Annotated in this window: 120 protein-coding genes and 1 riboswitch (1 of these 121 only partly in view); of the genes, 56 read left to right on the plus strand and 64 right to left on the minus strand. The window is 63.2% G+C overall.

Translation table 11 applies throughout. The features are described 5' to 3' along the window. Positions 1-39: 39 nt before the first annotated feature. The gene (locus RFM98_RS17535; RefSeq protein ID WP_320310045.1) at positions 40-1,662 is read left to right on the plus strand and encodes an ABC-F family ATP-binding cassette domain-containing protein; all 1,623 of its coding nucleotides are present in this window, start codon (positions 40-42) and stop codon (positions 1,660-1,662) included. Between the two features lie 104 nt (positions 1,663-1,766). Here RFM98_RS17535 and RFM98_RS17540 read toward each other — a convergent pair whose 3' ends face one another. Continuing rightward, positions 1,767-4,142 (minus strand): PAS domain S-box protein, encoded by a 2,376-nt coding sequence (locus tag RFM98_RS17540; RefSeq protein ID WP_320310046.1) that lies wholly within the window; start codon positions 4,140-4,142, stop codon positions 1,767-1,769. 111 nt (positions 4,143-4,253) lie between these two features. Between RFM98_RS17540 and RFM98_RS17545 the strand changes: the two genes are divergently transcribed. Together RFM98_RS17545 and RFM98_RS17550 are read left to right on the plus strand one after the other, a co-directional pair. Beyond that, on the plus strand, positions 4,254-4,550 hold the full coding sequence (locus tag RFM98_RS17545; RefSeq protein ID WP_320310047.1) for a hypothetical protein: 297 nt from the start codon (positions 4,254-4,256) through the stop codon (positions 4,548-4,550). A gap of 14 nt (positions 4,551-4,564) precedes the next feature. Then, the gene (locus RFM98_RS17550; protein WP_320310048.1) at positions 4,565-4,783 is read left to right on the plus strand and encodes a hypothetical protein; all 219 of its coding nucleotides are present in this window, start codon (positions 4,565-4,567) and stop codon (positions 4,781-4,783) included. A gap of 35 nt (positions 4,784-4,818) precedes the next feature. Here RFM98_RS17550 and RFM98_RS17555 read toward each other — a convergent pair whose 3' ends face one another. The 3 genes from RFM98_RS17555 to RFM98_RS17565 all read right to left on the minus strand — a co-directional run bounded on the left by RFM98_RS17555 (position 4,819) and on the right by RFM98_RS17565 (position 8,041). Continuing rightward, the gene (locus RFM98_RS17555; protein ID WP_320310049.1) at positions 4,819-5,499 is read right to left on the minus strand and encodes a type 1 glutamine amidotransferase; all 681 of its coding nucleotides are present in this window, start codon (positions 5,497-5,499) and stop codon (positions 4,819-4,821) included. 117 nt (positions 5,500-5,616) lie between these two features. Next, positions 5,617-7,509, minus strand: a complete 1,893-nt coding sequence (htpG, locus tag RFM98_RS17560; protein WP_320310050.1) for a molecular chaperone HtpG — start codon at positions 7,507-7,509, stop codon at positions 5,617-5,619. 61 nt (positions 7,510-7,570) lie between these two features. Beyond that, positions 7,571-8,041 (minus strand): DUF982 domain-containing protein, encoded by a 471-nt coding sequence (locus RFM98_RS17565; RefSeq protein ID WP_320310051.1) that lies wholly within the window; start codon positions 8,039-8,041, stop codon positions 7,571-7,573. 272 nt (positions 8,042-8,313) lie between these two features. On the opposite strand from RFM98_RS17565, the gene RFM98_RS17570 reads away from it, so the two are divergent. The 3 genes from RFM98_RS17570 to RFM98_RS17580 all read left to right on the plus strand — a co-directional run bounded on the left by RFM98_RS17570 (position 8,314) and on the right by RFM98_RS17580 (position 11,242). Beyond that, positions 8,314-8,790 carry an Hsp20 family protein gene (locus RFM98_RS17570; RefSeq protein ID WP_320310052.1) on the plus strand — a complete coding sequence of 159 codons (477 nt, stop codon included), beginning with the start codon at positions 8,314-8,316 and terminating at the stop codon, positions 8,788-8,790. Positions 8,791-8,882: 92 nt separating this feature from the next. Next, positions 8,883-9,392, plus strand: coding sequence for an Hsp20/alpha crystallin family protein (locus RFM98_RS17575; RefSeq protein ID WP_320310053.1), 510 nt, complete (start codon positions 8,883-8,885; stop codon positions 9,390-9,392). A gap of 425 nt (positions 9,393-9,817) precedes the next feature. Continuing rightward, on the plus strand, positions 9,818-11,242 hold the full coding sequence (locus RFM98_RS17580; protein WP_320310054.1) for a coiled-coil domain-containing protein: 1,425 nt from the start codon (positions 9,818-9,820) through the stop codon (positions 11,240-11,242). Between the two features lie 193 nt (positions 11,243-11,435). Here RFM98_RS17580 and RFM98_RS17585 read toward each other — a convergent pair whose 3' ends face one another. Then, on the minus strand, positions 11,436-12,329 hold the full coding sequence (locus RFM98_RS17585; RefSeq protein WP_320310055.1) for a hypothetical protein: 894 nt from the start codon (positions 12,327-12,329) through the stop codon (positions 11,436-11,438). A gap of 150 nt (positions 12,330-12,479) precedes the next feature. Continuing rightward, positions 12,480-14,135 carry an acyl-CoA synthetase gene (locus RFM98_RS17590; RefSeq protein ID WP_320310056.1) on the minus strand — a complete coding sequence of 552 codons (1,656 nt, stop codon included), beginning with the start codon at positions 14,133-14,135 and terminating at the stop codon, positions 12,480-12,482. A gap of 486 nt (positions 14,136-14,621) precedes the next feature. On the opposite strand from RFM98_RS17590, the gene RFM98_RS17595 reads away from it, so the two are divergent. Further along, on the plus strand, positions 14,622-15,722 hold the full coding sequence (locus RFM98_RS17595; RefSeq protein ID WP_320310057.1) for a KamA family radical SAM protein: 1,101 nt from the start codon (positions 14,622-14,624) through the stop codon (positions 15,720-15,722). Between the two features lie 417 nt (positions 15,723-16,139). Further along, on the plus strand, positions 16,140-16,982 hold the full coding sequence (locus RFM98_RS17600) for a BA14K family protein (protein WP_320310058.1): 843 nt from the start codon (positions 16,140-16,142) through the stop codon (positions 16,980-16,982). Between the two features lie 292 nt (positions 16,983-17,274). Here RFM98_RS17600 and RFM98_RS17605 read toward each other — a convergent pair whose 3' ends face one another. Continuing rightward, the gene (locus tag RFM98_RS17605) at positions 17,275-18,666 is read right to left on the minus strand and encodes an FAD-binding oxidoreductase (RefSeq protein ID WP_320310059.1); all 1,392 of its coding nucleotides are present in this window, start codon (positions 18,664-18,666) and stop codon (positions 17,275-17,277) included. A gap of 167 nt (positions 18,667-18,833) precedes the next feature. Here RFM98_RS17605 and RFM98_RS17610 point away from each other — a divergent pair, with 167 nt between their 5' ends. Next, a complete protein-coding gene (locus RFM98_RS17610) occupies positions 18,834-20,369 on the plus strand; it encodes a hypothetical protein (RefSeq protein ID WP_320310060.1) in 1,536 nt (511 codons plus the stop codon). Positions 20,370-20,432: 63 nt separating this feature from the next. Beyond that, on the plus strand, positions 20,433-21,074 hold the full coding sequence (locus tag RFM98_RS17615; RefSeq protein ID WP_320310061.1) for a hypothetical protein: 642 nt from the start codon (positions 20,433-20,435) through the stop codon (positions 21,072-21,074). Positions 21,075-21,142: 68 nt separating this feature from the next. Here RFM98_RS17615 and RFM98_RS17620 read toward each other — a convergent pair whose 3' ends face one another. Both RFM98_RS17620 and RFM98_RS17625 read right to left on the minus strand, forming a co-directional pair. Next, a complete protein-coding gene (locus tag RFM98_RS17620) occupies positions 21,143-21,577 on the minus strand; it encodes a hypothetical protein (RefSeq protein WP_320310062.1) in 435 nt (144 codons plus the stop codon). Between the two features lie 109 nt (positions 21,578-21,686). Next, positions 21,687-22,118 carry an SgcJ/EcaC family oxidoreductase gene (locus RFM98_RS17625; RefSeq protein ID WP_320310063.1) on the minus strand — a complete coding sequence of 144 codons (432 nt, stop codon included), beginning with the start codon at positions 22,116-22,118 and terminating at the stop codon, positions 21,687-21,689. 290 nt (positions 22,119-22,408) lie between these two features. Here RFM98_RS17625 and minC point away from each other — a divergent pair, with 290 nt between their 5' ends. From minC to RFM98_RS17655, 6 genes are all read left to right on the plus strand, one after another. Next, positions 22,409-23,341, plus strand: a complete 933-nt coding sequence (gene minC, locus RFM98_RS17630; RefSeq protein WP_320310064.1) for a septum site-determining protein MinC — start codon at positions 22,409-22,411, stop codon at positions 23,339-23,341. 166 nt (positions 23,342-23,507) lie between these two features. Further along, positions 23,508-24,323, plus strand: a complete 816-nt coding sequence (gene minD / locus RFM98_RS17635; protein ID WP_320310065.1) for a septum site-determining protein MinD — start codon at positions 23,508-23,510, stop codon at positions 24,321-24,323. After that, positions 24,320-24,592: a cell division topological specificity factor MinE gene (gene minE, locus RFM98_RS17640; protein WP_042638296.1), complete on the plus strand. Its 273-nt coding sequence runs from the start codon at positions 24,320-24,322 to the stop codon at positions 24,590-24,592. Before minD ends, minE begins: the two co-directional genes overlap by 4 nt. 195 nt (positions 24,593-24,787) lie before the next feature. Continuing rightward, positions 24,788-25,114 (plus strand): hypothetical protein, encoded by a 327-nt coding sequence (locus RFM98_RS17645; RefSeq protein ID WP_320310066.1) that lies wholly within the window; start codon positions 24,788-24,790, stop codon positions 25,112-25,114. 130 nt (positions 25,115-25,244) lie between these two features. After that, positions 25,245-25,796: a hypothetical protein gene (locus RFM98_RS17650; protein WP_320310067.1), complete on the plus strand. Its 552-nt coding sequence runs from the start codon at positions 25,245-25,247 to the stop codon at positions 25,794-25,796. A gap of 368 nt (positions 25,797-26,164) precedes the next feature. Continuing rightward, positions 26,165-26,686, plus strand: a complete 522-nt coding sequence (locus RFM98_RS17655) for a hypothetical protein (protein ID WP_320310068.1) — start codon at positions 26,165-26,167, stop codon at positions 26,684-26,686. Between the two features lie 163 nt (positions 26,687-26,849). Here RFM98_RS17655 and RFM98_RS17660 read toward each other — a convergent pair whose 3' ends face one another. Continuing rightward, positions 26,850-27,494: a response regulator gene (locus tag RFM98_RS17660; protein ID WP_320216968.1), complete on the minus strand. Its 645-nt coding sequence runs from the start codon at positions 27,492-27,494 to the stop codon at positions 26,850-26,852. Continuing rightward, the gene (locus RFM98_RS17665) at positions 27,491-28,888 is read right to left on the minus strand and encodes a sensor histidine kinase (protein ID WP_320310069.1); all 1,398 of its coding nucleotides are present in this window, start codon (positions 28,886-28,888) and stop codon (positions 27,491-27,493) included. Before RFM98_RS17665 ends, RFM98_RS17660 begins: the two co-directional genes overlap by 4 nt. Before the next feature lie 1,231 nt (positions 28,889-30,119). Between RFM98_RS17665 and RFM98_RS17670 the strand changes: the two genes are divergently transcribed. Then, a complete protein-coding gene (locus RFM98_RS17670; RefSeq protein ID WP_320310070.1) occupies positions 30,120-30,341 on the plus strand; it encodes a hypothetical protein in 222 nt (73 codons plus the stop codon). 20 nt (positions 30,342-30,361) lie between these two features. On the opposite strand, the gene RFM98_RS17675 is transcribed toward RFM98_RS17670, so the two are convergent. The 4 genes from RFM98_RS17675 to RFM98_RS17690 form a co-directional block, all read right to left on the minus strand. Further along, positions 30,362-30,520: a hypothetical protein gene (locus tag RFM98_RS17675; RefSeq protein WP_320310071.1), complete on the minus strand. Its 159-nt coding sequence runs from the start codon at positions 30,518-30,520 to the stop codon at positions 30,362-30,364. A gap of 143 nt (positions 30,521-30,663) precedes the next feature. Continuing rightward, entirely contained in the window at positions 30,664-30,867 is a 204-nt protein-coding gene (locus RFM98_RS17680; RefSeq protein ID WP_320310072.1) for a hypothetical protein, read from the minus strand. Positions 30,868-31,043: 176 nt separating this feature from the next. Then, positions 31,044-31,424, minus strand: coding sequence for a YkvA family protein (locus RFM98_RS17685; protein WP_320310073.1), 381 nt, complete (start codon positions 31,422-31,424; stop codon positions 31,044-31,046). Positions 31,425-31,482: 58 nt separating this feature from the next. After that, a complete protein-coding gene (locus RFM98_RS17690; RefSeq protein ID WP_320310074.1) occupies positions 31,483-31,665 on the minus strand; it encodes a hypothetical protein in 183 nt (60 codons plus the stop codon). Between the two features lie 243 nt (positions 31,666-31,908). Between RFM98_RS17690 and RFM98_RS17695 the strand changes: the two genes are divergently transcribed. After that, positions 31,909-32,058, plus strand: a complete 150-nt coding sequence (locus tag RFM98_RS17695; RefSeq protein WP_095770090.1) for a hypothetical protein — start codon at positions 31,909-31,911, stop codon at positions 32,056-32,058. A 437-nt stretch (positions 32,059-32,495) separates the two neighbouring features. Here RFM98_RS17695 and RFM98_RS17700 read toward each other — a convergent pair whose 3' ends face one another. After that, the gene (locus RFM98_RS17700) at positions 32,496-32,831 is read right to left on the minus strand and encodes a hypothetical protein (RefSeq protein WP_320310075.1); all 336 of its coding nucleotides are present in this window, start codon (positions 32,829-32,831) and stop codon (positions 32,496-32,498) included. Positions 32,832-33,077: 246 nt separating this feature from the next. Here RFM98_RS17700 and RFM98_RS17705 point away from each other — a divergent pair, with 246 nt between their 5' ends. The 4 genes from RFM98_RS17705 (at position 33,078) to RFM98_RS17720 (ending at position 35,638) form a co-directional block, all read left to right on the plus strand. Further along, positions 33,078-33,203, plus strand: a complete 126-nt coding sequence (locus RFM98_RS17705; RefSeq protein ID WP_320310076.1) for a hypothetical protein — start codon at positions 33,078-33,080, stop codon at positions 33,201-33,203. 122 nt (positions 33,204-33,325) lie between these two features. Continuing rightward, positions 33,326-33,589 carry a metal-sensing transcriptional repressor gene (locus RFM98_RS17710; RefSeq protein ID WP_320310077.1) on the plus strand — a complete coding sequence of 88 codons (264 nt, stop codon included), beginning with the start codon at positions 33,326-33,328 and terminating at the stop codon, positions 33,587-33,589. A gap of 7 nt (positions 33,590-33,596) precedes the next feature. Then, positions 33,597-34,925 (plus strand): cation diffusion facilitator family transporter, encoded by a 1,329-nt coding sequence (locus tag RFM98_RS17715; protein ID WP_320310078.1) that lies wholly within the window; start codon positions 33,597-33,599, stop codon positions 34,923-34,925. Then, positions 34,922-35,638 carry a nickel/cobalt transporter gene (locus RFM98_RS17720; RefSeq protein ID WP_320310079.1) on the plus strand — a complete coding sequence of 239 codons (717 nt, stop codon included), beginning with the start codon at positions 34,922-34,924 and terminating at the stop codon, positions 35,636-35,638. Before RFM98_RS17715 ends, RFM98_RS17720 begins: the two co-directional genes overlap by 4 nt. Positions 35,639-35,752: 114 nt before the next feature. Here the strand turns inward: RFM98_RS17720 and RFM98_RS17725 are convergent, their stop codons facing one another. From RFM98_RS17725 to RFM98_RS17745, 5 genes are all read right to left on the minus strand, one after another. Continuing rightward, complete coding sequence (locus RFM98_RS17725) at positions 35,753-36,979, minus strand: MFS transporter (RefSeq protein WP_320310080.1); 1,227 nt, start codon at positions 36,977-36,979, stop codon at positions 35,753-35,755. A gap of 35 nt (positions 36,980-37,014) precedes the next feature. Next, on the minus strand, positions 37,015-37,155 hold the full coding sequence (locus tag RFM98_RS17730) for a DUF1259 domain-containing protein (RefSeq protein WP_320310081.1): 141 nt from the start codon (positions 37,153-37,155) through the stop codon (positions 37,015-37,017). Between the two features lie 42 nt (positions 37,156-37,197). Further along, complete coding sequence (locus RFM98_RS17735) at positions 37,198-37,779, minus strand: hypothetical protein (RefSeq protein ID WP_320310082.1); 582 nt, start codon at positions 37,777-37,779, stop codon at positions 37,198-37,200. 143 nt (positions 37,780-37,922) lie between these two features. Further along, entirely contained in the window at positions 37,923-38,663 is a 741-nt protein-coding gene (locus RFM98_RS17740) for a CbtA family protein (RefSeq protein WP_320310083.1), read from the minus strand. 220 nt (positions 38,664-38,883) lie between these two features. Beyond that, positions 38,884-39,093, minus strand: a complete 210-nt coding sequence (locus tag RFM98_RS17745) for a CbtB domain-containing protein (RefSeq protein WP_112100494.1) — start codon at positions 39,091-39,093, stop codon at positions 38,884-38,886. Further along, positions 39,094-39,237: riboswitch (adenosylcobalamin (AdoCbl) riboswitch) on the minus strand. Between the two features lie 84 nt (positions 39,238-39,321). Here RFM98_RS17745 and RFM98_RS17750 point away from each other — a divergent pair. Continuing rightward, complete coding sequence (locus RFM98_RS17750; RefSeq protein WP_320310084.1) at positions 39,322-39,894, plus strand: histidine phosphatase family protein; 573 nt, start codon at positions 39,322-39,324, stop codon at positions 39,892-39,894. 170 nt (positions 39,895-40,064) lie between these two features. Continuing rightward, positions 40,065-40,337 carry a PilZ domain-containing protein gene (locus RFM98_RS17755; RefSeq protein WP_320310085.1) on the plus strand — a complete coding sequence of 91 codons (273 nt, stop codon included), beginning with the start codon at positions 40,065-40,067 and terminating at the stop codon, positions 40,335-40,337. Between the two features lie 3 nt (positions 40,338-40,340). Here the strand turns inward: RFM98_RS17755 and RFM98_RS17760 are convergent, their stop codons facing one another. Further along, positions 40,341-40,814: a methyltransferase family protein gene (locus RFM98_RS17760; protein WP_320310086.1), complete on the minus strand. Its 474-nt coding sequence runs from the start codon at positions 40,812-40,814 to the stop codon at positions 40,341-40,343. A gap of 284 nt (positions 40,815-41,098) precedes the next feature. Further along, positions 41,099-41,620 carry a DUF6428 family protein gene (locus RFM98_RS17765; protein WP_320310087.1) on the minus strand — a complete coding sequence of 174 codons (522 nt, stop codon included), beginning with the start codon at positions 41,618-41,620 and terminating at the stop codon, positions 41,099-41,101. Between the two features lie 42 nt (positions 41,621-41,662). Between RFM98_RS17765 and RFM98_RS17770 the strand changes: the two genes are divergently transcribed. From RFM98_RS17770 to arsC, 3 genes are read left to right on the plus strand one after another with little or no spacing between them, the layout of a single operon-like run. Then, positions 41,663-42,013 carry an ArsR/SmtB family transcription factor gene (locus RFM98_RS17770; RefSeq protein ID WP_320310088.1) on the plus strand — a complete coding sequence of 117 codons (351 nt, stop codon included), beginning with the start codon at positions 41,663-41,665 and terminating at the stop codon, positions 42,011-42,013. Beyond that, on the plus strand, positions 42,010-42,708 hold the full coding sequence (locus RFM98_RS17775; protein WP_320310089.1) for an aquaporin: 699 nt from the start codon (positions 42,010-42,012) through the stop codon (positions 42,706-42,708). The genes RFM98_RS17770 and RFM98_RS17775 overlap by 4 nt, the downstream gene beginning before the upstream one ends. Beyond that, positions 42,705-43,103, plus strand: a complete 399-nt coding sequence (arsC, locus tag RFM98_RS17780) for an arsenate reductase (glutaredoxin) (RefSeq protein WP_320310090.1) — start codon at positions 42,705-42,707, stop codon at positions 43,101-43,103. The genes RFM98_RS17775 and arsC overlap by 4 nt, the downstream gene beginning before the upstream one ends. A gap of 185 nt (positions 43,104-43,288) precedes the next feature. Here arsC and RFM98_RS17785 read toward each other — a convergent pair whose 3' ends face one another. After that, positions 43,289-43,807 (minus strand): GNAT family N-acetyltransferase, encoded by a 519-nt coding sequence (locus RFM98_RS17785; RefSeq protein WP_320310091.1) that lies wholly within the window; start codon positions 43,805-43,807, stop codon positions 43,289-43,291. Positions 43,808-43,836: 29 nt separating this feature from the next. Between RFM98_RS17785 and RFM98_RS17790 the strand changes: the two genes are divergently transcribed. Continuing rightward, the gene (locus tag RFM98_RS17790) at positions 43,837-45,048 is read left to right on the plus strand and encodes an MFS transporter (RefSeq protein WP_320310092.1); all 1,212 of its coding nucleotides are present in this window, start codon (positions 43,837-43,839) and stop codon (positions 45,046-45,048) included. Positions 45,049-45,054: 6 nt separating this feature from the next. Here RFM98_RS17790 and RFM98_RS17795 read toward each other — a convergent pair whose 3' ends face one another. Both RFM98_RS17795 and RFM98_RS17800 read right to left on the minus strand, forming a co-directional pair. Next, a complete protein-coding gene (locus RFM98_RS17795) occupies positions 45,055-45,987 on the minus strand; it encodes a S1/P1 nuclease (protein ID WP_320310093.1) in 933 nt (310 codons plus the stop codon). Between the two features lie 246 nt (positions 45,988-46,233). Continuing rightward, entirely contained in the window at positions 46,234-46,518 is a 285-nt protein-coding gene (locus RFM98_RS17800; RefSeq protein WP_320310094.1) for a PRC-barrel domain containing protein, read from the minus strand. A gap of 127 nt (positions 46,519-46,645) precedes the next feature. On the opposite strand from RFM98_RS17800, the gene RFM98_RS17805 reads away from it, so the two are divergent. Beyond that, on the plus strand, positions 46,646-47,236 hold the full coding sequence (locus RFM98_RS17805; protein ID WP_320310095.1) for an NAD(P)H-dependent oxidoreductase: 591 nt from the start codon (positions 46,646-46,648) through the stop codon (positions 47,234-47,236). A gap of 64 nt (positions 47,237-47,300) precedes the next feature. Here the strand turns inward: RFM98_RS17805 and RFM98_RS17810 are convergent, their stop codons facing one another. The 8 genes from RFM98_RS17810 to RFM98_RS17845 all read right to left on the minus strand — a co-directional run bounded on the left by RFM98_RS17810 (position 47,301) and on the right by RFM98_RS17845 (position 54,824). Next, on the minus strand, positions 47,301-47,621 hold the full coding sequence (locus tag RFM98_RS17810; protein WP_320310096.1) for a DUF2934 domain-containing protein: 321 nt from the start codon (positions 47,619-47,621) through the stop codon (positions 47,301-47,303). A gap of 108 nt (positions 47,622-47,729) precedes the next feature. Further along, a complete protein-coding gene (locus RFM98_RS17815) occupies positions 47,730-48,839 on the minus strand; it encodes a mandelate racemase/muconate lactonizing enzyme family protein (RefSeq protein WP_320310097.1) in 1,110 nt (369 codons plus the stop codon). 18 nt (positions 48,840-48,857) lie between these two features. Next, positions 48,858-51,296 (minus strand): GcvT family protein, encoded by a 2,439-nt coding sequence (locus RFM98_RS17820; protein WP_320310098.1) that lies wholly within the window; start codon positions 51,294-51,296, stop codon positions 48,858-48,860. 148 nt (positions 51,297-51,444) lie between these two features. Beyond that, positions 51,445-52,443 carry a L,D-transpeptidase gene (locus RFM98_RS17825; protein ID WP_320310099.1) on the minus strand — a complete coding sequence of 333 codons (999 nt, stop codon included), beginning with the start codon at positions 52,441-52,443 and terminating at the stop codon, positions 51,445-51,447. A 443-nt stretch (positions 52,444-52,886) separates the two neighbouring features. Beyond that, on the minus strand, positions 52,887-53,174 hold the full coding sequence (locus RFM98_RS17830; RefSeq protein WP_320310100.1) for a DUF982 domain-containing protein: 288 nt from the start codon (positions 53,172-53,174) through the stop codon (positions 52,887-52,889). Positions 53,175-53,198: 24 nt separating this feature from the next. Beyond that, positions 53,199-53,501: a DUF982 domain-containing protein gene (locus tag RFM98_RS17835; protein WP_320310101.1), complete on the minus strand. Its 303-nt coding sequence runs from the start codon at positions 53,499-53,501 to the stop codon at positions 53,199-53,201. Between the two features lie 148 nt (positions 53,502-53,649). Further along, positions 53,650-53,889: a hypothetical protein gene (locus RFM98_RS17840; protein WP_320310102.1), complete on the minus strand. Its 240-nt coding sequence runs from the start codon at positions 53,887-53,889 to the stop codon at positions 53,650-53,652. 47 nt (positions 53,890-53,936) lie between these two features. Then, positions 53,937-54,824 carry a transcriptional regulator GcvA gene (locus RFM98_RS17845; RefSeq protein ID WP_320310103.1) on the minus strand — a complete coding sequence of 296 codons (888 nt, stop codon included), beginning with the start codon at positions 54,822-54,824 and terminating at the stop codon, positions 53,937-53,939. A 134-nt stretch (positions 54,825-54,958) separates the two neighbouring features. On the opposite strand from RFM98_RS17845, the gene RFM98_RS17850 reads away from it, so the two are divergent. The 3 genes from RFM98_RS17850 to RFM98_RS17860 all read left to right on the plus strand — a co-directional run bounded on the left by RFM98_RS17850 (position 54,959) and on the right by RFM98_RS17860 (position 56,706). Beyond that, entirely contained in the window at positions 54,959-55,444 is a 486-nt protein-coding gene (locus RFM98_RS17850) for a VOC family protein (RefSeq protein WP_320310104.1), read from the plus strand. Positions 55,445-55,479: 35 nt separating this feature from the next. Continuing rightward, positions 55,480-56,211, plus strand: a complete 732-nt coding sequence (locus RFM98_RS17855; protein ID WP_320310105.1) for an SDR family oxidoreductase — start codon at positions 55,480-55,482, stop codon at positions 56,209-56,211. Between the two features lie 306 nt (positions 56,212-56,517). Beyond that, positions 56,518-56,706, plus strand: a complete 189-nt coding sequence (locus tag RFM98_RS17860) for a hypothetical protein (RefSeq protein WP_320310106.1) — start codon at positions 56,518-56,520, stop codon at positions 56,704-56,706. Positions 56,707-56,766: 60 nt separating this feature from the next. Here the strand turns inward: RFM98_RS17860 and RFM98_RS17865 are convergent, their stop codons facing one another. After that, on the minus strand, positions 56,767-57,498 hold the full coding sequence (locus RFM98_RS17865) for a GntR family transcriptional regulator (RefSeq protein ID WP_320310189.1): 732 nt from the start codon (positions 57,496-57,498) through the stop codon (positions 56,767-56,769). Positions 57,499-57,683: 185 nt separating this feature from the next. On the opposite strand from RFM98_RS17865, the gene RFM98_RS17870 reads away from it, so the two are divergent. Next, a complete protein-coding gene (locus RFM98_RS17870; RefSeq protein ID WP_320310107.1) occupies positions 57,684-58,697 on the plus strand; it encodes an SIS domain-containing protein in 1,014 nt (337 codons plus the stop codon). Between the two features lie 42 nt (positions 58,698-58,739). Then, positions 58,740-59,552: a PfkB family carbohydrate kinase gene (locus tag RFM98_RS17875; protein WP_320310108.1), complete on the plus strand. Its 813-nt coding sequence runs from the start codon at positions 58,740-58,742 to the stop codon at positions 59,550-59,552. Positions 59,553-59,555: 3 nt separating this feature from the next. Here the strand turns inward: RFM98_RS17875 and RFM98_RS17880 are convergent, their stop codons facing one another. From RFM98_RS17880 to RFM98_RS17890, 3 genes are read right to left on the minus strand one after another with little or no spacing between them, the layout of a single operon-like run. Continuing rightward, positions 59,556-60,527, minus strand: coding sequence for an amino acid ABC transporter permease (locus RFM98_RS17880; RefSeq protein WP_320310109.1), 972 nt, complete (start codon positions 60,525-60,527; stop codon positions 59,556-59,558). A 19-nt stretch (positions 60,528-60,546) separates the two neighbouring features. Further along, complete coding sequence (locus RFM98_RS17885) at positions 60,547-61,827, minus strand: NAD(P)/FAD-dependent oxidoreductase (RefSeq protein ID WP_320310110.1); 1,281 nt, start codon at positions 61,825-61,827, stop codon at positions 60,547-60,549. A 53-nt stretch (positions 61,828-61,880) separates the two neighbouring features. Next, entirely contained in the window at positions 61,881-62,708 is an 828-nt protein-coding gene (locus tag RFM98_RS17890) for a transporter substrate-binding domain-containing protein (protein ID WP_320310111.1), read from the minus strand. 142 nt (positions 62,709-62,850) lie between these two features. Between RFM98_RS17890 and RFM98_RS17895 the strand changes: the two genes are divergently transcribed. After that, on the plus strand, positions 62,851-62,997 hold the full coding sequence (locus tag RFM98_RS17895) for a hypothetical protein (protein ID WP_320310112.1): 147 nt from the start codon (positions 62,851-62,853) through the stop codon (positions 62,995-62,997). 101 nt (positions 62,998-63,098) lie between these two features. On the opposite strand, the gene RFM98_RS17900 is transcribed toward RFM98_RS17895, so the two are convergent. The 5 genes from RFM98_RS17900 to RFM98_RS17920 form a co-directional block, all read right to left on the minus strand. Beyond that, positions 63,099-63,893 (minus strand): sulfotransferase family protein, encoded by a 795-nt coding sequence (locus RFM98_RS17900; RefSeq protein ID WP_320310113.1) that lies wholly within the window; start codon positions 63,891-63,893, stop codon positions 63,099-63,101. Positions 63,894-64,009: 116 nt separating this feature from the next. After that, positions 64,010-64,825, minus strand: coding sequence for an oxidoreductase (locus RFM98_RS17905; protein WP_320310114.1), 816 nt, complete (start codon positions 64,823-64,825; stop codon positions 64,010-64,012). Between the two features lie 66 nt (positions 64,826-64,891). Continuing rightward, positions 64,892-66,187 carry a beta-ketoacyl-ACP synthase II gene (fabF, locus tag RFM98_RS17910; protein ID WP_320310115.1) on the minus strand — a complete coding sequence of 432 codons (1,296 nt, stop codon included), beginning with the start codon at positions 66,185-66,187 and terminating at the stop codon, positions 64,892-64,894. A gap of 122 nt (positions 66,188-66,309) precedes the next feature. Continuing rightward, on the minus strand, positions 66,310-66,888 hold the full coding sequence (locus RFM98_RS17915; protein WP_320310116.1) for a TetR/AcrR family transcriptional regulator: 579 nt from the start codon (positions 66,886-66,888) through the stop codon (positions 66,310-66,312). A gap of 113 nt (positions 66,889-67,001) precedes the next feature. Next, positions 67,002-67,895, minus strand: coding sequence for a LysR family transcriptional regulator (locus tag RFM98_RS17920; RefSeq protein ID WP_320310117.1), 894 nt, complete (start codon positions 67,893-67,895; stop codon positions 67,002-67,004). A 200-nt stretch (positions 67,896-68,095) separates the two neighbouring features. On the opposite strand from RFM98_RS17920, the gene RFM98_RS17925 reads away from it, so the two are divergent. The 4 genes from RFM98_RS17925 to RFM98_RS17940 are packed head-to-tail and all read left to right on the plus strand — an operon-like array spanning position 68,096 to position 71,201. After that, positions 68,096-69,283, plus strand: coding sequence for an MFS transporter (locus RFM98_RS17925; RefSeq protein ID WP_320310190.1), 1,188 nt, complete (start codon positions 68,096-68,098; stop codon positions 69,281-69,283). A gap of 23 nt (positions 69,284-69,306) precedes the next feature. Beyond that, on the plus strand, positions 69,307-69,744 hold the full coding sequence (locus RFM98_RS17930; RefSeq protein WP_320310191.1) for a cyclophilin-like fold protein: 438 nt from the start codon (positions 69,307-69,309) through the stop codon (positions 69,742-69,744). A gap of 12 nt (positions 69,745-69,756) precedes the next feature. Further along, entirely contained in the window at positions 69,757-70,152 is a 396-nt protein-coding gene (locus RFM98_RS17935; protein ID WP_320310118.1) for a (R)-mandelonitrile lyase, read from the plus strand. A 32-nt stretch (positions 70,153-70,184) separates the two neighbouring features. Further along, positions 70,185-71,201: a zinc-dependent alcohol dehydrogenase family protein gene (locus RFM98_RS17940; RefSeq protein ID WP_320310119.1), complete on the plus strand. Its 1,017-nt coding sequence runs from the start codon at positions 70,185-70,187 to the stop codon at positions 71,199-71,201. 65 nt (positions 71,202-71,266) lie between these two features. On the opposite strand, the gene RFM98_RS17945 is transcribed toward RFM98_RS17940, so the two are convergent. After that, a complete protein-coding gene (locus RFM98_RS17945; RefSeq protein ID WP_320310120.1) occupies positions 71,267-71,407 on the minus strand; it encodes a hypothetical protein in 141 nt (46 codons plus the stop codon). 89 nt (positions 71,408-71,496) lie between these two features. Here RFM98_RS17945 and RFM98_RS17950 point away from each other — a divergent pair, with 89 nt between their 5' ends. Next, complete coding sequence (locus tag RFM98_RS17950) at positions 71,497-72,027, plus strand: cupin (RefSeq protein ID WP_320310121.1); 531 nt, start codon at positions 71,497-71,499, stop codon at positions 72,025-72,027. Positions 72,028-72,067: 40 nt separating this feature from the next. Here RFM98_RS17950 and RFM98_RS17955 read toward each other — a convergent pair whose 3' ends face one another. Beyond that, the gene (locus RFM98_RS17955; protein ID WP_320310122.1) at positions 72,068-72,427 is read right to left on the minus strand and encodes a hypothetical protein; all 360 of its coding nucleotides are present in this window, start codon (positions 72,425-72,427) and stop codon (positions 72,068-72,070) included. A gap of 201 nt (positions 72,428-72,628) precedes the next feature. Here RFM98_RS17955 and RFM98_RS17960 point away from each other — a divergent pair, with 201 nt between their 5' ends. Further along, positions 72,629-72,943, plus strand: a complete 315-nt coding sequence (locus RFM98_RS17960; protein ID WP_320310123.1) for an EthD family reductase — start codon at positions 72,629-72,631, stop codon at positions 72,941-72,943. Between the two features lie 240 nt (positions 72,944-73,183). Further along, positions 73,184-73,522 carry a hypothetical protein gene (locus RFM98_RS17965; RefSeq protein ID WP_320310124.1) on the plus strand — a complete coding sequence of 113 codons (339 nt, stop codon included), beginning with the start codon at positions 73,184-73,186 and terminating at the stop codon, positions 73,520-73,522. Positions 73,523-73,898: 376 nt separating this feature from the next. Here the strand turns inward: RFM98_RS17965 and rpsU are convergent, their stop codons facing one another. The 8 genes from rpsU to RFM98_RS18000 form a co-directional block, all read right to left on the minus strand. Continuing rightward, entirely contained in the window at positions 73,899-74,171 is a 273-nt protein-coding gene (rpsU, locus tag RFM98_RS17970) for a 30S ribosomal protein S21 (protein WP_320214560.1), read from the minus strand. A 150-nt stretch (positions 74,172-74,321) separates the two neighbouring features. Next, positions 74,322-74,591: a DUF1488 family protein gene (locus RFM98_RS17975; protein ID WP_320310125.1), complete on the minus strand. Its 270-nt coding sequence runs from the start codon at positions 74,589-74,591 to the stop codon at positions 74,322-74,324. Between the two features lie 12 nt (positions 74,592-74,603). Next, complete coding sequence (locus tag RFM98_RS17980; protein WP_320310126.1) at positions 74,604-75,002, minus strand: hypothetical protein; 399 nt, start codon at positions 75,000-75,002, stop codon at positions 74,604-74,606. A 268-nt stretch (positions 75,003-75,270) separates the two neighbouring features. Beyond that, positions 75,271-75,588, minus strand: a complete 318-nt coding sequence (locus tag RFM98_RS17985) for a hypothetical protein (RefSeq protein ID WP_320214556.1) — start codon at positions 75,586-75,588, stop codon at positions 75,271-75,273. 568 nt (positions 75,589-76,156) lie between these two features. Continuing rightward, positions 76,157-76,759 (minus strand): DNA-3-methyladenine glycosylase, encoded by a 603-nt coding sequence (locus tag RFM98_RS17990; RefSeq protein WP_430682318.1) that lies wholly within the window; start codon positions 76,757-76,759, stop codon positions 76,157-76,159. 173 nt (positions 76,760-76,932) lie between these two features. Next, positions 76,933-77,139, minus strand: coding sequence for a PIN domain-containing protein (locus RFM98_RS31380; protein ID WP_430682319.1), 207 nt, complete (start codon positions 77,137-77,139; stop codon positions 76,933-76,935). Between the two features lie 400 nt (positions 77,140-77,539). Further along, positions 77,540-78,688, minus strand: a complete 1,149-nt coding sequence (locus RFM98_RS17995; RefSeq protein WP_320310128.1) for an amidohydrolase — start codon at positions 78,686-78,688, stop codon at positions 77,540-77,542. A gap of 169 nt (positions 78,689-78,857) precedes the next feature. After that, positions 78,858-79,802, minus strand: coding sequence for a GNAT family N-acetyltransferase (locus RFM98_RS18000; RefSeq protein WP_320310129.1), 945 nt, complete (start codon positions 79,800-79,802; stop codon positions 78,858-78,860). A gap of 244 nt (positions 79,803-80,046) precedes the next feature. Here RFM98_RS18000 and RFM98_RS18005 point away from each other — a divergent pair, with 244 nt between their 5' ends. The 10 genes from RFM98_RS18005 to RFM98_RS18050 all read left to right on the plus strand — a co-directional run bounded on the left by RFM98_RS18005 (position 80,047) and on the right by RFM98_RS18050 (position 92,695). Further along, positions 80,047-80,352, plus strand: a complete 306-nt coding sequence (locus tag RFM98_RS18005; RefSeq protein WP_140610691.1) for a hypothetical protein — start codon at positions 80,047-80,049, stop codon at positions 80,350-80,352. A gap of 323 nt (positions 80,353-80,675) precedes the next feature. Further along, positions 80,676-82,592: a putative bifunctional diguanylate cyclase/phosphodiesterase gene (locus RFM98_RS18010; protein WP_320310130.1), complete on the plus strand. Its 1,917-nt coding sequence runs from the start codon at positions 80,676-80,678 to the stop codon at positions 82,590-82,592. A gap of 319 nt (positions 82,593-82,911) precedes the next feature. After that, on the plus strand, positions 82,912-84,891 hold the full coding sequence (locus tag RFM98_RS18015; protein WP_430682321.1) for an ABC transporter ATP-binding protein/permease: 1,980 nt from the start codon (positions 82,912-82,914) through the stop codon (positions 84,889-84,891). Between the two features lie 172 nt (positions 84,892-85,063). Beyond that, entirely contained in the window at positions 85,064-85,486 is a 423-nt protein-coding gene (locus RFM98_RS18020; RefSeq protein ID WP_320310132.1) for a DOPA 4,5-dioxygenase family protein, read from the plus strand. A 718-nt stretch (positions 85,487-86,204) separates the two neighbouring features. After that, positions 86,205-86,435, plus strand: coding sequence for a hypothetical protein (locus tag RFM98_RS18025; protein ID WP_320310133.1), 231 nt, complete (start codon positions 86,205-86,207; stop codon positions 86,433-86,435). A 114-nt stretch (positions 86,436-86,549) separates the two neighbouring features. Further along, positions 86,550-86,765 (plus strand): DOPA 4,5-dioxygenase family protein, encoded by a 216-nt coding sequence (locus RFM98_RS18030; RefSeq protein ID WP_320310134.1) that lies wholly within the window; start codon positions 86,550-86,552, stop codon positions 86,763-86,765. A gap of 369 nt (positions 86,766-87,134) precedes the next feature. Then, the gene (locus tag RFM98_RS18035) at positions 87,135-89,174 is read left to right on the plus strand and encodes a hypothetical protein (protein ID WP_320310135.1); all 2,040 of its coding nucleotides are present in this window, start codon (positions 87,135-87,137) and stop codon (positions 89,172-89,174) included. A 39-nt stretch (positions 89,175-89,213) separates the two neighbouring features. Beyond that, positions 89,214-89,780 (plus strand): hypothetical protein, encoded by a 567-nt coding sequence (locus tag RFM98_RS18040; protein WP_320310136.1) that lies wholly within the window; start codon positions 89,214-89,216, stop codon positions 89,778-89,780. Positions 89,781-89,859: 79 nt separating this feature from the next. Next, complete coding sequence (locus RFM98_RS18045) at positions 89,860-90,321, plus strand: flavodoxin domain-containing protein (RefSeq protein WP_347349893.1); 462 nt, start codon at positions 89,860-89,862, stop codon at positions 90,319-90,321. Between the two features lie 730 nt (positions 90,322-91,051). Then, positions 91,052-92,695, plus strand: coding sequence for an alpha/beta hydrolase (locus tag RFM98_RS18050; protein ID WP_320310138.1), 1,644 nt, complete (start codon positions 91,052-91,054; stop codon positions 92,693-92,695). Positions 92,696-93,373: 678 nt separating this feature from the next. On the opposite strand, the gene RFM98_RS18055 is transcribed toward RFM98_RS18050, so the two are convergent. From RFM98_RS18055 to RFM98_RS18075, 5 genes are all read right to left on the minus strand, one after another. After that, on the minus strand, positions 93,374-93,619 hold the full coding sequence (locus RFM98_RS18055) for a MoaD/ThiS family protein (protein WP_041001561.1): 246 nt from the start codon (positions 93,617-93,619) through the stop codon (positions 93,374-93,376). A 16-nt stretch (positions 93,620-93,635) separates the two neighbouring features. Next, positions 93,636-95,900: a xanthine dehydrogenase family protein molybdopterin-binding subunit gene (locus tag RFM98_RS18060; protein ID WP_320310139.1), complete on the minus strand. Its 2,265-nt coding sequence runs from the start codon at positions 95,898-95,900 to the stop codon at positions 93,636-93,638. 2 nt (positions 95,901-95,902) lie between these two features. Then, positions 95,903-96,379 carry a (2Fe-2S)-binding protein gene (locus tag RFM98_RS18065; protein ID WP_320310140.1) on the minus strand — a complete coding sequence of 159 codons (477 nt, stop codon included), beginning with the start codon at positions 96,377-96,379 and terminating at the stop codon, positions 95,903-95,905. Next, positions 96,379-97,239, minus strand: coding sequence for an FAD binding domain-containing protein (locus RFM98_RS18070; protein ID WP_320310141.1), 861 nt, complete (start codon positions 97,237-97,239; stop codon positions 96,379-96,381). The genes RFM98_RS18065 and RFM98_RS18070 overlap by 1 nt, the downstream gene beginning before the upstream one ends. Positions 97,240-97,490: 251 nt before the next feature. After that, complete coding sequence (locus tag RFM98_RS18075; protein ID WP_320310142.1) at positions 97,491-98,180, minus strand: imm11 family protein; 690 nt, start codon at positions 98,178-98,180, stop codon at positions 97,491-97,493. Between the two features lie 53 nt (positions 98,181-98,233). On the opposite strand from RFM98_RS18075, the gene RFM98_RS18080 reads away from it, so the two are divergent. Further along, a complete protein-coding gene (locus RFM98_RS18080) occupies positions 98,234-99,214 on the plus strand; it encodes a GlxA family transcriptional regulator (RefSeq protein ID WP_320310143.1) in 981 nt (326 codons plus the stop codon). A gap of 994 nt (positions 99,215-100,208) precedes the next feature. Here RFM98_RS18080 and RFM98_RS18085 read toward each other — a convergent pair. The 5 genes from RFM98_RS18085 to eglC form a co-directional block, all read right to left on the minus strand. Then, positions 100,209-101,204, minus strand: coding sequence for a coiled-coil domain-containing protein (locus RFM98_RS18085; protein ID WP_320310144.1), 996 nt, complete (start codon positions 101,202-101,204; stop codon positions 100,209-100,211). 559 nt (positions 101,205-101,763) lie between these two features. Then, positions 101,764-101,961, minus strand: a complete 198-nt coding sequence (locus tag RFM98_RS18090; RefSeq protein ID WP_320310145.1) for a hypothetical protein — start codon at positions 101,959-101,961, stop codon at positions 101,764-101,766. Between the two features lie 11 nt (positions 101,962-101,972). Continuing rightward, on the minus strand, positions 101,973-103,289 hold the full coding sequence (locus tag RFM98_RS18095; RefSeq protein WP_320310146.1) for an HlyD family type I secretion periplasmic adaptor subunit: 1,317 nt from the start codon (positions 103,287-103,289) through the stop codon (positions 101,973-101,975). Between the two features lie 3 nt (positions 103,290-103,292). Beyond that, positions 103,293-105,050: a type I secretion system permease/ATPase gene (locus RFM98_RS18100; RefSeq protein ID WP_320310147.1), complete on the minus strand. Its 1,758-nt coding sequence runs from the start codon at positions 105,048-105,050 to the stop codon at positions 103,293-103,295. Positions 105,051-105,062: 12 nt separating this feature from the next. After that, positions 105,063-106,487, minus strand: coding sequence for an endo-1,3-1,4-beta-glycanase EglC (eglC, locus tag RFM98_RS18105; protein ID WP_320310148.1), 1,425 nt, complete (start codon positions 106,485-106,487; stop codon positions 105,063-105,065). Positions 106,488-107,087: 600 nt separating this feature from the next. On the opposite strand from eglC, the gene RFM98_RS18110 reads away from it, so the two are divergent. The 3 genes from RFM98_RS18110 (at position 107,088) to RFM98_RS18120 (ending at position 108,399) form a co-directional block, all read left to right on the plus strand. Beyond that, positions 107,088-107,531, plus strand: coding sequence for an SRPBCC family protein (locus RFM98_RS18110; protein ID WP_320310149.1), 444 nt, complete (start codon positions 107,088-107,090; stop codon positions 107,529-107,531). A 100-nt stretch (positions 107,532-107,631) separates the two neighbouring features. Next, on the plus strand, positions 107,632-108,069 hold the full coding sequence (locus RFM98_RS18115) for a VOC family protein (RefSeq protein WP_320310150.1): 438 nt from the start codon (positions 107,632-107,634) through the stop codon (positions 108,067-108,069). 99 nt (positions 108,070-108,168) lie between these two features. After that, complete coding sequence (locus RFM98_RS18120) at positions 108,169-108,399, plus strand: hypothetical protein (protein ID WP_320310151.1); 231 nt, start codon at positions 108,169-108,171, stop codon at positions 108,397-108,399. A 22-nt stretch (positions 108,400-108,421) separates the two neighbouring features. On the opposite strand, the gene RFM98_RS18125 is transcribed toward RFM98_RS18120, so the two are convergent. Continuing rightward, positions 108,422-108,876 carry the 3' portion of an SDR family oxidoreductase gene (locus RFM98_RS18125; RefSeq protein ID WP_320310152.1) on the minus strand. It continues 250 nt past the right edge of the window, so 455 of the gene's 705 nt are visible here — the last part of the coding sequence; its start codon lies off the right edge, out of view; the stop codon is at positions 108,422-108,424.

The following is a 108,876-nucleotide window of genomic DNA, read 5'->3' on the forward strand; positions in this document are numbered from 1 at the left end:
CAAATCCCGCCACGTCAGCGCATTTACCCGGACCGCCCCATGATCCGTCTCGAAAATATCGGCAAGCAGAACGGCCGACAGATCGTCTTCATCGAAGCCTCGGCCGCCTTGCAGAAAGGCGAGAAGGTCGGCTTGGTCGGCCCGAACGGCGCCGGCAAGACGACGCTGTTCCGCATGATCATCGGTCAGGAGCAGCCTGACGAAGGGCAGGTCTCGGTCGATCGCGGCGTCACCATCGGCTATTTCAGCCAGGATGTCGGCGACATGGGGGGCTTGAGCGCCGTCGCCGAAGTCATGGAAGGCGCCGGGCCGGTCAGCGCGGTCGCCGCCGAAATGCGCGAGCTCGAACACGCCATGGGCGATCCGGAGCGCGCCGACGAGATGGACGCCATCATCGAGCGCTATGGCGAGCTCCAGCACCGCTTCGAGGAGCTCGACGGCTATGCGCTCGACGGCCGCGCCCGCGAGGTGCTGGATGGCCTCGGCTTCAGCCAGGAAATGATGGACGGCGACGTTTCAAAACTCTCCGGCGGCTGGAAGATGCGTGTCGCGCTCGCCCGTATCCTCTTGATGCGGCCCGACGTCATGCTGCTCGACGAGCCGAGCAACCATCTCGACCTCGAAAGCCTGATCTGGCTGGAGAAGTTCCTCAAGGACTATGACGGCGCGCTGCTGATGACCTCGCACGACCGCGAGTTCAGGAACCGCATCGTCAACAAGATCATCGAGATCGATGCCGGCGCGCTCACCTCCTATTCCGGCAATTACGAATTCTACCAGGACCAGCGCGCGCTGGCCGACAAGCAGTTGCAGGCGCAGTTCGAGCGCCAGCAGGCAATGCTGGCCAAGGAGATCGCGTTCATCGAGCGTTTCAAGGCGCGCGCTTCGCACGCGGCCCAAGTGCAAAGCCGGGTGAAGAAGCTCGACAAGATCGACCGCGTCGAGCCGCCGAAGCGCCGTCAGACGGTGGCCTTCGAGTTCCAGCCGGCGCCTCGCTGCGGCGAGGACGTGGCGACGCTGAAGGGCATCCACAAGGCCTATGGCAGCCGCAATATCTATTCGGGCCTCGACTTCCAGATCCGCCGCCGCGAGCGCTGGTGCGTGATGGGCGTCAACGGCGCCGGCAAGTCGACGCTGTTGAAGCTGGTCGCCGGCGCCTCCGAGCCGGACGAGGGCTCCGTCGCGCGCGGCCCAAGCGTCAAGATGGGCTATTTCGCCCAGCACGCCATGGAGCTGCTCGACGGCGAGCGCACCGTCTTCCAGACGCTGGAGGATAATTTCCCGCAGGCCGGCCAGGCGCCGCTGCGCGCGCTTGCCGGCTGCTTCGGCTTTTCCGGCGACGAGATCGAGAAGAAATGCCGGGTGCTGTCGGGCGGCGAGAAGGCGCGGCTGGTGATGGCGCTGATGCTGTTCGATCCGCCCAACCTGCTTGTGCTCGACGAGCCGACCAACCACCTCGACATAACGACCAAGCAGATGCTGATCGAGGCGCTGTCGCAATATGAAGGCACCATGCTTTTCGTCTCGCACGACCGCCATTTCCTGGCGGCGCTTTCGAACCGCGTGCTGGAACTGACGCCCGACGGCGTCCACACCTATGGCGGCGGCTACACCGAATATGTCGCCCGCACCGGACAGGAAGCGCCGGGGCTAAGGGGGTAGGGCAGGGAGCCCGGCCCGATTCTCAAACTGGATAAAACCGCCCCAAGCTTTGGTCGGACCAACTTTGGCCGGACCCAAGGCGAGCAAACGCGCCGCCGCCGGAATTATCGTTCGTCCGATCGGGGCGATCCAGTGGAACGAGCTTTTGCTCTGAGGTTGACGATGTTGCTGCCTTCAGGCTGCTTCGACTGAGCAATCAGGCGCCTCGCAACCCGGCTCAGCTCTGCAATTTCGACCGGCTTTCGGACAAGTGCGAATTCGTCGTTCGTCACGGCTTCCCAATCGTCGTACCCTGTCACCAGCAGCACGGGCAAGTCGGGCTTGGTCTTTCGAATGGCGCGGGCGATGCTGATGCCGTTCATGTCACCGGCCATCACGATGTCGCTTATCACCAGATCAAATTTCCGCCGGCCTATCGCCTGAAGTGCGGCCTCTCCGTCGTTTGCCGTATGTGCTTCATAGCCGAGCCGCTCCAGCATTAAGACAACGGCCGCGGCCGCTTCCGGATTGTCCTCGACCACCAGCACCGTCCCGCCACCGCTATCTTCCGGTTGGGCGTCACCGGTGTCGGCATGGGCGCGCGGCAGGTAGATCGTGACGGTTGTTCCTTCGCCAAGCTGACTGTCGATCATGACCGCGCCGCCGGCCTGCTGGGCGAAACCGTACACCTGCGCGAGTCCGAGGCCAGTACCTTTCTCGGGCCCCTTGGTCGTGAAGAACGGTTCGAAGACTTTTGCCTGAACGTCCGGCGCGATTCCCGTTCCGGTATCTGTCACACTCAAAGCGACGAATTCGCCTTGCAGTTCGGTGTTCGTATCGCCTCGCGAGAGCGCCACGTTCTCCGTCGCGATCGTGATCACGCCTCCGTCCGGCATCGCATCGCGCGCGTTGAATACGATGTTGACGAGGCCAAGCTCGAACTCGCTCGGATCGACTTTCACCGGCCAGGTTTCCTGTCCGAAACTGGCTGCGATTTTCACCGATCGGCCGATAGAACTCGTAATCATTCCACGAACGGCCTCAATCCGCTCCGGCAGGGAGATCACTTCGGAGCGGGTCGATTGCTGGCGCGAGAAGGTCAGCAGTCGGCGTGTCAGGCCCACACCGCGCTTGACGGCGAGTTCGACAGATTCCGTCGCCCGCACCGTCTCGCTGTCATCGCCGGTTTTCTTCTTCATCATGCGGATATATGTGTCGACCACGGTCAGCAGATTGTTGAAGTCATGCACGATGCCGCTCGTCAATTGCCCGAGCGCGTCCATTTTTTGCGCGTGTGCGCGCTGAGCCTGCGACTGTTGAAGCGCGATGTCGGCGTCGCGACGGTCGGTGATGTCGCGCGTGATCTTGGCGAAGCCGACCAGCTCGCCATGCTCGTCGCGAATGGGGTCCATCACGACATTGGCCCAGAACAGCGCACCGTCCTTGCGAACGCGCCATCCCTCGGCTTCGAATCGTCCCTCTCGCCGAGCCGTATTGAGCGCCCGCGCCGGCAGGCCGGCGGCACGATCGCGCTCGGTGTAGAAGCGCGAGAAATGCTGGCCGATGATCTCGTCGGCCGCGTAGCCCTTGATGCGTTCGGCACCCGCATTCCAGCTTGTCACGACGCCATTCGGGTCGAGCATATAGAGGGCGTAGTCGGTCACCCCGCTCACCAGCAGCCGGAACTGGCGCTCGCTTTCGCGCAACGCCTCATGCGCGGCGCGCCGTTCGGTAATGTCTCGCGTGATCTTGGCGAAGCCTTCCAGTTCTCCTGACTCGTTGCGTATCGCATCGATGACGATGGATGCCCAGAAGCGGCTGCCGTCCTTGCGGATCCGCCAACCCTCGGACTCGAAGCGACCGGCCTGTGCCACAGTTTGGAGGACGCGGGCGGGCACGCCTCTGGCGCGTTCTTCGCGTGTGTAGAATCTGGAAAAATGCTGTCCGACAATCTCGTCGGCAGTATAGCCCTTGAGCCGTTCAGCGCCGGCGTTCCAGTTGATTATGACACCACTCGGATCGAGCATGTAGATGGCGTAGTCAAGCACGCTGTCGACAAGAATACGGAAACGCCGCTCGCTTTCGAGAAGCGCCTCATGGGCCGCGACGCGCTCGGTAATGTCGCGCGTGATTTTCGCATAACCTACCAGGACGCCGTGATCGTCGACCACCTGTTGAACCACGGTGTTCGACCGGAAGCGCGAGCCATCCTTGCGCACTTGCCAGCACTCGGCCTCGTGCCTGCCGGTTGCCCGCGCCAAGGCAAGGATGTTCTCCGGAACACCATTCCGCTGGTCTTCGAGGCTGAAGAAGCGGGAAAAATGATGGCCCAGAATTTCGAAAGCCGTGTAGCCCTCGATCTTCTCGGCGCCAGCATTCCAGCTCGTGACGAAGCCGTCTGGATCAAGAGTATAAATCGCATAGTCGACAACCGCGTCGATAAACAGCTCAAGGCGGCGGGCGTCGGAAACATGTTGCGCATCGGTTGCGGTTGATGCCATCATTCAACCTGGGTTGCGCGCTGCGATTGTCTTTCGGTTGATGAGCATAGGTCTGGCGGGCTGGCATAGCAACAGGTTTGATCTATGGCGACATGTTCTCACGCCCTCATATTGAAATCCGAAAGCTGTGCCCATCACTACAGCTTTGCTCCGGAAGACGATCTCGAAGACGGCGAACAAAATCCTGCCGCCGGTGGCTCCGGAGCTGCCGAACATGAAGATCTTCCCTACAAGGTGGAACTCTGGAACGCGGCGAAAAACAGTGTCGAGCAGGTTCTCGCCGTCACGGCCAACGCCAGCATCGGCTACGCGGCCTATTATGCCGCCACGCGCGAGCACCCGGATCGGTTCGTGACCTTGCGGCACAAGAACATCACTGTTTCGAGATGGAATGGTCCGACGAATTAGGCAGAGGCCCGCCCATGAAAGGGACTGCCAATCCTTCACGAGCCGCCGAGGCGCTGCCTTACCGTATTGAACTTTGGCACTCGAAATCCGGCGACATTGTCGAAAGGGTGCTTGCGCGCGCGTTCACGGCTCAACTCGCCCGCGCTATCTTTCAAGCTGCCAAGGACGAACACCCGCAGCGGCGTATTACGCTGCGCAAGGGCAACCTCGTTCTTTCGGATTCCTCGAAGTAGGCTATCAAAAGCTGGTACTGCGACCGCTCCACCACCTACCCGAAGAGTTTCGTCACGAAGCCGCTGAACCAGGCAAGCTGTGCTGCGTGGTGGGCTTCCATCAGTCGGTCCTGTTCGCCCCGGTCCTGCGCGCCGAGCGTTCCGTAGGGCGCGCCTTGCCGCTCCTGCCAGCGCCGAAAGCCGGCCGGACCCTGCTCGGCATGGAATTGCAGCGCGTAGGTCGTGTCGCCGATCCGGAACGCCTGGTTGGGGAAGGTGTCGCTCGAGGCGAGATGCACCGCACCCGCCGGCAGGGCGAAGGTGTGGAAATGGTTCTGCGGCAGGAAAAGCGGCCGATCGAGGAAGTCGCCGGCTTCGGCCGTGGGCGTGATCTCGAAATAGCCGAACTCCCTGATGCCGCTTGCCACCGGCCCGACATCGGCGCCCAGATGCCAGGCGATCTGCTGCGCGCCCTGGCAGATGCCAAGCAGCGGCAGGTCATTTTCCAGGCAATGCTCGATCAGCCCGGCTTCGTCATCGAGGAACGGATGCTTTTCGGCGTCGAAGACGTTGAACGGGCCGCCATAGATCACCGCGCCGTCGACAGCGTCGAGATCGATTGGCTCGCCCTTGAACGGCATCGCGGTCGTGATCGCATGGCCGTTCGCCGTGAGCATCGTCTGAACATGATCGTCGCCGGGTTCTTCCGCGTGCCTGACCAGAACAATGCGCTTCATCGGATCTCCTGCCGCTCATTTCGCGAGACTACGATAAAGCTTAGCGGGCTGTCGGAAATGTGCCAGCGTCCAGTTCCGTCTGGACGCTGACAGGCCGCGCAAGCGCAGCGCCCTTCATCACCCCTTGGCCAACCCGCGGTCGATCAGCCGCGCCAAGCGCGCCGAGAAGGCCTTGGCGTCGGCCGGCTTGTCGCCGTCGAGCACGCGCGCTTCGTCATAAAGCAGATGCGCGGCGTCTTCCTTGAATGCCGTCTCGTCGTCGCCGAGCTTCGCCAGCGCCGCGACGCGCTCATGGCGCGGGTTGATCTCGAGGATCGGCTTGGCGGCCTTGTCGAGCCGGCCGGCGGCGTTGAGCAGGCGCTCGAACTGGCGGTCGGGGCCATGCTCGGGCGCGACGAGGCAGACGGCGCTCTCGGTCAGCCGGTCGGAGGCTTTCACGTCCGAGACATCGTCGCCGAGCGTGGCCTTCACGAAGGCGAGGAATGTCGCGATGTCGGATGACGTCTCGCTGTCGGGCTTCGCCGCATCGTCGGACAGCGCGACGTCGGCAAGCTCGGCCGCGCCCTGCGTCACCGACTTGAACGGCTTGCCGTCGAATTCCGGCGCCATCGTCACCCAGAAACTGTCGACCGGATCGGTGAGCAGCAGCACCTCGATGCCGCGCGCGCGAAACCCTTCGAGCTGCGGCGAGGCCTCCAGCCGGGCACGGTCGTCGCCGGCCATGAAGAAGATCGCCTTCTGGCCTTCCTTCATCGCCGCCACATAGTCGGCAAGGCTGCGCCAGCCTTCGCCCAAAGCCGTCGAACGGAAACGGGCGAGCTTCAGCAACTGCTCGCGCCGTTCGTAATCCTCATAGAGGCCTTCCTTGAGGACGACGCCGAAATCCTCCCAGATTTTCGCATAGGCTTCCGCGTGGTTTTCGGCCATTTTGGCGAGGTCGCCGATAACGCGGTTGGTCACGCCCTTGCGGATCGCGGCGAGCAGGGGGCTTTCCTGGATCATCTCGCGCGAGACATTGAGCGGCAGGTCGGCGGAATCGACCAGGCCGCGCACGAAGCGCAGGTAACGCGGCAGCACTTCGGCATCGTCGGTGATGAAGACGCGCCGCACATAGAGCTTCATGCGGCCCTTGCGGTCCTGGTCGAACAGGTCGAACGGCCGCGATCCGGGCACGAAGGCAAGCACGCTGTATTCCTGCCGGCCCTCGGCGCGGAAATGGATGGTCGAGGCCGGCTCGTCATACTGCCCGGAAATGCCGCGGTAGAAGTCGGTGTATTCTTCCGGCTTGATCTCGCTCTTTGGCCGCACCCAGAGTGCTGTGCCGTCGGCGACGTCGCGCGGCTCGGCGCCGGGTTTTTCGACGAGCGTGATCGGCACCGGCACATGGCCCGACTGCGACTTCGCCAGCCCTTCGAGCCGGTACGGCGCGGTATAGGAAGAGGCATCTTCCATCAGATGCAGCACGACGTGCGTGCCGCGCCTGGGCGCCGCCTCGAGCGGCGCAGGCGCGATTTCGTAGGTGCCCTTGCCGTCGGACGACCAGCGGAAGGCCAAGTCGGCGCCGGCCTGGCGGCTGATCACGTCGACCCGGTCGGCCACCATGAAGGCCGAGTAGAAGCCGACGCCGAACTGGCCGATGAGCTGGGTGTCTTCGGCCGCCTTGCCGGCCTCCACGCGCTCCAGGAAGGCGCGCGTGCCGGAGCGCGCGATCGTGCCCAGCGCCTCGGCCATCTCGTCGCGGCTCATGCCGATGCCGTTGTCCTCGACGACAAGCTCTTTGTTGTCGGGATCGGCGGAAATGGTGATGCGCGGCTTCGGATCGTCGCCAAGCAGTTCTGGACGGCTGATGGCCTCGAAGCGCAGCTTCTCGCAGGCGTCCGCCGCGTTGGAAATCAGCTCGCGCAGGAAGACGTCGCGGTCCGAATAGACCGAATGCACCATCATGTGCAGCAGCCGCGAAACGTCCGCCTCGAATGTCCTGGTTTCAGTCGCCTTGGTGTCCGTCGTCATCTCAGAATTCCTGCGTTGGTCGATTTGTCCGCCACGCCAGCGCGCGCCGGGGTTCAAATTTTCAGCAATTGTTGCTTGTGGGTGCGTGCTCTGCCAGGTCCGTCGGCGCGAGCGAAACCATGTCGGGGGCCAGAATATCGTCGACGGGCGAAGGCAACAAGGGTCGCGCGGACCGTTTCCGGGTCTCGCAGGCAATGCCCGCTTTGCAGGCGTCGAGAGCGATCGCATGCGCGCTGCTCCTGATCGCTGCCGGCCAATCCTGCAGCAGGGCATAGGCTTGCATCACGGTCTCAAGCCGCACGGGCAAGCCCATGCCGACAAGGTTGGTGACAGGCTCTTCAAAACGGTCGTGGTTCATGGTCTGAACCCTCTTGGCGAGGGCCTCGATCCAGGCGGCGACGGCCAACGGCACCGGCGCGCGTCCCTCAAGCCAGCGCGTCACGTCGTTTCTGGGGCAGTCCAGTTCCTGCGCGAGGTCGGCTGCCTCCCATGTCAACAGTCTCAGACATTCCCGCAATCGTCCTGCAATCATGCCAATCTCTTGCGTTTGCGAGCATCGAACCCGGTCTCGATGCAGACGGATGGCCCCGCCGCTTTCAATTCATCATTCAGCTGCCTGCCTGCTAGCATGGAGGTGAAGACGGCGGCTTTCCATGGCCTTGAAGATGGCTTCCGCCGGGCCTTGACGTCCTGAGGCCGAATTCCCAAATCGATGTTGCCGGTGCCTGAAGAGGCCGGCAAGGTCAAGGAGCGCCGCTTCCTTGGCGCTCCTCGTATCTATGTTGCTCAATGGAGGATATAGCTATGAGAACGACGTTTGACTTCAGTCCCCTGTTCCGCTCGAGCATCGGCTTCGATCGAATGCTCAACGCGCTGGAAACGGCGAGCCGGATCGAAACCGTCGACAACTGGCCCCCATACGACATCGCCAAGACCGCAGAAGACGACTATCGCATCTCCATGGCGGTGGCGGGTTTCTCGCAGGACGAACTAGGCATTACCCAGGAACGGAACATGCTTTTGGTGTCAGGCGAGAAAGCTGGCGAGGACAAGGGTGAGTACCTGCATCGCGGCATTGCCGGTCGCGCATTCCAACGCCGCTTCGAGCTTGCCGATCACGTCAAGGTCGCCGGCGCCAGCCTTGTCAATGGCCTCCTGACGATCGATCTGAAGCGCGAAATTCCAGAAGAGATGAAACCGCGCCGGATCGAGATCGCAGCCGACAAGGCAATGCCCAAAGGCACGACAAAGAAGATCGAAGCCGAAAAGCAGGCCGCCTGAGGGCCATCCTGTCGCGCATTCGCGCAATGCGCCGGGCATATGTGCCCGGCGCAGCGCGGAACTTTCAAGTCGATGGCAGAAAGGAGAAAAACATGAGTGTCCGTGATCTGATCCCCTGGGCCAGGAATAACGCTAGCCAAGTTCCAAGCGTATTTCGCGACGCTGAGCGCGATCCGTTCCTGTCGCTGCATCGTGAGGTGAACCGCCTGTTCGACGACGTTTTCCGCGGTTTCGACAGCCGCTTGCCGTCTTTTGGCGGTGTTTCCGCCCTCGACGCTGGTTGGCCAAGCGTCGAGATTTCCAATGGCGAGAAAGAGATCAAGGTGATGGCCGAAGTGCCGGGCCTCGAACAGAAGGACATCGAGGTCCTGCTCGACGACGGCGTGCTGACGCTGAGAGGCGAGAAGCGCTCCGAGACGGAGGACAAGGATAGGCAGTTCTCCGAGCGCTATTACGGCCGGTTCGAACGCCGCATCCCGGTCGGCTACGAGGTCAAGGAAGACGAGGTGGATGCGCGCTTCAAGAACGGCGTGCTGACCGTCACCTTGCCGAAGAGCGAGAAGGCGCAGTCGCAGATCAAGCGCATCGACATCAAGAGCTGACGCATCGACGCGGGAGGTCGGCCGATGCGCCTCCCGCGTCGCAATCCTCTATGAGAGCCTCGGCAACCGGATGCTCGCGCGGCGCAGCTCCGCCCGATCGCTCAGAGGGCGGCCCGGGATAGAAATTGATGCGACGCGAGCTTCTCTTTTTCGTCCTGAAGTCTTCGCAACGGTCATATGAATGATGACAAGCAGGTTCTGTCTTTCTCTTTTGCAGCGGGGGCTTTCAGCATCTCGCCCAGAGAAAAAATTGACATATGCCAGGGCTGGAAGAGGGATCACCTGCCACCCGAGCCGCATAATATTGGACGCCGCGATAACCTTAATTTTGCTTTCTTTCGTGGAGGCTTCCCGGTTGGCGCTTAAAGGGATACATTAGCAATTTGTTAAGTATGCCTTGGGGGCAGCTTAAGGGATGTGCCGTGATGAATTTCAAGTCTCTGATCAAGCGTGCCGAAGACGTAGATAAGGAATTTCAGGAGCTCCAATCGGATCTGGCGGAAGCATTCGAGGACGTTCTTGCAGGGGACGAGCCGCCGCCGTCGGAGGACGATGCCGTTGCCGGCCAAGAACTGGTGGCAAGCGACGAGAATCCGCCGCCCGAAGAGCAGCCTGACACAGCGCCATCGCGGCTGACGCCGCATACCCAGACGCGGCTGGCCGCCCTGGAGGCCGTCGCCGGGCTTTTCCGGGACGGGCAGGGGTATGTGCAGGAGATCGAGGCGAAGCTGGCGGAGATCGCCACCGCGCATCGTATGACGCGTGAAGTCCTCAACGTCTTCCATCGCGACGTATTGCGCTCCAACGAGCTGGAGCTGGCAAACCTCGCTCTCACCACCGAGCACAAGATGCTCTCGGAACAATTGCTCGACGCCGCCCGCAAGCAGCGCGAACGCGATGGCGCGGCCGAGGCCTGGCAACAGCGCGAGGCGAGCCTTGTCCAGGACCGGGAGCAACTGCGCTCCGCACTGGCGGCGGCGCGCCTCGAACTGGTGGAGATGAGCAATGAGAGTACCAGGCGCGAGACGGAGTTCGGCGAGATCGTCAAGGCTCTGACCGCCAAGACCGTCGACATCGACAGGCGCACCAGCGAGAACAAGCTGCTGCGCGAAAAGCAGGTCGGCCTCTCGGTCGATCTGGAGCAGGCGCAAAAGCGCGAGGCGGAGGCCCGGCACAAGTTCGACGAGTTCGCGGCAACCCATGCCAGCCAAACCGCCCATATTGCCGAGCTGATGGCTCAACTCGGCAACCACGAAAAGGAAGAAACCCGGCTGCAGAAGACGCTGGAGGCAACGCAGGCCAAGCTTGCCGAAACAGCCGAGGCGGCGCGCATCGCCGAAAGCGACGGTGCCGCCGAATTGGCGCGCAGCCAGGCGGAAATGCGCGGTCTGCGCGCCGAGATCCAGGAACTACGGTCGCGTCTGGATCAGGTCTCGATCGACAATGGCGAAGCCACGGCCGAGATCACCAGGCTCAAGGCGCAGTTGAACGATGTCGTGACCGAACGCCAGATTGCGCAGGAGAGGCTCGCCGTTCTCAAGGACGAGAGCGAAGCCGACAAAAAGAACTTGTCCCTGGTCAGCACCAATCTCTCACAGCTTTCGCTGCAGCAGGCATCCGAGCAGATTCAGCTCGATATCCAGAAGCAGGAGTGCGAGGATTTGCGCGCCGAGGTCGAAACGCTCAATGCCCGCATCAGGGAATTGCTGCCTTACGAGCGGCTGCATCGGGTGACGGACGCGCGATCGCGCAAGGATGCCGCGCCTCCAGCCAACGGGATCATCGCGGAAACGGGGCGCCCCGCCGCACGGCGTCTCCCCCGGCGAAACATGCGCGCCAACGCAAGCTGAAAACCTGGAGCGGTTCAGCTTTGATGGAAGCGCTGAACCGCTTGGAGCAAATCCAGGAAAAGTGCGTAGCGGTTTTCCGTCCGGTATTGCGCAAGGACAAAGACTTGGGGCGTTTCGCCGTTTCCGTGAAACGGTGAAACGCTCTGGCTGCGGGCGGAACCGACGCGCAAATATCCTGGGATGCTCTGGCGGACTATTTCCCCGCCATGCTGTCGGCGAGGTCCTGCGCCTGCTTGAGCAGCGCCGGGAAGGAAGCGTCGCCGGGCAGGCGTTGGGCCATGCAGGCGCGGTAGTCGGCGTCGCCCTTTTCCCAGGCGGCATTGGCAGGATCGGAAGCCTGCGGGTTGTCTTGGTCCGAGCCCTGATCGGCCTGCTGGGCTTTCTGCGCGGCGGCGTCGGCGGCTGCCCAGATTGAATCGCATGCCGCGATCTTCGGCACGGCGGGCGAGGCGGGCGCCTCGGCAATCAGCACGCGGTCGCCTTTGACGACCGCCACGACGACGTGCTGGTCGTAGATCGGCCCGATATCCTGCGTCCAGCCGCCGAGCCGAGCGATCGCCATGTCGGCGCCCTCGGGCTTCTTCAGCGAAGAGTCGAGCGTGCCGGAGAACGCGGCGTCGCTGCCGATGGCCTGGGTGTAGAAACTGTCGAGCTTCAGCGCCGCGCCGATGTCGGTGGGCAGCTTGAAATCCGCTTCCGTTTCGGCCGACTTCGACTTGAGCCAGCGCTCGGTCAGCCCGCGCGTCGAGGCGACGATGCTCGGGCCGTCATCGCTCTGGGAATATCTCAATCCGTCAAGCATGCCGAAGCCGATATCGGAAGCGTTGAGGCTTTGAACGTTCATCGTGCCGGTCGTCGGAAAATCCTTGACCGAAAGCGGGCCGAGAATGGTGGCGAGCCGCTGCTGGAGGTCGGCGAGCGCCTTCTCGTTCTGGGCATCGATGGTTTCGATCGCCGTGTTGGCGCTTTCCTGCGCCGTGATATCGGCAATCGCCTTGTCGCGCGCCGCGATATAATCGTCTTCCGGCGAGGCGGCGAGCGCCGTGCTGCCCGCCAGTGCAATGAGAAGCGTTAAGACCAGCCGCATTGATGTGCCCCGAGATGTGTTCGCCCAAACGGTACGCATGGTTTGCAGGCAAGATTGGGCCAAATAAAGACTGAGAGCGCCGGCGTTGAAGCTGCTGATCTCCCCCAAAAGGGGGAAGATTGGCAGTTCCCGCGCTGCGCCTAACTCGCTTCATCCCTTGTGCTTCTCCACCTCCGCCTTGCGCAGCAGGAACCGCTGGATCTTGCCGCTCGGCGTCTTCGGCAGCTCGCTGACGAACTCGACCTCGCGCGGATAGGAATGCGCCGACAGCCGCTTCTTCACATGCTGGGCGAGCTCCTCGGCGAGCTCCTCGCTGCCTTTGAAGGCGGACGCCAGCACCACGAAGGCCTTGACGATCTCGGTACGTTGCGGATCGGGCACGCCGACCACCGCCGCCTCGTTGACCGCCGGATGCTCGATCAGCGCGCTTTCGACATCGAACGGCCCGATGCGGTAGCCGGCCGAGGTGATGACGTCGTCGGCCCGGCCGATGAAGGAGACCGAACCGTCCGGCTCATATTCCACCGTGTCGCCGGTGCGGTAGTAGCCGCCCGCGATCGCCGGCGTCTCCGCCTGGTGGTAGCCGCTGAACCAGCGCAGCGGCGATCTGGCGATATCGACCGCGAGCACGCCCGGCTGGTTGGGGCCGAGCTCATTGCCCGCCTCGTCCAGCACCACCATGCGGTAGCCCGGCATGGCAAAGCCGGCCGAGCCCGCGCGCACGATATGCGCAAGCCCGTGATGGTTGTTGACCATCATGCCGTTCTCGGTCTGGCCGTAATGGTCGTGGATCGGCGCGGCGAGATGGGCGTCGAACCAGCGGATCACTTCCGGGTTGAGCGGCTCGCCGGCGCTGCTCATCACGCGCAGCTTGCCCTTGACGCGGGCGGCCGCCTCCGGCCCTTCCGCCATCAGCAGGCGATAGGCCGTCGGCGAGCCGGCAAGGCTGGTCACGCCCAGGCGCTCGATGATGTCGTAGGTCGATCTGGCGTTGAACGCGCCTTCATAGAAGGTGGTGGCGATGCCGAGCTGCAAGGGTCCGGTGATGGCGTAATAGAGCCCGTAGGCCCAGCCGGGATCGGCGATGTTCCAGAAGATGTCGTCGGGCGTGAGCCCGATCGCGTCGCGCATATAGGCGCCGAAGGCTAGCAGCGCGCTGAGCGGCACCGGCACGCCTTTCGGGTGCCCGGTGGTGCCGGAGGTCGACATCATCATGAACAGGTCCGAGCCCTTGCGCATGACCGGCGGGCAGTCGGGGGAGGCGGCGGCGAGGGCGGCGCGGAAGTCGATGTCGCCGGCGGGCAGCGTATCGCCGGAACCGAGGATGGTGGCGATGCGCGGGCGGTTTTCCACCTCGTCGAGCTTGCCGCGATTGGCGGGATTGGTCACCACCAGCTTGGCCTTGCTGTAGCTCAGGCGATGCTCGATAGCCTTAGGGCCGAAAGCGGTGAACAGCGGCTGATAGACCGCGCCGACGCGCCACGCGCCGAGGATCAGCGCCACCAGTTCCGGAATGCGGGGCAGCATTCCGGCAACGACATCGCCGGGGCGCACGCCGAGACCCTTCAGCATGGTGCCGACGCGGCCCGATAGGTCGGCGAGATCGTCGAAGGTGAATTCGCGCGGCTCTCCGGCGGCCGAGATCGCGCGCAGCGCCAGCCGGTTCGCGCCGGTATAGCGGCCGCAGCATTCGACATAGGCGTTGATGCCGGTGGCCGGATCGCCGTCAAGCCGCGCGATCTCGTCCTCGATGCGGAAGCGCTCGACGGCATCTTCGTAGCGCGGCAGCGCAGGCGCTTTGGTCATGGCGATCCTCCCTTGGCCTGACGCCATCTCCCCATGGCGTGGGCTGGAGGACATTGCCTGAAAAGAGGGCGTGGGTCGATTGCGGCAGCGTCTTTCTCCCCGTTCACGGGGAGAAATGCCCGGCAGGGCAATGAGGGGCAGCGCTGCCAACGGCAATTGGTCGGCACGCCTGTATTTTCGAGCGTCGGCGCCGCCCCTCACCTGCCTGCCGGCATCCTCTCCCCGTAAACGGGGCGAGGGGCGCGCTCGCCGGCTTTCGCCAATCTCCAACGCTGCAAGGCAGGCGTGGCGCCGAAGCCTCTAATTTCCCCTTGCGGGGGAGATGTCCGGTCCACCCTCAGTAGCTGCAGTGCAGCTGCTGCGGAGGACGGGTAGGACAGAGGGGGGTGGGCGGGAACTCGGCGCTTCAGGGTCTGCGGCAGCCGCCGCCATTGACCCCGCCCGTCATCCAGCCGATATCCCGCGCAAATCCACTCCGGAACCTCAATGACCACCAATCTCAAACAACCGGCCCCCGACACCGCCTGGCAAGCCGATATCCGCACCGGCGTGCGCCATGTCCGCGACCTTGCCCCGCTGCCGCTCTCGCCGGCCGAGCGCGCCGCCGCGCAAGAGGCCGCGGCCGCCCACAAGGTGCGCGTGCCCAAACCCTATCTCGACCTGATCGACTGGAACGACCCAAACGATCCGATCCGCGCCCAGGTGATCCCGTCGCCCGACGAACTGGTCGCCGCCGAGGGCGAGATCGACGACCCGATCGGCGATCACGCCTTCAGCCCGGTGCCAAGGCTGACGCACCGCCATGCCGACCGCGTGCTTCTGTTCCCGACCTATCAATGCGCGGTCTATTGCCGCTTCTGCTTCCGCAAGGAGTCGCTGACATCGATCGGCCGCGGCTATACGCGCGAAGCGCTGGAGCCGGCGCTGACCTATATCGCGGACCACCCGGAGATCCGCGAGGTGATCCTGACCGGCGGCGATCCGCTGTCGCTGCCCGACAAGGCACTGGCTGAAATCCGCGCCCGCCTGGAGACGATCCCGCATCTGCGGCTGTTGCGCATCCACACCCGCGTGCCCGTGGCGCTGCCGTCGCGCATTACCTCCGGCCTGGCCGCGGCGTTGCAGGGCCGGTTGATGGTAACGGTGGTCACCCACTTCAACCATCCGCGCGAGCTCACCGAAGCGGCCGAAGTGGCTTGCCGCACGATGCGTCAGGCAGGCTTCGTGCTGCTCAATCAGAGCGTTCTCCTGAAGGGCGTCAACGACAATGTCGCGGTGCTGGAGGAGCTCTGCCGCGAGCTGATGTATCGTCTCGGCGTAAAGCCCTATTACCTTCACCATGGCGACCTAGCGCGCGGCATGGCGCACCGCCGCACCACGATCGCCGAAGGCCAGGCGCTGGTGGCGGAACTGCGCCAGCGCCTCTCGGGCATCTGCAACCCGACCTATGTCATCGACCTGCCGGACGGCGGCGGCAAGGTGCCGCTGGCGGCGAGCCACATCGAGGGCCGCGACGGCCGGACATGGCGCATTCGCGGCCAGGATGGGAAGGTGCGGGAGTATCGCGAGGTGGTGGTGGGCTTGTGAAGCGCGGGCCACATGCAGCTCGAAGGCGGCCCGACAGCCGCGTTGGGGGCAAAGATGCCGGCTGTCGGGCCTACCGGCAGGCGTTGGTGGCTGCCGACTGAAACAAGCATGGCTCCGATCCCGTGGGAACTGCACCTTGTGAACGAAGGATCGCTTGGTCATTCCTCCGTTTGCACGATGCAGAGGCCCGGAAAAAGGCCGACATTGACGATGATCCTTCCGGGATCATCATCAAAAGTCAGTAGCTGTAAGAGCCCCAGCTAGGTCCCTCCTAGCGATCCTTGAGCCTCGCCTGCTTCTCCCGGAGCATGCGGGGCTCACCCGTTGCTGCCGGGCGGAGTCTCAACATTGCCCTCTTCTCGTGGGAACTGGAGCCCGAGCCCCGCATTTTATGAGCGGGGCCTGAAGGAGCGTCGCGTGAAAGCGTTGTTGGGAATTGTCGGCGGCTTCGTGCTGACGCTCGCCGTATTCGCCAGCGGGCTTGGCTTCGCCACCTGGCTGCTGGCCGCCAAGCCGGTGCGCCAGGCGACGCCGACGATCGGCGTTTCCGAGCTCTGGACGAAGGATGCCCAGCCAGTCGATCAGCAGAAGCAGAACCTTCAACGCATTCCGGCCCAGCAGGCGGCGGCCGCGCCCGCCAAGGCAGGCGAGCCGGCCAGGACGGACGAGTCGGTCAAAGCGGGCGACGGAACCCAGGCCGCGGCGGTTGCAGCGCCGGCACCGCCCGCACAGCCGCGACTGCAGCCACTGCCGGGCATCTCCGTGCCGGGCCAGCCCGCGCCGGACGCCAGCGCGGCCCAGCCGCCGGCGACAGTCGATCAGCAGGCCCGGCAGCAGCAATTGCCCGTCGCCCACCTGCAATGGTGCGCCAGCCGCTATCGCAGCTACCGCCCGGACGAGAACAGCTACCGCTCCTACAGCGGCGAGCTGCGCCCCTGCGTCTCGCCTTACTACGATCCCGGCGGCGACCGCACCGCCTCGACCGACCAGAACGATCAGGCTGGCGACCAGCAAGGCGCCACGACCGACGACCAGCTGAGCGACGACCAGGCCGAGCTGGAAGGCTACGCCACCACCTTTGGCGGCCCGCCGGAAGAGATTTCACCCGAGGCGCAGGCCGCCCAGGAACAGGCATCAAAACAGGTCCGGCAGCTATCGGGCGACCATGTCGACTATTGCTTCAACCGCTACCGCTCCTACGATCCGCAGGACAACACCTACCAGCCCTTCGACGGCGGCCCGCGCCGCCAGTGCGAGTAGGGGAAGCCACCTTACCGCGAAGTGGCGCTGGACTGCTGAAAGGCCGGCGCCAGGCCCTCCTGCCGGACATCTCCCGCGCAAGGGGGAGATTGGCCGCGTGCAGTCTTTCGCCAATCACCAGCGTTGCAGAAGAGGCGCTGCGACCGAACTGCTGATCTCCCCCCTTGAGGGTGAGATGTCCGGTCCACCCTCAGTAGCTGCAGCGCAGCTGCTGCGGAGGACGGGCAGGACAGAGGGGGGTGCCTCGCGCCGGCCTCTCCACGTTTCATCCCCCGAGGAAAAGCCCGCCACCTCAGCCCACGACCTTCCCCGGATTCATCACCTCACCCGGATCGATCAACGCCTTGATCGCCTTCGCCAAATCCCGCTTCACCGGGTCGGCGTGGCGCTCATAGGCCTCGCGCTTGTCCACCCCCACGCCATGCTCGGCCGAGAACGAGCCGCCGGCTTGGCGCAGTCCCTCGTAAAGCACGTCCTCGATCGCCTCGTGCCGCTCATGCGAGACCGGGCCGTCGCAATTGATGGAGATGTGCAGATTGCCGTCGGCAAGATGGCCGTACACATAAGGCGCGTAGGCAGCGTCGATCCGCTTCAGCCCCGCCTCGATGCGCGCCACATAGGCGTCCAGCGCGCCGCCCGGCACCGACACGTCGAAGGACGGCGCCATAGGGTGCGCGTGCTCGATCTCAACGGTCTCCTCGCGCAGCCGCCACATCGCGGCGGCTTGCGCGTCGGAGCTCGCGACCAGCCCGTCGAGGATGCCGGCCTCGTCCCAGATCGCCGCCAGCCCGTCCTCCAGCACGCCTCGAGCCGTCTCGATGCTGTCGGCACCGAGCCCCAGCACCAGAAGGCAAGGCGCGTCGAGCGGCAACTGGCCGGGCGCGTAGCCCAGCCCCCGCTGCATGAGTGCTGCAAAATTGCGCCACAGGATTTCGGCGGCGGTGAGCCGGGCGCTGGTCGAGCCCAGGAAATGCCGCACGATGCGTTGCGCGCTGGCCGCATCCGGCACGCCGACAAGCGCGGTGGCGCTGGCGCCGGTCACCGGGTCGAGCCGCACCGCCACGCGGGTGACGATGCCGAGCGTGCCCTCCGCGCCGATGAAGAGATGTTTCAGATCATTGCCGGCGCTGGTCTTGAGCACCCGGGTGAGGTCGCAAAACACCCGCCCGTCCGGCAGCACGGCTTCGAGGCCGAGCACGCGGTGGCGCATCGTGCCGTTGCGAAACGCCATGATGCCGCCGGCATTGGTGGAAACCATACCGCCAATGGTGGCGCTGCCGCGCGCGGCAAGGTCGATGCCCGGGTCGAGCCCATGCACGGCACAAGCCTCCTGCAGCGTGCCGAGCGTAGCACCCGCCTGGACGATCCCCACCCGCGCGAACGGGTCGATCTCCTCGATTTGGTTCAGTCCGCCAAGATCGCAGATCACCTGACCCGCCGAACTCGCCGCCCCACCCGCCAGCCCCGTGCGCCCACCCTGGGGGACGAGGCTAATGCCACGCTCCGCGCAGAACCGCACCAGCGCCGCAACACTTGTCGTATCGCGCGGCCGCACGAGAGCAGAGGCGCCGAAATTGCGGGCATCGAAGCCGGGATCGCGAGAGGCGATCTCGGCGGCGTCCCAGATGGTGGCGGTGGGGAGGGCGGCGCGGAGGGAGGGAAGCAATTCGGCGGCGTCAGTCAAGGTTTGGCTCATATCCTGCGGGGAGGCCAAACCTATAGATTGACCCCAAGAAAAGTTCGTAGCGATTTTCCATCCGGAATCGCATGCCATTATAAGCCAACCTTTGCACTTCTGGCGTTGTGATTGGTGGCATTTTAAAATGCGTCTGCTTGGATTCGGGGTAGAACATGGCGCGGGTACCACGTTGGGCAGAGAAACTGTTTTCAACGGCATGTTCGGATGGCGATGCGGTATGCTCGCCTCCTGACGAGGACATCAATGGATGGGACTTTCTTATAGAATTCCCTGATCGGTCTTATTCGGGGCCGCTTGAACGCCGACCCGCAAAAGACGTCGCCTTTGTCCAAGTGAAATCGAAGAGTGGAGGAAAGCCGCCATCAGCGACCATCAAGCTGTCGAATGTGCAGATAGCATGCGCTTCAAAGCAGCCGTGGTTTCTTGTTGCCGTAACTCGTGACAACAAGGGCAGTCACCGCTTCTATGGCCTGCACGTATGGTCAGAACTCATGCGCAAAAGCCTTTCTGCGGTGAGACAAGCTGCTGTTGAAGAAATCCAACTAAACAAAAAACAAATCACCATACGATTCCCATCAGATACAGAAATTACAGGCGATGTCGTCGCTTGGATGCGATCTGAGATTGATGCCGTGCAAGGTGTTTATGGAGACGCAAAGCACCACCTATTTACTACCCTCGGTTATGAGAATGGATACGGAACAGCCACTTTCACGGTGCAGGTCAAATCGGAAGACGAAATCGCCAACGCATTTTTGGGGCTTGGCAACGGCCTTGCCACGTCGACTTTCAAAAGCACGGAATCTCGGTTTGGAATACGAGATCCGGCTCCAGCGGTCTTTGGGCCTGGAAACGTTTTCATTACACCGGAGCCAACTGATGAATGTGAAGTAAGGGTGCGAGGGAATACAGGCGAACCCACCCTAGTGCTCACTGGGGTGGTCTTCGACTATGCCTTCCCAGTTATCGCACTCGAAAGGCGGAAATCGCGAATTTTCGCTCCACCTATTGAAATGATCTTAGGCGGCGACGGACAAAGGAAATTTTCTATCGAAATTCCACCCGAGAAAAAGTTCTCACTCGATTACTTGAGTATCGCTGGGAAAATATCGCGTTGGGCTGCGCTCGGTCCAATTGATGTAATAGCTCGTAGGCCAAATCAAGACCCTCTCGAGTACACCGTTACGTTCAACGATACCCTTCGAGGAAAGGATGGAACCCAACTATCATGCATCATGGATGCGATCCAGTTGGTTACGAGGCATTCACCGACTGATGGAATTTCCTTTAGCATTAATGATATGCGAGGAGCGATAAAGGATCTTGGATATTTTTACCAAGTCCTCCAGAATGGGTCTATGCGATTGGTTTTGAAAGATCCTTCTGATGCCCCTAGAGGGATCGCATCATTTAAATATTATACGGGGGCAAAAATTGCCGAATGGTCATTCTATGCAATCGTTCAGCGAAAAGTGCAGAGTGACCTTATCGTAGACTCCGTTCGTCAGATAACTGCGTCGTCTCCAGTTGTCATCGAGACATACGTTTTTAAAGACGTGAATGACGGGCAATTGGCGCGCATCCAATCAGATTATTCGAGAATATCAGAGGAGATTGCCGGTGACGGTAGTGATCAAGCGCTACTATTTGGCAACATCGCTAATTTCATTCAATCTTCAAATATGTGACATCAATCAGCCAGGCATCTAACGGTGTCTGTTCCTGGGGGCTTGCGGGCAGGGAGGGGTAAGGTGACTGCTACGGGTTACGGCACCTCGGCACGTGAATATATAAAGCGTGCAGAACTCTGTTTGCGACAGAATGATCCGAAGTACCTTTTCTACGCCGCCTTTGAACTTAGATGCGCGGCGGAGGCGCGGATGCGAGAGTACCTTGATGTGTGGGATCACGTCTCAAAGAAGCAAAAGCAAGGGTGGGAGATCAACAAGCTTGGCGCGGCAGCCGAGCGAGCGTTCAAAAGCGGCGACCGTGTGATGCGGTGGACGGTCTTAGACGAGATCACAAACGATACGCTGGCGGTTCTCTACTACACGCCTGTAACAATGAAGTTGCGCGCGAACGCTGCACGCCTCGGCGATTACCTTCATGGGCCGAAGAAGCACGGGCAACGCACAGGCGCATGGTGGTCAGAATTTAGAAGTTTATTGGATGAAATGGTGTGCCAACTGCAAGTGGCAACAACAGGCACCTTACTGGGGCCGGCGCTGATGAAAGGTGGTCGCGGCATTCAGTTGAATACAGACATTCCTCCCGATACTGATATCAATCGCATTTACCGGAAGGATGTAGTGATGACCATCCGTATCGATTACCTGAACAATCTGCCAGAGACGCTTGAGAGGGAGGCTGTGGTGTGGAAGAAGGGTGAGTGAGTTTTTTCTCGATCACCTACACCGTTGCTTGGCGGCTCGTGGCCATCCTCTACTTTGCCCGCGCAACCCTACCCCGCCCAGATCGAGCACCCAACCTTCTGCCCGCTCGCCGCATCCCGCACCTCTTTCGCAAACACCCGCCGCAGCCCGACCCTGTTGGCTTTGACTTCCTTGCTCACTAGGTAACTCGGGTCGCCAACCTCCCAATGGTAGCGTGTGTTGGTCGGCGCGCGCCTCCAGGTGAATTTCGAGACATAGGCCAGCTGGCCCGGCGTGGTGTCGGCGAACCGGCAGTCGATGGTCGCCGGCATCATGCCTTTCGCGGCCATCGCGTTGACCACCGCGTCGGCATTGGCCGTCGTCAGCCATTGGTCTATGCCACCCGTCTGGTATGCGTCGATGCCGGTCGGCTGGTGCGTCATGCATCCTCCCAGCAGCATCAGCGCCGCCATTGCCGCGCCTGCCTTGCCTGCTCGCTTGCTGTCTTGCCGATCGATGCCCATGCCCGTCTCCTTGCCTCAAAGAGTGGAAGTCCCGGGCAGAGGGTGCTTGCTATGGCTTCTCTTGTATATTAGCCGCTTCACATGCCCGACTCGTGCGGGCTTGGCCGGCCTATCTGCTTGCGTTGGAAGGGGGAGCAATCGCCCCTGGAACGATGTCGGTGTTTTGGGCCACCTTTATCCGCCAGCCGGACTGTTCCTTCTTCACCACCAGAAGCAGGATGCCTTCCCGTGTTCCGGCAGGTGAGCCGTCCGGAGCGGATGCACCGGTCAGGGTCCATCTAAAGTGCACCGATGCAAGGCCGGGGGACAGCTCGACAACCGACGGGACAACACCCTCCAACCGGCTGTCGCGAAACATGGTCCCATGCGTTGCGCGGTGCGCCGCTTCAATCTCGGCGCGGTTTTTCCACCACATGCCCACGACATTGACGAAATTGGCATCCTCGCAAAACAACGCCGCGAAGTCGTCCATGTCATGTCTGTTCCAGGCATCGGCAAAGGCAGTCGCGGCATCCTCAGCTCTGCTGACCACCAGTCTCATGGCATGATCTCCCTTGCTTTCCGCTAATGCATGTCGCCCAGAAGTGAGCAGCGGTTCTGGGTCAACGACATGCATCAAAACAAAGACTTAAAGCGCGTCGCCTGAATCCGGTTCAGCGCGACGCGCTTTAGGCTTGAGGTTGGGACGATAGCGGCATCGGCAGGCACTGTCACCGCCCCGCCACAGAACTTAGCCGCGCCACTTCCTTAACGGGCGCCACCTGCAAAATTAACCTTTTGTTAACCATTAGCCCGGCACCCTTTAACCATTGAGTAAGGATTCGCCTGGCCGTGACCTTCGCCGCCCCTTTGCAGAACAAATCGATCCGCTTTCGCGCCCGTTCCTTCGTCGCTTTCACGCTGACGCCGGAGGCGCCGATCGCCGAATGGCTGGAGGGGCTGGATCACTGGATCGCCAACTCGCCGGGCTATTTCAACGGCCGCCCGGTGGTGCTCGACCTCAACATTTTGCAGCCGGGGCCGGAGGAGATCGAAGCACTCGTTGGCGTGCTTTGGTCGCGCAGCATTCGCGTCTATGCCATCGAGCTCGAAGGCGCCGAGCTCGGGCCCGAGCTGCCGCCGCTCCTGGCCGGCGCCAAGGAGGCGACCGCCGAGGGGCTGCTGGGCCGGGCCGCGCGCAAGGCGAAGGCGGAAGAAATCACCATCGAGCCGGTCGACGAACTGACCCGGGTGGCCGGAGAGCCGGCGCATGCGGATGTTTTGCAGGCAGCCGGCGACGAGCCGGTGGACCCTGAGCTGGCAAGGCTCGAAGCGGTCAGGATCGAGTCGGCTCAAACCGGACTTATGCGAGCCGAATCGGCCCGAACCGAACCGGCCCAAGCCGAACCGACAAGATCGGGGCAGGGCGCCGAGACGGTGCGGCACGAGCCTTCGGCCGGCACGCTGATGATCAAGGCGCCGATCCGTTCCGGACAGTCGATCTTCCATCCGCATGGCGACGTCATCGTGCTGGGCTCGGTCGCGTCCGGCTCCGAAATCGTCGCCGGCGGCTCGATCCATGTCTATGGCACGCTGCGCGGCCGCGCCATCGCCGGCTCGGAAGGCAATATTTCGGCGCGCATCTTCTGCCGCAAGAACGAGGCCGAGCTGCTCGCCGTCGACGGCTGGTACACGACCGCCGAGGAGATGGAAGGTGTTTCGCGCGGCAAGGCCGTTCAGGCCTTCCTCGACAATGATGCGCTGTGCGTGGTGCCGCTCGGTTGAGTTTCGGGCCGCAAGCTTCGGACCGGTTTCGCGTGGCAGAGTTGAGTGCGTGTCGCCCAAGAGTGCGCAGTGGTTTTGGGAGAGCGACATGCGCCAAAACAAGAATGAACAGTCCGCCGTGCCCGGCACGGCCAGAGAATAAAAACCGCCAATGGAGGCTGGATATATGGGCAAGGTAGTCGTGGTCACCTCGGGCAAGGGGGGCGTCGGCAAGACGACCTCGACGGCCGCGCTCGGCGCCGCCGTGGCCAAGACCGGCAAGAAGGTGGCGCTGGTCGATTTCGACGTCGGCTTGAGAAACCTCGACCTCATCATGGGTGCCGAGCGCCGCGTGGTGTTCGACCTCGTCAACGTCATCCAGGGTTCGGCGAAGCTGTCGCAGGCGCTGATCCGCGACAAGCGGCTGGAGACGCTCTATCTGCTGCCCGCCTCGCAGACGCGCGACAAGGATGCGCTGACCGAGGAGGGCGTGGCCGAAGTCATCGCCCGGCTGCGCTCGGTGTTCGACTATGTCTTCTGCGACAGCCCTGCCGGCATCGAGCGCGGCGCCCAGCTTGCCATGCGCTTCGCCGACGAGGCGGTCATCGTCACCAACCCGGAAGTGTCGTCGGTGCGCGATTCCGACCGCATCATCGGCCTGCTCGACGCCCGCACCTTGAAGGCGGAGCAGGGCGAGGTGGTGCAAAAACACGTGCTGGTCACGCGCTACGACGCGGCGCGCGCCTCGCGCGGCGAGATGCTGTCGATCGACGACGTGCTGGAGATCCTGTCGACGCCGCTGCTCGGCATCATCCCGGAAAGCCAGGATGTGCTGCGGGCCTCCAACCTCGGCTCGCCGGTCACGCTCTCGGAGCCGCTCAATGGTGCCGCAAAGGCTTACCTCGAAGCGGCAAGACGCCTGGAAGGCGAAGACCTGCCGGTGGTCGTCCCCTTCGAACGCAAGGGCTTCCTTGACCGGCTGCTCGGAAGGAGGGCCGCATGAGCATCCTCGACCTCTTCAAGCGGCGCACCAGCGCGCCGGTGGCGCGCGAGCGGCTGCAGCTGCTTCTCGCTTATGAGCGCCAGAGCCGCGGCCAGCCCGACCTCGTCTCCATCCTGCGCGAGGAGATCATGGCGGTCATCGCCAAGCATGTGCAGATCGACCAGGACTACCTCCAGGTCTCGATGGACCGCGGCGCGACCATGTCGACGCTTGAGATCGACATCCAGATTCCCAACAAGAGCGCCGCGCCGCTCGCCATGGCGGGGTGACTTCTTACCCTCCCCCGTGTGGGGAGGGTCGATCCGCGCAGCGGATCGGGGAGGGGCGGCGCCGACCCCCACCCGGACCTTCTGTCCGACCTCCCCACAAGGGGGAGGCAGGGCGCCGGCGCGTTGGCCTAGCGGAGCGCGATGAGCCCAAGGCTTGCCGCCTCGTTCCCGCCCACCCCTCTGGTGCCGGCCCGCATGCCGGCCAAGGTCTACGGCAAGCTGGTCTGCCTGGAGCCGGCGGGCGGCGCCTTGACCGGCTTCCTGTTCCTGCACGAGAAGCTCAACCTGCTGCAATGCGCCGGCATCGCCGCCATCATTGCCGCTGCCTTCGGCACGGCGGTTGCGGGGCGGTGGCCGGTGCCTTCGCCGGCCTCAACCGGCCTTCCGCACCTGGCGACGACCCTGCGCCTGCCGCTCGTCAAGGGGGTTGGTCGGCCTGAAAGAATCAACCCTGCGACGGCAAATGTCCGACTACATCCGGTGGTTGAAATGGACTTAGGTCCTAAGATAAATTCGCAATAGGTCCGAGTAGACAAGACAAGGGTCGTGGGCCACTTCCTTATGATGTGCTGATTGGGGGATGCTTATGCTGCGACATTGCCGGTGGGGTAGTTCGGCCGACGGGCTGAAGGGCTGGCATGGGGAGAGCGGAATGCGCGCATCGCGCAGGGGCTGCAGGCTGGTCTTGCGAGCGCTGACTGCGTTGGCGCTTGTCGTCGCGCCTTTCAGTCTCTCCATCGACGGTCCCGTCGTGACCAAAGCCTATGCCGGCAATGGCGGTGGAAACGGCGGCGGCAATGGCGGTGGAAACGGCGGCGGCAATGGCGGTGGAAACGGCGGCGGCAATGGTGGTGGAAACGGCGGCGGCAAAAGCGGGAATAGCGGCGGCAAAAGCGGGAATAGCGGCGGCAATAGCGGAAATAGCAACGGCAATAGCGGCGGCGACAACGGGAACAGCAGCACGGGCAATAGCGCGACGAGCAGCGGCGCCAGCGCGGCAAGCACCACGGACGTCGATAGCCATCTGAACGCCCTTACCGGCGACAAGGTCGAGGCCATACGCGACGGAATCCAGGTCACGCACCGCAACGGAATGATGGAGAAGATCGAGAACGGCCGGTTCAGGATGGAAGACAAATACGGACGCACCATCGTCGACCGCGAGGCCACCATGGCAGATTTCGATCGCCTGAAGAGTTTGTGAAACAGAGTTTGTGAGAGTGAGGTTTTATCGGGATTAGATCTTAAGGGACCGAAGGTCAGCGCTGCAAAATCAGGTTGCCACCTTTTGCTTCGTCTCTGCGGTCCTGATCGTCTTGCGATAGAACTTGGCTACTCACCTTACCCCCGCCTCCGTGCGGGGGTAATTTTTTAGCAGCGGCGGCGGCCGTTGCGCCATTGGTCACCAATGGCGGCGGAAATGGTCCGATTGGCCGGGGCATGGGTCGTGGGCCGCTTTCGTGGGCCCGACAGAATGTGAATCCTTGCCCGGTCAAGACACCGGTGCCGCCCCGCAAGGGCCGCGAGCGGAACTTCGGCCACGCCGAGGTGGAACCGGAACAAAGAGAAGATATGCGAAACCGTCCTTTCAGCAGGCTTGCCTGGCTCGCATTGCGCGCCTCGATCGCGCTGGCGCTGACCCTTGCGCCCTGGCACGTCACCTTCGATGGCGGACCAAGCATCGTTGTCGCTACGGCCGATGCCGGCAACGGCAATGGCGGTGGTGGTGGAAATGGCAGCGGCGGCAATTCGGGATCGGCCGGTGGCTCGAACTCCGGCAATGGCGGCACCAATGGAAACAGCAATGCCGGCGGCAATTCCGCGAACAGCAATGCCGGCGGCGGCAACCCCAATGCCGGCCCGGGCAACAACAGCGGCAAAGGCAACACCAATCCCGGCGGCAAGAACAGCTACACCAATGCGGTGACCGGCGACACGCTCTCGATCGACGGCAACAAGATCACCGTCATCCATAGCAACGGCATGACGGAGCAAGTTCAGAACGGCCGCTTCGAGATGACGGACGCGCAAGGCCGCACCATCATCGACCGCCAGGCGACGCAGGAGGATCTCTCGCGCCTGCTGAACTTGTGAGGGCCTGGAGGAGCTACCCCCTTTTTCCGCGTCCTTGCATGTCACCCCCGTCCCTTGAGGCGGGGGTGATTGCTTTTAGGCCAGTAGGATGTCGTCTTTCCTACTGCCTACTGCCTACTGCCTACTGCCTACTGCCTACTGCCTACTGCCTACTGCCTACTGCCTATTGCCTTTCCCTCGCCTCATGCATCAGCAGCGCCGCCTCCGTGCGGTTGCGCACATTGAGCTTGGCGAGCACCCTGGTCATGTGATGCTTGACCGTCTTTTCCTGCAGCGACAGCCGGGCGGCGACCTCCTTGTTGCTCAGCCCCTCCGCGACCAGCTTCAGGATCTCGGCCTCGCGGCCGGTGAGCTGGCTGAGCGGATCGGGCTTGCTGCCGGTGGGCTGCAGAAGATCGGAAAGCAGCCTGGCCGAGAGGCTCGGCGATACATAGCTCTGGCCGCCGGCGACATCGCGCAGGATCTCGGCCAGCGCCTTGGAGCCGACGCCCTTCAGCACATAGCCGCGCGCGCCCGCCTTCAGCGCCTGGGCGACGTCGGCGTTGGTTTCCGACACCGTCAGCATGACGATCTTCTGGTCGGGCGTTGCTGAAAGGATGCCGGCGAGCGCATTCAGGCCGCCGCCGGGCATGCTGATGTCGAGCAGAAGAATATCGGGCGTGCTGGCGCGCACCAGCCTTTCGGCGTCCTCGGCGCTGGCGCCTTCGCCCACCAGTTCGAAGCCGCCTATTTCGCTGAGGCTGCGCGCCACGCCCTCGCGAAACAATGGATGGTCGTCGACTATTGCGATGCGGATGGATGTGCTCACGGTTGCTCCTCGACAGACAAGGTGATCACCAGTCTTGTTCCTCCCGGGCCGGTCAGCGTTTCGAACTGCCCGCCGATGCTTTCGATACGTTCCCTGAGACCCGCGAGCCCCAGGCCCTCGCTTCTGGCCGGGTCGAAGCCGGGTCCGGCGTCCAGCACCTCGACCAGGAGCTTGCCGCCCTTCGTCGTGGCTCTGACCTGCTGGCCCTTGCCCTTGCCGTGGCGGTAGGCGTTGTTCAGGCCTTCCTGCACGAAGCGATAGACGCTGATCTTTTCCGAGGTGCCGAGCTCAGGCAAGCGCTCGGGCAGGGTTAGCAACACATTGGTGCTCGTGCGGCGCTCATGCTCGCTCACCGCCAGCCGCAAAATATCGGCGACGGCCTGCGCCTCGATCTGCGGCAGCACCAGTCCGTTGCAGATGCCGCGTATCTCGCGCATCGCTTCGCCGAGCGTCTTGTGTATGCCGGCGATCTCGGCTTCGCGCAGCGTGCTCGGCGTGGCCGGATCGACCAGCACCGGACTGTCCATCCTGAGCGCGGCGAGCGCCACCAGTTGCGCCGGCCCGTCGTGCAGGTCGGCCCCGATGCGCCTCAGATACCGCTCGTTGATGGCGGTGGCGCGGCGCGAGGCGCGCTGAACGCGCTGACGCAGCGACGAATTCTGCGCCAGCGCCGTCTGCAATTCCGAAACCTTGGCCTCGAGCGCCGCCTGCTGCGTGACGATGGTGCGGCTGCCGCGGAAAACGATGCCCGAGAGCAGGGCAAGCGCCGCCGCCGTGGCGCCCGCCACCACCAGCCAGCTCCACAACAGGGCCGAGTGCAGCGATTCCTCGAAGTCGCCGGACAATTCGTAGAATTCGGTGACGGCCACGACCTCGCCTGACCAGGGCTCGCGCACCGGGTTGTAGATTTCCAGCAGCGGAACGCCCATCGACCGCTCCTTGTCGTCTTCCTCGTCCTCGAGCCTGTTGTATTTGACCGTGACGTTGCCGGCGAAAGCGGCAAGCAGGTTGGCGTTGGGCTGGACCTGCCTGCCGATGAGGCTGGCGTCCTTTGAATAGAGGATCGTGCCGTCGCGCCGCCACAACTTGAACGATACAAGCCGTTTCCCAAGCGCGCCCTGGCCGAGCGTCTCGTCCAGCGCCCGCTTGACGGCGTCGTCGAGCTCCTGGCTCTTGCGCATGTCCGGCAGCAGCGGGGCGATGACGCTGTCGACATAGAGTGCGGTGGTCGCGGCGGAATTCTGCATGACGCCGTCACGGATCTGCGATGTCACCCACAGCCCGACCACGAGCATCACGGCCAGAAGGCCAATGCCGCCCGCGATCACGAACTGCAAGGCCAGCGATAGCCCGCTCCAGACTCGTGCGAGTCGTGTTAAATACCTCCCAAACATCGGCACCATTCACCCACCCGTCCGCCAGAGTATAGGTGAGGGAGGGCAATTGCGACACCGACCTTGGTCCGTGCCCGTGGGGAAGGTTAACGGCAGCCGGTTTGCGCGCGCCAGCGGCCCGGATACGCAACGAGAGAAGTTCCTCACGCTCCCAAACAGCAAAAGCCCGCGCCACTCCTGTTGACGGGGAAGACGCGGGCCGGTTGCCACCTGAAATTACAGATGATTTTTTGCAGCGCCGACACAACCACCAATCCGGCCCAACGTCCATACCAAAAGAAGCAAAAAACATATGCCTTGCGGGATATAGCGCCACACCGCGTCCGCCTTGGCCTGGCACGGTCTTTCCATCGGTCGTTGTAGATACAAGTATATAGCGACGGACCTGTCGGATGGTCCGATCCCGGCGGGCCAGGCCGCCTGCCCCGGTACAAGGCACGAAAATCGCAGCAAAATTTGCTCCCAAAAGAAGTCAAGGCCAAGGTCTTGATGGGTCGAACAAGCGCCGCCTATACGATGGACATCACTTTGCTGTTCCTGGCAACGATATGGACGCCGGCACAAAAAACCATAGAAGAAACCAGCGGTTGTCGGTTTTTGAGCTTGAGGCACTGCGGGAGGCTTTCAGGCAGTCCGTTCAAGAGAACGACGTGGCGGAAGCGGAATGGGCGCAGCACGCCGAGCTTTTCGTCAAAAGGACGCTTCAAAAGGGTAGCGCTACCCGGGCCTGAGCGTTCGGGCGCCCAGAAGCCGGATGATTTCAGGTCGAATCGGCCTGGAATGAGAATCCGTCTCCAAACCAAAGGGATGGAGCATGTGGCCCGAACACCGCTTCATGCTTTTCGCAATCATGCTCCAGCCATTCGGACCTTTGCGTTGCTGGGTAGGACCTCAGCGACAATTGCCGGTGCTGCTGGAAACGGACACTCTATCCCTGCGCCGGCTCCCCCCAAGGAAACCCAATGGCCGGCGCTTTAGCCCGGCTTGCCTGTCAAAGAGCCGTACTCTTTTACCGCCAAGGCAAGCCGGGCTACCCCACCTCACATGCTCGATATCGCCTGAGCTCCAGCGCCGGAGAAGTGCGCGCCGCGATGCCGGGAGCCGTGCCCAATACGGACGTTGCAAGGCGCCGAGGTTCCGTCGCCCTCGCTGCGGATTGCGGGACAAGGGGAGCGCCCGACCGTTCGCTTTCGACGGAACGAAAAGCAGGGTCGGCGCGTTTTCTGCCGCGATGTCGAGGATCACTCACCATCACAAGGCCGAAAGGCCTTTTCAAGCCTCGAGTGCCGAGGCGGAGCGCCTGGCGCGTGCGCAAAAGAACGCCAGGCTGAAGGATCTTCGCACCCACGCTTCGTGGTTGGTGCTCGATCCGCAGGCGCTTTTCCAGGAGGAGATCGACTGTTCGGCCTTGCTCGGCGACCTGTCGATCCGAAAGGCCGCCCGCGACGGTTAGAACCTTGTGGCTTCGGACTTTTACGCGACCTGCAATCTGGCTGCGGCATCCTCGCGCGATATCTCGACCAGCCGGGCGATCGCCAACGGCGCCATCAGCGCAAAGAACGCCGTGATATCGAGGAAGATCGACCGCGCCAGATCCAACGTGCTGTGGTCGTAGCACACTGCAAATTCCATAACGCCTGACTCCTCTTGCCTCACCCCTGCGCATGTCGTCTCACACGCTCAACAAGCATGATCCTGATCCGCAACAAATACAAGTGGTTGCTAATTAAGGTAGTGGGTCAGTTTGAAATTCCGAGGCGTTTATCGCAAGCCCGTTAGGTGTGACCCAGCGATGAAAAGATCGCCAGAAGATAGAGGGAGAAGAGTCCTGGCAGGCTCACCACGGCGGCAAAGACAAGTATCAGGATGCGCACGCCAAGTGGTAAATTCCTGACGAAGGTTCCAACTCCAAACAAAAAGATGGCGCCTATGGTCGGGATTCCGACGACGCCCATAAATGATTGGAACGTTTCGCTCATTGTGCGCTTCGCCGTTCTTCTAGATTAAGACGCTACCGGCTTTTTGTTAAAGCTTAGCTTTCAGCGCGTTTTTGTAGGACCGCGCACAGACGGCTTTTCAGCCTCTTTGGCCGCTGACGCATCTGCGGCCAGGTCGAGTGCAATCGATGCCGACCGATGGAACCCGAACGAGACGCCTAAGCCGGCTTCAGCCAGAACAGCCAAGTGAGCGCCAGCGCCGCCAGCGCCCAGAGCGCGATCATGAAGGCGAGACCCGCCTTGCTGACCGGCTTCTCGCGTCGCATGGCCTCTTCGCGGAATTCCTGCATCAGATCGGCGGGAACCAGCTTGACCGCGAGCATGATGCCCAGCGGCACGATCAGCAGGTCGTCGAGATAGCCGATGACCGGGATGAAGTCCGGGATGAGATCGATGGGGCTCAGCGCATAGGCCGCGACGGCGCCCGCGGTGGCTTTTGCGTACCATGGCACGCGCGGATCACGGGCGGCAATCCAGAGCGCCACCACATCGCGCTTGATCCCGCGCGCCCATCGCTTGGCCGTGTAGAGAGCCGACATGCACCTATATACGGGTACGCGGGTCGTCAGGCCAACTTGCGATGGATGGCTCGGCGTCTCAGGCGCAATCCTTCAGTTCGATAACCTCGACGCCGAGGCGGAAGGCCTGGCCATCAGCATAGGAGCGCGCATACTGCTCGGCTTCAAATGGGAAGATGAGCGTCGTGCCGTAGGCGGTAACGCGCACCGTCCACTTCTGGCCCCTGACGAGTTCAACGCCGTGAAGCTCCGCCGCCACCATCTCACCCTCCTCAGATCCGGCACGTTCGCAACATCCGCATAACGTCGCGAAAGTCATTTGAATACAAATAATTCGACGCAATCGTGTCGTTACGATGTCGATTCCGACATTGGGTCGTTTGCGTCAGTGAAATGGTTCACTGACAGAAGCGTTTTTTGCCACCGGCCGCGCGCAGCCGGGATGGTCGCTCGGAACCGCGATGGTTCCGGCGGGTTAGAGTCCCAGTTCGCACAGGAGGTCGCCATGATCCGCAAACTGAAATCCGGCGAATATCGGCTCTATTCGCGCAAAGTCGATCCGAGAACCGGCAAGCGCCGCAATCTCGGAACCTTCAAATCACGCGAAGCGGCTGAAAAGCACGAACGCGAAGTGCAATATTTCAAGCGCCACTAGTTCCCCAGCACAGGGATTTTAACCGCTCGGCTCTTTGTTTGCGTTGGCAGGTGGCGTGCGTTGGAGATTGGCCGAAACGTCCATCGCGATCGTCATTCTAGGGCGGAGCAGGAGCGAAGCTCCGTCGCGAAGACCCTAGAATCCATGCCGTTACCTTCGCCAAGGCGTGCAACGGAGCAAAATTCTGCACCGTAGCGGCGCTTCGAAGTCACGGCATGGATTCTATGGTCTGCGCGCGTCGCTTCGCTCCTTGCTCCGCCATAGAATGACGACGTTGGGAGGCTTCAACCAAATCCCCGGCGTTTGCGCTGATTCCACGGAAATGAACGGAAAAATCTTGTACCAAGACAAACGGCAACCTTTCAAAATCCCCGTGTCGGGGAACTAGAGCAATCCAGCATTCGCGGCGGGGAGGACCGCGCCTCAGCCGCCGGTTTTCACCCATGTGGTCTCGGCGGGGTGCGCGGGCGGGGGTGGCCAGGCACGTTCGAGCCGATATGGTCGAGGTCGCAACGTCTGGTCACCATCTCGACCGACTCGGTGTCGACGCTCACGCGCCCCAGCACCTGCACCGTCGTGCGTCCGAGATCATCGTCGACATGGACGACCTCGCCCTCGAGTCTGAGCTTGTCGCCTGCCTTGGCGTTGGGCTCGACCATCGAATAGCTATGGCCGTCGCCGTCGAGCTTCAGCGTCACCCGGTCGTTGATGCGTTCGACCACCGTGGCGATGACAGCCACGCGGTCGCCTATCTCCACTGCCGGCCGTGTCATTGGGGCCTCCTTTCCGCTCCGCGCGATTTTCGCCGCCGGACCCGGCTGACGCCACGCCGAGTGCCGGCAGCCGCTGAAATAAACGGGAAAACAAGCGTTTGGTTGCCACCGGACGCCGCCGTCGCGGAGCTTGGTTCGTCGCTGCCGCGGAAAAATCAGGTCGCGATATCTCAGGCGGGATTTCCCGCTCGTCTTTATGCCTTGGGAGGCGAGGCAGCACTCGATCAGGCACGGAGCGATAAGGGCATGAATATAGCAACGACGTCATTGGCGCGGCCACCGGCGCCGCCTTCCAGCGACGTGGCGCCGAGTTGGCAAAGCCGCCATGTCGGCCAGCCGCCCGGCCGCTACGCCAGGACGGCCGCGCTTTAGCGACAGGGCAGGCCACGCCAGCAAAGGCGTGGGCGGGCTGATACTTGCCGTTGCGGGCGAAGCGTTGAGGAAGTGGCAGGGCCTGGTTGCGCGTTGCTATATCCTACCCTGGAGGATAGGATATGGGCATGACGATACACAGCTCCCATCCCGATATCATCGTTCGGCTCAAGCGCGCGCATGGCCATCTCGCCGCCGTGCTCACCATGTTCGAGCAAGGCCGTTCCTGCCTCGACCTCGCGCAACAGCTCCACGCTGTCGAAAGCGCCGTCGGCAACGCCAAGCGCGAACTGATCCACGACCATATGGAGCATTGCCTAGTCGAAGGCGGCGAGCCGACCAGGGACACGCTCAAGGAGCTGAAGCAGCTCACCAAATATCTGTGAGGCGGCGATGTGGGAGAAAGTTCTGGACTGGTTCGGCTTCGGCGCGCACGGACATGATCGTGGCGGGCATGGCCACGACCATCACGGAGCGCACGGCCACACGCATGGCGTGATCGACGCGACGATCGCCACCACCGATCGCGGCATATGGGCAATCAAATGGTCATTCGTGATCCTGGTGATCACCGCCGCCTTGCAAATCCTCGTCGTCATGGTCTCGGGCAGCGTGGCGCTGCTTGCCGACACCATCCACAATATCGCCGACGCGACCACGGCCATACCGCTGTGGATCGCTTTCGTGCTGGCGCGGCGCAAGCCGACCCGTATTTTCACCTACGGCCTTGGCCGGGTAGAGGACCTGGCCGGCATAGCCATCGTGCTCATCATCCTGGCGAGCGCGCTCGTCGCCGGATATGAAGCGATCAACCGCCTGTTCAACCCGCACCCGGTCCAGTTCCTGGGCTGGCTTGCCGCAGCCGGCATCATCGGCTTCCTCGGCAACGAGGCGGTAGCCGTCTTCCGCATCCGCGTCGGCCGTCAGATCAACAGCGCGGCCCTGATCGCCGATGGCTATCACGCCCGCACGGACGGGCTCACCAGCCTCGCCGTCGTTGCCGGCGCGATCGGCGTCTGGCTCGGCTACCCGCTGGCGGACCCGATCATCGGCCTGCTCATCACCGTCGCCATCTTCGGCATCGTCTGGCAGTCGGCGCGCTCCGTGCTGACACGCATGCTGGACGGCGTCGAGCCCGGCCTCGTTGGCGAGATTCACCACGCCGCCGAACATGTCGCCGGGATCGAAAAGGTGGTCGACGCCAAGGCCCGCTGGCTTGGCCACAAGCTGCATGTCGACGTTGAGATCGCGGTCAATGACGGGCTGCTGCTTGCCGCCGCGAACAACATCGCCGCATCGCTGAAGGCCGAGCTCTTCGCGCATATCCCCGCGCTCGACGTCGCCACGGTGCGCTTTGCCGAGCCGGAGGCCGAGGGCGGCCACCATCACGCGCCCGATCCGTTCCTGGTGTCGGGCAAGCTGGCCAGCGGGCTGCTCGAAATCGTCGAGACGCCGCAGGGCGAGCGCATGCGGCTGCGCCTCTCGCGTCACGCCGAGGGCCTGCGGGCGAATGTCGCCATCGAGCGCGCCAACGGAGCCGTCGAAAGCCTGCCGCTGTCTCCGGTCGGCGGTGACCACCACTATCTGCAAAGCCTGGTCGCGCCGGCCGAACCGCATGAATTCAGCGCCAGGCTGCAACTGGCGGCTGGTCCCGACAGCGAGGATCTGCCCTTCATGATGGTCGAGCCGGAAGGCCACCACCACGAGCGCGCGCATGGATGATACAGGCGCTTTTTGAGTATCAGCGTGAAATCTACCTGGCTGTGGCGCAACAGCTGAAGTCGTTCGCAACAGACGGCAACTGGCTGGCGCTTCTTGCGGTGTTGCCGATGGGCGTCGTGTTCGGCGCGGCCCACGCGCTGACCCCGGGCCACAGCAAGACGCTGCTTGCCGCCTATATCACCGGCTCGCAGGTGAAGCTGTCGCGCGGGCTGCTGGTGTCGCTGGCGCTTTCCCTAACGCATATCAGCCTTGCCGTTCTGATCGCGGCGCTGGCGCTGCCCGTGGTTTCCATCGCCCTGGGCAGTGTCGGTCGCGCTCCAGCGCTGGAAGCACTTAGCCGAGGGCTGCTCGGGCTTGTTGGAGTTTGGATGATCTGGCGCGCGCTGCGCGGCCGTCACCAACATCATACCCATGAAGGCGAAGCGGTTGGCGTCATGGCTGGGCTCATCCCGTGTCCGCTGACGCTTTTCGTGATGACCTTCGCGATCGCGCGCGGGGTGCCGTGGGCCGGACTGGTGTTCGCCGTCGCCATGATGGCGGGTGTGGCGATTACCCTCGGGATCGTCGTGGCCCTTGCGGTCCTGTTCCGAAAAGGCTCCGTCGCTATCTTCGACCGGTTTGGCTCCAATGCCGCCCGCATCTCGACGCTGTTGGAGATTGTCACCGGGTTGTTCCTGATCGGCGCCGCGGTGCGCCAGTTCTTGGTTGCTTGAGGCCGCATGCTCGCACGACGCAAATGTGCCGGCCGGCAGGTGATCCGAGTGAACTTCCCGCCGCGACTGCTGAAGTCCAAGTGATTGCCATCCTTCCCCGCAACCGGGTCGGTCTCATCGTTCCTCAGGCGGCTTGATGTGGCGGAAAGCCCAGAGCAAAGCCAGGTCATAGAAGATCTTGAGGGCACCGCAGATCACCAGCGGCCAGGCTTCGAACCCCGCAGCAAACAGCGCCCCGGCAATGGCCGGGCTCGCTGCTGCCGCGAGACTGCGTGGAACCGACGTGACACTCGCCGCCGCAGGCCGCTCCGGTGGCGTGACGACTGCCATCACATAAGACGAGCGGGTCGGCACGTCCATCTGGGACAGCGCTGCGCGTGCGAGAAGAAATGCCAGGGAGACGCCGAGATTCGGCACCAAAGCGGCCAGGATCAAGCAAATGCTCGACGGGATGTGAGTGAACACCATCGTATTCACAAGCCCGATGCGCTTCGACAGCCAAGCGGCGACCGGAAAAGAGACCGCCGACAAAACACCCGACCAGAAAAAGAACATCCCGGCGGCCGAAAGCGAAAGCCCGAACTTACTGAACAGCCACAAAGCCATGAGCGACTGCACTGCGAACCCGCCGGCAAATGCGTCGATGCTGAACAAGGCCGCCAGCCTGTAAACAATGGCACGCGACGGCCCAAGCGCCGCAGCGGGCCGGTCCTGTGGAGAGGTTCTCGGACCAGCCGGAATGCGCGCGTACATCAGGCCTCCCGCCACGCCAAGAACCGCGTAAAGGACAAACATTGCCTTCAGCGCCGTGAGCCGCGAAATCCCGATCGTCACCAGGAAATCGGGGCTGGTTGCAGCAAGGGCGCCAAACGCTGCCGCCAGCGCACCTAGCAGGCTGTAGCGTGCGAACGCCTTCGTGCGGTCCGCATCCGCGACAAGCCGCGACAGGACGGCATGCTCCAGCGGAACGAAGATGCTGACGCTTCCCGATGAGGGATTGATCGTGCCCACGAACGCCACGAGCAGTACAAGCGCATAGCTGCGTGACTGCGTATAGGCCAGCCCGGTTGCGATCATCAGGCAGGACGCAGCTACAAGCAGGGTACGCCGGTCCGCGTGCACCGCCAGGAACCCGATACCGAGCGTCAATAATGCCGAACCAAGGAGTGCGACGGTCGCGACGATACCGATCTCAAGCGGTCCGAGACCGATCGCCGCCAGATATACAGGCAGGAGCACAGCGGCAAAGCCGTCGCCAAAATCCCGAAGGGCCCGCGCCGCGTAGATGTCCGCGGCTCGGCCTTTCCTTTCGTAGTTCGGCTGTTCGACACCGCGGGCCAACGTAGCTCCCTTCGGAATTTCGAACGGATTGTAGGTCAGCCGCCCGTCCTGAGGTGCACTTGATCGAGCGCGAGCTTCAGCCCCCTGGCCAACTTCCCAACGTCGTCATTCGCCCGGAAATGCGTGAAGAATAGCTGGGTTTCGTCGTCGAGCATATGGTTGTGCACGGCGGTCACCTATCCGGCTTTCCCGCATGGCTTTCAGCACCGGGAGTAGCTCTAGGCCGCTCGGCTACGCGGCGCGCCGAAGATCGACCAGCCGCCGGCGATGAGCACCGCTGTCACGGCAAGCAGCGCCGCCAGGCTCGGCAGGTGGAAGAACATGTCCCGCCACCTGGGCTCGACGACCGCGCCGGTGCTGAAACTCTCGCCGCTGAACTGGCAAAGAATCCAGGAGGCGCCGCTGCGCACCATATCGGCATCGATGTCGGAGATCAGCGCCCTCGCGTCGCGTTCGGCAGAGGGCATCGTCGCCATATAGGTGAGCAGCGCCTTGGCGGTGGCGAGATAGCCATGGCTGCATTCGTTGAACGGGCTTTCCTCATCACCGAGGCTTCCCGGCATCAGGCCCCAGAGGCAGTAGGTGTATTGCAGATTGCCGTGATTATAGAGCCGCCGGAAGGTCGGATCGGTCACGGTCTGGCGCCGGGCGAGGTCGAGGATGTCGCCGCGATAGCGCGCGATCACCGCCATCTGGCCATGGGTCAGGCTGGGGATCTGGATGCCGGGGGGAGGGGGCGTGGAGGACCCGCTATGCGCTTGCGCCGATGCCGCGGTCAGAAGCGCGAGCAACGCCGCCATCGAGCAATTCCAGGAAAAGTGTAATGCGGTTTTCCGTCCGGAATTGCGAGAAAACAAAAGACCAAAGTGGTTCAGCGGTCGTATCGACCGTTGAGCCAATTTGGCCGCCAGGGCGCAGAACCGTGGCGGCCAACGCATGGATTTCAGGCGTAGCGGCGTGCCGGGCCGCGCTGGTCGCGCGCCGCGACCACGCGCGCGGCAACCGCGCCGAAGCCGAGCCCGACGACGGTCCACAGCACGAGCTGGATGCCGAGCGAGGCAACGCGGAACTGCCACAGCACGATCGCCGAGAAGTTCTCCGGCACTTCGTTGATGTCGGGCAACGCCGCCTTCACCAGCGCGAAGACCACAAGGAAGGCGAGCCCGGCCACGATCGAGGCGTTCCAGGCGCCGAGCTGGTTCCACAGCCGCTGTGCCAGCCCAACCGCCGCCACCATCGCCGCGATCGAGATCACGATCATGATGAAGAATAGCTCGGTGCGATAGGCGATGGTTTCGGGATTGCCGACCGCGGGTGGGTTCGCCGGGTATTTGAGGCTGGGCACGACGATCACGGCGAGGAAGCCGAGCAGCGCCAGCAGCGCCGAGGTGCCGCGAGGCCCGAGCGAGCCCAGACGGCCATAGGCATAGGCGAAGACCAGCGAGAACAGCCCGCCAAGAGCGGCGCCATAGACCAGCACGCCGGTTGCGAGACCAATGCCGGCCTGTGTGGCGCGGCTGACCATCTCGGGCTCTGGCGCCTCGCCGGCCGCCTGCGCCTGCTGTTCCTCGTAGGCGATCGCCTTGTCGACCTGCGGCTCGCCATAGACGCGGGCGAAGGCGAACGCCAGAATCCCCGCGACCAGCCCGACAAGCATGCCGCGCAGCAAAAGTTTTCCGACCATGTCACTAATCCCTCTGAGCAATTCCAGGAAAAGTGCGTAGCGGTTTTCCGTCCGGAATTGCGTTCAACCAATCAAGCAATTCCAGGAAAAGTGCGTAGCGGTTTTCCGTCCGGAATTGCGTTCAACCAATCAAGCAATTCCAGGAAAAGTGCGTAGCGGTTTTCCGTCCGGAATTGCGTTGAGCCAGAATCGAAAGCGAGTTCAGCGATGCCGAACCGCTTTAGTGGCAGGGGAAGCCGAGCAGGTGGCGGCCGTCATGCACGAATTCGTGCACCGCCGTGCCGCGGATCAGCGACGTCGCGCCTTCTTCCGCGCCGACGAAATAGATCATCAGCATCAGCATCAGGCCGGCGAAGATGGCCCAGGGCAGAAGCTCGCGAACCGGAATCGCAACCGGACCGTAGCTGGGGGCGAAGGTGGTGTCGGACATATTGACCTCCCGTGGGATACTGCGTCCCGTTGATCGAACAATGCTGCGGAATAAGGCCTGACTTTCGGCTGGTGCCGATTACAGTGGCGCGACCGTGCCGGACTCGCACCGGCTTCCAATCCCGTATAGCGCTAAAACACTTGTCAGCACTTCGTTCGCCTGTCAACGACATGTAATGGCGGCACGGCTTCGTGAGGCCTATTTTTTGACTGGGCCACGGAGTTTTTCATGCTCGCCCGCCTGACGATGATCGCAAGCGCTGCGACGCCCGGCATGCGCAAGGGCCGCTTTCCGAAGGAGGAGGCGCCGGAGGCGCGGGCCCTTGAGCGTGCGGGCGCGCTGGCCGCTTCGCTGCGCCGCGCCGATCGCGTCTGGACAAGTCCAGCACTTGCCGCGCGGCGGACGGCCGAGGCGCTTGGCCTTGACGCCACGGTCGAGCAGTTGCTTGCCGAGCAGGATTTCGCGCGCTGGGCCGGCAAAGGCTTCGAGGAGGTGCAGGCCCAGGACCCGGAAGGCATGGCGGCCTGGCTCGCCGACGCGGACGCAGCGCCCCATGGCGGCGAATCGCTTGCCGCCGTCGCCCGGCGCGGTGCCGCGCTGATGGAGCGCCTTGCCGGCGAGAGCGGCCACACCATCGCGCTCACCCATGCCGCGCCGATCCGCGCCGCCATGGTGCATGTGCTGGGCGCGCCGCTTTCCTCGGTGTGGAAGATCGACATCGAGCCGCTGTCGCTCACCGAGTTCCGAAGCGACGGCCGCCGCTGGGTGCTGCACTCAAGCGGCGTCGTCGTCGCCGGCTGAGCAGTCGGGCGTGAACGGTCCGCCGGCGGATCCTCTCACGCTTGGATAGCCGTTCGGCGCGATATCAAGCTGCCTTACCCTTTTCAGCGATCGCTAACGGAACGGAAACGCCTCGCTGCTATGGTGCCGCCCCGTGGCGAGGAGGACCGCGCCCGAGGAGCCCGCCGGATATGGCCAAATTTCCCGAGACCGAGCGCCGTCTTCATGTGCGCGAATTCGTGCTCAAGGAAGCCACGATCATTGCCGGCGGCGTCAGGATCGGCTGCTCGGTCAGGAACCAGCACCATCATGGCGCGGAATTGCGCGTGAGCGTGGATGTCGACATCCCGGAACGCTTCCTGCTCGAGGTTCCGGCCGACGATACAGTCTATCGCGCTTTGGTGCGCTGGCGGCGCAACGACCGGATCGGCGTGGCGCTCTACAGCAATGCGCTGAAGGACTGACGCTCAAACATAGCGGCGCACGCTCGCCTGGTAGGCGCGGTAGGGTTCGCCGAACTTGCGTTCCAGATAGGCTTCCTCGCGCAGCACCACGCCGTAATGCAGGATCGGGAAGCTCGCGACGAGGGCGACGACGGCCCACCAACTGTCGAAGAGAAGCCCGATTCCGAGAAGCAGCCCCATCAGGCCAATATAGAGCGGGTTGCGGGTGAAGCCGAACGGACCGCTGGTGATGATCGCGGTGGTCGGCAACGTCGGGTTCACATTGGTGCCGCCGCGCAACATGGTGGAGCGTCCCCAGGCGATGATCGCGATCGCGAGTGCTGCCAGCACGATGCCGAGCACGATGGTGAGCGGCCTGCCGCCGATGGCCAGCGGCCAGACATAGCGCAGCGCCAGCATCACGATCAGCGCGACGAGAAAGAGCAGCGGCGGGAACACCGCAACGCCGGGATTGTCCGCCTTGTCGTCCGTGGCCATCTTCGCCGGTCCTGAGAAAACCATGCGAATTACTATGCATCCGCGCCGGCCGTGCGGCAATCGCCGCAATCACCGACTGTTAAGGCCGCGGCGCTATGCAAGCGCCTGCCCATTGGAACGCAACCGCGGCGCGCGCGTTCATTGCTGCCGATCAACAGGGAATTTCGCGCATGAGCAGGACAGCCGTTTGGGTGGCGCTGATCGCCATCGTTCTCGTGGCTCTTTACCTGTTGCAGGCCAATGGCATGATCAGATTCTAGCGGCGCCGCGCGACCGTCGCGGAGTTAACAGCAGCGGCTCGTGCCGCAGCAGGACTCGCTTGCAGCCTTCTGTTCCTTCAGCCAGCGGTCACGCGGCTTGCAGCTTGCCGGCCGCGGCGACAGCTCAACCTCCACGGCCTCGCCAACCAGGCTTGGCTGCGCTGCCCGGTGCAGTTCCATCGGGCGGACGCCGTCGCTGACCTCGAAGGTCAGCTTCGCCGCCTGATCGAGAGCGACGTGATCCGAGACCTTGCGGATGATCGCGGCGAACTTGCCGGCCGGCATATGGATCGGCCCGCCCTCGTCCACGTCCCATAGCTGGACGAAGATTTCCGACCATGATTCCGGATTCGCTTCGCAATCCAGCGCCGAGAACTGCCCCGCCTTCACCTCGGTGACGTGGTAGCCCGGCTTCACCGGCCGCCCGTCATAGCGGAACACCAGCGGCCTGTCCTTGTAACCGGCCAACGCGCCCAGCAGGTCGCCGATGGTCAGGTCGGAGGGGTCAATTGGGGCGACGTTTTTCTGATTGTCAGAAGACAGCATGTCGGCTATTCCTCATTTCAATATTTCAAGGATTATTGAAACGTGGATGAACGTCAAGCCCTGACCGCTTTTGGCGCGCTGTCGCAGGAAACGCGCCTGCGCCTGTTGCGCCTGCTGGTCGTTGCCGGACCGGAAGGCATAGCCGCCGGCTCGCTCGCCGGACAGGTCGAGGTCTCGCCGTCCAATGTCAGCTTCCATCTTAAGGAACTGGAAAGGTCTGGCCTCGTGACCGCGCGGCGTGATGCCCGCTCGATCGTCTACAGCGCCGAATACGACGCGCTGTCCGGGCTTATCCGGTTCCTGATGGAGGATTGCTGCTCGGGCCGTCCGGAAATCTGCGCGCCGGCGCTTGCCGCGCCTTGCTGCCAGCCGGGCGAGGGGGCCCGGCGATGAGCACCTTCGATCTGTCGCGCCGGTTCGCTTCTGAAGCCCTGGGCACCGGTCTCCTGGTGGCGACAGTCGTCGGCTCCGGCATCATGGCCGACGCGCTGACGCATGACACCGCGCTGGCGCTGCTTGGCAACACGCTTGCAACCGGCGCCATGCTGGTGGTGTTGATCACCATCCTTGGGCCGATCTCCGGCGCGCATTTCAATCCCGCCGTCTCGCTGGTGTTCTGTCTCAACCGGTCGCTGCCTGCCCGCGATCTTCCCGCCTATCTGGTGGCGCAGGTCGCCGGCGGCATTGCCGGCACGATCGCGGCGCATCTCATGTTCGCCCTGCCGATGCTGGAGGTCGCGACGAAGCTGCGTACCGGGCCGGCACAGTGGTTCTCCGAAGGCGTCGCGACTTTTGGACTTGTCGCCGTCATCCTTGCCGGCCTCCGCTTCGAACTGAAGGCCGTGCCGTGGCTGGTCGGTCTCTATATCACGGCGGCCTATTGGTTCACGGCGTCCACGTCCTTCGCCAATCCCGCCGTCGCTGTGGCGCGCTCGCTGACCAACACCTTCTCCGGCATCAGGCCGCTCGACCTGCCGGGCTTCGTCGTCGCCGAATTGCTCGGCGCCCTGATCGCACTTGCGCTGATGGGCTGGCTGCTCAAGCCCGAAACCGTTCAGCAATCCCAGCCACTGAAAGCAGAGCCATGACGGTCACGATCTATCACAACCCCGATTGCGGCACCTCCCGCAACACGCTGGCCATGATCCGCGCCAGCGGCGAAGAGCCTGTCGTGATCGAATATCTGAAGGCGCCGCCGAGCCGCGAGCGGCTGCTCGAACTGATCGCGGCGATGGGGATCGCTCCGCGTGAGTTACTGCGGGAGAAAGGAACGCCTTACGCCGAGCTTGGCCTCGCCGAGTCGAAATGGAGTGACGACGAGCTGATCGATTTCATGCTCGCCCATCCGATCCTGATCAACCGCCCGATCGTCGAAACGCCGAAGGGCACGAGGCTATGCCGGCCGTCGGAAGCGGTGCTGACGCTGCTCGACAATCCGGTGCGCGAATTCGTCAAGGAAGACGGCGAGAAGGTCGCCTATTAGGCTCCCGCCCGATGCATGTCGCCCAAAAGTGCGCAGCGGTTTTTGGGAAAACGACATGCATGAAAACAACTGCATGTCGCCCAAAAGTGCGCAGCGGTTTTTGGGAAAACGACATGCATGAAAACAACTGCATGTCGCCCGAAAGTGCGCAGCGGTTTTGGGAAAACGACGTGCACTAAAACAACTTAGAGCGTCAGATGCTTCATGAAATAGATGGACGCCTTTGGTTTGCCGAGGGGGTCGACGAAGTGATGCGGCACGACACCGACTTGCTGCCAGTTCATGCGCCGATAGAGCCGTTCGCTCGCTCCGCCCTCGGCGGTGTCGAGAAGGAGCAGGGTACGCTTTCTCTTCCTTGCCTCGTCCTCGACGGATGCCATGAGCGCGGAACCGATGCCTTGCCGCTGGAAATCTCGATGAACGAGAAGCATGTAAACCTCTGCCCGGTGCAGCGCATTCGGTTCCGGCGACAGATAGAGCTGCACGGTGCCGACGAGATTGCCGTCGAGATAGGCGCAGATGAGAAGGCGTTCCCCGTCCGCCACGAAGGGGAAGATGCCTTGCCAATAGGACTGCGCCTGTTCGGCGCCGAACGGCAGGACAAAGCCGACGAGCGCCCCATCCTCGATGCTCTGCATCAATATCTCGGCAAGGGCGCCAAGCTGCGCCTTTGCCTCGGCCTCGTCGATCACCGCGATACGCATGTGCTCTCCCATTTGAGGCTCGATAGATAATGGGCTTTGAGCAATCCGTGAAGGCCGAAGTGCCTGCGCCGGTCGCGCGAGATCGCCATGTCCTTGTTTCGGCACTCGGCGTCACGCAGATCCTCGCCTGGGGATCGTCCTACTACCTGCCCGCGGTGCTTGCCCAGCCGATTGCCAGGGACACCGGCTGGTCGCTCGCCTCGGTCGTGGCCGGGCTGTCCTGCGGGCTCCTGCTTGCCGGGCTCGTGTCCCCCATCACCGCGCGGCTGATCCAGCGCCACGGCGGGCGGCCGGTGCTTGGCGCCAGCTCGCTGCTGCTGGCGACCGCGCATTTGCTGCTGGCGTCGGCTACCGCCTATCCGCTTTATATGCTGGCCTGGCTGCTCATGGGCCTGGGCATGGCGAGCGGTCTTTACGACGCCGGCTTCGCCACGCTCGGGCGGCTCTATGGTCAGGGCGCGCGCAGCGCCATCACCAACTTGACGCTGTTCGGTGGTTTCGCCAGCACCGTCGGCTGGCCGCTCAGCGCCTTCCTTGTCGAGCATGGCGGATGGCGCATCGCCTGCCTTTCCTACGCGGCCATCCATCTGGCGATCTGCCTGCCGCTCCACCTCTGGGTGATTCCGCCGCCTCCGGCCGCGGCGCCAGCGCCGGTGAGAGCCGAGCGGAAGGAGGCGTTGCCCGAAGGCTGGGCGCGGACACGCTTCATTCTGCTGGCCTCCATCCAGACATTGGCCGCGATGATCGCGTCCATGCTCTCCGTGCATCTGCTCACGCTGTTGCAATTGCGCGGCGTTGGCCTGGCAGCCGCCGTCGGTCTTGGCGCCTTGGTCGGCCCGTCACAGGTCGGCGCGCGGGTGGCCGAGCTGCTGATCGGCCGCAACCGGCATCACCCGATCTGGACGATGCTGACATCCGTGTCGCTGCTGGCGACCGGTGTCTGGCTGCTCCTGGCGAGCCAGACCGTCGTTGCGCTCGCTCTGATCCTTTATGGCGCCGGCAACGGCATCCATACGATCGCGCGCGGCGCGCTGCCGCTCGTGCTGTTCGACCCGCAGCAATACGCTGCGCTGATGGGCAAGCTCGCGACGCCGAGCCTCATTGTCCAGGCGGCGGCTCCCTCGATCGGAGCGCTGCTCTTGGGCGTGGGCGGCGTAAATCTTGTCCTGGCGGCACTTGCCTTGGCCGCGACCGTCAATGTCGGGCTTTGCGCCTGTCTCGTCGCGGCCGTGCGCCGATGACCAGGCCTACTTGTCCGCCGCCAGCAGCCCGTTGAGGATGTCGGCCAGATGCAGGCCGCCGAGCGCCAACTGCTCGACCGCCGCCGGCGAGAACTGGTCGAAATAGGCCTGGTCGAGGATCACAGCGTGCGGGTTGTCCGACTTGATCTGCGTGCCCTTCGGCAGCGCGCGATAGGCGTCTTCGGCCTTCTCATGGCATTCGGCCAGCCATTTCTCCGGCGTGCCGTCGGCCGCCGGCGTCGATGGCAGATGCGGGATGATGTCGGTCTCGATGTCGAGCGCGACCTTGCCCCAGTCATAGTATTTGAACAGGATCAGGCTTGAATCCCACACCGCATGGAAGGTGGTGAGGTCGCGATAGGTAGAGCCGTCCGGCTTCGGCCGGTAGACGTTGAAACTCACCGTCAGCGTGTTGCCGCCCTGGTCGCCCTGGTTCCCGTCCATGCGCTCGACGCAATGCAGCGGCTGCGACAGGTCGCCGACCAGATGGATGACGAAGGCCAGCGCCTGCCAGCGCTCCTCGTCGCTCTTTGCCGGATCGGCCAGGATCTTCTCCTGCGCCGGCAGCGCCCTCATCAGGCAGAAGCCGAAACTCGCATTGTCCTTGCAATCGCGCGCCGGGTCGTAGGCGGTGGTGCTGGCGCTCGCATCCCCGGGCTTCGACGCCAGCGGAATGTCGATGAAATGCCAGTTCGACGTTTCCTTGTGGTTTTCGGCTCGGTAGTCGTCGGCCCAGCTTGCCACCGAGGCCAGCGAGACGGTGGCCGGCGGCTTAAGCTTCAGATGCGAGCGCAAAAGCTGCTCGATCACCTCATAAGCGTTCTGGCTCAGCCTATGCTGCGCGATCTCGGCGATCACCGCATGCCCCTCCTGGCCCCAGGCCAGCGCCTGGCCGCACATCGCGCCACTCATCGACATCGCCGCCAGGGAAAATGCCACCGCAGCTTTCCACCTCATCGCCATGCCTCTCCAGACCGGAAGTTCGATATGCAAGTACAATGAAAGCTTGTGACATGGACATGAACAATCTCACGAACGCGAGATTTGGGTGAGGCGGAGCAACAGGCAATCTGCGTTGAAGCTCGTCAGGCCGGCGATCATATTTGCAGCGCCGCGCAAAAAACCGGCCCCGCAATTGCCGGGCCGGATTCTTCTGAGTCATTCGCAATCGCGAAGCGCTCTTCTTCAGTCGCGATGCTCCGGCATCGCCTTGAGCTGGTCCTTCGTCCAACTGGTGACGGCATGCACGTCGCCGTCCTCGTCGCGCATGAAATCGAGCTGGCTGGCGGTGACGGCCACCGGCTTGGCGCCGATGCCGAGGAAGCCGCCGACATCGATGACGACCTGGCTGCCGTGCAGGTGATCGACGGAACCGATTTTCTCGTCGTCAGGGCCGTATATGGTCGCGCCCTCGAGGATAGTCGGCGTCAGCTCGGCGTTCGTCAGCCTTACGTGGTTGGTGTGGTCCATGACAGTCTCCTGTGGGTTAGACAGGAGGAACCCCCGGACATGGCCAGGTGTTCCGTCCAAGCGCTTGATCGCCGCTTCCCATTTATTGCGCGAAAGCTAATATGCCTTATTTCAGAAGGCGAAAGTAATGAAGATCAATGTCGTCTATGCGCATCCATTAGCCGACAGCTACCAGGCCTCGCTCCACAATCGCATTGTCCGGACCCTCAAGGACAGGGGTGACGAGGTCGTCGATTTCGATCTCCATGCCATGAACTTCAATCCCGTGATGCAGGCCGCGGAGAGACGCGGCCACTTCGATCTTAATCAGATACCCAAGGACCTGCAGGTCTATATCGATGCGTTGAGGTGGGCTGAAGCCTGCGTGTTCTGCTTCCCGACATGGTGGTCGGGCATGCCTGCGATACTGAAGGGCTATTTCGACCGCGTCTGGCGGCCCGGCATCGCCTACGAGGTGCCGGCGGATGGCGGCGCCATCAAGCCTCTGCTTCTCAACATCCGCCGCATGGGGGTGGTGACCACGTGCGGATCGCCCTGGTGGTACACGGAACTTTATATGCAGAATCCGGGAAAGAAGGTGTTGCTGCGGGGCCTGAAGACAATGTGCGGCCGCAACGTGAAGCATCTCTACATGACGAGATATTCCGTCGAGGGCATTTCCACCGAGAAGCGGGAAGCGTTCGCGGTCAAAGTGGAGCGCCGGTTCGAGACGTTCTGAGCGACGGCATTCGTCGCCGCCAACCCAGCGTGGCGCCGGCCGTATCGGCTTTTTCCCGGCGCAGTTAGCGTTTCTTGGCCGTAAGGCTCCGTGCCGCCTGCTCGATCGCCGCGCGGTCGTTGCCCAGCCTGTCGAGCAACTCCTGGGCTTCTTCGGCCGATATGCCGGTGCGCATGGCAAGCGCCTCCACCGTCAGCACATCCGTGCTGTCGATCTCGCGCGTTTCGGGCAGCGCATCGTCCGCCGTCAGCGGCAGGGCCGCTTCGCGGTCGATTTCCATTTCGGCCTGTTGCCAGTGCCGTTCATGGTTGCCAAGGATACCGCCCTCGCGTTGAAAGATATCATAGGCACGCTGCCTGATCTTCTCGGTCCGATCGTCGTCCATCGCCGTTCCTCCTTGCGTGTCACAAGAACGCAGGACAGGGCGGAACGATCCGCGTCGTTCACGAAGTGATCGACCGGTACAGGTTTCCACCGCGTTGCCTGGCGCGCGTTACGGCCCGTATATCGCCACCGGCTTGCCGAACATGCCGGGCTCGGGTTTCACGCCCAGCCCCGGCCGCTGCGGCACGGCGATGTGACCTTGGCTGATGACGACCGGGTGCTTCTGGTCGAAATGCCCCTTGATATATTCCTGCGCGATCCAGGCGCCTTCCATGCGGCGCGGCTCGACCGTGGCGGCCAGATGCACGCAGGCCGCCGCGATGATGTCGCCGCCCCACGCGTCGTCGCAACTGTGCGGCAGCGAGCGGATGGCGCAGAGATCGCGCACCGTCGTCATCTTGGTGAGGCCGCCAAGGCGGGTGACCTTGAAGCCGAAGCCGTCGGCGATGCCCAGTGAGATCGCCCGCAGCACCGCGTTCTGGTCCTCGGTGCTCTCGTCGAGATAGACCGGATGCGTGACGCGGCCTTTCAGCGTCGCGATCTCGTCCATCGTGTTGCAGGGCTGCTCGAAGACGAAGGGGATCGCCTGGCAGAGCCGGTCGAGATGGATCGCCGCGGCCACCGTCAGGCCGCGGTTGCCGTCGACCGCTAGCCGAGCCTTGTAGCCGACTGCTTCCCAGACCTTGCGGACGACGGCCACGTCTTCTTCGAGATTGCGCCCGCCGATCTTGACCTGCAGGCGCGGATAGCCGGCCTTCACCTTGTCGGCTGCGATCCTCGCCGTCTCGTCCGGCGGGCCGACGATCAGCGAATAATAGGCCGGCACGCGGTCCGTCAGCGCCCCGCCCAGCAATGTCGAGACCGGCACGCCGAGTTTTTGGCCCAGCAGGTCGAGGAAGGCCATGTCGAAAGCGGCCTTGGCATAGCCGTGCCCGTTCAGCCTCTCGTCCATGCGTTTGGCGAGCAGCCTGATCGAGGCGACTTCCGCGCCGATCAAACCGGGGGCGATTTCGGCGACAGCGGCGCGGGCACCAAGCGCATGATGCGGCTGGTAGACCGGGCCGATCGGGCAGGTCTCGCCCCAGCCGGCAAAACCGTCATCGGTGATGATTTCGACCAGCGTCGAGTCCAGAGCCTCCACATCGGCGCTGGCCATGCGGTAGACGCCGTTTTTGACCGGCAGCTGCGCCGAATAGACGTTGATCCGGTCGATGCGCATTCTCGGCTCCCCTGTCGGCTACATCCGCGCTCTGGCTGACGTGGGATCGTAAGGCGAATCAGCAACCACCTCGGCGACCTTCCATTCACCCAGGATCGCAACATCGAGCTTCGTGCCGGGCCTGGAAAAACGCTCGGGCAGAAGCGCCAGCGCCACGTCATGCCCGAGCGCGTAGCCATAGCCGCCGGACGTGATGCGCCCGACCAGCGCGCCTTCGCTATAGAGCCCTTCATTGGCAAGGGAGCTTGCGCCGTCGGTATCGATCCTGAGCGTCACCGACCGGCGCTGGTCGTTGCGCTCCTTGTATTGCAGCACCGCGTCGCGCCCGACGAAGTCGCCCTTGTCGAGACGGATGAAACGCTCCAGCCCGCTTTCCAGCGCGTTCAGCTCCGGGTTCATGTCGCGATACATGGCGCGATAGGACTTTTCGAGCCTGAGCGACTCCAGCGCATGCAGCCCGACCAGCCGCATGCCGTGCTTCTCGCCTTCCTTCAGGATCGCGTCGAGCAACTGCCGCTGGTAGGGCAGGGGATGGTAGAGCTCCCAGCCGAGCTCGCCTTCATAGTTGACGCGCAGCAGCCGCACGTCGCTGGCGAGAGCCACGTTGCCGGTCTTGACGCCGAACCAGGGGAAGCTTTCGTTGGAAAGGTCGATCTCCGTCAGCGGCTGCAGCACCTCGCGCGCCTTGGGGCCAACGACTGTGAAGCAGCCGCGATCGTTGGTGACGTTCTTCAGGCTCACGCCGCCGTCGGCGGGGAGGAGTCTTGAGAGGTCGTCGAAATTCCAGCGCTCGGCGCGCGGCGTCGAGATAAGGTAGAACAAGTCCTCGCCGAGCCGCGCGACCATATACTCCGCCTGCACGCCGCCCCTGGTGGTCAGGTGATGCGCCAGCGTCACCTTGCCGAGCGCGGGCAGCCGGTTGGCGATGATCCTGTCGAGCCACGCGGCTGCGCCTTGTCCCGACACTTCGAACTTGGTCATCGGCGTCATTTCGACCAGGCCGACGGCTTTGCGCACGGCCAGCACTTCCTCGCCGACGAAATTCCCCTTGGCCGTCCAGCGCCAGCTATACTGGTCCTTGGCCTCGACACCCTTCGGCGCGAACCAGTTGGGCATCTCCCAGCCATTGAGCACGCCCCAGACGGCGCCGAGCTCCGTCAGCCTGTCATAGGAGGGCGCGGTCTTCTGCGGCCGCGCGGCGGGCATGTCCTGTCCCGGATATTTCTGTTCCGCATGCGTGCCCCAGGCCTCGCGCACCTTCTCGCGCGTCCAGGCCTTGTTGGCGTAGTCGCCGAAGCGACGCGGGTCGAGATCGGAGGTGTCGAGGCTGTTGCCGCCCTCGACAATGCGCTCCGACAGGTAATACCCGATCGTGCCGCCCCACAGGATGCCGCCCGGCACGCCTTCGGCGAGCCACACATTGGGCAGGCCCCAGGCCGGTCCCATCAAAGGCAGCTCGTCCGCCGTCATCTGGAAGGGGCCGCGCACATTGGCCTTGATGCCGACCCGCCCGAGCGCCGGCACCAGTTGCAGCGCCTGCTCCCAGTTCCACGACACCGCCTCGAAATCCTCTTCCAGCAGATCGGCGCCGAACCAGGCGGGCACGCCGTCCTCGGCGAACAGCTTCAGGTTCGCGGTGCGCTCGTAAGGCCCGAACATCAGCCCGTCGCCTTCCTCGCGCAGATACCCTTCGAAACCCTCGTCGCGCAGGATCGGCATCTCAGGACGTCCCGCGCGCTTGCGCTCCACCACCTCCGGCACGGCCTCGGTGATCCAGTACTGGTGCAGGATCGGGATCGCCGGGATGTCGAGCCCGAGGAGCGCGCCGGTCTGGCGCGCGTAATTGCCTGTCGCGCAGACCACGTGCTCGCAGGTGATGTGGCCTTGGTTTGTCTCAACCAGCCACTCGCCACTGGGCGTCCGTTTGAAGCCGCTGACCTCGGTGTTGAGATAAACCTTGGCGCCGAGATCCCGCGCGCCCTTGGCCATGGCATGCGTCACGTCGGCCGGCGCGATATGGCCGTCATCGGGATGGTAGAGCGCGCCGAGCATCTCTCTGTTGTCGAGCAGCGGCCAGAGCTTTCGCGCTTCGTCCGGCGTCAGCAGCTGGGCCCGCATGCCTTGCACTTCGGCGACGCTCATATAGCTCTTATATTCGTCGAGCCGGTCCCGCGAATTGGCGATGCGCAGCTGCCCGCATTTGTGCCAGCCGACCGGTTGCCCGGTCTCGGCCTCGAGGCCCTCGTAGATCTCGATGCTCCGGCTGATCATCCGCCCGACATTGACGTTGCGGGCATAAGACGGGATCAGCCCCGCCGCATGCCAGGTCGAGCCGGCGGTGAGCTGCGTGCGCTCCAGCAGCGCCACGTCGGTCCAGCCGCGCTTGGCCAGGCCGTAGAGAATACCCGCGCCGACGCATCCCCCGCCAACGATCACCACCCGCGCATGTGTCTGCATCAAACCACCAATTTTCGACCGAGCTGAGAAAACTGCGGTCGAAGCTACAGGCGCCAAAACGCCGTGTAACGCCTTCAAAAATTAGGGGTCATGATAAGCTGGATTTATGCTGCGGGTCTTGCGTTGCGAGTCCAATGCCTGCCGGCTTTCACTGAGCCTGCCCGTCCTGCGCGGTCTCGTCCTTGAAGTCGACTTTCGTTCCTGGCTTGACCATGGCGGCGAGGTCTTCGGCGTCCCAATTGGTCAGCCGGATGCAGCCATGCGAGAAGGTCGTGCCGATCTTGCCGGGGTCGGGCGTGCCGTGGATGCCATAGCTTTCGATCGAGAGGTCGATCCAGACTGATCCGACCGGATTGTTCGGACCCTTGGCGATGGTGAACGGCCGCTTGGTCTTCACCCCCTTGAATGCGAATTTCGGATTGTAATGATAGGTCGGATTGTGGACGACGCGCTTGACCTCCGCCGCGCCGCTCGGCGCCGGCTTCTCCTCGCTGCCGATCGAGGCGGGGTAGACCGCGACCGGTTTGCCTGACGGATCGAGCACGCGCACCTGGCGGGACGCCTTGTCCACCTCGATACTCACAACGGCTGCGGGAAGATCGCCGCGGCCGATATCGGGCACCACCAGCGTCTCGTCGGCCTTCCTGAAACCGGTTTTGGGATTGAGCATCCTCAGCATTTGCTCGCTGACATGAAACCGCTCAGCCAATTTCTCCCGTGCGTTGCGATAGCCGAGGCGCTTGAGGTGCGCCATCCGCTCCATGCGCGCGGGAATACGCTTGGTGAAGGGCCCGCGCACATCCTTTGCAGTGACGTCGTAACTTGTCAGCACCGGGCCGGCGAAGGTTGTGGTCAGCTTGTCCCAGGTCTCGCGCGTCAGCTTGCCGTCGGAGGGCAGTCCGTTCGCCGCCTGGAAGGCCGCGACGGCTTTGGCGAAATTGTCGGAAAGGCGGCCGTCGATCAGGCCGGGGGAGAAGCGGGCGCGATCCAGAAGGATCTGCGCCTTGAGCAGCATCGGGCTTACGCCTTTCGGCTGGCTCCCGGTGAATTGCGCCTGATTGACCGCGTCGAGGTCGAGTTTCGCTGCCTTCACTCCACCGCACGCGAGCGCGAGCGCCACCGCAACGACGAGAAAGAACCTGACCATCGATGTCACTCCGCGACAAAAGCCTGTCTCTATGACGCGGCACGGCCGATCTGGTTCCTGTCGCGGAGAGCGTACGATGGTCATCGTGAATATGCGCTTTCCCCCATATGCGTTTGAATTTTAAGCTGGAAACCAGTTCCCAAGAACGCGGATAGGTGGCATTATCGCATAAGGGCCTATGCATTTTCTGATTACATGGCCCCCCGTCCTGGTAACCGGCGGCTCCCCAACGCCCCCCGCCCGTGCCGTCGGTTGCCCCATTTAGGGATCTAATGCATGTCGCCCAGAAGTGTGCAGCGGTTCTGGGACAACGACATGCATCAAAACAAAGATTTAAAGCGCATCGCCTGAATCCGGTTCAGTGCGACGCGCTTTAGAATCCACAAATCTAGGCGGGCCTTCTCGTCGGATGAAGGAGGCGGCGTTTGCCGCCGCCTCATTCGTCAGGCATGCTTCGGCTGGGCGTTTCCCATTGTGGTGGGCGGAATTGCGCCATCCTCGATGAGGATGTCCTTCCTGCGCGCAAAGGCAACGAACACGCCTTTTGCTGTTTCTGGGTCGATATCCCCGGCCAGGGCGGCCTTGCAGGCACGGATCGCCGCCTTCTGCTCGGGGCTGTTGCCACACCAGTCGATGACAAATTGATAGGCGTCCACGACAGTGTTCAACTGACGCGGGAATCCCAATCCAACCCAGACGCGGATCGGCTTTTCGAACGGTTTAGCGAGCATTTCGAACTGCCTCCTGCAACGACCTTACGCCACCGCGCCGCCGCCGCGTCCGCCTTTGCCGGTCATCCAAGGCAAAGTGATGCTCACGTCCTCATGGATTTTGACCGACTTTGCGAAACCGCAGAACGCATCCCTGGCGGTGCTTAGTGGATAGTTGCTGTCGAATGCTCGTTGGCACGCACGCAGGGCGGTTTCATAGATGGTGCCGCGTCTGTTCTTGGGCCATTCGTAGAGAAATTCCAGGGCGTCTTCGATGCACGCGATTTCCTGGATGAGGCTGTTCCCGCTTTTCACGAAAACGGGGCTATCAAACATGCGATCGTTCATAAGATCCTCCAAGTCGAACGAACAATTTGAGCTTCGGATGGGCTAAGACCGACACCGGTCCACGCCTGGCTGTGATATGGTTTTTTGGCTTTTGACCGTCAAGGCTGCCGGCGAGTTCGAACACTTGCCGTTCACCTCGTTCGGGAAATCATTTGCTGGAATCGAGCTTCAGAATACGTCCCCGGTCCAAACGGAATATGCCGTCGGTGCCGCCTTGCTGCTCGAAATCAGTCTGAAGCTCATCCCAGGTGCCGAGATATTTTCCGCATTCGGCGCAATGGATGGGGGTTGCTGGTTGAGCGTCGGCCGGAATCTGCAAACGGATAACCCCGCAAAACGGGCATTCCAATTTATGATTCAGATACTCGGCGGTCATGGTCGCCAGCATCGCTCAATCGGCATTTCTCCGCAAGCCGCGGCATTTGGACAAGCGCCTTAGCCCGGCTCGATCTCCTCAAACAGCCAGTCCCGAAACGCCTTCACCTTGCGCTGGCGGATCGCTTCCGGCGGGTAGACCAGATAGAAGCTTGAGACCGCCTTCAGCGCATGGTCGAAGGGCCGTACCAGCCGGCCGGTGGCGAGATCGGCGGAAACCAGCATGGTGCGGCCGAGCACCACGCCTTCGCCCTGCACGGCCGACTCCACCGCGAAGGTGGCGGAATCGAAGGTGAGGCCGCTATTCGGATCGACGCCCTTGACGCCGGCGCTGGCGAGCCACGCCGCCCAGTCGATCCGGTAGCCGTCGCGGATCAGCGTGTGGTGTCTGAGGTCCTCGGGCGAGCGCAATGGATGCGGGCCCTCCAAAAGCTTCGGGCTGCAGACGGGAAACACCTCCTCGCCGGTGAGGAATTCCGAGGTCAGCCCGTGATAATGGCCGCCACCATAGCGGATGGCGACGTCGATGCCGTCGCCACGGAAATTGGTCAGCTTGCCGGTGGTCGAGACGCGCACGTCGATGTCGCCATGCGCGCGATGAAAACGGTAGAGCCTCGGCACCAGCCACTTGCCGGCAAAGCCGTCGGAGGTGCTGACGTTCAAAGTCGAGCCCGAATGACGCGAGGTCGCGGTCTGCGTCGCCAGCGCAAGCTGGTCGAGCGCCTCGCGCACGGCAACCGCATAGGGCTCGCCGACGGGGGTCAGCCGCACCGAGCGCGTCGCCCGTTCGAACAGCTGCACGCCAAGCTGGTCCTCGAGATGTTTAACCGCCCGGCTGATCGCGCCATGCGTCAGGTTGAGCTCGTCGGCGGCCCGCGAGAAATTCAGGTGCCGGGCGGCGGCCTCGAAGGCCGGCAAGGCGTTGAGCGGCGGCAGTCTGCGGGTCATGGCGAAATCTATTTGTGAGCTATGGTAACAAATACTTGCCAAATTTTGGTTTGTCCGTCGAGCCTTTTCCGCCCAAAAGTCCTCACAGCATTTGTGATCAAAGCTCACTTAAGATCAAAACTTGCGAGGACACCATGGCTACCGTTCATCCCTTCCTCTGGTTCAATCTCGATGCCGAGGAGGCGCGCGACTTCTACCTGTCGGTCTTCAAGAACAGCCGCGCGCTGGGTTCGATCGAGTTCACCGACTTCGTCGGCGGCACCAACAGGACCGTTCCGCACGCGATCTTCGAATTCGAGCTCGAAGGCCAGCGCTTCACCGCGCTCAACGCCGGTGGGGTGCCGGCCTTCAACGAAAGGATCTCGCTTTACATCGAGACGAAGGACCAGGCCGAGACCGACTATTACTGGAACGCGCTGATCGCCGGCGGAGGCTCGGAACAGCCCTGCGGCTGGCTGAAGGACAAGTTCGGCGTCTTCTGGCAGGTCATCCCAAGCGAAGCCTTGCGGCTGATGAACGACCCGGACCGCGCGAAGGCCGAGCGGGCGCGCCAGGCGATGTATTCGATGAAGAAGATCATCCTTGCCGACATCGCAGCCGCCCACGCCGGCCGCGCCTGATTTCAACCCTGATCACTCGAAGACGGAGAAGACCCATGACCGATCTCACGGGAAAGAAGATCATTGTCGTCGGAGGCAGCTCCGGCATCGGTTTCGGCGTCGCGGCCGCCGCTCTCGAAAGCGGCGCGGAAGTCGTGATTGTCGGCCGCTCCAAGGACAAGCTGAAGGCCGCCGAGAACAGGCTCGCCGGGGCAGGGCGCGTGAAGGGCATCGCCGCCGATATCGCGAACGAGGCGGACGTCGTCCGCCTGTTCGAGGAGGCTGGCGCCTTCGACCATCTGGTGGCGACGGCAGGCACGCCGCCGCCCAGTTATCCGATCGGCGAGGCCGACATGGATTTCGTGCGCCAATTCGTCGACGGCAAGCTGATCGGCGCCGTGATGCTCGCCAAGCACGCCGTGGGCACGCTGGACAAAGGCGGCTCGATGATCTTCACCTCGGGCATCAACAAGGACCGCCCGCCCGTCCCGGGCGGCTCGGTGGTTTCGGCGGTCGCCGGTTCCTTCACCTATTTCGCCCGCGCGCTGGCCCTGGAGCTCGCGCCGACCCGCGTCAACATCGTTTCGCCCGGCTGGGTCGATACCGAGATGTGGGACGAAATCGTCGGCCGGGCCAAGTCAGGCTATTTCGAGCAGATGGGCGCCCGCATCCCGGCGGGCAGGATCGCCAGCCCTGCCGACATCGCGCCAGCCTATCTCTATTTGATGCAGAGCGCCTTCATGACCGGCGAGACCATCCACATCGACGGCGGGCAGCGGCTGGTTTGACCGGGCAAGGCCGGGCCTCGGTTTGAGGTCCGGCTTTACCCGTCGGCGCCCCTCAGTGCAGGGTGTCGCTTGCGTGGCCTTCGCCGGCCAATGGCGTTCCCGGCGGAACGCTAATATACATGACGCTCGAACGAGCAGCGCCTCCGCCTCGTCGAGGATGCCATGCGAAGGGTCATCGTCACAGCCATGTGTCTTGCCGCCGCCACAGGCGCCAATGCCCATGACTGGTACCAAAACAAGGTCGATCCGGTAACGAACTTCAAGTGTTGCGGCGGTACGGATTGCCGCCCCATACCGGAGTCTTCGGTGCAGTCCAGGGTCGACGGCGGCTATGTCTATCTGCCCGATGGTTTCAACATCCCGCCAGACCGCGTGCAGGAATCGCCGGACGGCCGGTACCATATCTGCGAGAACCACTACGTCATAACCAACCAGCCCTATCTGCGCTGCTTTTTCGCACCGCGGCTCAAGGTCTCGCGACTGCTCCCACGCTAGCTGCGCGGCCCTCGATATCTGCATCGCCCCTGATACCCGTCATCCGCGGCGGTTGGGCGTTCACTTTCGTGCGAAGCTGAAGGCGAAATGGCTGCCGCGATGATAGACGGCGGCATGGACGACCGGTTTTCCGGTCCCGTCGAAACAGGTTTCAGTAATGAGCAGGGCTGGCCCGAAGTCGCGCAGGTCGTTGCGCTGCACGATTTCGTCCGGCAGCGTCACGGCTGCAACGGAGGCGGCCGACATACGCGGCTGATGGCGGTGTTTTTCCAGCAGCGCTAGCAGCGAGCCGCTCCATTCGATGTCGAAGAGGCGGCCCGGCAAAAGGCTGCGCGGTACGTAGTCCAGCGAATAGATGAGGGGCAGATCGTTGTGCAGCCGTAGCCGTTCAAGCCGGATGACGCGCTCTCCGTCCGTCAGGCGCAATTGCTGCTGGATCAGCGGCTCGGGCGTTTCCTCTGCGATGGAAAGAACCTTGTTGACGGTCTCGTAGCCATAATGGCGCGACATGTCGGTCACGCTTTCAAATACCGTGATGGGACGGTCGACCTGGACGGCGGAATTCGCGGTGACGAAGCGGCCGAGTCCATGAGTGACGGAGATGATGCCGTCCTGTTCGAGAAGCTTCAGCGCTTCGCGCAGGGCAGGGCGCGAGATGCGGAAGCGCTGTGTCAGCTGCGATTCCGTTGGCAGTCGGTCGCCGGGCTTGAGGCCTTCGGCCCTGATGAGGTCGGCCAAGCGGTCGCGGAGCTGGACCGCCAATGTGCGCGCATCCCGAAGCGGCTCGTCCAAGTCCCTCTTCCCCATTGTGCCAACTCTCCCTTTGTTGTCGGACAATCGCGCCCGGGTCAAGCGGAGGCATGCCGGAGCGATCGCGTTGCATAGCGGGAAGGCCCGAGAGCCGATCCGCAAAATTTCCCTTGAAATGTGCTTCTGCAGATGTCAGTTGTCTTACAACTTAGCTAATCGAGGGAACGATGCTCAATTTCGATGAAGCCCGGTTTGTGCGCATCCAATCGGGGGCGGTGGCCTTGCGCGAGCGCATTGAAGCCGTTGTGGCCCGGTGCCTCGCCGCCGGAGCGCAGAACATCTTCTTTCTCGGCACCGGCGGTGCGGCGATCCTGATGCATCCGGCCGCGCAATTGCTGCAGCGCCGATCCGGCTTTCCGGCTTTCCTCGACATCACCGCCGAGCTGCAGCTTACCCAGTCCGTGCACCTGACCAATAAATCGATCGTCGTGTTGCCTTCGCTCTCCGGCACGACCAAGGAAAGCGTCGCGCTCCTGGCCAGAATCAAGGAAGTCGGGGCGACGGTGATCACCTTGGTCGGACATGAGGAGACGCCGCTCGGCAAGGGTGGGGACCACGTCTTCGTCAACTTCGCCGAGGACGACACGTCCTGCGAGTCCTTCTATCTCCAGTCGCTCTTCATCGCGCTTGCAGTGCTGAAGCATCGCGGTGAGCTCGCCGAATCCGAACGGATACTCGCCGAACTGGAGCAGTTGCCGGGACTGCTGCTGGAAGTGAAGCGGAGCTATGAAAAGGAAGCCGCCGGTTTCGCGCAGAAACTGGCCGCCTCCGACTATCACATCATAACCGGCGCCGGGAATGTCTGGCCGCAGGCCTGGTATTACGGCATGTGCATTCTGGAGGAGATGCAGTGGATCCGGACCCGCCCCGTGCATGCTTCCGACTTTTTCCATGGCACGCTGGAGCTGGTGGACAAAGACGTCAGCGTGGTGCTCTTCAAGGGCGAAGACAGCGCCCGGCCGCTGGTCGATCGCGTCGAGAAATTCGTACCCAGGTATACGGACAAGTTGACGGTGCTCGACACGGCCGATTTTGAACTGCCCGGTATTTCGCCTGACGTGCGCGCGCTGGTTTCGCCGATCGTGCTCGCGACGGCGCTCGAACGGGTCAGCGCTCATCTCGAGGTGATCCGCAACCACCCGCTGACGACGCGCCGCTACTACAAGCGCGTTGCCTATTGAGCTGAGCCCTCGGCATCAGCGATTGATAGCGTAACGCAGGATATGAGCAGCCTTCGATTTGCCGCCGTCGGCGACAACTGCATCGATCGCCTCGGAGCGCCGATCGGCCGCTCGCTGGTCGGCGGCAACGCGCTCAACGTCGCCGTCCAGCTCGCCCGACTTGGCCGCTACAGCTTCTATTTCGGCGCTGTCGGGTGCGATGCCGAGGGCGAACGCACCCGCGCCGAGCTCGAAGCCAATCGGGTGGCGGTCGAGCACCTGCGCGTAGGCCAGCGCAACACCGCCTGGACCGACATCAAAGTCTTGCCGTCCGGCGAGCGTTTGATTGCCGCCGAGAATTTCGGCGCCTGCGCCGGCTATGCGCCGGACGAGGCCGAATTGGCGATCTTGGGGACGATGAATCACGTCCATATCGGCTGGCTGGACGATGGCGGTGCCTTGCGCAGGCGCCTGTCGCGGGCAGGCGTCAGCGTCTCGCAGGACATCTCGGTCAATGCCGATCCCGCCGATCTCGGTGTGGAGGGTTTGAGCATAGTATTCTGCTCGACCGACCAACCTCGCGATGCGGCGGAAGCGATGGCGGCGGATTTCCTATCGCGCGGCGCAGGCTGCGCCGTCGTCATGCGCGGTGCCGAGGGGTCGATGGCGCTGACGGCCCACGGGCGCGCCCAGACCGGCATCCGCCCGGTCGAGGTCGTCGACACGACCGGCGCCGGCGACAGTTTCATCGCCGGTTTCCTGCATGCATGGCTGGCCAGGAAGCCGCTGGTGCAATGCCTCGAAAGCGGCCGTGATCATGCCGCTCTGGCCTGCCGCCATCTCGGCGGCTTTCCCCAGGAGGGGATGCCGCATTGAAGCTCAGCGTTTGAGCGAGCGGCCGAACCGTTCCTCGATGCGGGACTGCAGGAATTCCAGCCCAATGGACAAAAGCCAGTAGATCATCGAGGCGGTGATCAGCATCTCGATATGCCGGAACTCGGTCTGGCCCTGCGTGCGCGCCAGATACATAATCTCCCAGACCCCGACCACCGAGACCAGGGAGGAATCCTTCAGCATCGCGATGAACTGATTGCCCGTCGGCGGCACGATGACGCGCATCGCCTGCGGCAGGATCACCAGGAACATCGTCTGGTTGGGGGTGAGCCCAAGTGCGGTGGCGCCTTCCGTCTGGCCGCGCGGGATGCTTTCGATGCCGGCACGGAAAATCTCGGTCATATAGGCGCCGTAGCAAAGCGACAGCGCCATGATCCCGGCGGGCACGGCCCCGATCACATAACCGACCTGGGGCAGACCGAGGTAGATGATGTAGATCTGCATCAGCAGCGGCAGCCCGCGAAACAGCGAGGTGTAGAAGGTTGCCAGGCCATAGATCGTGCCGTTCTTGGAAAGCTTGGCTATGGCGCCCATGAAGGCGATGGCCGTGGCGATGGCGATCGAAATGGCGGAAATGTAGAGCGTGGTCACCACGCCCTGCGAAATGAGGAAACCGATCTTCCTGGCGATGAAGGAAAAGGACAGATCGAAGGAGTAGAAGAACAGCATCAGCAGCACGAACAGTTCGGTCCATACGGCCACGATCTGCTGCTTGCGCCCGAGTTGCTGCAGCGCTTTCCAGTTGACGGCTACGATCAGCGCGATCAGCACCGCCGAGACGCCTCGCGCCACCACGGGGTTGGTCGCAAGCCATTCGATCGAGCCCGGGATCAGCTTGCCGATCCAGTCTGCCTTGATGCCGAGACCGTAGAGGCCCGCGGCGAAAGCGGCCAGCGCCAGCCACACGCCGATGCGGCGCGCGGCGTCCGGATAGTTGAGCAGCAGTCTGCCGATCACCTGTCGATATCCCTTCTGGTTAGCGGGGGCGTTCGTGCCACCAATCTTGTGCCTGCAGCTTCCAATAGGTGAGTTGCGCCGCGGCAAGCCCCACCGGTCCACCCGCCCAGGCCAGTCCGAACGGCGCGAACAGAAGGTAGCGGTCCGACTGGCCGAGTATCGCCTCGGCGACCACCTTGCCGGCTATCGCCGTCGTGTTGATGCCGTGGCCGCCAAACGCCGTAAGATACCAGACGCCTGGCTGCAGCTCCCCGATCTGGGGCATTAGGTGGCGAGCGTAGGCCATCAGTCCCGACCATGCGAGTTCGGTCTTGAGCGTAGCGAGCTGAGGGTAGGTTCCAACCATCTCCCGGCGCAATTCGCTCGCCAGCGCCGCGGGCGAAGCGGCCCGCGTGGTGATGCGCCCACCCCAGAGCAGCCGCTTTCCATCCTCCACGACGCGGTAGTAGTCGCCGGCCCGGCGATTGTCGCCGACGGCGTCCGTCGTCGCGATGGCGCTGGCGATGAGATCGGGAGCTTCCTCGCTCAGCATCACATAGGTCGCGATCGGCAGGATGGCCCGCTTCAGCCGGCCGACCAGCGGTCCTGTATAGCCGCCGGTGGCAAACACCGCTTGCCGCGCGCGTACTTCGCCGCTTGCGGTGCGTATGGTCTTACGCGGGCCATCGAGTCTGGCCTCGGTCGCGCTGGAGCCCTCGTGAATCCTGCCGCCCAGCCGCTCGATCTCCACGCCGACGGCGCGCAGATAGTTGAGCGGATGCATGTGGAAGGCATTGGCATCGCGCAGGCCCTGGTAGTAGCGCTCGGAATGCAGCACAGCGCGCACTTGGTCACGCTCGAAATATTCGAGCGGATAGCTGAAATCCCGTGCCAGCCTCTCCGCATGAGCCTTCAGTTCGGCGCCGCCGTCGTGACGCAGCACGCCCATGATCCCGGGGCGAGGCTTCGCTGCCGTGATGTCGAGATCCCTGATCGTCTGCCGCACGAAATCGACGCCTTCGATCGAGAGCCGATGCAGCTCTCTTGCCGCCGTCCCGCCGGCCATCGCAGCGATCTTGTCGCTGCCGGTCGCGAAGCCGGGGCTGACGAAGCCTCCGTTGCGGCCCGAGGCGCCGAAGCCGATGCTCTCGGCTTCGAGCAGCACGACCTGCTGCCCGGCGCGCGTCAGTTGCAGCGCCGTCGTCAGACCGGCCAGTCCGCCGCCGACAACGACCGTGTCGCATTCGGCCGGACCCGCGAGCGGTGGTCTGACCTTCTCGTCGGCAAGCGTGCGGCGATAATAGGTATCGGGATAGGTCATGATGGGTTCTGATGGAAGCAGGGCGGCCTTGAGGGGGCCGCCCGCGACGAGCGTCAATCGGCGCTGTAGTTCTTGCCGTACCACTTGGTGGTCAGCGTGGCCAGCGTGCCGTCTTTCTTCATCTGGTCGATGATGCCGCCGATCTTGGTGGTCCACTCGGTATCGCCCTTGTCCGCGATCACCACCAGTGGCTCGCGGAAGGCGTAATCGCCCTCCAGGATGCGCAGCGGATAACCGTTCTTGATGGCGTTTTGAGCGGTCTGCTCGGGCGCGATGACCGCGTTGAGCCGCACGCCGTCCCCAAGTCTCAAATCGTCGAAGGGCAGCATAGAATCGGCGAAAGTCCGGACCTCGCCAGGCTGCAGCTTGTATTCGATTGGCGGAAGGCCGGGAGCGTCGATCTCCAACTGGCGGCGAATGAAATCTTCCGAGGTGGTGGCGGTCTCGACGCCGATCACCTTGCCGTTTAGATCCTCCACGGATTTCGCCTTGCTGTCCTTGTGAACCACATAGACGTAGGGGCTGTAATAATAGATGCCCGCGAAATCGATCACCTTGGCCCGGGGCTTGGTCGGCGTCACCGAGCCAACGCCAAGATCATAGCGGCCCTGCCAGTGGCCGCCGGTCATGGTGGCCCATTCGGGCGTCTCGAAGCTGACCTCGACGCCCAGGCGCTTGGCGATTTCTTTCGAGACGTCGATATCGAAACCGACCAATTGGTTGCTCTCGTCCAGAAAGCTCTGCGGCGGCCAGCCGCTGTTGGTCGCGACCACCATGGCCTTCTTGGTTATGACGCGATCCAGGGTTTCTCCCGCCCACGCTGCCGACGCAAATGCGAGCGCGCCGGCAGCCAGCGCGAAACAAGCGATAAATCTCCTCACGAAACCTCCCTCGTATGTAAGATGTCTGACAACGTAACTTGTCCGTAAGGGAGAGGATGAGTCAAGCGTCTTTTCTGCGCATCATCGAGTTTCGGCTGCGATGCGCGTTCCCCGTGTTGGCCGGATTGGCATTGGTCGGATCTTGAACTTCTATGCGATCGGCCGCGGCAGCCAGCTGTTGCGCGAATTCGCGGATCAGTCGAGCCGCCACCAGTTCTCTCGGCGCTCACTGTTGATTACCGGTCCGTTGGGCGCGCCCAAATCCATGCTGAAGACGTTGCTGGTTTAATGGTGGGCACGCGCGCTCGCCCATACGTCGGCGCCGGCCGCTGCTTCTCGGGCAGTCGCCTCCGATCCGCCCCCGTGCAAACGGTCGCTTCTCGACTACGCTTAGGTCTGGAGATCGATATCCTCCGGCAGATGCTCGGCCTGCGAGTATCCGAAATAGTCCATGATTTCCCGCGCTTCACCCGCGTCGAAGCGGCTGGCCACTTCCGTCGGCAGCCTGGATCGCCAGCCGCCCCGGTAGTCGGTGATCGGCTGGTTCACCTGCGCGTGCCGGCGGGCGGAATGCGGCGTGCGAACCGCCTTTTCGCGGCCCCACACGACGGGCTGCTGGTGATAGTTCAGAATACCCGGGTCGAAGGCCACACCGATGAAGCGACACAGCCGTTCGATGGAAAGCGCCGGCGATTCAATGAAGTCCTCATAACGCCACAGGATGCTTTCGCCCTTTTCGATGCGCAGCATCGAGGCCCTGCTGTCGGCGATCCATCTCTGGAAGGCTTTGTCGAAATCGCCCTCGTAACGCTGCCCGAGCGAAGCCACGATATCCCTGCCGTCGCGCGTGACGACGATAAAGCGCGCGCCTGGGATCGTCTCGATGATCTGCCTCGTATAGTGGATATGGTTCGGAGTCTTCTCGACCCAGATGCTGCGGCGTGAAATGGCCGCCTGCAATAAAACCAGGCTTAGCTTGGTCCATCGCGCGCCGTTGCCGGAGACAAAAGCGCTTGTCTCACGCCGGATGGCGAAAATTTCAGGATGGGCGGCCAGTATACGGGCGAGCAAGGTCGAGCCCGTATGTCCACAACCGCAAATGAATATAGAAACCTTAGGCTTCGGAAGAAGCCGCACCACGCCCCTATTCACGATTTCGTCTCCCCCGGAGATTTTAATCAACATTTTTCTTCCGGGGATTGCAATAGGGAATGCTTACATGCAGTCGACGGTGAACAGATAATTGCCGCCGGCGGCTTTGACCTGGAGGGGCAGGGTCGCTGGAGTGAAAGGCTCGGATGTCAGACCGGCAGCCCGTTTTGCTTGCGCAGGCTCTTGTCGAATGCGGATTCGGGAACGAAGCGGCGCAGAAAGCTGATCTGGCGAGCCCTTTTTCCTGCAGCATAGCGCCTCTTCGGCACGGAGGCGGTCGCTGCTTGCAAGACCGTTCTGGCTACGACCTCGGGAGCATCGCCTTGCTCGATCGCTTTGCGCAGGACCGCATCCATGCCGGCACGCGCAGCGTCGTAAACATCCAGCAGCCGATCGGGCCTGGCGAGATTTTCTTCAAAGGACGTGCGTGTGTAGGCGGGCTCGACCAGCACCACGCGAATTCCGAAAGAGCGCAGTTCATGGTCCAGCGATTCGGAATAGCCTTCGATGGCGTGTTTGGTCGACGAATAGAGGGCGGAATAGGGAGCCGGAATTAGGCCCAGCACGGAACTCAGATTCACGATTCTGCCGTTCCGTTGACGCCGCATTGTCGGCAGCACCGCATTGGTCATCCGGATGACACCGAAGACATTCACATCGAACAGCGCCTGGGCCTGTGCCGTCGAGGATTCCTCCGCGCCGCCGAGCAGGCCGATGCCGGCATTGTTGACGAGCAGGTCTATGCGCCCGGCCTCGGCCAGCACCTCGTCGACCAGCTTCGATACGGACGCGTCGCCGCTCACGTCACAGGTCAGCATGGTAACGCCATCGAATTTTTCGGGAACCGCGCGACGGCTGGTTCCGAACACGCGAAAACCTGCGTTCCGCAGCGTATCGGCTGTTGCGCGCCCGATGCCGGAGGACGCCCCTGTGACAAGGGCGACGCCGGGAATGGTCTTATCCATGGAGGTCACTTTCTCTGGGTCGGATCTGGAGTTGGGCGAAGCAGGGAAGTTGAAGCGGAGCGTCGATCATGAGCCCGCCCCAGCATTTGCGCCGTGTTCGTCCCAACGCCGGAACAACGCACTGGCATTCACTCCGCCGAAGCCGAAGCCGTTACAGATCGCGTAGTCCATCTTCATTGGCCGAGCCTGGTTCGCGACGAAGTCTATTCCGTCACCTGCCGGATCGGGGGCGCTCAAATTGAGTGTCGGCGGCGCCACCTGATCCCTGAGCGCCAGGATCGTGAAGATCGCGCCGAGCCCGCCGGCGGCCCCGAGCAGGTGCCCGGTCGCCGACTTCGTTCCGCTGACCGCTATCGAGAAATCTGTTCCGAAGACGCTTTTGATCGCCTCGATTTCTCCCAGGTCGCCCACCGGCGTGGAGGTCGCGTGCGCGTTGAGATGGCGAATCTCATGCGGTGAAATCCCGGCCTGGGCGATCGCGATCTCCATGGCGCGGCGCGCGCCGTCGCCGTCCTCGGGACCGGACGTGACGTGATGAGCATCCGCCGTCGTGCCGTAGCCGACGACCTCGGCGAGCGGTTTGGCACCGCGCGCAAGCGCATGGCCCAATTCCTCGATGACCAGGATGCCGGCGCCTTCGCCCATGACGAAGCCATCCCGCGTCATGTCGAACGGCCGGGAGGCTTGGTCAGGACGGTGATTGAACGAGGTTGAAAGCGAGCGCGCCGCGGCAAAGCCGCCGAGGCTGACGACGTTCATGCATGCTTCGGTGCCGCCGCACACGGCGATATCGGCTTCATTGGCGCGGATGATACGCGCCGCGTCGCCGATCGCCTGGATGCCGGCGGCGCATGCCGTCACCGGTGCGCCGATGTGGCCCTTGAAGCCGTGGCGGATCGAGATGTGGCCCGCCGCGAGGTTCACCAGGAAGGACGGCACCGTGAACGGCGAAAGACGCCGCACGCCGCGCTGGTCGACCGTTCGCACCGCCTCGGTTATGGCGGGGAAGCCGCCGACGCCTGAAGCAATGATCGTCGCGGTGCGAACCCGATCAATTTCCGAGGCAGGCTTCCATCCCGCCTGGGCAAGCGCCTCTTCCGCCGCCGCCACTGCGAACAGAATGAACCGGTCGATTCTGCGCTGGTCCTTCGGTGCCATGAAAGCATCCGGATCGAGACCGGCTTCGGGATCTTCTTCCAGCGAGGGAACCGTTCCACCGACCTTCGCCGGCAGAGTTTCCACCATTTCGTCTGGAAGCCTGCGGATGCCCGAGCGGCCGGCCAGGAGGCGCGCCCACGATGTTTCGACATGGGCGGCCAGGGGCGTGACCGCGCCCATGCCTGTTACAACAATACGTCGCATCTATGCTCCTGTTGGCACGCGCTCGTGGTCCCATGCGGGCGATCTTGCGCTGCTTTCGATCCTGGTCACGGCCTGACGATCCGCGCCGCCGCGGCGCGCCGGAATGGCGGCGCCGGAGGCTTTCATCCGGCCACGGTTTCGCGAACTTGCTGGCCTGCCGCATTCAGGAAGGCTTGCGCGAGTTCAGGGTCGTTGACGACGCGCGACAAGAGGAGCGCACCGACCATGGTCGAGAGAACCGCCATGGCCTTGTCATCGGTTTTTTGGCCAAGTGTCGCGGCAATCATGTGTCCGACCATCTCGAGATACGCCCTGACGCCGGTCTCGAAGGCCGCCTTAATGTCGGTGCCCTGTCTGGCTGCATCCGACCCGAGCGCGGCGACTGGACAGCCGTCCATCTTTTCATCGCGATGGCCCATGCTGAGGTAGAACGCGATCACCGCACCGAGCGGGTCTTGGGGACTGGCTGCGATGGCTGCCGACCATCGGCCGGACGCGCTCTCCAGTGCCCGCTCCGACGCTTGCGCCGCCAAATCCTCCTTGGATGCAAACTGCTTGTAGAAGGCGCCCTGGGTGAGGCCCGCGCCCTTCATCAAATCTTTTAGCCCGATGCCGTCAAAGCCGTGTTCGCGGAAAAGGCGGCTTGCCACATTGATGACGGTCTGGCGATTTTCCTCAGCCTGAACGCGGCTTACGCGCATCGTCGGCCTCCTGATTTTAGATTGCGTTCGTAATCTTTAATTCGTTTGGCGTTCGAGCGCAATCTATTTTCCGGGAGGCTGTCCTGCCGCCGACGCAGAGCCGTTTGGCAAGCTCATGCCCGATGACGCAGCGCCTCGACGATCACCGCCATCGCCGGCGAAAGCTGACGCCGGCTTGGATAGTAAAGATGGTATCCGGCGAAGGGCGGGCTCCAGTCGCCGAGCACCAGTGTCAGGCGTCCCTCGGCGATATGGCGGCTGACGAGATTTTCCGGCACATAGGCGATGCCGTAGCCGCCGATCGCGGCATCGATCATGGGAAGGGTCGTATTGAAGGTGAGCTGGCCTTCCACCCGCACCCTGAGATCGCGGCCATCCTTGGCGAATTCCCAGGCATAGAAGCCGCCGAAAGTGGCCTGGCGCAAATTGATGCAGTCGTGCCCGACCAGCTCCTGAGGCGTCCCGGGGGCAGGGTGGCGCGAGAAATAATCCGGCGAGGCCACGGCCACCAGCCGCCAGTCCGGACCGATCCGCACCGCGATCATGTCCCTGTCCACGCTCTCGCCGAGCCGCACGCCGGCGTCGAAGCGCTCTTCCACGATGTTGCGCATGCCGTTGTCGCTGTAGAGCTCGACCCTCAGGTCGGGATAGCCGCGAAGTACCGGCTCGAGCCTCGGCCAGACGATCGTCTGCAGCGCGTGGTCGGACAGCGTGATGCGTACCGTTCCGGAGGGCTTGTCGCGGAAGGCGATCAGGCTCGAAAGGTCGGACTCGATCCCTTCGAAGCGCGGCGCAAGCGATTGGAACAGCCGCTCGCCCGCTTCGGTCGGTGCCACGCTTCGCGTCGTGCGGGTCAGAAGCCGCACGCCGAGCCGAGCCTCCAACTGCTTTATGGTGTGGCTGAGCGTCGACTGTGACGTGCCGAGTTCCGCCGCCGCCTTGGTGAAGCTGCGCTCGCGTGCGACGGCCAGGAACCACAGCAGATCCTTCACGTCCTGGCGCTGCATGGGCACCGTTTCCTTTGCCGTCCTTGGTGAACTGGCCATCGCCAGCCACGTCGTTCAGGCCGGCCTACGTCCTTTTTCCGGTCAATTCATATCATGAATCGATAAGTTCATGCAGATTGGAGCGACTAATCGAAATAGTGCCCGGGATTTATATAGCCGTCAGCGAAATCACTGGAGGGCTCGACGGCGAGCCGGAGCGCATGGACACGACCTATGACAGCGGGCTGGTGAAAGCACCGAGCGCCTGGGGAGCGGTGACGTGTCTGTCCCTGCTTACCTTCGTGCTGGTGGCGTCGGAATTCATGCCGGTCAGCCTTTTGACGCCCATTGCCGCTGAGCTGCGCATCACGGAAGGCCAGGCAGGCCAGGCGATCTCCATTTCGGGCTTCTTCGCGGTCGTCGCCAGCCTCTTCGGCAACGCGCTGCTATCGCGGCTGGACCGGCGCACGGTCGTGACGCTCTATACCGCCGTTCTCGTGGTCTCCGGATTGGCGATCACCTTGGCGCCCAACTATCTGGTCTTCATGCTCGGCCGGGCCCTGATCGGCGTGTCGATCGGCGGCTTCTGGTCGTTGTCGACCGCCATTCTGGCCCGCATCGTCCCGGGGGCCGACCTGCCCAAGGCGATCGCCATGCTGCAGGGCGGAACGGCATTTGCCTCTGTGATCGCAGCACCCCTCGGAAGCTTCCTCGGCGGCCTGATCGGCTGGCGCGGCGCCTTCTTCATCGTCGTTCCGATCGGCCTCGCCGCGATTGTCTGGCAGCTTGCCGTGCTGCCTAAAATGCCTGCCGGCAAGCCGGCCTCGGTCGGCCGCATGTTCGGCCTGCTCGGCAATCGCGTGTTCGCCATCGGCATGGCGGCCACGACGCTTGCCTTCATGGGGCAGTTCTCGCTCTCCACCTATCTGCGTCCGTTCCTCGAAGGCGTCACCGGTCTCGACGTCAACACCCTCTCGATGGTCCTGCTCGGCCTCGGGCTCGCCGGGCTCGTCGGCACCTCGATTGTCGGCTTCCTGCTTCGATCGCATCTCGCGGCAGTGCTTATCGGGCTGCCCGCCGCGTTGGCGATCATCGCGCTGACCTTGATCGCGCTCGGTCCGTTCGCCATCGCGACCGCTCTCCTGCTGATCCTCTGGGGCTTGTTCACGACGCCGATCCCGGTGGCCTGGAACACCTGGATGGCCCGCATGATCCCCAACGATCTCGAGGCGGGGGGAGGGCTGCAGGTCGCGCTTATCCAGTTCGCCATCACTTTCGGCGCCTTCAGCGGCGGGCTGCTGTTCGATGCCGCCGGCTGGTGGAGCCCCTTCGCGCTTGGCGCGCTGTTGCTGATTGGCTCGACGCTGCTTGCGGTCGCGGCGACAAGACGCGGGAGCTCCCATTCGTGAAGCGACAGCCGCTCAACCGCCGCATGTTATTTGGCGCCGTGCTTGCCACCGCGACCTTGCCGGGAGTGGCAGGCAGCCAAGAGGGCTGGGACCCAGCCAGCCAGGAGCCTGCCCAGATGAAGATCAAGATGACATTCGGCGACCATGCGATGACCGCCACGCTCTACGACAATCCTTCGGCGCGGGATTTCTTTTCCATGCTGCCGCTCCATCTCACGATCGACGATTACAGCAGCAACGAGAAGATCGCCTATCTGCCGCGCAAGCTGACCGAGGAGGGCAGTGGTCCGTTCTCAAACGAGCAGCCCTACGACCTTTGTTACTTCATGCCATGGGGCAACCTGGCCATGTTCTACGCCGACTATCGCCATCCCGGGCTGATCAGGCTCGGCCGCTTCGACGAAGGCGAGCATGCGCTGCACATTCGCGGCAAGTTTCCGCTTCGCATCGAACGCATCTGACAGGAGATTATCATGGACATTCTTCGCGCAGGCACGAGGCCTTCCGGCAAGGGGCCGGCGGACTGGTTCACCGGCACGGTGCGGATCGACCCGCTCTTCAACCCCTTCGACGCCGCGCGGGTGCAGGGCGCGCAGGTGACCTTCGAGCCCGGCGCACGTACCGCCTGGCACACGCATCCGCTCGGGCAGACGCTGATCGTCGTCTCCGGCCGCGGCCGCGTCCAGCGCGAGGGCGGCCCGGTGGAGGAGATCCGGCCCGGCGACGTCGTCTGGTTCGCGCCCGGCGAAAAACACTGGCATGGCGCGTCGCCCGATACCGCCATGGTTCACATCGCCATCCAGGAAACCAAGGACGGCAAGGTCGTGGACTGGCTGGAACATGTCAGCGACGCCGACTACGGCGCCTGACCTTCACCAAACCGAACGAAAGGAAAGCAAAAATGCTCGGAACCGTTCTTTACAAGCCGGGCGACATTCGTTGCGAGGAAGTCGCCGAACCGAAAATCCTGCGCCCGACGGACGCCATCATCAAGCTGTCGGCGAGCTGCATCTGCGGCTCGGATCTGTGGCCCTATCGCGGGCTGCAACCGGTCGAAGGCCCGATGCATATGGGCCATGAATATTGCGGCATCGTGGTCGAGGTCGGCGCCGAGGTGCGCACGGTGCGCCCCGGCCAGTTCGTCGTCGGCTCGTTCTGTCTCTCCGACAACACCTGCCCGCACTGCCGCTTCGGCTTCCAATCCTCCTGCGAGCAGCGCGAGTTCATGTCTGGTGCGCAGGCGCCCTATGCCCGCGTGCCGCTGGCCGACGGGACGCTGGTGGCGACTTCGGAGGTCCCGCCGGCCGAGTTGGTGCCCGACCTTTTGGCCGTCTCGGACGTGCTCGGCACCGGCTGGTATGCCGCCGACGCGGCCGAGGTCCGTGAAGGATCGACGGTGGTGGTCGTCGGCGACGGCGCGGTCGGCCTGATGGGCGTTCTCGCGGCGAGCGAAATGGGCGCGGAGCGCATCATCGCCATGAGCCGGCATGAGAGCCGCCAGAAACTCGCCCGCGAGTTCGGCGCCACCGACATCGTGGCCGAACGCGGCGAGGAAGGCATCGCGCGCATCAAGGACCTCACCGGCGGCGTCGGCGCGGACTCGGTGCTGGAATGCGTCGGCACGGCCGAATCCTTCGACCAGGCGCTGGCTTGCTCGCGCCCCGGCGGCACGATCGGCTATGTCGGCGTGCCGCATGGCGTCAGCTTCGACGGCCAGAAACTGTTCTTCGGCCAGAAGCGCATGCTGGGCGGTCCGGCGCCGGTGCGCCGCTTCCTGCCCGACCTGATGGACCGCGTGCTGCAAGGCCGGATCAAGCCCGGCAAGGTCTTCGACCTCAAGCTGCCGCTGGCCGACGTCGCCGAAGGCTACCGCGCCATGGACGAACGCCGCGCCATCAAGGTCATGCTCGAGGTGTAGGCGCTACCGCGGCTGCTAGCCCTGCTGATCGAGGCGATGGCTGGCAGCCGCATTGGCTTGTGGTCTCAGCGTTCGCAAACCTCGGCCCATAGCTTCGTGGCGAAGCCGAGCTTGTCGAGCGCCCACGACGCGTCGGTCACCACCGCCTGGCCGTTCCGGCACTTGTAGGAATAGACGGCGTCGTGGCCGGTCGCGAAGGCCGGCACGCAGTCATTGTGACCTCTTCGGGGTGACCGGAGCAAAACGCGCAAGAAACCGTTAGATCCGATGATGCAGGTTGCAGGAAGAGGCACGGATGGCGCAACTGGTCAAAAAGCAGGAACCGCTCGCCTTCCGCTTCGCCGATGACGGGCTGGTGCCCAACCATCCGCGCTGGCCGATGCTGGTCTATCCCGGCGCGGTGCGACTGCCCGACGATGTCGATCCGGCTGCCGTCCTTGAGGATGTTTTCGGCGCCAATGGCTGGGGCGATAGCTGGCGCAACGGCATCTACGGCTTCGTTCACTATCACTCGCGCATCCATGAAGTTCTGGGCATCGCGCGCGGCGCCGCCGAGGTCCGCTTCGGCGGCGACAGGGGCAAGGTGCTGGAGGTCAAGGCGGGCGACGTGGCGGTCCTGCCGGCGGGCACGGGCCATCAACGCCTGTCCGCCTCCGCCGATCTGCTCGTCGTCGGCGCCTATCCGCCTTTCGGTACATACGATCTATGCCGCAGCACGGCGGAGCATGCCGAGGCGTTGCGCACGATCCCCAAGGTCGGTCGTCCCGACAAAGACCCGGTTCATGGCAATGATGGCCCGCTGCTGAAATTGTGGCAGGACGGATGACCGGCAAAGAGCCTTAGCGAAGGCACGCGCGGCTCAACGCCTACGGATAATGCTCCTTCTTCGGCGCGTAGATCGCCGGGTCGAAATCCAGCCCCTTCGGCAGCTTTTGGCTTGAGCACTGCAGGTGCATCTGGCGGGCGAGCAGCCGTCGCTGCTGCTGCTCATGTTCTTTGACCGCCGCCACCATCCCCATGCTGTAGGGCCCAAGCAGGACACCGAAACCCCAACCGGGGTGCTCCTTCTCGCGCTGCGCATAATCTGATGCCGCGGCACGGGCCTGCTGGCATTCCGGCGTGGCCCATTTCGGATCCTGCTGCGAAAGCGAGGTGCCATAGTCGGCCGGCGAGGACACGCATCCAGCCACTGCCGCGCTCAACGCGACGACCACCGCAATTCTCATCGTTTGAGTCCCCGCGAATTTCGGGCAGACACTACACGGAACGCATCTTCGCACAAGCGAGACGGTCTCTAAAGCAGATGGAGGGACCGGCCGCCGCCGCCGTCCTTCAAGCTGCATTTCCCGAATCTTTTCAGCGCCTCGTTCCGTTTCCACCCGCGGGTTCGTCCTTGGGTTAGCCGCCACGAAAGAAGGAGAGCCGCAATGGCTGGAATGGTCGTTATCTACAAGCAGCCGGCTGACGCGGAAGCGTTCGACAAGCACTATTTCGGGACGCACATACCGCTGGCCAAGAAGATTCCGGGTCTCAGGAAATACGAGGTCAGCCAGGGGCCTATCACAGTGGTGGCCGGACCGTCCGACGTCTACCTGATCGGGACGCTGCATTTCGACGATCTCGAGGCCATGAAGAAGGGTTTCGCGAGCCCGGAGGGAAAAGCCACCGGGGCGGATCGCCGGCTTTACGCACCTGACGACTCCGGCGTCCAGATGTTCCTTTTCGACAGCAGGGAAGTCTAATGCATGTCGCCCAGAAGTGTACCCGGTACTGGGACAACGACATGCATAAAAACAAGGGCTTAAAGCGCGTCGCCTGAATCCGTTTTGAGGCGGCCTGAGCCGGCCCGCCAACTATTTCCCCGATCGGCCATCGCCATTCAGTCGCAACCGGCGTAAGGTCCTTTATCGGTGGCTTCTGGAACGGGCGCCGCCGACCGAGGGCGGCCAAAGTGCCCTAGCCCCAATAAGAAGGAGGACGCCATGTCTTCCACTCACCTGACATCGGAGCAAAAAAAGGCCAGCGAGAAAATTCTCGCCGAGGTTCGCCCTGCTTTGATCGATGGCAGCCGCCGTCGAACGGCTGCCGCGCGCTTTCTTCTTGCACGCTTCGATGGTGAACCGGAAACGCATTTGCGCGCGATCTTGGGCGCGTACATGAAAGGCTTGGACTCGCACCAGGACGCCCTCGCTCAATGGAAAAGTGAAGACGGCGCCGTAGGAACCGCACCGCGAACGGAGGCGCGGCGCTGGATCGACAACGATACGAGTGGAATGCGACGGCGCGACCGCGAGACGGCAGCGCGCCACCGGTTGATCTAGGCGGCAATCCGTGGAGACCGACAGATCGCTTGAAGACGACGAGATAGGCGTCGTTTGCGCCGGCTGCACCTATGAGACACGCAAAAGCATCGGTTGGCTGCGCGCGCACACGCAGGTGGAATGCGCGGGCTGCGGCGCCATTATCGATGTCGAAAGCAGAAACTTCCGCATGATCGCGACCGACCGGGGATATCGTTCCGGAGATTAATGCATGTCGCTCAAAAGTGCGCAGCGGTTTTGGCAGAACGACATGCATCAAAAAAAGACTTTAGAGCAATTCCGTCAGCAGTTGCGCCGAAACGAATATGGAACGGTTAGCTTCGATGAAGCTGAACCGCACCGGGTGTCTTTTCAATGGGGAGAAGGTGCAGTCGGTTCAAGCCGATCCGGCGGCGGGACCAGCCCTTCGACGGGCGACGGGCAGGAGCTTTTTCTTCGGAGCGGGAAGCAGCCCTTCACGTTGCGCCTGCTTGCGGGCGAGCTTACGCGCCCTTCGGATAGCATCGTCCTTTTCCCGGTTGCGTCGTTCCGAGGGTTTCTCGTATGCCCGACGCCGCTTTAGTTCGCGCAGAAGACCCTCGCGCTGCAGCTTCTTTTTCAGCACCCGCAGGGCCTGATCGACGTCATTGTTCCGCACGTCAACTCGCAAATTCATCTCCTCAGCTGCCGTTAGCTTCAAAGCTACGGCTGTTGTCCGGGGTCTCTTACCCGAGCCACATCACCGCCAAGACACACGAGGGGGTAGATGGGGCATCGCCCCGTTCGATCACCCGGGTCGCGCATGTCCGCGGGTTCGTTGTCACCGCATATCGGCGGCCGTTATGGTGTAGGTGGTCCGCCGGCCGCCCGAGTAGAGCTTTCGTGCGCTGGTGTGGATGGAATGCCGCGCCGCGTCGAAGGCCACCAGGCATGCGGCCTCCGCCATTCCCGGCCCTTGGCGACCCCTTGGGGCCAATGCATCGGCTTCGATGAAGAATGGCACCGTGAACATGCCGTCATGACCGATGAAACGAACCGCATTGCGCGCTTCGTCGAAGCTTCGACTTGGGTTGGGAAATTCGAGCGGCATGATCACTCTCCATCAGCTTTCGGCGATCGGCCGGATGACGGCCCGGCAGCCAGTATCCGCGTCTTCGTTGCGACGATTGAGGGACAACATGCGGCGCGTGGCATCCGAACGGCTCATGCCGGTCATGCAATGGCCTCGGACCACCGCCGGAACGCCGGTGAAGACATGATAGATGCTCCAGGTGCCATCCGGCTCGACCCGCCGGCCATATAGCTCATCCACAAGGCGTTGCCCGGATGCTTCGCCCTCGGTTCCGCAAACGACAGCCGCCGGCAATTCAACGTCGGGGCCATAGCTGCGGCCATTCATGGCGGTGTCCTTCGTGGCGATTGTCGTTCGCGCCGGGTTGTCGTTCGTGCCCAGCCGGACGGGATAAAGCCCGCCTGCGCGGGTGTCGCCGATCGGCAACATGTCGAGCGTCGGCGAATAGGCTCGCGCAACGCAAATCGCCTTGTCGAGATATGGGAATCGCGCATCTCGCGTGCGGCGATTGCCTGCGCATCATCCTGCGTGCGGGTGCTGTAGAACTCGATCACGATCTTCACCGCTTGTCGCTCGTCAGGTCTGGCTCCCGCCACGCGGGCCATTGGCTTTCGGCGCAAGCTTTACCTTGTTGCCGAACGGGCTGTCGGCCTTCAGCAGCGCCTTGGCTTGTTTCGGTTTTCGGACCTCGCGATTGCTACGCTTTTGTCCCTTGGCCATTGCCGAATGTCCTTTTGAGAAGAGCTGCATCTTCGTCGTCCCGCGATACGCGCACGGGTTCGATGTTGTCCTCCGTCGCCATGCGCTCGTAGCGCTCGGTCTCGCTCCGGATGCGATACTGGAGAGAATCTCCCCGAGCCGGGAGCCGGCCCGTGATCTGATAGATCTCGCCGGACTGCGGAACCGTGTTGAAGCTGGCCTTCAGCCGAACGCTTTGCCCCAGTGCATAGCGGTGGATTGCGGGCTCGCGGCTGACATGACGGCTGTTGAGCCTGCCAGAGCGTGTCGTGATCATGATTGTTTACTCTCCTGTTCCACAGCGACCTTGTGGAAGCCGGGTCGATCGGCACGGATCGATTAGCCTTGACACTTCCAATCGCCCAGCTCGCGGTGGCAGCGCCTCCTGGCTGCTGAACGCCAACGAAAGAACGCTCCCAGCCTCTGTGGCGCGATTATCGTGTGCGCGTCCTTCCGAAAGCCGGCAGGGTGCTAAATTGTTAGGGTATCAGCCCCGGAACGACATACCTGCTGCCAGTACATCCGTGGTCAACAAGGATTTGTTCCGAGGTCGAGACGAGTAAACGCTCGCGCCGGAAAGGCGCAACACGTTTTAATCGAGAATTCGGAGTAAAATGGCGGGGTCTCTGACACCGCTCGAGCCAAATCGGCCAAATCAACGAATTCTACATCTAGACCTGAATTGCGAGTTAAACAAGGCATCTGCCGGTTTTATTTTTGGTCACTCACGGAATTTCTTGCCGTTGGCCAGTCGATAAAGAAGGCAACATTCGAGCTGCAAGTGCCAGGGCCGCCCATTGCGGCCGCCGGCCTGGCCTCACCTGGCGGGCATCGCCTTCGCGCTCTCAAAACTTTCGGCTCAAATAAGGCGACCCTGCAAGCCCGAACCGCCACTCGAATTCCACCGCCTTGGTGAGCCCGATCCGGCGGCCGCTGACGATCGCGGCCGGATCGGTCCGCGATGGCGCAAATTCGAAGGGCGGCGCGGTCAGCGGCAGCCAATTGTGCGAGCCGTCGATGCCCAGCGCCTGGCAGAGCTTGCCGGGACCCGAGCAGAGCAGCCGGTCGTCATCGGTGGCGCGCCGGCCGCGCATCTCGGCGATGCCGGATTGCGGTTGGATCGCCCGGATCAGCACCGCGCTGCCCGGCAGGCACACCGCATTCAGGCACCAATGCAGGCCGTAGGAGCGGTACACATAGGCAGTGCCGGGCGCGCCATACATCGGCGCGTTCCGCGGCGTGCGGCCACGATAGGCATGCGAGGCGGGGTCGTCGGGCCGGTACGCCTCGGTCTCGACGATGATGCCGCCGACACCGGCGAGCGCAAGCGTGGCGCCGATCAGGTCGCGTGCCACCGCGAGCGCGTCGCGCGCGAAGAAATCGTGCGGTGGACTGGAGCCGTCGTCAGGTGGCACTACGGTAACCTTCGTCGGGCGGGTCATGGTCATATTCTGCCTATCCCGCTGCGCTTGTTACTCACAGCCGCATCGCGGCGCGGCTATGATCCCCGAAGCCAACAGTGGATGAGCAGGATCTACAAACGCTGCTGCGCGTGCGACAAGGTTCGCCACGAGGTCTCCGCCAGCAATCACCAGAGCACTAGTTGGGTCAGTCTCGCAAATCAGCACACGATGATGGCCAGATAATTCGGCGAAGCGAGGCCGAGCATGATTGCATCACGTGTGATAATCGGGACCTTTCTCACGCGCGCCGTCGCTATCAAATAGCAATCGCCAGGGTCCTTATGGTCGGTATCGGTTATGACCGACGCAGCCTCGCAGGCGATACGCTGTTTGATGGGGACGATCTTTGCTCCTGTGGCCGTCACCGCCGCCGAGAACCACTTGGAGGGCGTTCCAGCACCGAGATTGGGCGGATCCTTGTGCGCTGGCTTGCGAGAGGCGATCGCGTGTCGAGAAGCGCTCCCGGCAAGAATTAGTTCTTGGTGGCTGGCTTACGCGTCTTGTCTGAGCTGCTTTTGAATGCCTGCTCAGCAATCGGCTTCGTAAGATCCAAGCCTTTTTTCAGGGGCAGTTGCGATGACTTCATCGAGTCAGCGCCACGCACCTCGACGAACCGACCGCTGCGCGAATCGCGTACCGCCCACTTGCCAGTTGGTTCCTGTTTGATCTGTGCCTTTGTCATAGACTCAATATAACGACAAATCGCTGTTGGTGCGAGCGTTTCGACGCGCGCCGGCTCTTCTGAATGAGGTATTGGGCGTTCGATCAGCCCAGCAGATTGCGCGCCGCGCGCATGAAGATCCGCGATCCGATCGGGATCAGGTCGTCAGGAAAATCATAATCGGGGTTGTGCAGCGACGGGGTGCGCTCGCCGGCGCCGAGGAAGAACATCGCCGATTTGGCGCTGTGGCCGAAAATGCCGAAATCCTCCGAGGCGCGCATCGGCAGCATTTCCTCGCTGCGCGGAACACCTTCCTCGTCGAGCGCGCGGTTGAGATGCTCGACCGCGTCCGGCGCGTTGACGCTGGCGACGAAAATCTCGTGATAGTCGAAGCGCACCGAAAGACCGTGCGCGGCGGCGATCTTTCCAGCAAGCGCTTCCGCGGCCGCGACCTGCTCGGCCATGCGCTCGTCGCGCCTTGTGCGCAGCGTCGCCCACACCTCCGCATAGCCCGGCGCGATGCCGAACACGGCTTCACCCATCGAACAATGGGTGACGGTCACCATGCCGAAATCCTCATCAGTGAAGGTGCCGCGCCCGAGCGCGGGCAAAGCCGGCATCAGCTCGCTCACCGCCGGCATCGGCGAGGTGCCGGTTTCTGGCATCGAGGAATGCGCGGTCTTGCCTTCGAGCACGATGCGCATGCCGCGCGAGGCGCAGTTGACGGTGCCTGCCTTCAGCCGCGCCTCGCCGAACGGCACGCCCGGCAGGTTGTGCAATGAAAAGGCGAAGTCCGGGGCGATCTCGGAAAAGCGCGGATCGGCGACGACGCCGGCAGCACCGTTGCCAGTTTCCTCGGCCGGCTGGAACATCAAAACGATGCGGCCGCGCGCCGGCCTGTCGCGCCCGAACTGGCGGCCGAGCGCGGCCAGGATCGCGGTGTGCCCGTCATGGCCGCACATATGCGACTTGCCCGGCACCTCAGAGGAATGCTCGACGCCCGAAAGCTCCTCGATCGGCAGCGCGTCGAGCTCCGAGCGGAACAGCACCGTCGGCCCGGCCTGCCCACTGTCATAGACCGCCGCCACGCCATGGCCGCCCAAGCCGGTCAGCACCTTGTCCGGCCCGGTATCGGCGAGGAAATTCACCACCTCCTTGGCGGTCTTCTCCTCCTCGTTCGAGATCTCCGGCTGCCGATGCAGCTTGCGGCGCCATTCGGTCAGCTCGACGATGTCTCGATTGGTCAGGGTCATGGGTTGGCTCCGCTGGGCTTCCCGATCACACAAACACGATAGGGTCTTTCTCGCGCCGTGCCATGCCGATCAAATCCGATGGGCCATCGGCGCATCCTTCATGTTCGAGACTTCCAGCGACGAAGCCGGCCTCGTTCGCCAGATATGGGGCGGGCAAGTCGAATGAGTTTTATCGCGCCACCTTCACCTGCGGCAAATCTCGGCTGATCGGGCGAAAGCCGACGCCGTAATACATGTTCCGGGCGGCCGGGTCCGCAGGCGCGCCACGGCATGCGACCAGCATGCGTCTGGCGCCGGCGGCTTTTGCCAGATGCATGCCGTGCAGTTGCAAGGCCGTGCCCAATCCACGCCGGCGGAAATCGCGATGCGTGCCGACGGGCTCGAATTCGGCGGTCTGCGTCAGCTCGTCCAGCCAGATGATCGCGGTCGCGGCCAGCGTGCCGTCGCGCGCGGCGACCAGCACATGCAGGTCCGTCCGGTACGGCCAGGTCCGCCGTACGCGCTCGAACGCCGCCTCGCTGAAACGCGACGCATGCCAGGCGTCGCGATGCGCCTGGACCGCGTCAGTCGGCGGGACGTCGTTGGCGGTGACAAACCGAAACCCATCGGGCAGCACCGGATCGGGCACATCGGTCAACTCCCTTGTGTTGAACTGCACCCAGGAGCCGTCATCCGAGCCGGCTTCCGCATCGAAGGCGTAGCCGTGCGCGGCGACGGTTCGGTGCGCTTCGATGTCGGCGGATTGCACCGTCAGCAGCCGGTCGACGTTCCCGGCGACATCGTCGTACCAGTCGAGGATGTCGCCGAGCAGCGCAACGCGCTCCGGATGCGTCTGCCAGATCAGATTGGCCGTCTCGACCTCGATCACGGCGCCGTCGCCGCGCGGGATCTTGTGAGGCAGGTGAACCCATCCCCACGCCACCAGCCGGCCATCGGCGAACCACAGCCGGTGCCGCCAGAACCGGCCGAGCACGTCGAAATCCTTGGCCCAGACCCAGGCCAGCTCGCCGACCGTCGCGTCGCCGTTGAGCAGTTCAGGCCTCAGCGCCGTCACCTCCTGGGCGAGGCCTTGCATCAGCCTGAGCTCGGTCGGGCCAAGAGTTTCCATGCTCATTTGCCTGTTTCAGATTGGCGTCGACTTCGATCCCGATCGAGTTCTGCGTTGGGCGTCGCCGAAGCTATGTGGATTTCGGGCGCTGACGCAATCCTTAGCCAGGGAGATCGTCAATGGTTCACCAACCATGCCTGACCGGCTCTTCATCAATACTTCACCATAGGGACAACGGTCACGGAACCTTCCTGATTGCTGTGGACTTCTGGGGGGTTCACCCGTGAATTCGAATGAAGAGGGTCCCGGCATGAAAGTCACCGCAGCAGGCATCGACCGCATTAAGATCGGCAATGCGGACGCGAGCGGCCAAGGCGCGCATTTCGTCGTTTGGCTTTATCTTCAGGTCGACGAAGGCGGCACGCAGACCGGTCAGGAACTGGTGGTGTCGGTGCCCTACGACGCGCAGATGACGTTCGACGATCTCGCCACCCAGGCTTTCGAGAAGGCGCATGCCATGCTTCGCGCCTGCTGCGAGATAGATGAAGCCATGTGGTGGAAGCAGTTCAACCGCAGCCTGGCGCCGCTGCCCGAATGGACGCCCGGCGCCCAGTAGTCGGCAGCCAGCCACTGAGGCTGGCCGAATTGCCCGAACACTGACCAATGCAGATCGCGGGGTTCGACTTCGCATCATCTGCTTCCGGTGCATGACGACCTCCAGCTGCCGTCTGCGTGAGACAGCAGCTCACTTCCGTGTTGAGCCGGCCTCCCGCCGCCTGCGAGGCGCACCTCGCAGCGCTGCCCCTGACCGAGAAATGCACCGTAAACCGCTGAAATCCTTAACACGATTTTCATTCCACTGGCCTAACCAGTAGGGCCATGACAAGGCAAGACGAGCGGCTGGTTGCAGGTCCCTCTTCCGGGGGACAAAGCGAAGCCGTGGAAGCCGGCATCCTGCGCGATCAGCTCGCCGACCTCAGCAAGGGCGTCTTCATCTCGATGCCCGTCGGCACGGTGCTATCGGCCCTGATCCTGGCCGTGCAGCTCTTGTCGGGCGGCGGCCCTGCCGCGGTGCTGTGGTTTGCCGTGGTCGCCGTGATAAATGGCGCGCGCGTGGTGCTGGCCGCCGCCAAGCCGGACGTCACCGGCGACAGGCCGGATGTGGCCGGCGACCGGCTTTCCCTTTATGGCCTGCTGGCGCTGGCATCGGGCGTCGCCTGGTCTTTTCTGGCGTTGCTGAGCGACGGATACACCACGGCCCAGGCGCCGCTCTATCTGATCGTCCTTGCCGGCGCCTCGGCCGGTTCGGTCACCTACTGCACCTCCTACGCGCCGGCTTCTATCAACTTCATCACGCTGCCGCTTCTTACCGCCGCCGGCTGCGTGCTGGCCAAAGGCGGCGTCGAGAATTATGTGCTCGCCTTCACAATCCTGCTCTTCCTCGGCGGCATGATCAGAGGCGCGCTTCTGGGACAATCCCGCTTCCGCGAGACGAGCCGCCTCAAATACGAGGCGCGCGAGTTCGCCGCCGAGATGGAGCGCAACTCCAGGCGCGACCCTCTGACGAATTTGCTCAACCGGTATGGGCTGGAGCAGGCGATCGCCAAGCTCGGGATTTCCGACGGCCCCTTCGTGGCCATGCTGATCGACCTCGACGGCTTCAAATCCGTCAACGACACCTACGGCCACAACATCGGCGACGACCTGCTGGTCAAGGTGGCGCGCAGGATAGAAGAGCATGCCCCGCGCAGCGCAACGATCGCTCGCATCGGCGGCGACGAATTCGTCCTGCTTTTCCCTGTGGGCCAATCCCCGGAGCCGGCGGGCGAGCTTGCATCCGCCATCATCGCGGCCATCGCCAATCCTGATCCGGAGCTGAATTCGGTGTGCGTCGGCGCGTCGATCGGCATCTATCAGTCGGACAAGCCGCGACTGACGGAGATGCTGCTCAAGGCGGATTTCGCGCTCTACGCGGCCAAGCGCGGCGGCAGGAACGAATATTGCCTGTTCGACGCCGGGCTCGACAGCGCGCTGGAACGCAAGAACTGCATCGAGCGCGACCTGCGCGGCGCGATTGAAGCCGGCACGCTCTGCTCCTGGTTCCAGCCTTTGGTGCGGCTCGACACCAGCGCGGTCGTCGGCTTCGAGGCGCTGCTGCGCTGGCGCCATGATGTCCATGGCGCCATCTCGCCGCCCGAGATCGTCACCGCCGCGCGCGAAACCGGCCTGCTTTCGTTTTTGTCCGAGACGGTGTTCCGCAATTGCTGCGCCATGATCGGCGAGCTGGTGAGACAGGGCCGCCAGGATGTGCGGGTGGCGATGAACCTTTCGCCGCGCGAGCTCGAGGCCGGCAATGTCGACGACATGATCCTCGACGGGCTGAAGGCGAAAAATGTGCCCGCCGCGATGCTCGAGATCGAGATCACCGAGGAGGCGCCGGTCGACCGCGACAGGGTCGACGAAAAGGTCGGGCGCCTGGCGGATGCCGGCATATCGATCGTTCTGGACGATTTCGGCACCGGCTTTTCGACCTTGGTTTCGCTGAAGGACAGCCGCATCCGCAAGATCAAGATCGACAAGAATTTCGTCCGCGACCTGGCGAAATCCTTGGAGGATCAGGCCGTCGTCGAGGCGGTCATCGGTCTCGGCCGCACGCTGGGGATCGAGGTGATGGCCGAGGGCGTCGAGACCGACGCCGACCGCATGATCCTGCGCTCGCTGGGCTGCATGATCGCGCAAGGCTATTTGTTTTCGGCGGCACTGCCGATGCGCGACGCGCTGGCCTTCGACGCGACCGGCGCCGCCGAAGCCCGTTTCGAGCCGCGGCGCAATTCCCGCAGCGGCAACGCCGCCTGATCGGCGGCCTGCCCCGGCATTCATCGTGATCCGGCCGGCAATTCACGCCAAAAAGGGCAGGACAGCCGCGAAGCGCAGCCCGCATGAAACCTTTTGATTTTTGGGCCGTTGTCGCGCGATGCCCCCGGCCAAGCACAAACCGAACCCCCCCGACAGCGCCACGCAGGGCGGTGCAAGCAAGCCGCGCCCGGTGAAGTCGCGCCAAAAGAAGCCGGGCCAGCTGAAACCGCGCGGCGCCCTCAAGCCGCGCCCGGATAAGGCGCCGGAAGACAAGCGGCCAAACAGCAAGCGGCCAGACGGCAAGTTGCCAGACGGCAAGCTGCAAGAAGACGGAGCGCGGCGAGAGAAAGCGCGGCCCCCGGCCGACGGGAAGCCGCGCGAGGCGAAGGCGCCGACCGCCGAAGCCGAGTCCGAAGTCGTCGGCGAGGCCGCGCCGCCGCCGCCGGTGGCCGCCGAGCCCGGGCCGAAGCTGACGCCGGAGGAGACCGAGCGGGCGCGCAAGAGATACCTGCTGCGGCGCTTCTGGATCAGCGGGCGAGGCTACTGGGGCCTGCGCGGCGACAGGCTCGCCTGGCCGCTGACGATCGGGCTTTTGCTGCTGATCTGCATCAATGTCGGTTTTCAATACGGCATCAACCGCTGGAACCGCGCGATCTTCGACGCCATCGAGCAGCGCGATGCCCACACCGTCTATGTCTTGAGCGCCATCTTCCTGCCGCTGGTCGCCGGCAGCATCAGCCTGGTCGTCACCCAGGTTTACCTGCGCATGACCATGCAGCGCCGCTGGCGTTCCTGGCTGACCACGGCGGTCATCCAGCGCTGGCTGGCCAGCGGCCGCTACTACCAGCTCAATCTCGTCAAGGGCGACCACGCCAATCCCGAGGCCCGGCTGACGGAGGATCTGCGCATTGCGACCGAATCGCCGGTCGATTTCGTCGCCGGCGTCCTCAACGCCTTCCTGTCGGCCTCGACCTTTATCGTCGTGCTGTGGACCATCGGCGGCGCGCTGAGTTTTACGCTGGGCGGCTCCACCATCACCGTGCCCGGCTTCCTCGTCGTCACCGCGGTCATCTATGCGGCGATCACCTCGACCTCGATGTTTACCATCGGCCGCCGCTTCGTCCAGCTTTCCGAGGAGAAGAACCAGGCCGAAGCCGAGTTCCGCTACGTGCTGACGCGCGTGCGCGAAAACGGCGAGAGCATCGCGCTGCTCGGCGGCGAGGAGGAGGAAAATGCCGGCATCGACCGCACCTTCGCCGGCGTGCTCGGCCGCTGGGCGCGGCTCACCGGCCAACACATGCGAACGGCACTGGTCTCGCAAGGGTCCAGCCTGTTCGCGCCGGTGGTGCCGGTGCTGCTTTGCGCGCCAAAATTCCTCGACGGCTCGATGAGCCTCGGCCAGGTGATGCAGGCGGCCTCCGCCTTCGCCATCGTGCAGGGCGCGTTCGGCTGGCTGGTCGACAATTATCCGCGCCTTGCCGACTGGAACGCGTCCGCCCACCGCATCGCCTCGCTGATGATGTCGCTCGACGGGCTTGAGCGCGCCGAGACGAGCGACACGCTGGGCCGCATCCAGCATGGCGAGACCGAAGACGGCGCAATGCTCTCGCTCGACGAGCTCTCGGTGACGCTCGACGACGGCACCGGCGTGGTCAAGGAAACCGAGGTGATGATCGAGCCCGGCGAGCGCGTGCTGGTATCGGGCGAATCCGGTTCAGGCAAGTCGACGCTGGTGCGAGCGATTGCCGGCCTCTGGCCCTGGGGCAGCGGCAACGTCGATTTCCATCCGGGCAAGCGGCTGTTCATGCTGCCGCAGCGCCCCTACATCCCGTCCGGCACGCTGCGCCGCGCCACCGCCTATCCCGCCGCCGCCGACAACTGGAAGAAGGCCGAGATCACCGCCGCCCTCGACAAGGTCGGCCTCGGCTATCTGAAGGGCCGGCTGGAGGAGGAGGCGCCTTGGGACCAGACGCTGTCGGGCGGCGAAAAGCAGCGCCTGGCCTTCGCGCGGCTCTTGCTGCACTCGCCCGATATCGTCGTGCTCGACGAAGCCACCTCGGCGCTGGACGAAAAGAGCCAGGACAAGATGATGAAGACGGTGATCCGCGAGCTGCCGAAAGTCACCATCATCAGCGTCGCCCACCGCGCCGAGCTGGAAGCGTTCCACACCCGCAAGATCACGCTGGAACGGCGCGAGGGCGGGGCGAAGCTGGTCAGCGATGTCGAGCTTGTGCCGAGGCGGAAGCGGGGATTGCTGCAGCGGGCGCTGTGGGGGAGTGGCGCGAACGGCAAGGGGTAGGGTGGCGCTGCGAAGTGGTGCGCAACCGCGGAGGTTGCTCCCCCGCCAGCGTCTGCTATTGCGCGCCAAGCACGCCGACGCTGAACGGACCGTTGAGCGGTTCACCGTTTCCCTGAAACGAAGAACCACCTAGAGTCCCGCGCACTGGAAACTTCGGGGAGGGAGCATCGCGATGAACGAAGCCAAGTCGCAGGATCCAAGGCGGCTCGCGGAGATCGCCAGCTACCACGCCCATATCTACTATGACGGAGAGGCCGACCGGCAGCACGCCGAATGGCTGCGCCTGCGCATCGCGGAACGCTTCCGCGTGCGCCTCGGCAACTGGCGCGACGAGCCGGTCGGCCCGCACGAGCAGGCCATGTACCAGGTCTCCTTCGCCACCGAAATTTTCGCCACGCTGGTTCCCTGGCTGATGCTGAACCATGGCGGCCTGAGCATCCTCATCCACCCCAACACCACCAACCCCAAGCGCGACCACCTGATCGACCCGATCTGGATCGGCCGCGCGCTCGGCGTGCATGGCGAGGTTCTCGGCGAGGAGGACGAGGCGGAAGAAGCCCTGGAGGTGAATACCGAGCCGACGTTGGAGGCGTAGCTCCGGCGGGGCTTGTATGAAACTTTTCCAATGCTCGCCGGTTTTATCGGAAATCGAAGGTTTCTGTTTCATGGCGAGTCGAGATCGGGCACCAGCCACAAAACCGCGAAAGCCGCGAACTCGCCCTCTGAAGGGTGAGGATGCGGAGGTTAAACACGTGGTCGAAACGCAAGACGTGTCACCGAACCAGGCGCGGGAGCTTGTGCGTCGCTACGGAAATGACTGGCGCAAAATCGACGACGCCGCCAAGTCCTACAAGGACGAGTAGCCGCTTGCGCATCAGGGCCCACGCGATCGCACCCATATCCTTCCCTTTGGTGTACATTAGCCTATTTGAATATGCGGCGGTCCTAATGGACCGCCTCGGCCGGCGCCTGTTCAGGCAATCTCCCAACAAGAGCGGCGCCGGCCACCCGCCAGGCCGAAGCGTCATGCCAAAATGTGAAAGAGCCCGTTCCCTGACCGGAAACGGGCTCTCTATCGGGACCTGCGAGAATGCCGGCTTCTCCGGAACCCCCGCTGGTCGGAGATGGCAGACTCATCCCGACGCGGCGCGGTCAGCGCGCCGTCTGCCTATCGAACGGCTTCCTTGCCGAAATGTTCCATTAGCAATCGCTTGGAAGACATTGGCGCCGACCAGCCCGATTATGAATCCAGGAACAAATGCAATCGGCGACGGTTTCCCAAGCGAAGGGACCGCAACGACGAATGCGGAACAATGCTTGAACTTCTAGACCTAGAACTGGCCAAGGCCCGTCAACGCTTGAACCGGGCCGAATGCGCGCTGGAACGTGCCGAAGGAATGCTTGAAGCGGACAACGGCGTCAGCGTCAATCTCGCGCTGTGCTGCCGAATACGATCCGCGCAACGGCGCGTCGCCGATGCAAGAGACCGCCTCGCAAAGATCAAACCGCGAAGACCAGGTGGCGATATTCAGTCGGCTCTTTGAAGCCGGCCGCTTGAAGCTGGCCGCCGAACGCAGCCTGTCAGGCCGTGACTTCGGAGATTGGCATTTCCTCTCCCTCCATGAAATGGGGGAGAGGTGGCTCAAAGCCGAGACGGAGTGGGGGCCAGCGCTGCGCTCTGCGATTGCGCGCCAAACACGCCGATGCTGCCATGGCTGATGCTGGACCACGGCGGCCTGAGTATCCTCATCCACCCCAACACCACCAACCCCAAACGCGACCACCTTGTCGACCCGATCTGGATCGGCCGCGCGCTGGCGGCGCATGGCGAGGTGCTGCGCGAGGAGGACGAGGCGAAGAGGCCCCGGAGGTGAATACCGAGCCGACGCTGGGGGTGTGAGGCAGCGCGTCCTCGCAGCCATGCACGCGCGACGAGAGAGCCAGAGACCACGTTGCACGTGGCGAACTGCGGAAGCGTCAATCGGATTCAGTTGCATATATGCAGATTTGCTAAAATCTGCCGCCCCCGACACGGCGTGTTTGCCAAGTTCACGATTGGAGCTGCGCAAGGGCAGCATAATCCAGGCTGGAAAAGAAATGAACACAGCCCGGCCGTTACTGGTGATGTGCTCGAGACACACACGCGATAAAGAGCTGCGGCGAGCGGTTCTACTGCTTGCCAAACTGACGGCCAGCACATAAGCCTGCATATCTGCGATCAATGATCCTCGGGGGAGGGACTTGTGGCGAAACCAAAACAGCTCGCGACGAAATGCGCCGCGTTGTGCCTGGGCGCGGCGATCCTCGCCATGCCGGTTGCCGATGCGCTGGCCGACAATGTCGTTGCGGACGACCAGATCGTTCAGGGAAGCCTCTGCGTGGGCCTTGATTGCGTCAACAACGAGTCCTTCGGGTTCAACACGATCGTCGTGAAGGAAAACAACACACGCATTTACTTCGACGACACGAGCACGTCGGCCGGATATGCCGCCAACGACTGGGCGCTGATCGCGAACGATACCGGGTCGGGTGGCGCCAACTACTTCGGCATCCAGGATGCGACGAACAACAGGATGGTGTTCCGCGTGGATGCGGGCGCTCCCGAGAACGCGGTCTATGTCAGTAGCTCTGGGAATCTCGGGCTCGGCACGTCCAACCCGGCGCTTGGCCTGCAGATAACCCGAGGCGATACGCCCGCGATCCGCCTGGAGCAGACAAACGCCGGCGGCTTCACGGCGCAGACCTGGGACATCGGCGCCAACGAGGCGAATTTCTTCGTCCGCGACACGACGAACGGCAGCCGGCTTCCTTTCCGCATCCGGCCGGGCGCGCCGACGAGCAGCATCGACATCGCCGCGAACGGCAATGTCGGCCTCGGCACCGCTTCCCCCGACAGCAAGCTGCATGTCTACGGCAGCTCCTTGGAAGATACGTTCGAGACCATCGGCGTGTCCTCGGCGGCCAACGCGGACGGGCTGACGCTCGGCTATGGCGGCGCGAGCTTCGGCGTCGGAACCTCGCTGATCAACGCCCATTCGGCGACCGGCTCGAGCGGCCGGCTTCTCCTTGCCACCGATGGCGTGACGCGCATGACCATCGATGGAAATGGAAATGTGGGAATCGGCACGGATACGCCGGCCGCGGGCCTCGATGTCGTGGGCACTGTCCGCTTTGCATCGCTTGCGGGCTGCACGTCCGGCATTGGCACCAATGCCTCGGGCGACCTGGCGTGCATCACCGGCGGAAGCGGAAATCCGCCCTATTACGACACGACCGCCTCCGGCACGCAGCCGAACGCGAGCGGGACCAATTCCACCGCGGCCGGCTCGGGCAGCAACGCCAGCGGCACCAACGCGCTGGCCGGCGGCACAAACAACCAGTCGCAGGGAGACAACACCACCGTCATCGGCTCCAACAACAGCGTCACGGGCGACGACAGCGGCGCCTTCGGCACGGGCAACACCGTCAACGGCAACGGCAGCTACGCGATCGGCGATCCCAATGTCGTCAACGGCGACAAGTCCTTCGTCTACGGCGACGACAATGCCGTCAACGCCCCGAACGTCGCCGGCAACGGCGACGGGATCCAGGTCCTCGGCTCGAACAACACCGTCGCAAGCACCGCCAATTCCTCCGGATCGGTGGTGATAGGATCGGGCAACACGGTCAACGCCACCAACGCCGTCGCGCTCGGCAACGCAACGACCGTGACCGGCGCCAACGCAATCGCCATGGGATCGGGCGCATCCTCGGCCGGCCTGAACGCGGTTGCGATCGGCCAGGGTGCCAGCGCCGGCTATGCGGGCTCGGCGGCCTATGGCTCGGGCGCGGTCGCGACAAGGCGGAACGAGCAGGTGTTCGGAACGGCGAGCAACACCTATGCGATGCCCGGCTTGACGTCGGCGGCAAGCTCATCGGCCCAAATCGGCGCGATTGAGATCGTCACCACCGATTCCAGCGGCCATCTCGCCTCCGTGACCCCGGGCGCTCTCGGCTTTGCCGACCCTGCGCAATTCAATAGCCTCAACTCGCGCATCGACAGCGTCGGCAGCCGCGCCTATTCCGGCGTCGCCATGGCCATGGCGCTGGCCGGCGCCCCGACGGTGCTTCCGGACGAAAAATTCGTCACCACCTTGAACTGGGGCACGTTCGAAGGCGCCAATGCCTTTGCGCTCAGCGCGGGCGCCCGGCTCGGCTCGCAGCTCCAGCTGAATGGCGGCGTCGCCTTCGATCCCAACCGGCGCATGGCCGGCGGACGGCTGGGCCTGAGGATGAGCTGGTAGGAAGCGGCCCGCCGGCTGGACATGATGATGCCGATGCGAATGGTCACAACCCTCCTGGCGGCGACGCTGGTCGTGTGCGCCGCCGGGCCTGGCCTTGCCCAGACACAGACACAGACACAGACGCCGGCGCCGGCGCCGGCGTCGGGCAAGAAGAAGGAGGCATCGCCGGCCGCACCGGCCGCGCCCGCCTGGCCGGCAAATGCCGCGCAATCGATCTATCTCGCCCGCAGCACGATGATGGCTCTCCAGCAGGCGGTGGAGACAGGCAACTTCACGGTGCTGAGGGACATGGGCTCGCCAGGCTTTCGCGCCCAGAACACCGCAGCCGACCTTGCGATCAGGTTCCAGGCGCTGCGCCAGTCCGGCGCCGATCTCACGGCGGTTGCCGTCGTCGCCCCGCAACTGTCCACGCCGCCCTTTCTCGATCCCCAGAAGCAACTGCACCTTGTAGGCCTGTTCCCCACGCAGCCGCTGGAAATCGATTTCGACCTGTCCTTCGAAAACGTCGACAACCGCTGGCGGGTCTCCGCCATCGGCGTGACAGCCGCCCCCGCGCCGAAAGCGCCGGATGCGGGGAGTGGCGATAAGGGGAAGGCGGCGAAGTAGACTGCGCTGCTGGTGGCGATATAGCGGAGGAAATCGCCATGACGAACCGCTGCAGGATAGCGCGGCACTTGCATCCGATTTGAAGCTCGGACACTTCGACGCGTTCGTCATCGCCGCGTCGGTCCACCAGGAGCACCACCAGGAAGCCGTCACGAACTTCGTGTTTGCGCATCACGACCTGCTGAGCGCCAAGCCTTCGGCCCTCATATCCGTCAGCCTGTCGGCGGCGCTGGAAGGCCACAACGTGGACGCTAAAAGATACGTGGATCGCTTCGTTTCCGTGACGGCGTGGCAACCCCGCATGACCCTCCTTCTCGGGGGCGCCCTGCGCTTCACCAAGTACGATTACTTTCAGGAGCAGTTCGTCAAATTCGTCGTCATGAAGAACGGCGATCCGAGCCTCGAGCGCGATCACGAATTCACCGACTGGAACGCACTCGCCGACTTCGCCGATCGATTCCTTGAGACGATCGCTAATGCATGTCGCCCAGAAGTGTGCAGCGGTTCTGGGACAACGACATGCATCAAGACAAAGACTTAAAGCGCGTCGCCTGAATCCGGTTCAGCGCGACGCGCTTTAGGCAATTCCAGGAAGCGAAACGGGCTGACGAAGGGCGGCTTCCAAAAAGCGGATTCGCCGAGCCTTGAATGAATGCCGGCCCTGGAACGTCGAGATCGTGACCCCGCCGGTCTGCCTACCCCCCAGCCAGCCGCGGCAGCAGGAAAATCTCCGCCCCAGGCGGCAGCTCCTTCGACCAGGTATTGCGATAGATCGTCCCCGTCGATCGCCACCGTGATCCCGCGATCGCTCTGTTCGAGGGCGGGATACTGTTCCGAGAGTTTGCGGAACAGCTCCCTATGTCTTGGGGCCTCGATGTCGACCTTGCTCCGGCCTCCGGCGGCGGCGCCTAGCGAGCCCCGGAACTGGTACTGGCTCTCGACATAAGACGCGCGGCTCAATCAAAATCACTACATCCTCCCATCTGTCGCCTTGTCTCGACCTTTGAATTAGAGTATTCTAATGTGCTCTCGGTGAGCGGAGGTAGGAACAAACTTTCAAGACTTTCAGGGGGACAAGAACGCAGCCGCGATTACGAGCGGCCATAGCCGACTACATCGATCGGCAAATGCGACCTTAAAGCACCGAGCATTTGCTATGCGTCCGGAAAGCTTCCGCTGAGCATTTCCGGCGTAAGTAGCAACGTTGTTTGCGCCTTTATCGTATGTATTCTATTTAGCGTGGCAGTCGGCGTGTAGCAAGACTGCTCGTCATGGGGGGTAAGCAGAAAATGAATGCTACAGGGCATCTCTTTGAAAAAAGGGGTCAGACGCTAACTTTGGCCCGATACGTGTTCATCAACTTGTATCTCGCGGTAGCGTCGGTTGCATTTCTCATCTGCGCGGAGTGCGGAGATGTCTATGCGGCGGAGTTCAAAAAAACGAACTGTTGGTTCGAAATGCCGCGAGATCGCGCAATGACGTGCGGGACCCTCAATGTACCTGAAAACCGCAAGAAAGAGACCAGTAATCAGGTTGTCCTGTCAGTTGTCGTCTTCGAGCCGGACCGCGAACGACATGAGCCTATCGTGTTCCTCACGGGAGGGCCGGGCCAGCCCGCTGAGATCGGTAGCAGCGAAGAGATTGATTCTTGGTGGGAATTCATTGGCGCCCAAAGTTGGATGATTGGTCGCCGAGTGGTCGTCGTTGACCAGCGGGGTATTGGAAAATCTGCTCCGGCTCTGGACTGCTCTCAATATTTTGAGCCTGATCACTGGAACGGAATTCTGTCGAACGTCGGGGCCGACAACAGCTTTGGCAAGGTCCAAAGAAAAGAACTTGTCGCATGCCGGACCGCGTTGATCGCAAAAGGAATTGACCTTGACGCCTACAACACCGAGGAAAACGCGGAGGATATCAATGATCTTCGGCGCGCTCTCGGGATAGAAAAATGGGTGCTCTATGGTGTGTCTTACGGCACCAGACTTGCTCTTGAAGTGATGAATCAGCACCCGGAAGGCGTCTCCGCGAGCGTATTGGACTCGGTTGTTCCGTTGGACGTCAACTACCTGGATGAAGACGGTCCAAACTTGGAGCGGTCACTAAAGGTTTTGGAGCGGGATTGCCAGAAAGCAAATAGCTGTATTCAAGATCTACCCGAAGTTGTCAAAACTATCGCAAGACAATTGGACCGTCAGCCGTTATTTTTACGGAGTGCGGAAAAGCAAGCGCGCTATACATATGTTTCTGGCGCAGATTTCCTCGATCTAATATTTGGCATGTTATATGATCGCGATGCTATCTCGACGCTGCCGGAGCTGATCCGGAGGACCTATGAACAGGATTTCAGGCCGTTGGCGGAGATATCTTTCGAGGCAGACGACTTGGAAATTTCCCAAGGAATGGACTATTCCGTCACTTGCTCGGATAGTGATCTTCCCAATCTGAGTGGCAAGCAAGACCAATATTGGGCAAAGTGGGTTGAATCAGACGATTACTCGTGGGCGTGCCCACTTTGGATCCTTGAGAGCGGACCGGCATCGCAGAAGCGGCCACACCGCACTGACATACCGACTCTTCTGTTGTCAGGAGAATATGATCCAGCGACGCCAACCGAGTGGGCAAACCACGCAGCCGAAACGCTGCCCTTCGGGCAAGTGGTCGTCTTTCGGGGGATCGGACACGATGTGATCGATTCCGACCCATGCGGGTCGAAGGTAGCTGCCGATTTCCTTGCAAATCCCAGACGCAAGCTGGCGACTGAGTGTATTGACCAGATGGAGGCTCCCCAGTTCGTGGGCCCTGTAGGGAAAACGTGGTCGGGAGTCGAAGCACAAAATGCGCTATCGGCGACGACTGGCAAGCATATTAGATTGCCGTTCCGGGCCGGACGCAGCATTTCCATCTCTTCCAAGTAGTATGCGATGCCAGCGGTGCAGCAATTATGCAATCTATTTGTAACGAAAATGGAGTGGGAGATTGGGCAATGCCTACATCACGTCGTGCGCTGCTTTTCCTCATGAGCGCAAGTGTCATATGCGCCTCTTTTAGTGGTGTCGCGTCTGCGAAAGGCGGCAGGGGCGGCGGTGGAAAGGGGGCGGGACGCGATGGCGCGATGGATACCGGAACCGGGCTGGTATCCAGTTCGGTCAGCGGAACCAACCCGGCACAGATAAGAACCTATAGAATCTTCGAAGGCAAAGGATGTCGCGGTGACTACGCTCGGCTTTGTCCCATGAAACCGATGGGTAAATGCGATCTTGAAGGCAAGATCGAGCAGTTGTCACCTCGCTGCAAAGCTTTCGTCGAGACGCATCGGTAACAGTCGCAGTGGTCGGTCGTCCACATTGCCTTTGGCTAGCCAGTTTTCAGGCGGCGGTCTACCAGATTTACGCTGAGGACACGGAGCGGCGGGTGTTGGTCCTAAAGCGCGTCGCGCTGAACCGGATCCAGGCGACGCGCTTTAAGTCTTTGTTTTTATGCATGTCGTTGTCCCAGAACCGCTGCACACTTCTGGGCGACATGCATTAGGCAAGTCATAGCTGCCTAAAATTCTTTAAAGGCTGCAGGTCGATGGTGGGCGAATGCTTGTCCGCCTACCCCCCAGCCAATCTCGGCAGCAGAAAAATCTCCGCGTCCTTTGGCAGCTCCTTCGACCACGTATCGCGATAGATCGTCCCATCGATCGCCACCGCTATCCCGCGATCGATCCACGGCTCGATGCCGGGATACTGTTCCGCCAGCTTGCGGAACAGCTCCCTGATGTCCTTGGCCTCGATGTCGTGCTTGGCCTTGCCTCCGGCGACGGCGCTGAGCGAGCCCCAGAGGGTGACTTCGACCATCGCCGCTAGCCTCGGTTCAGCCTTCCCGCTCCGCATCCAGCGCCGCCAGGATCCGCGGCGGCGACATCGGGATGTGGGTCATGCGCACGCCGACCGCGTTCGACACCGCGTTGGCGATCGCCGCCAGCGGCGGCACGATCGAGGTTTCGCCCACGCCGCGCACGCCATAGGGGTGGTTGGGGTTGGGGATTTCCAGGATCTGCGTGTCGATCATCGGCAGGTCGGAGCAGACCGGGATGCGGTAGTCGAGGAAGCCCGCATTCTGCAGCCGCCCGTCCTGGCCGTAGATATACTCCTCGTTGAGCGCCCAGCCGATGCCTTGCGCGGCACCGCCCTGGTACTGGCCCTCGACATAGGTCGGGTGCACCGCCTTGCCGGCATCCTGCACCACCGTGTAGCGGATCACCTTGGTGAAGCCCGTCTCGGGGTCGACCTCGATGTCGCAGATATGGGTGGCGAAGGAGACGCCGGCGCCGTCGGCGACGAGCTCGCTATGGCCGGCGATCGGCCCGCCGGTCGTGCCCGATTTTGCCGCGATGTCCTTGAGCGACAGCGGCGAGAGGTTGCCGTATTTCTCGCCCTTGGCGATCGCATGGCCCTTTTCCCAGGTGACGTCCTCGACCGGGATATCCCACATCTGCGCTGCGCGATCCTTGAGGATCAGAATAGCGTTGCGGGCGGCCGAGATCGTCGCCATCGAGGAGGAGAAGGTGCCGCGGCTGCCGTCGGTCATGTCGTTGTAACCGAGGGAAGACGTGTCGGCGACGATCGCCTTGACCTGGCTATAGTCGATGCCGAGCTCCTCCGCCGCCACCAGCGACAGCGACGCGCGGGACCCACCCACATCCACCGTGCCGACGGCCAGCGACACCGAGCCGTCCATGCCGATGTTCAAGTCCGTGCAGGTCTGGCCGCCGAAATTGAACCAGAAGCCGCAGGCCATGCCGCGTCCCTGGTTCGCCTTGAGCGGCGCCTTCATGTGCGGATGCTTCTTCACCGCCTCCAGCGTCGGCCCGATGCCGATCGGTCCGTAGACCGGGCCGTAGGAGGCGCGGGTGCCTTCCTGCGCGGCGTTCTTGATGCGGAAGTCCACCGCGTCCATGCCGAGCTCGCGGGCGAGCTCGTCGATCGAACTTTCCACCGCGAAGGCCGCCATCGGCGCGGAAGGCGCGCGATAGGCCGCGGTCTTGGGCCGGTTGACCAGCACTTCGTAGCCGACGGTCTTGACGTTTTCGAGCTTGTAGCAGGCAAACGCCGTCATCGCGCCGATCTCGGCCCAGGAGCCGGCATAGGGGCCGCAGCTATAGCGCAGCGTCGCTTCCGCGGCGGTGATCGTGCCGTCCTTCCTGGCGCCGATCTTGACGTCGATCGAGGTGGCGCTGGTCGGACCTGAGGCGCGGAACACCTCGTCGCGGGTCATCACCAGCTTCACCGGGCGGCCGGCCTTGCGCGACAGGGCCAGCGCCACCGGCTCGGCCCAGACATGGGTCTTGCCGCCGAAGCCGCCGCCGATCTCCGACGAGGTGACGCGCAGCTTCGAGGCTTCCATGCCAAGCAGCTGGGCGCAATGCTGGCGGTAGACGAAATGGCCTTGCGTGCACACCCACAAATCCGCCGTGCCGTCCGGGTTGACGCTCGCCACGCAGGCATGCGGCTCGATATAGCCCTGATGCGTCTGCTCGGTCTTGAAGGAGCGCTCGACGATGAAATCGGCCTGGGCAAAGCCCTTGTGCACGTCGCCATGGCCGAACTGCGTGCGCTTGGTGACGTTGGAGGGTTTTGCCGGCTTCTCCTCGAGGCCTTCGGTGAAGATCTGATCGTTGATCAGCGGCGCGTGGTGGTGCGCTGCCTCGTCGACATCGGTAACATGCGGCAGCACCTCATAGTCGACCTCGATCAGCTTCAGCGCCTGGCGCGCTATGCGGGCGTCGATCGCCGCGACCGCAGCCACCGCATGGCCGTCATAGAGCGCCTTCTTGCGCGCCATCGAGTTGTCGAGAATGTCGTACATGGCGGCATCGCCATCGGTGAGGTCGGGCAGGTCCTTCGCCGTGATCACCGCCTTCACGCCGGCGAGCTTTTCGGCCTTCGAGGTGTCGATCTTCCTGATCACCGCATGGGCGTGCGGGCTGCGCAGGATCCGGCCGACCAGCTGTCCCGCCATGTTGAAGTCGGCGCCATAGCGGGCGCGTCCCGTCACCTTGTCGACGCCGTCGGGGCGGATCGGCCGCGTGCCGACCGAGGAGAAATTACGTCCGGAGTAGCGCGGATCGAAGTTCATGATCAGGCTCCCTTCATCACTTGTGCCGCGTCCTGGACGGCGCGCACGATCTTGTCATAACCGGTGCAGCGGCAAAGATTGCCGGCCAGCCCAAAGCGGATTTCCTCCTCGGTGGGCGAGGGGTTCTTTGCCAGAAGGTCCTTGGCCGCGATCAGGAAACCCGGCGTGCAGATGCCGCATTGCAGGGCGGCATGCTCAAGGAACTTCTGCTGCAGCGGATGCAGCTGGTCGCCATGCGCCATGCCTTCGATGGTCTCGATCTTGCGGCCCTCGGCTTCCGCGCCCAGCACCAGGCAAGAGCAGACCAGCCTGCCGTCGACGATGACGCTGCAGGCGCCGCAGTCGCCGGTGCCGCAGCCTTCCTTGGCGCCGGTGAGACCCAGGCGGTCGCGCAGCACTTCCAGCAGCGTCTCGTCGGGCTGGCACAGATATTCGACGGCGTCGCCGTTGATGGTGGTTGATACAGCTACACCGGCCATTATTTGCCTCCCGCACGCTTGTAGGCGATTGCCGCGGCCCTTTGCGCCAGCACGCCCGCGACTTTTCGTCTGAATTCGATGGTGCCGCGCTTGTCGTCGATCGGACGGCAGGCGCCCGCGCAGATCTTCGCCAGCCGCTCCAGCGTCGCTTCGTCGAGCTTCGAGCCGATCAGCACTTGCCCGGCTTCCTCGACCAGCAGCACGGTCGGTGCCGCGGCGCCCAGCGCCACGCGGGCGGTCTTGATCGCGCCTTTGTCATCCAGCGTCAGGTTCACACCGGCGCTGACCACCGCGATGTCCATCTCAGTGCGCGGAATGAAGCGCAGATAGGCGTCGCCCGCGTGCTCTGGACGCTTGTCGAGCAGGATCGCCTCGATGATCTCGCCCTTGGCAAGGGAAGTGCGGCCCGGTCCGGTCGGCACGGCTTCCACGGCGATGGTGCGCTTGCCGGAAGGTCCGGCGACGACCGCCTTGGCGCCGGCCGCCACCAGCGCCGGCACGCTGTCGGCGGCGGGCGAGGCGTTGCAGAGATTGCCGGTGATGGTGCAGCGTCCCTGCACCTGCTTGGAGCCGATCAGATTGGCCGCCTCGACCACGCCCGGCCATGCCTTGCGCACGGCCTTGTTCTCGCCCAGCACCGCGCAGGGCACCGCGGCGCCGATGCGGAAGCCGTCAGCCGTTTCGGTGATGTCGGCCAGGCCGCCGATTGCCTTGATGTCGACGATCAGCTCGGGCTCGATGAAGCCGCCCTTCATCCTCACCAGAAGGTCGCTGCCCCCGGCCAGGATCGCGGCCGGGCCTACCGCCTTGGCGAGCTCGCCAACGGCATCTTCGATTGAAAGCGGACGTATGTAACGCATCGTCTCCCCTTGGTGGGCATAATCGGATCGCCCGTTATAAAGCGTCTGGTTATAATGGCCATCCCGTTCGTGCATGTCCGGGTTGGGCCAGAGCCCTGTTCCAGATGCGCCCAGAGGGCGGGCCAGGGCGTCGCGGCCAATTCCTTCTCCCCGTCGCTATACGGGGAGAAGGTGCCCGAAGGGCGGATGAGGGGCGGCGCCGAAATTGGCGATTGGCGTTTCCGCAACAGGCTGCAAAACTGTTGTACGCCTCAATCGATTGCCGTGCCCGAAGTCCATACGGGCTTGAACGACACGTTGCGCAGCCCGGCCTGACGCACACGCTCGACGAACACGTCATTGACGAAGACCGGAGAGGCCCGCATCGGCAGCTTGAACACTTCCGCGCTCCCGATCCTGCCGGCATCGAAGGCGTATCGCTCGATCGCCAATATGTCGCCGCCGTCGAACCGGACGATCTGCGACCGCGCCTCGTCCAGCGCGTCGATCACATTCGTGACGTTGAACAGCCACACCTTCTCGCCGCGCAAAGCGACGAACTCGCCATAGGGGCGCAGCGCCGCCGCCAGCGCATCGACGGCCGGCTGGCGCAAAAGCGGCGCATGCCCGCCGAGCCACGGGAAATCGGAATAGACCGGCTCGCCCTCCGCGACGCGCCGCATGACCGGCGGCTCCCAGCCGTCCAGCGAGCGTCCGTCGAGGCCGAAGAAGAATTCGAAATCGCCGTCATCGACCGGCAGCACCCATTCCTGCCCCTCCGACACAGCGAATTCATGGATGGTCGTCATCGCCGATGGTTCCGCTGTTTCGAGCAAGGCGCGGCGATGACGGCGCCGTGCCGGATTGCGACGCCCGGCGGTCGCCGAAAGCGCGCGTAGGAAATCATGCATCGGCTGGATGCGGTATTCAAGGAAGGTCCGGGCGCCCTTTGATAATGTCACGGCCGGTGCTCCTGGCAAAATGTGCGTATGCGTAAGAGGACGGCTCAAGAAGAATGGCCAAGAAGTTCGCATTTCTCCTGGTGCGCGATTTCACCTTGTCGCCGCTGTCGCTGTTCATCGACACGCTGCGGCTGGCCGGCGACGAGGGCGACCGCAGCCGCAGGGTCGAGTTCGACTGGGACATCGTCGGCGAGCGCGGCCTGCCGATCCGGGCAAGCTGCGGCGTCGAATTGCTGCCGACCAGGGCGATCGGCAATCCGGAGGATTTCGACAATGTCGTCGTGGTCGGCGGCCTGCTCGACACCAACCGCAAGCTGAGTTCGGAAAAAGAGGCGTTCCTGCTGCGCGCGGCCGACAAGGGCGTGCCGCTCACCGCGCTCTGCACCGGCAGCTTCGTGCTGGCGCGCTACGGGCTGCTCGACGGCTACAGCGCCGCCGTCAGCTGGTTCCACATCAAGGATTTTCGTACCGAGTTCCCCGATGTGAACGCGCATGCCGACAGCCTCTATTCCGTCGACCGCGGCCGCGCCACCTGCGCCGGCGGCACCGGTGCGGCCGATCTCGCCGGCTATTTCGTCTCGCAATTCATCGGCCAGAAGGCGGCGGAGAAAGCCGCCAAGATCCTGGTTCTCGATCGCATCCGCAACATCAGGGACGTGCAGCCGGTCGGCGACCTGTTTCCCGAGGCCGCGAGCCGCGCGGTGAAGCGGGCTCTGCTTCTGATGGAAAGCAATCTGCAGGAGAAGGTCTCGGTCACCGAGATCGCCAGCCGGCTGAATTGCTCGCGCCGCCAGCTCGAGCCTCTTTTCGCCACCGAACTGGGCACCAGCCCGATGGCCGCCTATCTGGCGCTGCGCGTGCACTACGCCAAGTCGCTGCTGGAAGGCAGCGACCTGCAGATCGGCGACATCGCCTACCGCTGCGGCTTCGAAAACGCCGGCCATTTCAGCCGTGTCTTCCGCCAGCACACCGGCATCACGCCGACCAATCTCAGGCACCCGAACCGCGCGGTGGCGAATGACGTTGCCAGATAGCATTCTCACTGCGCAAGCCCGGCAAGGTTGCTGCCGATGGCTAATGCATGTCGCCCAGAAGTGTGCAGCGGTTCTGGGATAACGACATGCATAAAAACAAAAACTTAAAGCGCATCGCCTGAATCCGGTTCAGCGCGACGCGCTTTAGGTCAATGACGGCCGGTCGTTACGTTACCGCGAAGACCTTGCCCGTTGCATCAAGGCGACACAGGACTTTCGCCTGTCGTACTTGGACGCCACTTCGGAGCGCATAGTTTATTCGCACCTCGATCGGGGCCGCCAGACCGGCCTTGCGTTGGCGCATCGGACCGGCGCTGACCGCGTATACGCGCACGGCGCCAAGCGGCGTCGCGGCGGACGCGATCGCGGTGCGGCACGCACTCACGACTTTGGGTGGCGTGCCTGGCTTCGCTTTCAGCGACACCAGGTGCGCAAAGGGGTAGCCCGCCGTAGATCGCCCAAACTCGCCGCCACCGTTGCTGGACGGCTTCAGGATGGATGGGAGGCCGATCTCGGTTGTCGCGCGTTTGGCGGAGAAAACCGCGAGGTTGTCGGGGGTCGCGGTTTGCGCGGTGCCTGACGTTGCTGTGCCGGCACCTGTCGAAACGCCTGCGCTGGTGCTACCCGGAGTGTCACCAGCCGAAACGCCTGCGCCGACTGACCCAGTGCCAGCGTTCCCGGTCGCGCCAATGCTTGCCCCACCCGCACCTGCCGACGCGCCAACGCTAACGCCGCCTGTACCCGCTGACGCGCCAACGCTTGCGCCGCCCGACCCGCCGACGCTTGCCCCCACCCCAGCCGAAACGCCTTGCGAACCGACGCTCACTCCAGCGCCGACGCCCAGGCCGCCGACCTGGCCGCCTCCACCGACATCAAGGGCCGCTGCTGGTCCGGTGGCGGCTGCGATCATCAAGGCGACTGCCACGTATTTGCCCATTTCGGAACCCTCCTACGGCCTGCGTTAGCGCTACCCCAAATGCGCTCCTGGCCATGGTCATCGAGACGGGGTCGGAAGCAACGCGTCGGGGAGGGTAATCGTCGTCGCCACCAGAACCCGTTTCGGTGATCTCGCAATCTTCGCTTTGTTCTTGTCCTGCAAACCTGGTTGACGGACGGGTTGGCTATCCCGGCTGGCAAGTGGCACTGCGGCGGAACGAGCCCTCGGCGCGCGCTCTATCTGCGCTGTACGGCCAGCGCTTTGCGCCTTGACAAGGTCGATCTCCTTTCGCGCGGCGGTAAGGGCCACGGACATGTCGGTCAGTTTTTGACGCTCTTGCTCCAATGCGGCGCTCAAGTCGGCAGATGCCTGTCTTGCCGCGTCTCTTTCGCGACGGGCGACGTCGACATCACTTGCGGCCGAAGCTGCGCGCGCGCGTTCCAGATCCAATGCCTCGTTGGCATACTTTGCAGCAGCGACAGCCAACCGGAGGTCCTTCAGGGCATTGGTCCGCTCCGCGACAGCCAAATCTGCGCGTCTCTCATTGGCGTCGCCGGCCTGACGGGCCATGGCGAGTTCGCGTTCGGACTGCTCGAGCTTATCCCGCTCTTCGGCAAGCGATTGATTTGCCTCGGCCAAGGCCGCATCCTTGGCGTTACGTGCTTCGTTCGAGGAAATGGCTTGTGCTTTCAAGCCTTTGATCACGCGCCGTGCCGCTTCCAGGTCGAGTTTGAGAGCTTCGTTGCTTTGGTTCGCCACATTCAGGGCGCTTGCTTGCTCCGCCGAGGTGCCGGCCAGCACTCTTGCCTGCCCGCTTGCTGTGCGCTCTGCGTTCTGGCTCTGGCCCAGTTGCACTTTTGTCGAAGCCAGTTCTGTTTGCGCCGCAACGATCTGTTGCTGCATTTCGGCGCCATCGTCGGCCGGAGATATCAGCGCCAAGAGGAGGATGCATCCGGGAACGGCGCTCCACTTCCAGTGGCGCATGCTGAAGCGAACCCATGCCGGGCGCGCATCGCCTTCGAGGTCGTCGTAATATCCATCGGTGAATGTCACGGGCCACCGTCCTCCGTCTGCTAGACAATCCTCGCGGTTCTCAAGAACACGCCATAGCGGCTGTGCGTGCCCGAATTAAGATTTTCCGTTGTAAAAGTTCGCCCCATGTTGACGTGAACCAATAACTCTCAATAATTTGCATCTTTCGGAATTGTTCCGTCGGCTAATACAAGATACAACTTCTGGCGTGGGAAGCATCATTCAAATGAACTAGGCATCCTGCCCGGCCGTATCGGAGGAGAAATTGCCGGCGGCGGGTTGACCAATGTCGGACGGTCTAAGCAAAGTGATGCTTCGCATTAATTCGCTCGCCGGTTTCGCCGGTGGAAAGGCGAGGGACTTCAATTCAACCAGCTCGGCTATCTGCGGCCGGCGCGCGCGGCAAGCAGGCCTTTGCCCGGGATGGTCGGAGCCGCCACGATAGCGGCCGGGAACGGCCGTGGTCGTGTCGCATGCGCGGCGTGGCCGATTGCGCTTGTACGCGATCGGCCCGTAGCTTCGGGACAAGCGGTGCGCCGCCGTTTCAACAGTCAAATTCGCCTGCGAGAGCCATGCCGCATTATCCCGAAGCAATGCCCGGATCGAAGACCCTGTTCGAGCGCGCCAGGAAGGTGATGCCGGGCGGCAATACGCGCACCACGGTCTTTGTCGATCCGTTTCCCACGCCGCGCGCGGCGAGGGGTGCAGGGATGTCGACGGCAATGTCTATTACGACTGCATCAACAATTTCACCGCGATGATCCACGGCTACACGCATCCCGCGCGCCCCTACCGCTCCCTGAACGCCCGCGCGAACGAGTCCATCATCGGGCGTACCAGATACTCGAAGAAAGTCCGGTTGCCGGTGCTGATGAAGGTGTCGACCGGGGTACCGGGATAAAGCTGTTCGGCCTTCACGCCGGGGGGCAGGGCCTCGGCGATCTTCAGCCTGGCGCGGAAATAGGGTTCGTGGGTGGCCTCGTCGATCAGCCGGTCGGCGGAGATCTCGCTCACCGTGGCCGGGACTTCCGGCGTCAGGCGCGTGTTGAGCGCGGAGAGCCTGAGCTTTGCCGTCTGCCCGACATGCACCTGGTCGATGTCCTTCGGCCGCAGCCTGGCGTCCACCACCAGGCCCGATGACGTGGGCAGGATTTCCATGATCTTTTCGCCGGGCGCCACCACGCTGCCTTGCGAATTATAGGTCGAGGACACGACGATGCCCGCCGCGGGCGCAGTGATCGTCGTGCGCTTCAGCACGGCTTGCGCCGCGCGCATCTGCTCCTCGATATCGGCGAGGTTGGTGCGCACATCGTCGAGCTTGGTCAGCGCTTCCTCGACGCGCTGCGTGGTGGCGCGTTCGGCCTGCGCCTCGGCCTCCACGATCTGCGTGTTGGCCGAGGCGAGGTCTGCCTCCAGCGCGCCGGCTTGGCCGACGAGGTCGGCCTCGGAGCGCAGCAGCTGCGAATATTCGGTGCGGTTGGTGAGGCCCTTGTCGAGCAGGTCGGTCTTGATGCCGAGCTCCTTCTTCACCACCTCGGCCTGCTGCTCGATTGCCGCCTTCTGCGCGTTCAAGCCCTTCACCGACTCGCGATGCATGGCGACGCGCTGCGCCAGGATCGATTGCTCCGTGCGGAAGCGCGCAAGCCTGGCGTCGAATTCCTTCTGCTGTTCGCGGATCAGGTTTTCGAAATCCTGCTGGAACGGCGCGGGTGAGGGCTCGGCGATCGGCGCCAGCCTGTCCAACCCGTCGCGCTCGGCCTCCAGCCGCGCGGCAGTTGCCTTGAGGGCGATCCACTGCCGGGTCAGCCGGTTGAGATCGGCCTCCGGGGCGGTCCGGTCGAGCAGGATGAGCTCCTGGCCTTCGCGCACGCGGTCGCCTTCATGCACCAGCAACTGCCTGATGATGCCGCCCTCGCGATGCTGGATGAGGATGTTGCCGCCGGTCGCCGCGATCGTGCCTTGCGTGATCACCGCGCCGGCAAGCGGCGCTTTAGCCGCCCAATAGCCGAAGCCGCCGGCCAGAAGCGCGATCGCCGCGTAGCCGGCGAAGGCGGTGCGCCGGAAGTCGGTGCGGGGCCGGCCTTCGAAGGTGAGGCTCTGTGTCATCGTCTAGGACCCGTGCCGGATGGTCTGCGAGGCGCGGATGGTCGGCGCGAACGATCCCGTCACCACGGTGCTCCGCTGCGCGCCTTTGCCCTTATCGACAGTTGACTGCCGCAACACCTCGGCGCTCGGCCCGAACGCTTCGATGACGCCGCCGCGCAAAACCATCACGCGGTCGCAGGCGGCGGCAATCGAAGGCCGATGCGTGATGACGATCGTCGTGACGCCCGCGGCGCGCGCGGCGGCGAGCACCGCTTCGAGCGCCGCTTCGCCGGCGCCGTCGAGATGCGTGCTCGGCTCGTCCAGCACCAGGATGCGCGGATTGCCGTAGAAGGCGCGCGCCAGTCCGATCCGCTGCCGCTCGCCGCCCGACAGCGTCCCGGCGATCGCGGTCTGGTAGCCGTCGCGCAGCGCCAGGATCAGCTCATGCGCCTCGGCGCGCCTTGCCGCCTCGACGATTGCCGAATCGTCGGCATGTGCATCGAAGCGGGCGATATTTTCACCGACCGAGCCGGGAAAAAGCTCCACCTCCTGCGCCAGATAGCCAACATGCCGGCCGAGCTGGTTTTCGTCCCAGGTCCTGAGCTCCGCGCCGTCGATCCTGACCGAACCGCCGTTCGGCTGCGCTGCCCCGACAAGCAGCCGCGCCAACGTCGATTTGCCGGCGCCGCTCGGGCCGACGATCGCCACCGCTTCGCCGGCACCGATGGCAAAACTCAGCCGCTTCAGGATCGGCTCGGCGCCGAAGGCGGCGTTCGGCGCGATGAAGAAGAGATCCTGCGCCGCAACCGCGCCGGTCGGGTCGGGCAGGGTGAGCTTGCGCGCCTCTCCCGGCAGCGCCGACAGCGCGGTTCCCAGCCGCGTCCACGCGCGCCTGGCCTCGACGATCTGCCGCCAGGAACCGATCAGCTGGTCGAGCGGCTGCAGCGCGCGCGACGACACCAGCGAGGAGGCGAAGATCATGCCGGCCGTCATCTGGCCCTTGAGCACCAGCCAGGCGCCGGCGCCGAGGATCGCCAATTGCAGCATCATGCGCAACGCCCTGGAAACGCCGCTGAAGATCGCGTTGGCGCTGGCCGAACGATCATGCAGGACAAGCGCTTCCGCCACATGCCGGCCCCATACGCGCGCGGCGTTTTCCACCATGCCCATGGCGCGCAATGTCTCGGCATTGCGGGCAAAGGCCTGCTCGGCTCGGCTGGCCAAAGCCGAACGTTCAGCCGAGCGCGCATCGTTCCTGCCGATGGCAAGCTGGTTGGCCACGACCAGCACGACAAGCAGCACCACGCCGCCGAGCGTCACCCAGAACAGCACCGGATGGATGAGATAAAGCAGGCCAAGGAAGACCGGCGCGAAGGGCAGGTCGAACAGCACCGAAACGCCGCGCGAACGGATGAAGGCGCAGACCGAGGCGAGGTCGGTGAGGGGCGACGGCGCATTCCTGTCGCCGAGCGAAGCCGCGAAAACCCTCGCGCCCAACCTGTCGTTGACCGTAGCCGCGATGCGCTGGGTGTAGACGGCGCGGATGGCGTCGAGGAAGCCGAGGAAGCCAAGCGCCGCGACCGCGATGACCGAGAGATAGACCAGCGTCTCGACGCTGGAGGAGGGCAGCACCCGGTCATAGACCTGGAGCAGGTAAAGCGGGATCACCAGGAGGAGCAGGTTGATGAGCAGCGAGAACAGGCCGACATCGGCGACGGCGCGGCCGAACACCCTGCGCATGGAAACGGGCGGCAAATTGGTCGGAGCACGCTCTCGCGACATCGCCCCGGCCGCCTAGGCTGTGTGCTCGCCCGTGACGTTCAAATGGCTCTGCTGCACTTCGTTCAGCGTGTAGGCGTGGATATAGTCGATCTTCATCTCGGCCGGTGTGGCGAGATGGTCCGGCGGCGCGCCGGCCTGGCCGCCGATCGCGAGATCGACCAGCATGTACATCGGCTTGTTCATGTCGGACGGCGTCGCCGCTGAGGCGACCTGTATGCCATCATAGGTCCAGACCAGCTTGTCCGGCGTCCACAGGAGGCCATAGGTGTGGAAGCCGGCGGTGTCCATGACGTTCACCGTGGATCCGACCGTGGTGTGCTGGCCCGTCTGGTTGGTGTGCGCGGTCATCAGCAGCGAATTCGGCTTCTGTCCGTACATTTCCATCACGTCGAGTTCCGGCGGCCACGAGCCGTCTTCCGGCAGCAGCCAGAAGGCCGGCCAGGCGCCGGCGTGCTCAGGCAGGTCGGCCCTCATTTCGAAATAGCCATAGGTCTGCGAGAACGAGTCATGCGTGGTCAGGATACCGGAGGTGTATTCGTAATTGTTGATCAGCGGCTTGATGTCGGCCGGCGCCTGCGCCGCGGTGATCGTCAGCACGCCGTTGCCGACGCTGAACGGATGCACCGAGCTGGTCGGGCCGTAATTGGCATCGATGTACCACTGCAGCTCGCCATTGCGGGTGAGCGTGCTGCCGTTCGACGCGCCCCACCAGAAATTGGTATCCCAGGTGCCGCCCTGGCTGCCGTGAAGGTTCAGCGTGTTGAACTCGTCGCTGAAGGACAGCGTCATGCCCGACTTGTCGATCGGCAGCTGGAAATGGTTGGGCTGCAATTTGTCGATCGTGGTGTTCTTGAATTCGAGGATCTCGCCCGATCCAAGGTTCAGCACCACATTGGGTCCCGCCTGGATCATGGCGTCGTGGACGGCGGAGAACGAAGTGAATCCGTAGCCGTCGAGCCGCACGGCATCGTTCGAGGCGAAATTGACGATCGAGTCGCTGCCGTTGCCCTTCGCGATGATGAAAATATCGGCGCCGCCGCCGCCGTCGATCAGGACATCGTTGCCCGCGCCGCCGTCGATGGTCTGGCCGCCCGCCGTGGCGGTGATGATGTTGTCCAGCGCATTGCCGAAGGCATAGTTGTGAGCGTTGGTGACGACGAGGTTCTCGACATTGTTCGGCAGCGTGTAGCTCATCCATGTGTTGATCGTGTCGATACCCTCACCAGGGTTCTCGACCACCTTGTTGCCCGCCGAATAGAGGTAATAGATGTCGTCCCCGGCGCCGCCATACATGGTGACGTTGACGCCGCTGGTGGCCCAGATGGAGTCGTTGCCTGAGGTGCCGTTGAACGTCCCGGGCGAGGACGCCGAAAGCCAATGGTTGGAGGCGCCGCTATAGTAAAGAGGAACGCCTATCGCGTTGACGACGAAGCTCATCGGACACTCCTTCCTTGGTGGCGCCTGATTTTCAGGCCAACCTGCAAGCCGGCCTATGGTTCCAAGGATTCGCGTCACAGTACAGACAAAAAATTACCGCTTATCGATTAATGATTAGAAATGAACATAATAAGGCCTTCCTAATACAATTTAAGCGCGATAATTACACCTTGAATTACTCAATTTTACTCAATATTGCAAAGATCATGCTGAAATATTGGGCAAGATGCCGCGCGTGGCTGCGATTGACCAGCGCGGCCGAGTGCCATGAGCGGGGGCCGAGCCGCCACGAGCGCGACAATTTCACGGATTGCTAATCGAGCTTCCTCAAGGATGGGAAGACATAACCGACGACCTGGAGGACAAGTGGCCGCCGACATTGGCCGGCTCCTCAGGTGTCGGCGCGCCCCAGTTCTTGATGGCTCGTTGCAAAAGTGGCGAACCTCCCAATATCACCATCGGCGACTTGCGCGGGATGCTCACCAATTTCTGTGCAAGCTTGCCCGCCGGGCAAAAAATTTGTCGGCCTTTGTCGGGTCGGCCGCAGCCCGCCCGTCCTTGGGACATCGATCAACGAAACCAGAAAGAGGATATCGAGACATGCCGAGCACCATCCACCTGCACCGCGTCCTGGCGACCAAGCCGGAGAAGCTCTACCGCGCATTCATCGAGGCCGATGCGCTGGCGAAGTGGCTGCCGCCGAACGGTTTCACCTGCACGGTCCACGAGTTCGAGGGGAAGGTCGGCGGCACCTACAAGATGTCCTTCCGCAACTTCACCACCGGCGACAGCCACGCCTTCGGTGGCGAATTCGTCGAGCTCGTTGCGGGTGAGCGCCTGCGCTACACCGACCGCTTCGACGATCCCAACCTGCCGGGCCAGATCGAGGTGACCGTGATCCTGAAGAAAGTGTCGGTCGGCACCGAGATCAACATCACCCAGGCCGGCATCCCCGACGCCATCCCCGCCGAAGCCTGCTATCTCGGCTGGCAGGAATCGCTGCGCAACCTGGCAAAGCTCGTCGAGCCGGAGATCAACCAGTAAGCTTGCGAAGCACGGCGGCCGGGTCACCCGGTCGCCCAATCGCGGGTGTTGAGGTGCTCGACGCCTTGTCGTTGGAACGAACCCCTGGAGATTGGAAAGCATGGCGCTCAAGCGAATGGACAATGTGGGTATCGTCGTCGAGGACCTCGGCCGGGCGATTGATTTCTTTCGAGAACTCGGCCTCGAGCTTGAAGGGCGGGCGACGATCGAAGGCGAATGGGCCGGACGTGTCACTGGCCTGGGCGATCAGCACGTCGAGGTCGCCATGATGCGCACACCGGACGGCCACAGCCGGCTCGAGCTCTCCACCTTCCTCAGGCCGGCGGTCGTCGCGGATCACCGCGTCGCCCCGGTCAACGCGCTTGGCTACCTCCGCGTCATGTTCACCGTGGACGACATCGACGAGACGCTCGCAAGGCTCCGCAAACACGGCGCCGAACTCGTCGGCGAAGTCGTCCGGTATAAGGACGTTTATCGGCTCTGCTACTTCCGCGGGCCCGAGGGACTTCTCTTCGGACTCGCCCAGGAACTCAGCTGACATTTTCGCGAGCGGCGGTCTAGCGAGCGGCGATTGTTGCCGGCGCCGCCTTACCCTAGGTAAGTAAAATTTCACCAAGCGCTGTTAAAAGCCGCTGCCATGGATCGCAACAAGAACAACGACCTCTTTGTCCTGATGGTGGCGCTCGCCGCCGTCGCGATCTACAACATCGCCTGCGGCATCAAGACAGGCGAAGTCCGGGGCAAGTTGCACTGGGTCGCCCTGGCGGACGATCCGACACGATTTTGGAACATCGTGGTCGGCAATTCGATTGTCCTGGTGGCTGCGATAGCCTTTCTGTGGGTGCTCAATTCCCGCAGGCCGGGATGATCCGAGGCCGCGCTTCCTAATCTCACACCGCCCTTGTGATGCCGCCGTCGACGCGGATGTTCTGCCCGGTGATGTAGGCAGCCCCATCGGAGGCGAGGAAGGAGATCGTCGCGGCGATCTCTTCCGATGTGCCGTAGCGCTGCATCGGCACGCTGCCGCGCCGCTCTTCGGTCGCCGGCAGGCTGTCGATCCAGCCGGGCAGCACATTGTTCATGCGGATGTTGTCGGCGGCATAGGTGTCGGCGAAGATCTTGGTGTAGGCGGCAAGCCCGGCGCGCGCCACGGCCGAGGTCGGGAACATCGCGCTCGGCTCGAACGCCCAGGCGGTCGAGATGTTGATGATGACGCCCGATTTTTGGCTTTGCATCACCGGCGTCACCAGCCGGGTCGGCCGCACGGCGTTGAGGAAATAGGTGTCGATGCCCTTGTGCCAATCCTCGTCGCTGATCTCGATGATCTGCGCGCGCGGCCCGTGCC

The sequence above is a fragment of the Mesorhizobium australafricanum genome (assembly GCF_033977265.1).
Lineage (GTDB): Bacteria > Pseudomonadota > Alphaproteobacteria > Rhizobiales > Rhizobiaceae > Mesorhizobium > Mesorhizobium australafricanum.

Bases quoted from the DNA above. Each gene is read 5' to 3' on its own strand.
- RFM98_RS17830 (WP_320310100.1), bottom strand. From the start codon at position 53,174: ATGCTCGCTAAACCGTTCGAAAAGCCGATCCGCGTCTGGGTTGGATTG.
- RFM98_RS17920 (WP_320310117.1), bottom strand. From the start codon at position 67,895: ATGCAGCGCCAGGACGTGAAGGATCTGCTGTGGTTCCTGGCCGTCGCA.
- RFM98_RS17565 (WP_320310051.1), bottom strand. From the start codon at position 8,041: ATGATTGCAGGACGATTGCGGGAATGTCTGAGACTGTTGACATGGGAG.
- RFM98_RS17785 (WP_320310091.1), bottom strand. From the start codon at position 43,807: ATGCGTATCGCGGTGATCGACGAGGCCGAGGCAAAGGCGCAGCTTGGC.
- RFM98_RS17925 (WP_320310190.1), top strand. From the start codon at position 68,096: ATGGACACGACCTATGACAGCGGGCTGGTGAAAGCACCGAGCGCCTGG.
- RFM98_RS17580 (WP_320310054.1), top strand. From the start codon at position 9,818: ATGAATTTCAAGTCTCTGATCAAGCGTGCCGAAGACGTAGATAAGGAA.
- RFM98_RS17905 (WP_320310114.1), bottom strand. From the start codon at position 64,825: ATGGATAAGACCATTCCCGGCGTCGCCCTTGTCACAGGGGCGTCCTCC.
- RFM98_RS17665 (WP_320310069.1), bottom strand. From the start codon at position 28,888: ATGTTTGGGAGGTATTTAACACGACTCGCACGAGTCTGGAGCGGGCTA.
- RFM98_RS18065 (WP_320310140.1), bottom strand. From the start codon at position 96,379: ATGGCCGGTGTAGCTGTATCAACCACCATCAACGGCGACGCCGTCGAA.
- RFM98_RS17965 (WP_320310124.1), top strand. From the start codon at position 73,184: ATGTCTTCCACTCACCTGACATCGGAGCAAAAAAAGGCCAGCGAGAAA.
- RFM98_RS18020 (WP_320310132.1), top strand. From the start codon at position 85,064: ATGAACGAAGCCAAGTCGCAGGATCCAAGGCGGCTCGCGGAGATCGCC.
- RFM98_RS17875 (WP_320310108.1), top strand. From the start codon at position 58,740: ATGAGCAGCCTTCGATTTGCCGCCGTCGGCGACAACTGCATCGATCGC.
- fabF (WP_320310115.1), bottom strand. From the start codon at position 66,187: ATGCGACGTATTGTTGTAACAGGCATGGGCGCGGTCACGCCCCTGGCC.
- RFM98_RS17700 (WP_320310075.1), bottom strand. From the start codon at position 32,831: ATGACACGGCCGGCAGTGGAGATAGGCGACCGCGTGGCTGTCATCGCC.
- RFM98_RS17685 (WP_320310073.1), bottom strand. From the start codon at position 31,424: ATGTCGGCTCTCTACACGGCCAAGCGATGGGCGCGCGGGATCAAGCGC.
- RFM98_RS17705 (WP_320310076.1), top strand. From the start codon at position 33,078: ATGAATATAGCAACGACGTCATTGGCGCGGCCACCGGCGCCGCCTTCC.
- RFM98_RS17760 (WP_320310086.1), bottom strand. From the start codon at position 40,814: ATGGCCACGGACGACAAGGCGGACAATCCCGGCGTTGCGGTGTTCCCG.
- RFM98_RS17940 (WP_320310119.1), top strand. From the start codon at position 70,185: ATGCTCGGAACCGTTCTTTACAAGCCGGGCGACATTCGTTGCGAGGAA.
- RFM98_RS17995 (WP_320310128.1), bottom strand. From the start codon at position 78,688: ATGACCCTGACCAATCGAGACATCGTCGAGCTGACCGAATGGCGCCGC.
- RFM98_RS17985 (WP_320214556.1), bottom strand. From the start codon at position 75,588: ATGATCACGACACGCTCTGGCAGGCTCAACAGCCGTCATGTCAGCCGC.
- RFM98_RS17870 (WP_320310107.1), top strand. From the start codon at position 57,684: ATGCTCAATTTCGATGAAGCCCGGTTTGTGCGCATCCAATCGGGGGCG.
- RFM98_RS17960 (WP_320310123.1), top strand. From the start codon at position 72,629: ATGGCTGGAATGGTCGTTATCTACAAGCAGCCGGCTGACGCGGAAGCG.
- RFM98_RS17955 (WP_320310122.1), bottom strand. From the start codon at position 72,427: ATGAGAATTGCGGTGGTCGTCGCGTTGAGCGCGGCAGTGGCTGGATGC.
- RFM98_RS17625 (WP_320310063.1), bottom strand. From the start codon at position 22,118: ATGAGACTGGTGGTCAGCAGAGCTGAGGATGCCGCGACTGCCTTTGCC.
- RFM98_RS17840 (WP_320310102.1), bottom strand. From the start codon at position 53,889: ATGCTGGCGACCATGACCGCCGAGTATCTGAATCATAAATTGGAATGC.
- RFM98_RS17745 (WP_112100494.1), bottom strand. From the start codon at position 39,093: ATGTCCGACACCACCTTCGCCCCCAGCTACGGTCCGGTTGCGATTCCG.
- RFM98_RS17805 (WP_320310095.1), top strand. From the start codon at position 46,646: ATGAAGATCAATGTCGTCTATGCGCATCCATTAGCCGACAGCTACCAG.
- RFM98_RS17975 (WP_320310125.1), bottom strand. From the start codon at position 74,591: ATGCCGCTCGAATTTCCCAACCCAAGTCGAAGCTTCGACGAAGCGCGC.
- RFM98_RS17755 (WP_320310085.1), top strand. From the start codon at position 40,065: ATGGCCAAATTTCCCGAGACCGAGCGCCGTCTTCATGTGCGCGAATTC.
- RFM98_RS17790 (WP_320310092.1), top strand. From the start codon at position 43,837: ATGGGCTTTGAGCAATCCGTGAAGGCCGAAGTGCCTGCGCCGGTCGCG.
- RFM98_RS17775 (WP_320310089.1), top strand. From the start codon at position 42,010: ATGAGCACCTTCGATCTGTCGCGCCGGTTCGCTTCTGAAGCCCTGGGC.
- RFM98_RS18120 (WP_320310151.1), top strand. From the start codon at position 108,169: ATGGATCGCAACAAGAACAACGACCTCTTTGTCCTGATGGTGGCGCTC.
- RFM98_RS17595 (WP_320310057.1), top strand. From the start codon at position 14,622: ATGACCACCAATCTCAAACAACCGGCCCCCGACACCGCCTGGCAAGCC.
- RFM98_RS17990 (WP_430682318.1), bottom strand. From the start codon at position 76,759: ATGACCATGACCCGCCCGACGAAGGTTACCGTAGTGCCACCTGACGAC.
- RFM98_RS17825 (WP_320310099.1), bottom strand. From the start codon at position 52,443: ATGGTCAGGTTCTTTCTCGTCGTTGCGGTGGCGCTCGCGCTCGCGTGC.
- RFM98_RS17550 (WP_320310048.1), top strand. From the start codon at position 4,565: ATGAAAGGGACTGCCAATCCTTCACGAGCCGCCGAGGCGCTGCCTTAC.
- RFM98_RS17935 (WP_320310118.1), top strand. From the start codon at position 69,757: ATGGACATTCTTCGCGCAGGCACGAGGCCTTCCGGCAAGGGGCCGGCG.
- RFM98_RS17575 (WP_320310053.1), top strand. From the start codon at position 8,883: ATGAGTGTCCGTGATCTGATCCCCTGGGCCAGGAATAACGCTAGCCAA.
- RFM98_RS17815 (WP_320310097.1), bottom strand. From the start codon at position 48,839: ATGCGCATCGACCGGATCAACGTCTATTCGGCGCAGCTGCCGGTCAAA.
- RFM98_RS17590 (WP_320310056.1), bottom strand. From the start codon at position 14,135: ATGACCAAAGCGCCTGCGCTGCCGCGCTACGAAGATGCCGTCGAGCGC.
- RFM98_RS17980 (WP_320310126.1), bottom strand. From the start codon at position 75,002: ATGTTGCCGATCGGCGACACCCGCGCAGGCGGGCTTTATCCCGTCCGG.
- RFM98_RS17950 (WP_320310121.1), top strand. From the start codon at position 71,497: ATGGCGCAACTGGTCAAAAAGCAGGAACCGCTCGCCTTCCGCTTCGCC.
- arsC (WP_320310090.1), top strand. From the start codon at position 42,705: ATGACGGTCACGATCTATCACAACCCCGATTGCGGCACCTCCCGCAAC.
- RFM98_RS18115 (WP_320310150.1), top strand. From the start codon at position 107,632: ATGGCGCTCAAGCGAATGGACAATGTGGGTATCGTCGTCGAGGACCTC.
- RFM98_RS17740 (WP_320310083.1), bottom strand. From the start codon at position 38,663: ATGGTCGGAAAACTTTTGCTGCGCGGCATGCTTGTCGGGCTGGTCGCG.
- RFM98_RS17885 (WP_320310110.1), bottom strand. From the start codon at position 61,827: ATGACCTATCCCGATACCTATTATCGCCGCACGCTTGCCGACGAGAAG.
- RFM98_RS17845 (WP_320310103.1), bottom strand. From the start codon at position 54,824: ATGACCCGCAGACTGCCGCCGCTCAACGCCTTGCCGGCCTTCGAGGCC.
- RFM98_RS17735 (WP_320310082.1), bottom strand. From the start codon at position 37,779: ATGGCGGCGTTGCTCGCGCTTCTGACCGCGGCATCGGCGCAAGCGCAT.
- RFM98_RS17655 (WP_320310068.1), top strand. From the start codon at position 26,165: ATGCGAAACCGTCCTTTCAGCAGGCTTGCCTGGCTCGCATTGCGCGCC.
- RFM98_RS17715 (WP_320310078.1), top strand. From the start codon at position 33,597: ATGTGGGAGAAAGTTCTGGACTGGTTCGGCTTCGGCGCGCACGGACAT.
- RFM98_RS18070 (WP_320310141.1), bottom strand. From the start codon at position 97,239: ATGCGTTACATACGTCCGCTTTCAATCGAAGATGCCGTTGGCGAGCTC.
- RFM98_RS17820 (WP_320310098.1), bottom strand. From the start codon at position 51,296: ATGCAGACACATGCGCGGGTGGTGATCGTTGGCGGGGGATGCGTCGGC.
- RFM98_RS17850 (WP_320310104.1), top strand. From the start codon at position 54,959: ATGGCTACCGTTCATCCCTTCCTCTGGTTCAATCTCGATGCCGAGGAG.
- htpG (WP_320310050.1), bottom strand. From the start codon at position 7,509: ATGACGACGGACACCAAGGCGACTGAAACCAGGACATTCGAGGCGGAC.
- RFM98_RS17680 (WP_320310072.1), bottom strand. From the start codon at position 30,867: ATGAGCGAAACGTTCCAATCATTTATGGGCGTCGTCGGAATCCCGACC.
- RFM98_RS18055 (WP_041001561.1), bottom strand. From the start codon at position 93,619: ATGGTCGAAGTCACCCTCTGGGGCTCGCTCAGCGCCGTCGCCGGAGGC.
- RFM98_RS17650 (WP_320310067.1), top strand. From the start codon at position 25,245: ATGCGCGCATCGCGCAGGGGCTGCAGGCTGGTCTTGCGAGCGCTGACT.
- minE (WP_042638296.1), top strand. From the start codon at position 24,320: ATGAGCATCCTCGACCTCTTCAAGCGGCGCACCAGCGCGCCGGTGGCG.
- RFM98_RS17930 (WP_320310191.1), top strand. From the start codon at position 69,307: ATGTTATTTGGCGCCGTGCTTGCCACCGCGACCTTGCCGGGAGTGGCA.
- RFM98_RS18090 (WP_320310145.1), bottom strand. From the start codon at position 101,961: ATGCGTGTAGCCGTGGATCATCGCGGTGAAATTGTTGATGCAGTCGTA.
- RFM98_RS18080 (WP_320310143.1), top strand. From the start codon at position 98,234: ATGGCCAAGAAGTTCGCATTTCTCCTGGTGCGCGATTTCACCTTGTCG.
- RFM98_RS17720 (WP_320310079.1), top strand. From the start codon at position 34,922: ATGATACAGGCGCTTTTTGAGTATCAGCGTGAAATCTACCTGGCTGTG.
- RFM98_RS18000 (WP_320310129.1), bottom strand. From the start codon at position 79,802: ATGAGCATGGAAACTCTTGGCCCGACCGAGCTCAGGCTGATGCAAGGC.
- RFM98_RS17695 (WP_095770090.1), top strand. From the start codon at position 31,909: ATGATCCGCAAACTGAAATCCGGCGAATATCGGCTCTATTCGCGCAAA.
- RFM98_RS17540 (WP_320310046.1), bottom strand. From the start codon at position 4,142: ATGGCATCAACCGCAACCGATGCGCAACATGTTTCCGACGCCCGCCGC.
- RFM98_RS17675 (WP_320310071.1), bottom strand. From the start codon at position 30,520: ATGGAATTTGCAGTGTGCTACGACCACAGCACGTTGGATCTGGCGCGG.
- RFM98_RS17555 (WP_320310049.1), bottom strand. From the start codon at position 5,499: ATGAAGCGCATTGTTCTGGTCAGGCACGCGGAAGAACCCGGCGACGAT.
- RFM98_RS17645 (WP_320310066.1), top strand. From the start codon at position 24,788: ATGCCGGCCAAGGTCTACGGCAAGCTGGTCTGCCTGGAGCCGGCGGGC.
- RFM98_RS18040 (WP_320310136.1), top strand. From the start codon at position 89,214: ATGGTCACAACCCTCCTGGCGGCGACGCTGGTCGTGTGCGCCGCCGGG.
- RFM98_RS17710 (WP_320310077.1), top strand. From the start codon at position 33,326: ATGGGCATGACGATACACAGCTCCCATCCCGATATCATCGTTCGGCTC.
- RFM98_RS17835 (WP_320310101.1), bottom strand. From the start codon at position 53,501: ATGAACGATCGCATGTTTGATAGCCCCGTTTTCGTGAAAAGCGGGAAC.
- minD (WP_320310065.1), top strand. From the start codon at position 23,508: ATGGGCAAGGTAGTCGTGGTCACCTCGGGCAAGGGGGGCGTCGGCAAG.
- RFM98_RS18100 (WP_320310147.1), bottom strand. From the start codon at position 105,050: ATGTCGCGAGAGCGTGCTCCGACCAATTTGCCGCCCGTTTCCATGCGC.
- RFM98_RS17750 (WP_320310084.1), top strand. From the start codon at position 39,322: ATGCTCGCCCGCCTGACGATGATCGCAAGCGCTGCGACGCCCGGCATG.
- RFM98_RS17915 (WP_320310116.1), bottom strand. From the start codon at position 66,888: ATGCGCGTAAGCCGCGTTCAGGCTGAGGAAAATCGCCAGACCGTCATC.
- RFM98_RS17765 (WP_320310087.1), bottom strand. From the start codon at position 41,620: ATGCTGTCTTCTGACAATCAGAAAAACGTCGCCCCAATTGACCCCTCC.
- RFM98_RS18060 (WP_320310139.1), bottom strand. From the start codon at position 95,900: ATGAACTTCGATCCGCGCTACTCCGGACGTAATTTCTCCTCGGTCGGC.
- RFM98_RS18110 (WP_320310149.1), top strand. From the start codon at position 107,088: ATGCCGAGCACCATCCACCTGCACCGCGTCCTGGCGACCAAGCCGGAG.
- RFM98_RS17900 (WP_320310113.1), bottom strand. From the start codon at position 63,893: ATGTTGATTAAAATCTCCGGGGGAGACGAAATCGTGAATAGGGGCGTG.
- RFM98_RS17620 (WP_320310062.1), bottom strand. From the start codon at position 21,577: ATGGGCATCGATCGGCAAGACAGCAAGCGAGCAGGCAAGGCAGGCGCG.
- RFM98_RS17855 (WP_320310105.1), top strand. From the start codon at position 55,480: ATGACCGATCTCACGGGAAAGAAGATCATTGTCGTCGGAGGCAGCTCC.
- RFM98_RS18005 (WP_140610691.1), top strand. From the start codon at position 80,047: ATGAAAGTCACCGCAGCAGGCATCGACCGCATTAAGATCGGCAATGCG.
- RFM98_RS17585 (WP_320310055.1), bottom strand. From the start codon at position 12,329: ATGCGGCTGGTCTTAACGCTTCTCATTGCACTGGCGGGCAGCACGGCG.
- RFM98_RS17535 (WP_320310045.1), top strand. From the start codon at position 40: ATGATCCGTCTCGAAAATATCGGCAAGCAGAACGGCCGACAGATCGTC.
- RFM98_RS17570 (WP_320310052.1), top strand. From the start codon at position 8,314: ATGAGAACGACGTTTGACTTCAGTCCCCTGTTCCGCTCGAGCATCGGC.
- RFM98_RS18025 (WP_320310133.1), top strand. From the start codon at position 86,205: ATGCTTGAACTTCTAGACCTAGAACTGGCCAAGGCCCGTCAACGCTTG.
- RFM98_RS17800 (WP_320310094.1), bottom strand. From the start codon at position 46,518: ATGGACCACACCAACCACGTAAGGCTGACGAACGCCGAGCTGACGCCG.
- RFM98_RS17610 (WP_320310060.1), top strand. From the start codon at position 18,834: ATGGCGCGGGTACCACGTTGGGCAGAGAAACTGTTTTCAACGGCATGT.
- RFM98_RS18050 (WP_320310138.1), top strand. From the start codon at position 91,052: ATGGGGGGTAAGCAGAAAATGAATGCTACAGGGCATCTCTTTGAAAAA.
- RFM98_RS17810 (WP_320310096.1), bottom strand. From the start codon at position 47,621: ATGGACGACGATCGGACCGAGAAGATCAGGCAGCGTGCCTATGATATC.
- eglC (WP_320310148.1), bottom strand. From the start codon at position 106,487: ATGAGCTTCGTCGTCAACGCGATAGGCGTTCCTCTTTACTATAGCGGC.
- RFM98_RS17670 (WP_320310070.1), top strand. From the start codon at position 30,120: ATGTCGAGGATCACTCACCATCACAAGGCCGAAAGGCCTTTTCAAGCC.
- RFM98_RS17690 (WP_320310074.1), bottom strand. From the start codon at position 31,665: ATGGTGGCGGCGGAGCTTCACGGCGTTGAACTCGTCAGGGGCCAGAAG.
- RFM98_RS18095 (WP_320310146.1), bottom strand. From the start codon at position 103,289: ATGACACAGAGCCTCACCTTCGAAGGCCGGCCCCGCACCGACTTCCGG.